This is a genomic window from Oceanicaulis sp. (assembly GCF_965249665.1).
Taxonomy (GTDB): domain Bacteria; phylum Pseudomonadota; class Alphaproteobacteria; order Caulobacterales; family Maricaulaceae; genus Oceanicaulis.
In genome coordinates this window covers 2,670,393-2,783,786 of record NZ_OZ252247.1, presented here as the reverse complement: position 1 = coordinate 2,783,786, position 113,394 = coordinate 2,670,393, and the positions used below count along the sequence as shown (strand labels likewise).

General features: G+C 62.2%; 107 protein-coding genes and 1 tRNA gene (1 of these 108 cut by a window edge). 64 read left to right on the top strand and 44 right to left on the bottom strand.

Going from position 1 to position 113,394, the window contains the following annotated elements; all coding sequences use genetic code 11:
* The 3 genes in view from ACP154_RS13410 to purM are tightly spaced (at most 38 nt apart) and all read right to left on the bottom strand, a layout consistent with a single transcriptional unit that may run on beyond the window.
* Nucleotides 1–334 carry the beginning of an MFS transporter gene (locus tag ACP154_RS13410; protein WP_421858314.1) on the bottom strand. It extends 983 nt beyond the left edge of the window, so the window shows 334 of its 1,317 coding nt (coding positions 1–334); the start codon lies at nt 332–334; its stop codon lies beyond the left edge, outside the window.
* Nucleotides 335–372: 38 nt separating this feature from the next.
* Complete coding sequence (gene purN, locus ACP154_RS13405) at nt 373–1,029, bottom strand: phosphoribosylglycinamide formyltransferase (protein WP_421858317.1); 657 nt, start codon at nt 1,027–1,029, stop codon at nt 373–375.
* A 3-nt stretch (nt 1,030–1,032) separates the two neighbouring features.
* Nucleotides 1,033–2,070, bottom strand: coding sequence for a phosphoribosylformylglycinamidine cyclo-ligase (gene purM, locus ACP154_RS13400; protein ID WP_421858319.1), 1,038 nt, complete (start codon nt 2,068–2,070; stop codon nt 1,033–1,035).
* 147 nt (nt 2,071–2,217) lie between these two features.
* Between purM and ACP154_RS13395 the strand changes: the two genes are divergently transcribed.
* The 10 genes from ACP154_RS13395 to ACP154_RS13350 all read left to right on the top strand — a co-directional run bounded on the left by ACP154_RS13395 (nt 2,218) and on the right by ACP154_RS13350 (nt 12,981).
* A complete protein-coding gene (locus ACP154_RS13395) occupies nt 2,218–3,270 on the top strand; it encodes a DUF2066 domain-containing protein (RefSeq protein WP_421858322.1) in 1,053 nt (350 codons plus the stop codon).
* Nucleotides 3,270–3,938 (top strand): AAA family ATPase, encoded by a 669-nt coding sequence (locus tag ACP154_RS13390; protein WP_421858325.1) that lies wholly within the window; start codon nt 3,270–3,272, stop codon nt 3,936–3,938. Before ACP154_RS13395 ends, ACP154_RS13390 begins: the two co-directional genes overlap by 1 nt.
* Nucleotides 3,939–3,972: 34 nt before the next feature.
* Nucleotides 3,973–6,165 carry an RNA degradosome polyphosphate kinase gene (locus tag ACP154_RS13385; protein WP_421858329.1) on the top strand — a complete coding sequence of 731 codons (2,193 nt, stop codon included), beginning with the start codon at nt 3,973–3,975 and terminating at the stop codon, nt 6,163–6,165.
* The gene (locus ACP154_RS13380) at nt 6,165–7,688 is read left to right on the top strand and encodes a Ppx/GppA family phosphatase (protein ID WP_421858332.1); all 1,524 of its coding nucleotides are present in this window, start codon (nt 6,165–6,167) and stop codon (nt 7,686–7,688) included. Before ACP154_RS13385 ends, ACP154_RS13380 begins: the two co-directional genes overlap by 1 nt.
* A 64-nt stretch (nt 7,689–7,752) precedes the next feature.
* Nucleotides 7,753–8,265 (top strand): potassium channel family protein, encoded by a 513-nt coding sequence (locus tag ACP154_RS13375; protein ID WP_421858335.1) that lies wholly within the window; start codon nt 7,753–7,755, stop codon nt 8,263–8,265.
* A 78-nt stretch (nt 8,266–8,343) separates the two neighbouring features.
* On the top strand, nt 8,344–10,374 hold the full coding sequence (locus tag ACP154_RS13370; RefSeq protein WP_421858337.1) for an acetyl-CoA carboxylase biotin carboxylase subunit: 2,031 nt from the start codon (nt 8,344–8,346) through the stop codon (nt 10,372–10,374).
* A 150-nt stretch (nt 10,375–10,524) separates the two neighbouring features.
* Nucleotides 10,525–11,085 carry a DUF805 domain-containing protein gene (locus ACP154_RS13365; RefSeq protein ID WP_107713415.1) on the top strand — a complete coding sequence of 187 codons (561 nt, stop codon included), beginning with the start codon at nt 10,525–10,527 and terminating at the stop codon, nt 11,083–11,085.
* 79 nt (nt 11,086–11,164) lie between these two features.
* Nucleotides 11,165–11,692, top strand: a complete 528-nt coding sequence (locus ACP154_RS13360) for a DUF805 domain-containing protein (RefSeq protein ID WP_421858340.1) — start codon at nt 11,165–11,167, stop codon at nt 11,690–11,692.
* 59 nt (nt 11,693–11,751) lie between these two features.
* Nucleotides 11,752–12,363, top strand: a complete 612-nt coding sequence (locus ACP154_RS13355; RefSeq protein WP_421858343.1) for a DUF805 domain-containing protein — start codon at nt 11,752–11,754, stop codon at nt 12,361–12,363.
* A 90-nt stretch (nt 12,364–12,453) separates the two neighbouring features.
* Complete coding sequence (locus ACP154_RS13350; protein WP_107713412.1) at nt 12,454–12,981, top strand: hypothetical protein; 528 nt, start codon at nt 12,454–12,456, stop codon at nt 12,979–12,981.
* On the opposite strand, the gene lipB is transcribed toward ACP154_RS13350, so the two are convergent.
* A complete protein-coding gene (gene lipB / locus ACP154_RS13345) occupies nt 12,978–13,658 on the bottom strand; it encodes a lipoyl(octanoyl) transferase LipB (RefSeq protein WP_421858347.1) in 681 nt (226 codons plus the stop codon). The two genes, ACP154_RS13350 and lipB, sit on opposite strands and share 4 nt — an antisense overlap.
* 104 nt (nt 13,659–13,762) lie before the next feature.
* Between lipB and ACP154_RS13340 the strand changes: the two genes are divergently transcribed.
* The 8 genes from ACP154_RS13340 to ACP154_RS13305 all read left to right on the top strand — a co-directional run bounded on the left by ACP154_RS13340 (nt 13,763) and on the right by ACP154_RS13305 (nt 21,392).
* Complete coding sequence (locus ACP154_RS13340) at nt 13,763–14,008, top strand: FliM/FliN family flagellar motor switch protein (protein WP_028284815.1); 246 nt, start codon at nt 13,763–13,765, stop codon at nt 14,006–14,008.
* Between the two features lie 61 nt (nt 14,009–14,069).
* Nucleotides 14,070–14,156: transfer RNA gene (locus ACP154_RS13335), tRNA-Leu, on the top strand.
* A gap of 160 nt (nt 14,157–14,316) precedes the next feature.
* Nucleotides 14,317–15,705 carry a magnesium transporter gene (gene mgtE, locus ACP154_RS13330; protein WP_421858352.1) on the top strand — a complete coding sequence of 463 codons (1,389 nt, stop codon included), beginning with the start codon at nt 14,317–14,319 and terminating at the stop codon, nt 15,703–15,705.
* 48 nt (nt 15,706–15,753) lie between these two features.
* The gene (locus ACP154_RS13325; RefSeq protein ID WP_421858355.1) at nt 15,754–16,743 is read left to right on the top strand and encodes a Kelch repeat-containing protein; all 990 of its coding nucleotides are present in this window, start codon (nt 15,754–15,756) and stop codon (nt 16,741–16,743) included.
* A 62-nt stretch (nt 16,744–16,805) separates the two neighbouring features.
* Entirely contained in the window at nt 16,806–18,746 is a 1,941-nt protein-coding gene (locus tag ACP154_RS13320) for a glycoside hydrolase family protein (RefSeq protein ID WP_421858358.1), read from the top strand.
* A gap of 70 nt (nt 18,747–18,816) precedes the next feature.
* On the top strand, nt 18,817–19,989 hold the full coding sequence (locus ACP154_RS13315) for an isovaleryl-CoA dehydrogenase (RefSeq protein ID WP_107713408.1): 1,173 nt from the start codon (nt 18,817–18,819) through the stop codon (nt 19,987–19,989).
* A gap of 100 nt (nt 19,990–20,089) precedes the next feature.
* Entirely contained in the window at nt 20,090–20,833 is a 744-nt protein-coding gene (locus ACP154_RS13310) for a flavodoxin family protein (protein WP_421858360.1), read from the top strand.
* A 79-nt stretch (nt 20,834–20,912) separates the two neighbouring features.
* A complete protein-coding gene (locus ACP154_RS13305; RefSeq protein ID WP_421858363.1) occupies nt 20,913–21,392 on the top strand; it encodes a lysozyme inhibitor LprI family protein in 480 nt (159 codons plus the stop codon).
* 46 nt (nt 21,393–21,438) lie between these two features.
* Here the strand turns inward: ACP154_RS13305 and ACP154_RS13300 are convergent, their stop codons facing one another.
* The 4 genes from ACP154_RS13300 to ACP154_RS13285 all read right to left on the bottom strand — a co-directional run bounded on the left by ACP154_RS13300 (nt 21,439) and on the right by ACP154_RS13285 (nt 25,840).
* Entirely contained in the window at nt 21,439–22,266 is an 828-nt protein-coding gene (locus ACP154_RS13300; RefSeq protein ID WP_421858365.1) for an aldo/keto reductase, read from the bottom strand.
* Between the two features lie 100 nt (nt 22,267–22,366).
* A complete protein-coding gene (locus tag ACP154_RS13295) occupies nt 22,367–24,091 on the bottom strand; it encodes a patatin-like phospholipase family protein (RefSeq protein ID WP_107713404.1) in 1,725 nt (574 codons plus the stop codon).
* A 32-nt stretch (nt 24,092–24,123) separates the two neighbouring features.
* Nucleotides 24,124–24,963: an enoyl-CoA hydratase-related protein gene (locus ACP154_RS13290; RefSeq protein WP_421858368.1), complete on the bottom strand. Its 840-nt coding sequence runs from the start codon at nt 24,961–24,963 to the stop codon at nt 24,124–24,126.
* A 73-nt stretch (nt 24,964–25,036) separates the two neighbouring features.
* Nucleotides 25,037–25,840 carry a DUF5694 domain-containing protein gene (locus ACP154_RS13285; protein WP_421858370.1) on the bottom strand — a complete coding sequence of 268 codons (804 nt, stop codon included), beginning with the start codon at nt 25,838–25,840 and terminating at the stop codon, nt 25,037–25,039.
* Between the two features lie 141 nt (nt 25,841–25,981).
* Here ACP154_RS13285 and ACP154_RS13280 point away from each other — a divergent pair, with 141 nt between their 5' ends.
* From ACP154_RS13280 to ACP154_RS13230, 11 genes are all read left to right on the top strand, one after another.
* Entirely contained in the window at nt 25,982–27,589 is a 1,608-nt protein-coding gene (locus tag ACP154_RS13280) for a carboxyl transferase domain-containing protein (protein WP_421858373.1), read from the top strand.
* Between the two features lie 61 nt (nt 27,590–27,650).
* Nucleotides 27,651–28,271 (top strand): SOUL family heme-binding protein, encoded by a 621-nt coding sequence (locus ACP154_RS13275; protein ID WP_421858376.1) that lies wholly within the window; start codon nt 27,651–27,653, stop codon nt 28,269–28,271.
* 78 nt (nt 28,272–28,349) lie between these two features.
* The gene (locus tag ACP154_RS13270; protein WP_421858378.1) at nt 28,350–28,934 is read left to right on the top strand and encodes an NAD(P)H-dependent oxidoreductase; all 585 of its coding nucleotides are present in this window, start codon (nt 28,350–28,352) and stop codon (nt 28,932–28,934) included.
* A 25-nt stretch (nt 28,935–28,959) separates the two neighbouring features.
* A complete protein-coding gene (locus tag ACP154_RS13265; protein ID WP_421858381.1) occupies nt 28,960–29,277 on the top strand; it encodes a hypothetical protein in 318 nt (105 codons plus the stop codon).
* A gap of 147 nt (nt 29,278–29,424) precedes the next feature.
* Complete coding sequence (locus tag ACP154_RS13260; RefSeq protein ID WP_421858383.1) at nt 29,425–29,799, top strand: hypothetical protein; 375 nt, start codon at nt 29,425–29,427, stop codon at nt 29,797–29,799.
* Between the two features lie 147 nt (nt 29,800–29,946).
* Nucleotides 29,947–30,744, top strand: coding sequence for an enoyl-CoA hydratase-related protein (locus ACP154_RS13255; protein WP_107713394.1), 798 nt, complete (start codon nt 29,947–29,949; stop codon nt 30,742–30,744).
* A 5-nt stretch (nt 30,745–30,749) separates the two neighbouring features.
* Entirely contained in the window at nt 30,750–31,610 is an 861-nt protein-coding gene (locus ACP154_RS13250) for a DUF817 domain-containing protein (protein WP_421858386.1), read from the top strand.
* A 67-nt stretch (nt 31,611–31,677) separates the two neighbouring features.
* Nucleotides 31,678–33,663, top strand: coding sequence for an acetyl/propionyl/methylcrotonyl-CoA carboxylase subunit alpha (locus ACP154_RS13245; RefSeq protein WP_421858389.1), 1,986 nt, complete (start codon nt 31,678–31,680; stop codon nt 33,661–33,663).
* 87 nt (nt 33,664–33,750) lie between these two features.
* Nucleotides 33,751–34,689: a cupin-like domain-containing protein gene (locus ACP154_RS13240; RefSeq protein ID WP_421858392.1), complete on the top strand. Its 939-nt coding sequence runs from the start codon at nt 33,751–33,753 to the stop codon at nt 34,687–34,689.
* A 97-nt stretch (nt 34,690–34,786) separates the two neighbouring features.
* Nucleotides 34,787–35,557 (top strand): hypothetical protein, encoded by a 771-nt coding sequence (locus tag ACP154_RS13235; protein WP_421858394.1) that lies wholly within the window; start codon nt 34,787–34,789, stop codon nt 35,555–35,557.
* A 9-nt stretch (nt 35,558–35,566) separates the two neighbouring features.
* Nucleotides 35,567–35,977 (top strand): DUF1489 family protein, encoded by a 411-nt coding sequence (locus ACP154_RS13230; protein ID WP_421858396.1) that lies wholly within the window; start codon nt 35,567–35,569, stop codon nt 35,975–35,977.
* Nucleotide 35,978: 1 nt separating this feature from the next.
* Here ACP154_RS13230 and panC read toward each other — a convergent pair whose 3' ends face one another.
* Nucleotides 35,979–36,851, bottom strand: coding sequence for a pantoate--beta-alanine ligase (panC, locus tag ACP154_RS13225; protein ID WP_421858399.1), 873 nt, complete (start codon nt 36,849–36,851; stop codon nt 35,979–35,981).
* 88 nt (nt 36,852–36,939) lie between these two features.
* Here panC and ACP154_RS13220 point away from each other — a divergent pair, with 88 nt between their 5' ends.
* The 3 genes from ACP154_RS13220 (at nt 36,940) to ACP154_RS13210 (ending at nt 38,901) form a co-directional block, all read left to right on the top strand.
* Nucleotides 36,940–37,485 carry an SPOR domain-containing protein gene (locus tag ACP154_RS13220; protein ID WP_421858402.1) on the top strand — a complete coding sequence of 182 codons (546 nt, stop codon included), beginning with the start codon at nt 36,940–36,942 and terminating at the stop codon, nt 37,483–37,485.
* Nucleotides 37,486–37,559: 74 nt separating this feature from the next.
* Nucleotides 37,560–38,423 (top strand): division plane positioning ATPase MipZ, encoded by an 864-nt coding sequence (locus ACP154_RS13215; RefSeq protein WP_421858404.1) that lies wholly within the window; start codon nt 37,560–37,562, stop codon nt 38,421–38,423.
* Nucleotides 38,424–38,442: 19 nt separating this feature from the next.
* Nucleotides 38,443–38,901, top strand: coding sequence for a DnaJ domain-containing protein (locus ACP154_RS13210; RefSeq protein ID WP_421858407.1), 459 nt, complete (start codon nt 38,443–38,445; stop codon nt 38,899–38,901).
* Here ACP154_RS13210 and ACP154_RS13205 read toward each other — a convergent pair whose 3' ends face one another.
* Nucleotides 38,902–40,149 carry a serine hydrolase gene (locus ACP154_RS13205; RefSeq protein ID WP_421858410.1) on the bottom strand — a complete coding sequence of 416 codons (1,248 nt, stop codon included), beginning with the start codon at nt 40,147–40,149 and terminating at the stop codon, nt 38,902–38,904.
* Nucleotides 40,150–40,565: 416 nt separating this feature from the next.
* Here ACP154_RS13205 and ACP154_RS13200 point away from each other — a divergent pair, with 416 nt between their 5' ends.
* The 4 genes from ACP154_RS13200 (at nt 40,566) to ACP154_RS13185 (ending at nt 45,163) form a co-directional block, all read left to right on the top strand.
* Complete coding sequence (locus ACP154_RS13200; protein WP_107713737.1) at nt 40,566–41,003, top strand: phasin family protein; 438 nt, start codon at nt 40,566–40,568, stop codon at nt 41,001–41,003.
* 249 nt (nt 41,004–41,252) lie between these two features.
* The gene (gene clpS / locus ACP154_RS13195) at nt 41,253–41,579 is read left to right on the top strand and encodes an ATP-dependent Clp protease adapter ClpS (RefSeq protein ID WP_107713385.1); all 327 of its coding nucleotides are present in this window, start codon (nt 41,253–41,255) and stop codon (nt 41,577–41,579) included.
* A 3-nt stretch (nt 41,580–41,582) separates the two neighbouring features.
* Complete coding sequence (gene clpA, locus ACP154_RS13190; protein WP_421858412.1) at nt 41,583–43,916, top strand: ATP-dependent Clp protease ATP-binding subunit ClpA; 2,334 nt, start codon at nt 41,583–41,585, stop codon at nt 43,914–43,916.
* A 5-nt stretch (nt 43,917–43,921) separates the two neighbouring features.
* Nucleotides 43,922–45,163: a S41 family peptidase gene (locus ACP154_RS13185; RefSeq protein WP_421858414.1), complete on the top strand. Its 1,242-nt coding sequence runs from the start codon at nt 43,922–43,924 to the stop codon at nt 45,161–45,163.
* Nucleotides 45,164–45,173: 10 nt separating this feature from the next.
* On the opposite strand, the gene ACP154_RS13180 is transcribed toward ACP154_RS13185, so the two are convergent.
* Nucleotides 45,174–46,214, bottom strand: a complete 1,041-nt coding sequence (locus ACP154_RS13180; protein ID WP_421858416.1) for a helix-turn-helix domain-containing protein — start codon at nt 46,212–46,214, stop codon at nt 45,174–45,176.
* A 158-nt stretch (nt 46,215–46,372) separates the two neighbouring features.
* Between ACP154_RS13180 and ACP154_RS13175 the strand changes: the two genes are divergently transcribed.
* Nucleotides 46,373–47,200, top strand: coding sequence for a DUF2306 domain-containing protein (locus ACP154_RS13175; RefSeq protein ID WP_421858419.1), 828 nt, complete (start codon nt 46,373–46,375; stop codon nt 47,198–47,200).
* Here the strand turns inward: ACP154_RS13175 and ACP154_RS13170 are convergent.
* Entirely contained in the window at nt 47,197–48,012 is an 816-nt protein-coding gene (locus ACP154_RS13170) for an alpha/beta fold hydrolase (protein WP_421858421.1), read from the bottom strand. The two genes, ACP154_RS13175 and ACP154_RS13170, sit on opposite strands and share 4 nt — an antisense overlap.
* A gap of 123 nt (nt 48,013–48,135) precedes the next feature.
* On the opposite strand from ACP154_RS13170, the gene ACP154_RS13165 reads away from it, so the two are divergent.
* On the top strand, nt 48,136–48,585 hold the full coding sequence (locus tag ACP154_RS13165) for a hypothetical protein (protein WP_421858423.1): 450 nt from the start codon (nt 48,136–48,138) through the stop codon (nt 48,583–48,585).
* A 3-nt stretch (nt 48,586–48,588) separates the two neighbouring features.
* Here ACP154_RS13165 and ACP154_RS13160 read toward each other — a convergent pair whose 3' ends face one another.
* From ACP154_RS13160 to ACP154_RS13150, 3 genes are all read right to left on the bottom strand, one after another.
* Complete coding sequence (locus ACP154_RS13160; protein ID WP_421858425.1) at nt 48,589–49,020, bottom strand: HIT family protein; 432 nt, start codon at nt 49,018–49,020, stop codon at nt 48,589–48,591.
* Between the two features lie 66 nt (nt 49,021–49,086).
* On the bottom strand, nt 49,087–50,232 hold the full coding sequence (locus ACP154_RS13155; protein WP_421858428.1) for a GNAT family N-acetyltransferase: 1,146 nt from the start codon (nt 50,230–50,232) through the stop codon (nt 49,087–49,089).
* 64 nt (nt 50,233–50,296) lie between these two features.
* Nucleotides 50,297–50,758: a RidA family protein gene (locus ACP154_RS13150; RefSeq protein WP_421858431.1), complete on the bottom strand. Its 462-nt coding sequence runs from the start codon at nt 50,756–50,758 to the stop codon at nt 50,297–50,299.
* A 128-nt stretch (nt 50,759–50,886) separates the two neighbouring features.
* Between ACP154_RS13150 and ACP154_RS13145 the strand changes: the two genes are divergently transcribed.
* Nucleotides 50,887–51,789 (top strand): alpha/beta fold hydrolase, encoded by a 903-nt coding sequence (locus tag ACP154_RS13145; protein ID WP_421858434.1) that lies wholly within the window; start codon nt 50,887–50,889, stop codon nt 51,787–51,789.
* On the opposite strand, the gene ACP154_RS13140 is transcribed toward ACP154_RS13145, so the two are convergent.
* Together ACP154_RS13140 and ACP154_RS13135 are read right to left on the bottom strand one after the other, a co-directional pair.
* Nucleotides 51,786–53,069 (bottom strand): DNA polymerase IV, encoded by a 1,284-nt coding sequence (locus ACP154_RS13140; protein WP_421861447.1) that lies wholly within the window; start codon nt 53,067–53,069, stop codon nt 51,786–51,788. The genes ACP154_RS13145 and ACP154_RS13140 overlap by 4 nt on opposite strands.
* Nucleotides 53,060–53,962: an ROK family protein gene (locus tag ACP154_RS13135; RefSeq protein ID WP_421858436.1), complete on the bottom strand. Its 903-nt coding sequence runs from the start codon at nt 53,960–53,962 to the stop codon at nt 53,060–53,062. Before ACP154_RS13135 ends, ACP154_RS13140 begins: the two co-directional genes overlap by 10 nt.
* 178 nt (nt 53,963–54,140) lie before the next feature.
* Between ACP154_RS13135 and ACP154_RS13130 the strand changes: the two genes are divergently transcribed.
* Nucleotides 54,141–54,506, top strand: a complete 366-nt coding sequence (locus ACP154_RS13130; RefSeq protein ID WP_028284823.1) for a response regulator — start codon at nt 54,141–54,143, stop codon at nt 54,504–54,506.
* 12 nt (nt 54,507–54,518) lie between these two features.
* A complete protein-coding gene (locus ACP154_RS13125) occupies nt 54,519–55,871 on the top strand; it encodes a PleD family two-component system response regulator (RefSeq protein ID WP_421858439.1) in 1,353 nt (450 codons plus the stop codon).
* A gap of 60 nt (nt 55,872–55,931) precedes the next feature.
* Here the strand turns inward: ACP154_RS13125 and rpmG are convergent, their stop codons facing one another.
* The 6 genes from rpmG to topA all read right to left on the bottom strand — a co-directional run bounded on the left by rpmG (nt 55,932) and on the right by topA (nt 63,538).
* Nucleotides 55,932–56,099 carry a 50S ribosomal protein L33 gene (rpmG, locus tag ACP154_RS13120; protein WP_421858441.1) on the bottom strand — a complete coding sequence of 56 codons (168 nt, stop codon included), beginning with the start codon at nt 56,097–56,099 and terminating at the stop codon, nt 55,932–55,934.
* An 88-nt stretch (nt 56,100–56,187) separates the two neighbouring features.
* On the bottom strand, nt 56,188–57,363 hold the full coding sequence (locus ACP154_RS13115) for an MFS transporter (RefSeq protein WP_421858444.1): 1,176 nt from the start codon (nt 57,361–57,363) through the stop codon (nt 56,188–56,190).
* An 8-nt stretch (nt 57,364–57,371) separates the two neighbouring features.
* Entirely contained in the window at nt 57,372–57,980 is a 609-nt protein-coding gene (locus tag ACP154_RS13110) for a hypothetical protein (protein WP_421858447.1), read from the bottom strand.
* Nucleotides 57,977–58,669, bottom strand: coding sequence for an NUDIX domain-containing protein (locus tag ACP154_RS13105; protein WP_421858449.1), 693 nt, complete (start codon nt 58,667–58,669; stop codon nt 57,977–57,979). Before ACP154_RS13105 ends, ACP154_RS13110 begins: the two co-directional genes overlap by 4 nt.
* Nucleotides 58,650–60,905 (bottom strand): ribonuclease R, encoded by a 2,256-nt coding sequence (gene rnr, locus ACP154_RS13100; RefSeq protein ID WP_421858452.1) that lies wholly within the window; start codon nt 60,903–60,905, stop codon nt 58,650–58,652. The genes ACP154_RS13105 and rnr overlap by 20 nt, the downstream gene beginning before the upstream one ends.
* Complete coding sequence (gene topA / locus ACP154_RS13095) at nt 60,902–63,538, bottom strand: type I DNA topoisomerase (RefSeq protein WP_421858455.1); 2,637 nt, start codon at nt 63,536–63,538, stop codon at nt 60,902–60,904. Before topA ends, rnr begins: the two co-directional genes overlap by 4 nt.
* A 172-nt stretch (nt 63,539–63,710) precedes the next feature.
* Here topA and ACP154_RS13090 point away from each other — a divergent pair, with 172 nt between their 5' ends.
* On the top strand, nt 63,711–63,992 hold the full coding sequence (locus ACP154_RS13090; RefSeq protein WP_107713367.1) for a hypothetical protein: 282 nt from the start codon (nt 63,711–63,713) through the stop codon (nt 63,990–63,992).
* 6 nt (nt 63,993–63,998) lie between these two features.
* Here ACP154_RS13090 and dprA read toward each other — a convergent pair whose 3' ends face one another.
* The 7 genes from dprA to ruvX all read right to left on the bottom strand — a co-directional run bounded on the left by dprA (nt 63,999) and on the right by ruvX (nt 70,346).
* Nucleotides 63,999–65,126, bottom strand: coding sequence for a DNA-processing protein DprA (gene dprA / locus ACP154_RS13085; RefSeq protein ID WP_133723415.1), 1,128 nt, complete (start codon nt 65,124–65,126; stop codon nt 63,999–64,001).
* Nucleotides 65,123–65,719, bottom strand: coding sequence for a glycerol-3-phosphate 1-O-acyltransferase PlsY (gene plsY, locus ACP154_RS13080; protein WP_421858458.1), 597 nt, complete (start codon nt 65,717–65,719; stop codon nt 65,123–65,125). The genes dprA and plsY overlap by 4 nt, the downstream gene beginning before the upstream one ends.
* 2 nt (nt 65,720–65,721) lie before the next feature.
* Nucleotides 65,722–66,987 carry a dihydroorotase gene (locus tag ACP154_RS13075; RefSeq protein WP_421858461.1) on the bottom strand — a complete coding sequence of 422 codons (1,266 nt, stop codon included), beginning with the start codon at nt 66,985–66,987 and terminating at the stop codon, nt 65,722–65,724.
* The gene (locus ACP154_RS13070; protein WP_133723412.1) at nt 66,984–67,988 is read right to left on the bottom strand and encodes an aspartate carbamoyltransferase catalytic subunit; all 1,005 of its coding nucleotides are present in this window, start codon (nt 67,986–67,988) and stop codon (nt 66,984–66,986) included. Before ACP154_RS13070 ends, ACP154_RS13075 begins: the two co-directional genes overlap by 4 nt.
* A gap of 86 nt (nt 67,989–68,074) precedes the next feature.
* Complete coding sequence (locus tag ACP154_RS13065) at nt 68,075–68,989, bottom strand: AEC family transporter (protein ID WP_421858464.1); 915 nt, start codon at nt 68,987–68,989, stop codon at nt 68,075–68,077.
* A complete protein-coding gene (locus tag ACP154_RS13060) occupies nt 68,986–69,903 on the bottom strand; it encodes an AEC family transporter (RefSeq protein WP_107713361.1) in 918 nt (305 codons plus the stop codon). The genes ACP154_RS13065 and ACP154_RS13060 overlap by 4 nt, the downstream gene beginning before the upstream one ends.
* On the bottom strand, nt 69,900–70,346 hold the full coding sequence (ruvX, locus tag ACP154_RS13055; RefSeq protein ID WP_421858467.1) for a Holliday junction resolvase RuvX: 447 nt from the start codon (nt 70,344–70,346) through the stop codon (nt 69,900–69,902). Before ruvX ends, ACP154_RS13060 begins: the two co-directional genes overlap by 4 nt.
* Nucleotides 70,347–70,511: 165 nt before the next feature.
* Here ruvX and gatC point away from each other — a divergent pair, with 165 nt between their 5' ends.
* From gatC to ACP154_RS13025, 6 genes are all read left to right on the top strand, one after another.
* The gene (gene gatC, locus ACP154_RS13050; RefSeq protein ID WP_107713359.1) at nt 70,512–70,799 is read left to right on the top strand and encodes an Asp-tRNA(Asn)/Glu-tRNA(Gln) amidotransferase subunit GatC; all 288 of its coding nucleotides are present in this window, start codon (nt 70,512–70,514) and stop codon (nt 70,797–70,799) included.
* 6 nt (nt 70,800–70,805) lie between these two features.
* On the top strand, nt 70,806–72,287 hold the full coding sequence (gene gatA / locus ACP154_RS13045; protein ID WP_421858470.1) for an Asp-tRNA(Asn)/Glu-tRNA(Gln) amidotransferase subunit GatA: 1,482 nt from the start codon (nt 70,806–70,808) through the stop codon (nt 72,285–72,287).
* Complete coding sequence (locus tag ACP154_RS13040) at nt 72,287–72,526, top strand: hypothetical protein (RefSeq protein ID WP_421858473.1); 240 nt, start codon at nt 72,287–72,289, stop codon at nt 72,524–72,526. The genes gatA and ACP154_RS13040 overlap by 1 nt, the downstream gene beginning before the upstream one ends.
* Entirely contained in the window at nt 72,526–73,512 is a 987-nt protein-coding gene (locus ACP154_RS13035) for an NADPH:quinone reductase (protein WP_421858476.1), read from the top strand. Before ACP154_RS13040 ends, ACP154_RS13035 begins: the two co-directional genes overlap by 1 nt.
* A 36-nt stretch (nt 73,513–73,548) precedes the next feature.
* Nucleotides 73,549–75,045: an Asp-tRNA(Asn)/Glu-tRNA(Gln) amidotransferase subunit GatB gene (gene gatB, locus ACP154_RS13030; RefSeq protein WP_421858478.1), complete on the top strand. Its 1,497-nt coding sequence runs from the start codon at nt 73,549–73,551 to the stop codon at nt 75,043–75,045.
* 700 nt (nt 75,046–75,745) lie between these two features.
* Nucleotides 75,746–77,101, top strand: coding sequence for a mechanosensitive ion channel family protein (locus tag ACP154_RS13025; RefSeq protein WP_421858480.1), 1,356 nt, complete (start codon nt 75,746–75,748; stop codon nt 77,099–77,101).
* Here ACP154_RS13025 and ACP154_RS13020 read toward each other — a convergent pair.
* The 4 genes from ACP154_RS13020 to ACP154_RS13005 form a co-directional block, all read right to left on the bottom strand.
* Complete coding sequence (locus tag ACP154_RS13020) at nt 77,098–78,042, bottom strand: radical SAM protein (protein WP_421858483.1); 945 nt, start codon at nt 78,040–78,042, stop codon at nt 77,098–77,100. The genes ACP154_RS13025 and ACP154_RS13020 overlap by 4 nt on opposite strands.
* 101 nt (nt 78,043–78,143) lie before the next feature.
* Nucleotides 78,144–78,368, bottom strand: a complete 225-nt coding sequence (locus ACP154_RS13015; RefSeq protein WP_107713352.1) for a helix-turn-helix transcriptional regulator — start codon at nt 78,366–78,368, stop codon at nt 78,144–78,146.
* Nucleotides 78,365–78,811: a hypothetical protein gene (locus tag ACP154_RS13010; protein ID WP_421858485.1), complete on the bottom strand. Its 447-nt coding sequence runs from the start codon at nt 78,809–78,811 to the stop codon at nt 78,365–78,367. The genes ACP154_RS13015 and ACP154_RS13010 overlap by 4 nt, the downstream gene beginning before the upstream one ends.
* Nucleotides 78,812–78,881: 70 nt before the next feature.
* Entirely contained in the window at nt 78,882–79,835 is a 954-nt protein-coding gene (locus ACP154_RS13005) for an isopenicillin N synthase family dioxygenase (protein ID WP_421858488.1), read from the bottom strand.
* A gap of 114 nt (nt 79,836–79,949) precedes the next feature.
* Here ACP154_RS13005 and ACP154_RS13000 point away from each other — a divergent pair, with 114 nt between their 5' ends.
* The 3 genes from ACP154_RS13000 (at nt 79,950) to ACP154_RS12990 (ending at nt 82,694) form a co-directional block, all read left to right on the top strand.
* Nucleotides 79,950–80,675: a glutathione S-transferase family protein gene (locus ACP154_RS13000; protein WP_421858491.1), complete on the top strand. Its 726-nt coding sequence runs from the start codon at nt 79,950–79,952 to the stop codon at nt 80,673–80,675.
* Between the two features lie 72 nt (nt 80,676–80,747).
* A complete protein-coding gene (locus ACP154_RS12995) occupies nt 80,748–82,247 on the top strand; it encodes a hypothetical protein (RefSeq protein ID WP_421858493.1) in 1,500 nt (499 codons plus the stop codon).
* A 174-nt stretch (nt 82,248–82,421) separates the two neighbouring features.
* Complete coding sequence (locus tag ACP154_RS12990) at nt 82,422–82,694, top strand: hypothetical protein (RefSeq protein ID WP_107713347.1); 273 nt, start codon at nt 82,422–82,424, stop codon at nt 82,692–82,694.
* A gap of 57 nt (nt 82,695–82,751) precedes the next feature.
* On the opposite strand, the gene ACP154_RS12985 is transcribed toward ACP154_RS12990, so the two are convergent.
* Nucleotides 82,752–83,483 (bottom strand): polysaccharide biosynthesis/export family protein, encoded by a 732-nt coding sequence (locus ACP154_RS12985; RefSeq protein WP_421858495.1) that lies wholly within the window; start codon nt 83,481–83,483, stop codon nt 82,752–82,754.
* An 82-nt stretch (nt 83,484–83,565) separates the two neighbouring features.
* Between ACP154_RS12985 and ACP154_RS12980 the strand changes: the two genes are divergently transcribed.
* From ACP154_RS12980 to ACP154_RS12970, 3 genes are all read left to right on the top strand, one after another.
* Nucleotides 83,566–85,050, top strand: a complete 1,485-nt coding sequence (locus ACP154_RS12980) for a GumC family protein (RefSeq protein WP_421858497.1) — start codon at nt 83,566–83,568, stop codon at nt 85,048–85,050.
* Nucleotides 85,051–85,119: 69 nt separating this feature from the next.
* On the top strand, nt 85,120–85,734 hold the full coding sequence (locus ACP154_RS12975; RefSeq protein ID WP_421858500.1) for a hypothetical protein: 615 nt from the start codon (nt 85,120–85,122) through the stop codon (nt 85,732–85,734).
* Complete coding sequence (locus ACP154_RS12970; protein WP_421858503.1) at nt 85,731–86,981, top strand: O-antigen ligase family protein; 1,251 nt, start codon at nt 85,731–85,733, stop codon at nt 86,979–86,981. Before ACP154_RS12975 ends, ACP154_RS12970 begins: the two co-directional genes overlap by 4 nt.
* On the opposite strand, the gene ACP154_RS12965 is transcribed toward ACP154_RS12970, so the two are convergent.
* The 4 genes from ACP154_RS12965 to ACP154_RS12950 are packed head-to-tail and all read right to left on the bottom strand — an operon-like array spanning nt 86,978 to nt 91,066.
* Nucleotides 86,978–87,889 carry a glycosyltransferase family 2 protein gene (locus ACP154_RS12965; RefSeq protein WP_421858506.1) on the bottom strand — a complete coding sequence of 304 codons (912 nt, stop codon included), beginning with the start codon at nt 87,887–87,889 and terminating at the stop codon, nt 86,978–86,980. The two genes, ACP154_RS12970 and ACP154_RS12965, sit on opposite strands and share 4 nt — an antisense overlap.
* Nucleotides 87,886–88,677: a polysaccharide deacetylase family protein gene (locus tag ACP154_RS12960; protein WP_424993788.1), complete on the bottom strand. Its 792-nt coding sequence runs from the start codon at nt 88,675–88,677 to the stop codon at nt 87,886–87,888. The genes ACP154_RS12965 and ACP154_RS12960 overlap by 4 nt, the downstream gene beginning before the upstream one ends.
* Nucleotides 88,674–89,612 carry a glycosyltransferase family 2 protein gene (locus tag ACP154_RS12955; protein ID WP_421858511.1) on the bottom strand — a complete coding sequence of 313 codons (939 nt, stop codon included), beginning with the start codon at nt 89,610–89,612 and terminating at the stop codon, nt 88,674–88,676. The genes ACP154_RS12960 and ACP154_RS12955 overlap by 4 nt, the downstream gene beginning before the upstream one ends.
* Nucleotides 89,609–91,066, bottom strand: a complete 1,458-nt coding sequence (locus ACP154_RS12950; protein WP_421858514.1) for a lipopolysaccharide biosynthesis protein — start codon at nt 91,064–91,066, stop codon at nt 89,609–89,611. The genes ACP154_RS12955 and ACP154_RS12950 overlap by 4 nt, the downstream gene beginning before the upstream one ends.
* A gap of 191 nt (nt 91,067–91,257) precedes the next feature.
* On the opposite strand from ACP154_RS12950, the gene ACP154_RS12945 reads away from it, so the two are divergent.
* The 4 genes from ACP154_RS12945 to ACP154_RS12930 all read left to right on the top strand — a co-directional run bounded on the left by ACP154_RS12945 (nt 91,258) and on the right by ACP154_RS12930 (nt 95,736).
* Nucleotides 91,258–92,343 carry a GNAT family N-acetyltransferase gene (locus ACP154_RS12945; RefSeq protein WP_421858517.1) on the top strand — a complete coding sequence of 362 codons (1,086 nt, stop codon included), beginning with the start codon at nt 91,258–91,260 and terminating at the stop codon, nt 92,341–92,343.
* 115 nt (nt 92,344–92,458) lie between these two features.
* Entirely contained in the window at nt 92,459–93,217 is a 759-nt protein-coding gene (locus ACP154_RS12940; RefSeq protein ID WP_421858519.1) for a glycosyltransferase family 2 protein, read from the top strand.
* A complete protein-coding gene (locus ACP154_RS12935; RefSeq protein WP_421858521.1) occupies nt 93,214–94,914 on the top strand; it encodes an ArnT family glycosyltransferase in 1,701 nt (566 codons plus the stop codon). The genes ACP154_RS12940 and ACP154_RS12935 overlap by 4 nt, the downstream gene beginning before the upstream one ends.
* Before the next feature lie 57 nt (nt 94,915–94,971).
* A complete protein-coding gene (locus ACP154_RS12930) occupies nt 94,972–95,736 on the top strand; it encodes a crotonase/enoyl-CoA hydratase family protein (RefSeq protein WP_421858523.1) in 765 nt (254 codons plus the stop codon).
* 62 nt (nt 95,737–95,798) lie between these two features.
* On the opposite strand, the gene ACP154_RS12925 is transcribed toward ACP154_RS12930, so the two are convergent.
* Nucleotides 95,799–98,393, bottom strand: a complete 2,595-nt coding sequence (locus ACP154_RS12925; protein ID WP_421858525.1) for a M14 family zinc carboxypeptidase — start codon at nt 98,391–98,393, stop codon at nt 95,799–95,801.
* Nucleotides 98,394–98,579: 186 nt separating this feature from the next.
* On the opposite strand from ACP154_RS12925, the gene typA reads away from it, so the two are divergent.
* Complete coding sequence (typA, locus tag ACP154_RS12920; RefSeq protein WP_107713334.1) at nt 98,580–100,409, top strand: translational GTPase TypA; 1,830 nt, start codon at nt 98,580–98,582, stop codon at nt 100,407–100,409.
* Nucleotides 100,410–100,461: 52 nt separating this feature from the next.
* Here the strand turns inward: typA and ACP154_RS12915 are convergent, their stop codons facing one another.
* The gene (locus ACP154_RS12915) at nt 100,462–101,325 is read right to left on the bottom strand and encodes an alpha/beta fold hydrolase (RefSeq protein ID WP_421858528.1); all 864 of its coding nucleotides are present in this window, start codon (nt 101,323–101,325) and stop codon (nt 100,462–100,464) included.
* A 118-nt stretch (nt 101,326–101,443) separates the two neighbouring features.
* Between ACP154_RS12915 and ACP154_RS12910 the strand changes: the two genes are divergently transcribed.
* The 3 genes from ACP154_RS12910 (at nt 101,444) to ACP154_RS12900 (ending at nt 106,089) form a co-directional block, all read left to right on the top strand.
* Nucleotides 101,444–102,220: a DUF547 domain-containing protein gene (locus ACP154_RS12910; RefSeq protein WP_421858531.1), complete on the top strand. Its 777-nt coding sequence runs from the start codon at nt 101,444–101,446 to the stop codon at nt 102,218–102,220.
* A gap of 48 nt (nt 102,221–102,268) precedes the next feature.
* Complete coding sequence (mltF, locus tag ACP154_RS12905; RefSeq protein WP_421858533.1) at nt 102,269–103,639, top strand: membrane-bound lytic murein transglycosylase MltF; 1,371 nt, start codon at nt 102,269–102,271, stop codon at nt 103,637–103,639.
* Between the two features lie 296 nt (nt 103,640–103,935).
* Complete coding sequence (locus tag ACP154_RS12900; protein WP_421861449.1) at nt 103,936–106,089, top strand: TonB-dependent receptor; 2,154 nt, start codon at nt 103,936–103,938, stop codon at nt 106,087–106,089.
* 81 nt (nt 106,090–106,170) lie between these two features.
* On the opposite strand, the gene ACP154_RS12895 is transcribed toward ACP154_RS12900, so the two are convergent.
* The 3 genes from ACP154_RS12895 to selD all read right to left on the bottom strand — a co-directional run bounded on the left by ACP154_RS12895 (nt 106,171) and on the right by selD (nt 109,546).
* Nucleotides 106,171–107,040 carry a hypothetical protein gene (locus ACP154_RS12895; RefSeq protein WP_421858536.1) on the bottom strand — a complete coding sequence of 290 codons (870 nt, stop codon included), beginning with the start codon at nt 107,038–107,040 and terminating at the stop codon, nt 106,171–106,173.
* A gap of 71 nt (nt 107,041–107,111) precedes the next feature.
* A complete protein-coding gene (locus tag ACP154_RS12890; protein ID WP_421858538.1) occupies nt 107,112–108,428 on the bottom strand; it encodes an ABC1 kinase family protein in 1,317 nt (438 codons plus the stop codon).
* A 53-nt stretch (nt 108,429–108,481) separates the two neighbouring features.
* Nucleotides 108,482–109,546, bottom strand: coding sequence for a selenide, water dikinase SelD (gene selD / locus ACP154_RS12885; RefSeq protein WP_421858541.1), 1,065 nt, complete (start codon nt 109,544–109,546; stop codon nt 108,482–108,484).
* A gap of 53 nt (nt 109,547–109,599) precedes the next feature.
* On the opposite strand from selD, the gene mnmH reads away from it, so the two are divergent.
* A complete protein-coding gene (gene mnmH / locus ACP154_RS12880; RefSeq protein ID WP_421858543.1) occupies nt 109,600–110,661 on the top strand; it encodes a tRNA 2-selenouridine(34) synthase MnmH in 1,062 nt (353 codons plus the stop codon).
* Nucleotides 110,662–110,829: 168 nt separating this feature from the next.
* Nucleotides 110,830–113,265 carry a DUF305 domain-containing protein gene (locus ACP154_RS12875; RefSeq protein ID WP_421858545.1) on the top strand — a complete coding sequence of 812 codons (2,436 nt, stop codon included), beginning with the start codon at nt 110,830–110,832 and terminating at the stop codon, nt 113,263–113,265.
* Nucleotides 113,266–113,394 lie beyond the last annotated feature (129 nt).

The window sequence follows — 113,394 nt, the reverse complement described above, 5'->3', positions numbered from 1 at the left end:
CAGCCCAGACATATTTGCGCTTTTCTCGCTCACGAATGGCGGTCGCAATGAAGAGCTGTGGCAGGAGCGCGCCGGCTTCGCGCACGGGGGCCAGCAAACCCACCAGAAAGGCCGGGGCGCCCAGGGCGCCGAGCAACCAGGTGAGGGTGAGTTTGGGGTCGACCAGCGCGTCGCCAGTCTTGGTCAGGCTCAGAGAGAGGGTGGAGAAGACCCAATTGCGCGGCTGATGCTGACAGGCGCTTTCGGGCACGTCCTTGCAGACCCGGGCCTCGTCATCGTCATAGAGCGCCGAGTATACGGTTTGCGAAAGTGCATCTTGGGGCGCCTCGCTCATCGGGTCCGTCTCCTGTCACAGCCATGCGAGAGCGTGAGCTAGACCGCCGGATTGATCAAAAAAGTTTCGCTATCCGGTTCGCTGCCCTCGGCGATGCGCACGGCTTCCGCAGAAACGCGCGCCTTTCCTTCCACCACCAATTTCAAGCAAGCAGGGTAGAGCTTGTGTTCCGCTTCCAAAACCCGCGCAGACAAGGCCTCTGGCGTGTCGCCCGCCATGACCGGCACCACGGCCTGACCAATGATCGGGCCGTCATCCATCTCCGCGCGCACGAAATGCACGGTGCACCCATGGACTCGCACGCCTTGTTCCAGAGCGCGTTCATGGGTGTGTACGCCCTTGAAGGCAGGCAAAAGCGAGGGGTGGATGTTCAGCATCCGGTCGCGCCATTTCTCGACGAACCAGTGCGTGAGAATGCGCATGAAGCCGGCCAGGCACACAATCTGGACGCCCGCTTCGCGCAGTTTGGCGTCGAGGTCTTTTTCAAAATCCTCGCGGTCTTCATACAGAGTGTGATCGATGAAGCCTGTGGGCACATCCACCTTGCGGGCGCGTTCCAGGCCTTGTGCGCCCGCCTTGTTGGACAGGACGAGGACGATCTGTGCAGGAAAGTCCGGATGTTGGGCGGCATCCAGCAAGGCCTGAAGGTTTGACCCCCGCCCGGAGACCAAAACGCCGACTTTCGTTTTCGCCATTGTCTAGCTCGCCTTCAACGCGCCGATGAGGCTGGCGGTCTCGCCTGCTGCGTTTAACGCTTCGCAAATCGAGTGCGCCTCGCTGGCCTCGACCGCCAGGATCATGCCGACGCCGCAATTGAACGTCCGGCGCATTTCGCTCTCGGCCACATCGCCCGCTTCCGCCAGCCATTTGAACACGGCGGGGCGCTCAAAGCTGTCATAATCCACCTCGAATGTCAGATGGTCGGGCAGCATGCGCGGGGTGTTTTCAGTGATTCCGCCGCCAGTGATGTGCGCCAGCCCCTTGATGCGGCCTTCGCGGATCAGCGGCATCAGCGCTTTGACATAGATGCGGGTCGGCTCCAGCAGGGCTTCGGCCAGTTTGCGGCCCGGTGCGAAAGGCGCATCGCTGTCAAAATCGAGCCCGGCATGGTCGATGATGCGGCGAATCAGCGAATAACCGTTTGAATGCGGACCGGAGGAGGCGAGGCCGATCAGCGCGTCGCCCGCCTTCATCAGGTCGTGACGGGGCAGCAGCGCGCCGCGCTCGGCGGCGCCGACCACAAAGCCCGCCAGATCAAAATCCTCGCCCGTATACATGCCCGGCATTTCCGCCGTTTCACCACCGATCAGCGCACAGCCCGATTGGCGACAGCCTTCGGCGATGCCTTCAACCACAGCCGCGCCGCGTTTGGGGTCGAGTTTGCCGGTGGCGAAATAATCGAGGAAGTACAAAGGCTCGGCGCCCTGGGCCAGGATGTCGTTGACGCACATGGCCACCAGATCAATCCCCACCGTGTTCACAATGCCCGAGCTGATGGCGAGCTTGAGCTTGGTGCCCACGCCGTCCGTGCCGGAGACCAGAACGGGATCGTGAAAGCCAGCGGCCTTGAGATCGAACGCGCCGCCAAAGCCGCCAAGACCGGTGTCCGCGCCAGGGCGCGCGGTGGATTTGGCGAGCGGCTTGATGGCCTGAACCAGGGCGTCGCCTGCATCAATGCTGACGCCGGCGTCAGCGTAGGTCAGTCCGGATTTCGAGCTCGGGTCGGAGTGTGACACGTGCGGCTCCCTTGGCCATATCGTCAGTTCAGGCGTGCATAGCGTGCAATTGTCAAAAGTGCGAGAGGGCGGGGCGCCGCAACAGGCTTCACCGCAGCGCGCATCCGCGTATAGTCGCGGACAGAGATGACGTATCAGGGGATCACCATGCAAGCGATCAGGCAAGCAATGCAATGGGCTTTCGCGGGGCTGGCGGCTGGCGTGATGAGCGCTTCGGCTTTGGCGGACAGCCCATTTACCATTGACGGCGTGGCCATTGATGCGCGGGCGGATACGGCCTTTGACGCCCAACGCACAGCACTGGAAGAGGGCCAGACCCAAGGCGCCCTGAGGCTGATCGAGCGTCTGACCTTGCCTGAAGACAGAATGGAGTCCGGCCTGCCTGTCATCACCGCAGATGAGGCGGCCAGTTTGATTGCGGGACTGCAAATCTCTGACGAGCAGCGCTCGGCCACGCGCTATCGCGGTGTGCTGAGCCTCGATTTCGATCCACGCGCCGTGCGCCGGTATCTGTCGGGATTGGGCGTGCCGTTTGTTGAATCCCAGTCTGCGCCCATGGCGGTCATTCCGGTGACCGAGCTGAGCTCAGGGGCGCGGGTGCTGGGCGGAGACTGGCTGGAGGTTTGGCGTAACAATGGTTTCGAGCATGCGCTCACGCCGGTTCTCGCTGTTGAGGACGATGCGATTTCAGCAGAGGCCGTGGTGTCTTTGAATGCGAGCGCCTTGCGTTCTTTGCTTGATGAGATGGGGCTTGAGCGGGCCATGGTGCTGGTCGCGCGTCAGGAGCCGGGGTCCGTGCGCGCCGGCGGTGTGATCGTCAGCTTTGACGGCGAGGGCGGATTGCAACGTGAAACCGTATCCCCGATCAGCCTGGCGGGCGGATTTGAGGACGCCGCGCGCGCCATTGTGGAGCGCCGTGAACAGGCCTGGAAACGCGCTAGCGTGGTGCGTGATACGACCGTGGCCGAACTCGATCTGAGCATTCTTTTTGACAATCTGGCCGAATGGCGAGAGCTGCAACAGGCGGTGACCGGCGCGTCCCTGATCCAGAATGCGCGCCTGGACGCCATTTCGCGCACCGGCGCTGCGATGACGATCACCCATCGGGGCGCACGCGAACAGGTCATGGCCGAACTCAGCGCCCGCGGCGCGGTTCTGGCTGAGGATGAAGCTCTGGGTTGGACAGTACGCAGCCGCTAATGAAGCCAGGACAACTCGCGCTCGATCTCGTGCTTGAGCCCGACTATCGGGCCGAAGCCTTTGCGGTCAGCGAAGCCAACGCCGCCGCCCTGGCGCTCGTCAATCGCTGGCCGCGCTGGCGGCAAGGTCATCTCTTGCTGGTCGGTCCGGCGGGCAGCGGCAAGACGCATTTGTCTCACATGTGGACCGCGCGCACGCGCGCTATAAGGCTGGACGCCTCGGATCTGACGAAAGGTCTGAAGAGCGTCGGGCGCGGCGCTGCCGTTCTGGTCGAGGATTGCGACAAGGGTGTGGATGAGAACGCCCTGTTTCATCTTCTGAACCGGGCTGCGGGCGATGCGGGCGTGACGGTATTGATGACAGCGGGCAAAGCCCCGGCGGACTGGCCGGTGTCGCTGCCCGATCTGGCCTCACGCATGATTGCGACGGAAACCGCGGTTTTGCATGAGCCTGACGACGCCTTGCTGCGTCAGGTGATGGAAAAACTTTTCCGTGACAAACGCACGCCGCTTTCTCCGGGGGTCCTGGAATATCTCCTTGATCGCATGGAGCGATCTGTGGATTACGCCCGGCGTTTGACGGCCTGGCTCGACCGTGAGGCGCTGGCGCGCAAAGGCCCTGTCACGCGCACACTTGCGCGCGAGGGGCTGTCAGTCCTATCCAGTTGACCCAACGCGCCCTTCGCCTGTTTGGAGCCCTGAGATGACCGACACCGCGCCTTCATCCTCCAGATCCGGAACTGATGTGGAGGGGATGATGGCCTCTCCGGATCGATTCCTTAATCGTGAGCTCTCCTGGCTTCAGTTTAACTGGCGGGTCATCGAGGAGGCGCGCAATCCGCGCCATCCGGTGCTTGAGCGCCTGCGCTTTCTGTCGATCTCGGCCAGCAATCTCGATGAGTTCTATATGGTGCGCGTGGCGGGCCTGCGCGCCCAGTTGCGCAATGGCATGGACCGTCCCGGCATGGATGGGTGCACGCCGGCGCAGCAGCTCGACCAGATCAATGACGCCGCTACGGCTCTGATGTCGGCCCAGCAAGATACCTGGCGTGAACTGCAGGACCTGTTGGCCGAGCAGGGCGTGGAGCTTGTGGATGAGCAAACGCTGACAGCGAAAGAGCGCGAATGGCTTCGCGATGACTTTCTGGCGCACACCCTGCCGGTGATCACGCCGCTGGCGATTGATCCTGCGCACCCGTTCCCGTTCATTCCCAATCTCGGCTTTGCGCTGATGCTCAAGCTCAAACGGCAACGCGACGGCCGGATCATGAACGCGCTCTTGCCGATGCCCGCCGGGGTGAAGCGGTTTATCGAGATCCCGACCGAGCGAGTGGACGAGCACGGACGTCCGGTCAAACGCTTCATCGCGCTTGAAACCATTCTGATCTTGTTCATGGACGCGCTGTTCCCCGGCTTTGACCTGGTCGGCAAAGGCGCGTTCCGCATCATCCGTGACAGCGATATCGAGATCGAAGAAGAAGCTGAAGACCTGGTGCGCGAGTTTGAAGCGCTTCTCAAACAACGCCGCCGCGGCGTGCTGGTGCGCTTGAAGATTGAAGCCGGCATGCCTGAAGAGCTGCGCCGCTTCATCACCCAGCAATTGCACGCGGAAAAACAGGATGTGCAACTGGTGGACGGTCTTCTGGGCATGGCGCAGCTGAGCCAGATGATCCCTGATGAGCGGCCCGAGCTGAAGTTTGATCCCTATGAGCCGCGCTTTCCCGAGCGCATCAAGGATCATGGCGGGGATGTGTTCGCGGCGATCCGGGCGAAAGACCTGATCGTCCATCACCCTTATGAAAGCTTCGATGTAGTGGTGGAGTTCCTGCGTCAGGCGGCGCGCGATCCCGACGTCATCACGATCAAGCAAACGCTCTACCGCACCTCCAAGGATTCACCGATCATCGCGGCGCTGATCGAAGCGGCGGAGGCGGGCAAGAACGTCACCGCCCTGGTTGAGCTGAAAGCGCGCTTTGATGAGGAAGCGAATCTGCGCTGGGCGCGCGATCTGGAACGCGCCGGCGTGCAGGTCGTTTATGGCTTTATCGAGTACAAGACCCACGCCAAAATCTCGCTGGTGGTGCGCCGCGAAGGTGCGGACCTGCGCAGCTACGCCCATTTCGGCACCGGCAATTACCACCCGATCACGGCGCGCATTTACACGGATCTGTCTTTGTTCACCGCCGATCCCGCCTTTGGCCGGGATGCGGGCCGGATCTTCAACTATGTCACCGGCTACGCCCGGCCCCAACAGCTGGAAAAGCTGGTGATCAGCCCGATCAACATGCTCGAATTCATCTGCGAGAAAATCGACCGCGAGATCGAGAACGCCAAGGCGGGCAAGCCGGCCGGGGTGTGGGCGAAGATGAACTCGCTGGTCCATCCGCGTGTTATCGACAAGCTCTATGAAGCCAGCCAGGCCGGGGTCAGGTGCGAGCTGATCATGCGCGGTATTTGCTGTCTGAAGCCGGGCGTGCCGGGCCTGTCTGAAAATATTCGCGTCAAATCCATCGTCGGCCGTTTTCTCGAGCATTCACGGATCGCTTGCTTCGCCAATGGAGCGCCCATGCCCAGCCCGCAGGCGGAGATCTATATCTCCTCCGCGGACTGGATGCCGCGCAATCTGGACCGGCGGATCGAAACCTTGTGTCCGATCGAAAACCCCACCGTGCACAGACAAGTGCTTGACCAGATCATGGTCGCCAATCTCAATGACGAGACCCAGAGCTGGTATATGAACGCTGACGGCTCGTATACGCGCTTTGATACGGACGGCGTGGAAGAGCCGTTCTCGGCGCACGCCTATTTCATGACCAATCCCTCCCTGTCGGGCCGGGGCGAAGCGCTCAAACGCGATCAGCCGCCCGCCTTTCCCCATGTGGGTCCACGCGACTGATGGGCGTCCGTGACATTTTTGGCTTCGGCGGCGCCGAGCCTCAGCTCAAGGGTCGCGACGTTGCGGTGATTGATGTGGGCTCGAACTCGGTGCGCATGGTGCAGTACCGGGTTGAAGGGCGGATGCTCTGGCCGGTGTTCAATGAAAAGACCATGGCCGGACTTGGCGGCGGCGTCGCGGAGACTGGGCGGCTGAACCCTGAGGGCGTCGAGGCCGCTTTACGTACGCTCAAGCGCTTTACCCAGCTTTTGGACGCCAAGGGCGTCAGCACGCGCGGCGCGGTGGCGACAGCCGCTGTACGCGAAAGTTCAGACGGGCCGGACTTTGTCCAGAGGGTGCGCGACGAGACAGGCCTGATCATTGACGTGCTCAGTGGCGAAGAAGAGGGGCGCTACTCCGCGCTAGGCGTTTTGGCCGGGGTGGGTGATGCGTGGGGCGTCACAGGCGATCTTGGCGGCTCGAGCCTGGAGCTGACAGGACTTGAAGGGCGCAAAACGCTGTCTGCGGTTTCGCTGCCTTTGGGGCCGCTCGCCGTGAATGCGGCCCGTCACATGGCGGCGGATCTGCGCAATCATGTGGACGAGCAGTTGGCTCAGGCCCGCTCACTTTTGAAGGATGAAGGCGACACGTTTTACGCCGTTGGCGGCGCATGGCGCTCCTTCGCTAACCTCTCCATGACCTTGCGCAATTATCCGTTGCGCCTGCTGCATGAATACGAAATGACGCCCGAGCAGGTGCGCAAAGCCGTCGATTTCGCTATGAGTCAGAGCGAAAGCTCGCTGGCTTCAGTGCCGGGCGTGGCCGCCAAACGGGCGGCGAGTTTACCCTACGCCGCCATGCTGCTCGACCGGGTGATGAAAGCGGGCGAGTTTTCCCGTGTGGTCTTTTCCGCCAACGGCCTGCGCGAAGGCGTGGTGTGCGTCAGCGATCTGAGTCTGGTGGAAGAGGGCGATCCGCTGTTGAGCGGTACGGAGGCGATGGCCCATTCCGCCTCTCCCGAGCCTGGATTCGGGCTGGCGCTTGCTGACTGGCTGGAGCCCGCTTTTGAGGGCGAGGCTGTCATATTCAGCACTGTTCGGGACATACGTTTGCGCGCGGCGGCGGCGCGACTGTGCGATATTGGCGCGCGCCTGCACCCGGACCACCGCGGCGATCTGGCCTTCACGCAGGTCCTCTATGCGCCCATTGGCGGGCTGAGCCATGATGAGCGTGCGTTTCTCGCGCTCTGTCTGCACCATCGCTATGAGGGAAAATCCGCCCGCTCTGAAGACTGTGTCTCAAGCCAGCTTCTGACCGAAGAGCAGCGAGCCGCGGCGATGCGGATTGGGCTCGGTCTGCGCTTTGGCGCCGCCTTGTCGGGGCGGACTGCGAAACTGCTGAAGTCTTTCAACCTGTCGCGCTGTGCTGAGGGGTTGCTGATTACGGCGCGCCCGGAAACCGAGGACCTGATCGTCGAGCGGGCCTGGAAACGCTTCGAACAGTTTTGCAGCGCGATGGATCAAAAGCCTATCATGATCAGATAGGGGCGCCAGCCGATGATGCGCTGACCGCCTTGGCATGTGATATTGGTCAGTGAGAGGACGTATCTTGGAATTGCTTTCTTTTATCGTCCTGGCGACCGGGATGGTGGTGCTGACCACGTCCATTCACCTGGGAGGCCTGGCGGCGTTGATCGCATTGATGCGCTGGCGGGAAGGGCATTCCAACCATGTCACCTCCGCCTGGTGGCAGATGGCGCTGATCCTGGGCGTGGTGCAGGGCTTGTTCCTTCTGCACGCGGTCCAGATCTGGGTGTACGCGGCGCTGTACCGACTGGGCGGCGTGGTCGAAACCTTTGAGGAAGCTTTGTATTTCTCAACCTCCACCTTCACCACGGTGGGGTATGGCGACATCGTGCTGGAGCCGGGCTGGCGGGTGCTGGCGGGGATTGAAAGCGCGAACGGGTTTCTGCTTCTGGGCTGGTCGACGGCCTTCTTGCTGCAAGTGGTCAGCCGTCTGCGCTCGGTGGAGTTTCGCTGGCTGGAGCGGCGGGAGGACGAGGCGGAATTGTTTGAAACCCGCAAGGCGAGCCAGTCTGACGACGCGGATCGCAACCGCTAGCATCTCCTCCGACTTGCCCCCGTGCTCCGCAGCGCGCTAAACCGTGTGCACATTTCAGAAAGTTCGACAGGACCGGGCATGTTCAACAAGATCCTCATCGCCAACCGCGGCGAAATTGCTGTGCGCGTCATCAAGACCTGCAAGCGGTTGGGCATTCCCACCGTGGCGGTCTATTCCGAGGCAGATGCAGATACTTTGGCCGTGGAAATGGCGGATGAGGCGGTCTTCATCGGGCCGCCGGCGCCGGGCGAGTCCTATCTTGTCATGGACAAGATCATTCAGGCTTGCCTCGACACTGGTGCGGACGCCGTCCATCCCGGCTTCGGCTTTCTGTCCGAAAATGCGGCGTTCCCCAAGGCGCTGGCGGAAAAGAATATCGCCTGGATCGGGCCGAACCCGCACGCCATCTCGGCTATGGGCGACAAGCTGGAATCCAAGAAACTCGCGGCTGAAGCGGGCGTCAGCACCGTTCCCGGCTTCAAAGGCGAGATCGAGGACGACCAGCAGGCCGTCGAGGTGGCGGGCGATATTGGCTATCCGGTGATGATCAAGGCGTCAGCCGGCGGCGGCGGCAAGGGCATGCGCATCGCGCGCTCTGAGGCCGAAGTTCGCGAAGGCTTCAAGGCGGCCCGGAATGAAGCGAAATCCTCGTTCGGCGATGACCGCATCCTGATTGAGAAATTCGTCGAGAAGCCGCGCCATATCGAAATCCAGGTTCTGGGCGACAAGCATGGCAATGTGGTGCATCTCAATGAGCGTGAATGCTCGGTGCAACGTCGCAATCAAAAAGTGCTGGAAGAGGCGCCGTCGCCCTTCCTTGACCCCGAAACCCGCAAGAAGATGGGCGATCAGGCTGTCGCTCTCTCAAAAGCGGTGGACTATGACAGCGCCGGCACGGTGGAGTTCATCGTCGACCCGGATCGCAATTTCTACTTCCTGGAAATGAACACCCGCCTGCAGGTGGAGCATCCGGTCACCGAGCTGACTCACGAGATCGACCTTGTGGAACAGATGATCCGTGTGGCCGCTGGCGAAAAGCTGGGCTTCAAGCAATCCGACATGCAGATCAAGGGCTGGGCGGTGGAAGCGCGCCTGTACGCTGAAGATCCTTACCGCGGCTTCCTGCCGTCGATCGGCCGTCTCAAGCATTATGTCGAACCGTTGGAAGGCCCGATCGGCAACGGCGCGTTGCGCATTGATTCCGGCGTGCGCGAGGGCGATGAAATCTCGATGTTCTATGATCCGATGATCGCCAAGGTGATCGGATATGGCGACAATCGCGACGCGGCTATCGACGCTTTGTCAGAAACCCTCGACCGTTTGTATGTGGACGGGCTGCAGTCCAATGCGCCTTTCCTGTCAGCCGTGTTGGACGAGGCGGATTTCAAGGCCGGTCGCATCCATACTGGCTATATCGACGAGCATTTCCCTGAAGGCTTCAACGGCACCGCGCCGACCGAGTTCCAGCTCAAGAGCCTGTGCGCCACCGCAGCCTTTATCCACACGGTGTTCATAGAGCGCGCGGCGCGCGTCTCTGGCCGGATCACCCCGCTGCCTGAAGAAGGGCTCGCCCATGAATGGGTGGTGATCTTGAATGACCAGCGTTTCCCGGTGGAGCTGCGCATCCCTGAAGGGGCGATGGATCTGGATGAGGCGGGGGCCGAGCTTTGGGCGCCGGGCCTGATCGCGGAGCCGGTGGTTCTGACCACCAGCTGGAAGCCCGGCGATCACATGTTTGAAGGCACGCTGGACGGCAAGGATTTCGCTGTCTTCGTCGCTGACCGCACCGAAGGCTACAAGCTGCGCCATCGCGGCTATCAGGCTGATGCGCTGGTGTGCACGCCGCGCATCGCCGAACTGCATGCCCGCCTGCCGGAAAAAGAGCCGGTGGACACCGCCAAGCTGATCACCAGCCCGATGCCGGGCCTGGTCGTCTCCATCGCGGTCGAGGTTGGCCAGGAGGTCAAGGCGGGTGAAGCCTTGATGGTGGTCGAGGCCATGAAAATGGAAAATGTGCTCCGCGCGGAACTCGACGGCGTCATCAAGTCGGTCAATTGCGCCGCGGGCGCTTCAGTCGCCGCCGACGAACTTTTGATCGAGTTCGACTAAAGTTTTTATACAGGCCGTTTCAGAACGCTGCAGTCTTGAGGGCTGCAGCGTTTTTTTGTCAGTTTGCTTACCCGATAACTTACCCAGACTTCATTTGACGTCAGCCGTGCTGCGCAGGCAGACTGAGCCTGTAAAGTAACGGAGACTTGGATGAATCTCGGTCATACCCTGTTCAGCCCTAACGGTCGCAGCACCCAGAATGAGTACTGGCTGGGCATGCTGATCGTCGTTCTTGGCAACCTGTTTCTCGCGCCCTTGCCGGTGATCGGCGCCATCTTCTGGATCGGTCTGATCTATGTCGGCGCTGTGGTGTCCGCCAAGCGGCTGCATGATGCGGGCAAGACGGGATGGATTCATCTTATTCCTTGGGTCATTTCACTGTCTTTGATGGGATTTGGCGTTGTGGCCGCAGGGGGCGCCGCGCTCGTGCCTGTCCTGGACATGGTCGGCACGCCGGGGGGCTGGGAAATGCTGGAATCGGGAGATTTGTCTCCGAAAGCGACGGCCCAGCTGGTCAGTGGCGGATTGCTGGCGGCGGGCGGCCTGCTGCTCTTCTGGTCGCTCTCTGCGCTGACCTGGGTGGTGTACACGATCTGGGTGGGCGTTCTGAGCTCGGATCAGGACGATAATATTTACGGACCTGCGCCGCGTCAGGCCGTCTACGCCCAAGCCGCAACCCGTTCAGCCGGCGCGCCCCCGGCTGAGGGCTGATCCGGTTTCTCTTGACGCAAGTCGCCGAACAGCGAACGCTGCCTATACGCGTATCTCTACATCAAAGCCTGGGGACATCATGGATATTGGAAATCTGCTGTTCAATCCGAATGGCCGAATTGGCCAGAAAGACTTCTGGATTGGCGTTGCGATCATATTTGGCGGCAATTTGCTGCTGACATGGATCCCGTTTCTCGGAACCTTGATCTGGCTGGGTCTGCTCTGGGTGGGCGTCGCGGTTTATGGCAAGCGTCTGCACGATGCGGGCAATAGCGCCTGGTTGCATGCTGTGCCTTGGGGCGTCTCAATTCTGCTGGGGGTGATCGGCTCGATCATGCTGGGTGGTGTGTTCATCGCCGCAATGGCGGGCGAGGGCGATGTCAATATGGGCGCGTTGATCGCTGGCGGCGGCATGGCCAGCGTCTTTTTCCTGCTCAGCACGCTTGTCTGGGTTGCCTACACGATCTGGGTGGGGGTTCTCAAAAGCGACGCAGGCGCAAACGCCTACGGTCCAGCTCCGGTGATTGATGCGGCGGCAGCGCCGATTGAACCGGCCGCGTCGGCGGATGCGCCGACGGGTGCAGAGACGGGCGAATCCAAAGAGTGATGTGAAAGGTCGGCCAGCCATCAGGGCTGATCGACAGGGGAAATGACGGAGGGCGTCCCATGAGTTTGATGAGTGTTCTTTTTGCGCCGAACGGGCGCATCAGTCCAAGCCAGTTCCAGACCGGCGCCTTGGTGCTTCTGGGGATCGGTTTCGTGATGGCCTTGCTGTCACTGACCGGTAACACCGCCATGATGGGGGTGCAGACTCTGGTGGGATTGGTTTTGATTTATCCCTGGGTCGTACTGTGGCGCAAACGCTTGCATGACAGCGGAAAATCAGGCTGGTTTCTGTTGCTGATCATCCTGGTCTGGTTCATTCTCAGCATGATTGTCGGCCAGGTCGTCACCATGATGTTCGCGGGCGACATGATGCAGGCCATGGAAGACGTCACCGGCTTCTCCCAGATGATGCAGGCTCAGGCTCAGCTCGCCCAGGAGCTGGCCCTGCCCAATGCGATCTCGTCGCTGGTCGTCGGTCTGATTGTGGTGTTTGGCGCCAACGCCATTCTGAAGTCCGATCCGCAGGAAAACCGCTATGGTCCGCCTCCGGGGGGCGAGGGCGCTGCGGCTCCGATGGGCGCCCCGACCGAAGCGCCTGCTCAAGCTCCGATCGACTCACCGACGGATGCGACGGTCGACGCGCCGTCCGACGACACCGATCAGAAGACCTGAACTTGATCGCCCTGCGACGCAGGGCGGGCTTGCAATACACGCGCGCTCCGTATCATACCGGGGCGCGCGTTTATTTTGTGAGGAGCCGGCGTGACCCAACCCAGTTTTGATCTGAAGACGGCGTTCATGCCGGTCTTTCGCTCCACCGAGGACGAGTTCTGGATCGGGCTGGGCGTGATCGCGGCGCTCGACGCCTTGCGCATCAGCTTTTCACCGGCTGCAGGCGTCCTGTCCTGGCTGGTCATCGCCTTTTTCGTCAGCACGGTGTTCATCAACCGTTATCGCGCGCTAGGCAAACCCACAGCGCTGGCTTTGGCGGCGCTCGCTGGCGCCACCGTGATCAAGATCATTACCGGCCTCTTCGGTATGGCGATGCGCGCTTACCCTGAATTTGTCAGCTTTCTTGAGAGTCAGGGCGTGAATATGGAAGACCCTGCCGCGGTGCAGGCGGCGGCCTATGATCCCGCGATCCAGCAAGCCTATCAGGAGCGGCTGACGTCGGACCCCGAGTTCGCCATAACGATCCTCCACGCCGGCGCCTGGCCGTCCATGTGGGGGTTCTGGCTGGTGCTGGCGGCGGTGGGATACTGGACGGCGCGCAACACGGTGAAAGGCTAGACGGGCGGCTGCTCTGAATGGGTGGCGCCGAACACCTCTTCAAAGGCGCGCTTGAGCGCAAGATCGGCGTCGTCCATCGTCACCGGCAATCCCAGGTCCACAAGGCTCGTCACCCCGTAACGCGCATCAGAAATGCCGCAAGGAGTGATGCCGCCAAAGTGCGACAGGTCCGGCTCAACATTCAGCGCAATGCCGTGAAACGACACCCAGCGGCGCAGACGGATGCCAATGGCGGCGATCTTGTCCTCGCGCTCAGGTCCGCCGGGCTGGGTGCGGTCCACCCACACGCCGACACGTCCGCAGCGCCGCTCGCCGGTGACGTTGAAGCTGTCCAGCGTTGCGATGATCCATTGCTCCAGATCGCGCACGAATTGTCGCGCGTCACGGCCGCGTGTTCGCAGATCCAGCATGACATAGGCCACGCGCTGTCCGGGGCCGTGATAGGTGTATTCGCCACCGCGCCCGGTCTTGTGGACCGGGAAGCGCTCAGGGTCTTGCAGGTCTTCAGGTTTCGCGCTTGTGCCAGCGGTATAGAGCGGGTCGTGTTCGAGAAGCCAGATCAGCTCGCCCGCTTCCCCTTTCGCGATGGCTTCGGCGCGCGCCTCCATGGCGGCCACGGCGTCAGAATAGGGGATAGAGGTCTCAGAGACCGCCCAGCCGATGGTGGCGTCTGTCATGATCTTGCAGGCCTTTAACTGTCGAGAAACCGTAGCGGAACATCGTGAGGCTGAACGCGCATGACAAGGGTTATGCGCCCCAGAGCAACAGTGATGCACGTTTCATGAGCCAATTAGGCGCCGTTCAGGTCGAAATCTCCGTGCTGTTGGGCCGGTCCAAGCTGCCGATTCACCAATTCCTGCGCATGGGCCGGGGTGCGGTGATTCCCCTGGACGCCGCCGAGCATGACGAAGTGTGGATACTGGCCAATAATCATCCGATCGCGCGCGGAGAAATCATCATCCAGGGCGACCGGGTGGCGGTCTCAATCACGGATGCGGCGGACGTTCATGACTATTTCGCTGCATAAGCACCTCACATAAGGGCTTCACAAGCGGGTCGGGGGTTGGTACATGCCCGCTTCCCAATTCGCGGCCGTGGCGGAATTGGTAGACGCGCAGCGTTGAGGTCGCTGTGGGGTAAAACCCGTGGAAGTTCGAGTCTTCTCGGCCGCACCATATTCGCGCTTTCTTCAAGCGCTGACAGACAAGCCTGACGCTGACGCGTCAGGCTTTTTTGTTTTTTCGCGACAACAGCACGCGCCATCTCGATTTCGTCGGCGCCCGCGACTATCGTGTCTTACGCATTGCACCCCATTCCAGAAAAACGCGAGACGCCATGACGCAACCGGTTGAAGAGCTGCACCGTGACGATGTGACGACCGGTATGGATTTGCCTGAAGGGGTGCTTGTCGAACTGATCGGCGCGATCGCGGATCGCGACCCCACCTTGATCCGACAATTGCTCGCGCCGCTGCACCCGGCGGATATTGCGGACCTGATCGAGCAGCTTAGCTGGGACCAGCAGCGTCTGCTCGCTGAACTCGACGCGTCTTTGCTCACCGGCGAAGTGTTGGCCGAGATCGGCTATGATACTCGCGCGGGGCTGTTTGACCTTTTAGAGACCCAGCAGATCGTCGACGCGCTTGACGGTCTCGATTCCGATGACAAGACCATGGTCGTCGAGGAGCTCGAGCCGGAAGTGCGTGACGCGGTTTTGGCCGCCGTCTCCGCCGAAGATCGCGAGCATCTGGAAGCCTCACTCGCTTTTGAGGAAGAAACCGCCGGTCGCCTGATGCAGCGCGAGTTCGTCGCTGCGCCGTCCTTCTGGACGGTAGGTCACACGATCGACCATATGCGGCTTGCGGGCGAAGAGCTGCCCGACCTCTTTTTCGAGGTCTTTATCGTGGATGAAGGCTTCCGGCCCATTGGCGCGGTGCCCGTAAGCCGCCTCATGCGCTCGCAACGCCAGACTCCTCTGTCCGAACTGATGGCCCCGGCGAAGATTACGATCCGGCCTGAGGACGATCAGGAGGATGCGGCCTATCTTTTTGAGAAATATCACCTGATCTCGGCGCCCGTCGTGGATGATTCGGGGCGCTTGAAAGGCATGCTGACAGTCGACGACATGGTCGACGTTATTCAGGAAGAGAACAAGGAAGACCTGCTGGCGCTGGCCGGGGTGAATGAAGCTGGCCTGGCCGACACGGTCTGGGAGTCGGTGAAGTCACGTGCGCCCTGGTTGCTCGTCAATCTGGGCACGGCGGTGCTGGCTTCGCTTGTGATCGCCCTGTTTGATCAGGCCATCGCCCAGCTGGTGGCGCTGGCGGTGCTGATGCCGATTGTCGCCTCCATGGGCGGAAACGCTGGCACGCAATCGCTCGCGGTCGCCGTGCGCGCGCTCGCCACACGCGATCTCACCGGCGCGAACTCGCTCCGGTTCGTCTGGCGTGAAGCGGCGGCGGGTCTGGTGAACGGCCTGATCTTCGCTGTTGTGATGGGGATCATTGCCGCCGTCTGGTTCCAGGAACCCGATCTGGGCTGGGTGATCGCAGTGGCCATGGTGATCAATCTCGGTGTCGCGGGTCTGTCAGGGGTTCTGGTGCCTTTGGGGCTTAAGCATTTCGGCGCCGACCCGGCGGTCGCCTCATCCGTTTTCGTCACAACGGTGACAGACGTGGTGGGATTTGTCGTGTTTTTGGGCCTGGGCGCCCTTGTTCTGCTTTAATCTCGCGCGACCTGTAGGCAGACTGTGATCCTGAGGGAGGCCTTCGCCATGAACCATGCCGCTCTGGCTGTATTGATCGCACTTGCGGGCGCCTCACCTTTGGCCGCCCAGGAAACGGGCGGGCAAACGCCGGTTTTTGACAGCGGGTTGCGCCTGTCAGGTCCATGGGCGATCGGGCCGCGTCTGGATCAGGCGCGCGCCGGACTGTCTGCGACGGTGCTGGACGGCCGGATCTATGCTGCCGGGGGCGCCGGTCTGGCCAATCCGCGCGACGCTTTGGAGGTCTATGATCCAGAAAGCGGCGCCTGGCGCGTACTCAAACCCATGCCGGTCGGGCTGGAGCGCTTTGGCATGGCTGTGCTGGACGGCAAAATCTATGTGGCGGGCGGGTATTCGTCCGAAGCTGGCGCAGAGCCGATCGACCAGGTCTGGTCCTATGATCCCGAGACCGATGCGTGGAGCGCGGAGACCGCGTTACCCGGCGCCAAGGCGAGCCTGTCTCTGGTTTCTGTGAATGACCAGCTTTACGCCCTGGGTGGCGAAGACGGCGCGCCGGGCCTGTTTGTCTACGACCCTGAAACCCAGAGCTGGAACGCGGCGGAAGCGCCCGACGAGATCAATCGCCGGGGCGCGGCGGCTGTTGTGGTTGAGGATGAAATTTGGCTGATCGGCGGCGCCCGCAACGGTCAGGCGACATCGCGCGTGGATGTTTACCATACACTGTCTCAAACTTGGCGCCGCGCCCCGGATCTGCCTGAACCCCGGGCCGGTCATGCCGCCGCGATGCTGGGGGGCGCTGTTCATGTGTTTGGCGGTCGTAGCGCAGACATGCGGCAAACCCTCGCCAGCCATGTCGCACTGAACGCAGGGTCTGAGACCTGGGAGCGCCTCTCTGACATGCCCGCCGCCCGCACGGAAGCAGGGGTGGTCAGCGTTAACGGCGCAATCTGGTTAATTGGCGGCGGATCGGGCGCAGGCTTTTTTGCACCCTTTACGGCTTTGGATGCGGTGGACATTTTCTCGACCTCAGAGCGCTGACGGTCCTGAGTTTGCATCGCGCTTCATGACTGAAGATCCAACCGTTTCGAAACGGGACAGCGATGACACCGCGTTTGAAATCGACCCGCGCCGCGCGCGACCTGATCAAGGCTCACGAGCCCTTCCTTGCAGAGGCTGAACGGCGTGGAAAACGCTGGACAGTCGGCTATGGCCATACCGCGTCCGCCAAAGAGGGCGTGACGCTCAAGCCCGAAGACGCTGAACTGCTGCTGATCTATGACGTCATGCGCGCCGAGCAGACCATTGATGCGAGCGTTGGCGCAGAGATGGCGGCGCCCATGCGCGATGCGCTTGTGTCCTTCGCTCTCTCGGTGGGATTACGCGCGTTCAAGGTGTCTGATGTCGCGCGTCTGGCGCGGGCCGGACGCCATCGCGACGCCGCCGCCGCAATTGAAACCTGGGTGCGCGCCGATCAGGATGGCCGACTTGTCGTCTCTGAGCGTCTGGTCACTCGGCGTGCGGCGGAGAAGGCGCTTTATCTGTCGGGGCTGGAAGACAGCGCTGCCAGGGTTGATGGGCCGTCTCTGGGGGCTGAATCCGAGAAGACCCCGGAGGTGGCGTCAGACATCGCAGCTGAAGCGCCAGCTGACGAGCCCGCCGCTGAAGCCGCGCCGCCTGAGCCCGCGATTGATGCGCCTGTTCAGGACGAGGCTGAGCCTGAATCCGCGCCGCTCGATGACGAACAGGCAGACGCTGAGCCTGAAGACGCCCACGATGTGTCCACTGGATTGGTTGAACTCGATATCGTTTTTGAAACGCCGGATGACGAGACGGTGGGGGACAACCGTGCAGAGCCGCAAGTCGCTTCGCCGGGTCTCGACGTCGCTGCCGAACGGGGCGAAGACGAGGGCGAGGATGCGCCGCACGACGAGCCCGAGACTGTCTCAGAGACGGTTGAGCTTGAGACAATAGAGCCTGAGGAGGGTGAGGCGGAGGCGTCAGACGCCGACCCTGACGAGGTTGAAGCGCTGAGCGAACCGGCGGAAGCGCCGACGCAGGCTGACGCTGCACCTGAGACGATGGAAACGCCTGAGGCGCCCGCAGCGGATGACCCTCAGTCTGATCAGGATTCGGTGAAACAGGCGCAGGACGCCTCCATCGCCGCTGTGATGGCGCGCATGGCCCAGCAGGTCTCCGCCAGCATTGCGACGGCTCCAGCGTCAACGCAGGCGGATGATCCCGTCAAGCTTGGCTACAGCTTCCTGTCCACGGCTCATGTGGATATGGCCAAACCCTCGCTTCCTGCCGATGCGAAAGAGATCGCTCAGCCTGAGGCGCCGCAGGAAGATGTGCGCGCCAAACCGAATAGCCTGTTCAGCAGCCCGGCCGTGCCCATGGGGCCGTATCACGGCGCATTGCAGGTCTCATCGATCAAAGTGACCGCCATTGCGCCCGAAGCCCTGCCGCAAGGCTCAGACGCGCAAGACATGGACGCCGGCGAGGACGCTGGCAGTGTTCAGGTGGCAGCGCCATTGTCTGATTCAGATGATGCGATTGCAGTGGAAATTCCGACGGATGAGGACGCTGCGCCTGAACCTCTGACGGCGTCTCATGACGCACCCAACGGTGCTGAGGTGTTCTCTGCGCCGCCGCATCCTGCGCTTGCGCCGGCGTCCGCGCCGGGCCTGTCGGGTGATGTGGAAGGCCCTGATCATCCGGACAAGGATGTCGAAGACCCGCATCATGACCTTCATGAGGACGGCGAAGAGCTCGATCCCACGGTGGTGGCCGGGACCGAAGCGCCTGTGGCGTCAGAAGCTGAGGCGATCCAGTCAAAAGGCGGGGATGTGATGTTTATCTCTTCGCTGGCGGTTGGCGGCGCGATGGTGGGCCTGGGCGGCTGGGACATTGCCGCGAATATGGACGCTTATATGGAGTTGGGGCTGTCCTATTCGCCGCTTGGGCCGATTGTGTTCGGCGCTGGCGTCTTGCTCAGCGCGGCGTCGGCCTGGTTCATTATCGGTCGACGCAACGAGAAATAGCGCCGCGCGCCTGAATTGGCGAGATTTGTGCGAACTTGACGCGCGGCCCGCGCGTGGTATCTCGCGGTCTATGATTTCGAACCAGTATCCTTCGCTCGAGTTCCCTCTGGGCGACACCGCGGACATGCTGCGCGATACCGTGCAGTCGTTCGCGTCCGACCATATCGCTCCGCGCGCCGCTGAAATCGACGCCAAGGACGAGTTTCCCGCCGACCTCTGGACCAAGATGGGTGAACTGGGCCTTCTGGGCCTCACCGTCGAGGAAGAATATGGCGGGTCCGGGCTGGGCTACACTGAACATTGCATCGTCATGGAAGAGATCTCCCGGGCCAGCGCCTCGGTGGGGCTCAGCTATGGCGCGCACTCCAATCTGTGCGTGAACCAGATCCGCCTGAACGGCTCTGAAGCGCAAAAGCAGAAATATTTGCCCAAGCTGATCTCCGGCGAACATGTCGGCGCTCTGGCCATGTCTGAGCCGGGCGCGGGGTCTGATGTCGTCTCTATGCGTCTGAAAGCTATCAAGAAGGGCGATCATTACGTCCTCAATGGCAACAAGATGTGGATCACGAACGGCCCCAGCGCGGACACGCTGGTGGTTTACGCCAAGACCGATCCGGAAGGGGGCTCCAAGGGGATCACAGCCTTCCTGATCGAGAAGGGCATGAAGGGCTTCTCCATCGCCCAGAAGCTCGACAAGCTGGGAATGCGCGGCTCTGAAACCGGCGAGCTGGTGTTTGAAGACTGCGAAGTGCCCGAAGAGAATATTCTGGGTCAGATCGGCGGCGGCGTGCGCGTGCTGATGAGCGGTCTCGATTATGAGCGTTCGGTGCTGGCGGCAGGCCCGGTGGGCATCATGCAGGCCTGCCTCGACGTGGTCATGCCGTACGTCCACGAGCGCAAACAGTTCGGCCAGCCCATTGGCGAGTTCCAGCTCATTCAGGGCAAGATCGCGGACATGTACACCCGCATGAACGCCAGCCGCGCTTATGTCTATGCAGTGGCTCAGGCGTGCGACGCCAAGAAGACCACCCGTCAGGACGCCGCCGGCGCCATTCTGTTCGCGGCTGAAGCGGCGACCCAGTGCGCGCTTGACGCCATCCAGATCCTGGGCGGCAACGGCTATATCAATGAATACCCGACGGGCCGCCTGCTGCGCGACGCCAAGCTCTATGAAATTGGCGCGGGCACCAGCGAGGTGCGCCGCATGCTGATCGGCCGCGAGCTCTTTAATGCAACCAAATAGGGTATGGGGCGTTGTTCTCCTGTCGAAGGATACGACGCTCCCCTGACCTTAGAGCCCGCGCTTTGGCGCGGGCTTTTTTTATGCATTGAAGGTGATGTGAATGGCTGACACCAAACTGGCGCCGCCCGCCCGTTATGACGATCTCAAGGCGCTTTTTATCAACTGTACGCTGAAACGCTCGCCCGAGCCCTCGCATACCGACACTTTAATGGATGTGAACCGCGCCATCATGAAATCCCAAGGCGTCAGCGTTGAGAGCGTGCGTTTGGTGGATCACCAGATTGCCTTTGGCGTCCAGCCCGACATGACTGAACAGGGCTGGGACCGTGATGACTGGCCGAAAATCTGGAAGAAGGTCGAGGCCGCCGACATTCTGGTGATCGGCACCCCGCTCTGGCTGGGCGAGGAAAGCTCGGTTGCGCGGGTACTGATCGAACGGCTGTATGCGCATTCAGGACAGCGTCAGGACAATGGCCAGTTCGTGTTTTACGGCAAGACCGGCGGGTGCGTGATCACGGGCAATGAGGACGGGGTCAAGCACGCCGCCATGACCACCCATTTCGCGCTCTCACATATTGGCTACACCATTCCGCCTCAGGCGGATGTGGGGTGGATCGGCGAAGTGGGGCCAGGCCTGAGCTATGGCGATGAGGATGACAGCGGCGCGCCTGCAGGCTTTGACAACGCCTTCACACAGCGCAACGCCACGATCATGAGCTGGAACTTGTTGCACACCGCGCGAATGCTGAAAGATCAGGGCGGTTTCCCTGCCTTTGGCAATCAGAACGATGAGCGTTTGTCCAAGCAGCAACTCGGCCATCCTTTCTGGTCGCCAGACAGCTGAATCCGGCATAATCTCTCATACGCTCAGGTTGAGGGCGACCACCCGCCCAAGCGTTCATGAGAGGTAAGGGGGATCCATCATGCTGCCTGAAATTCTCGCTGTGGCGCTGGCCCTGAACGCACAGGAAGCCTCGACCGCCGTGACCGAGGCCGCGCAGACAGATGCCGCGCGACTAAACGCCTGTTTGGCCCAAGCGGAGTTTTCCGAGGCCTGCATCGGGGCCGTTTCCAGCGCCTGTCAGGACGATCCGGGCGGCTATACGACCTATGGCATGATGGAATGCGAGCGTCGTGAAAACGCGCTGTGGGATCAGCGCTTGAACGCCGCCTATTCGCAAATGCGCGAGAGGATGCTGGAGCGTGAGGCGACGACGCGGCGCGACGCCTTGCTGGCTGCGCAACGGCTCTGGTTGCAATACCGCGACGCCGAGTGCGAGCAGCGCGGGCTTGCCTATGAGGGCGGCACGATGAGGGGTGTGGTCCATAGTTCGTGCTTCAGTGATTTTACGGCGCGTCGGGCTCTGGAGCTGGAGCGCCAACTCGATGAGCTCTCTCGCTAGACACAAAAAACCCCGCGCCATCGGCGCGGGGTTTGTCGTTCGGGACTTACTTGTCCCAGTCCGGCGCCCAGTCAGGATCAATCAGGCGGCCTTCGGGGCTTCGCAAAGCATTGATGCGTCCTGTGTCTTCTTCGCTCAGTTCAATCTCGCTGATCTCGAAATTGGATTCGATGTGCGCGTTGCTGGAGCTGCGGGGGATGGCGATCACGCTGTCCTGATCCACCAGCCAGCGTAGAGTGATCTGTGCGGGGGAGGCCCCATGCTTGCTGGCGATCTCCTTGATCACCTCATCTTCAAACACCTTGCCCTGGCCAATGGGCGAATAGGCGGTCGGCGCCATTCCCGCGCTGCGACAGGCGTTCAGGACCGCGCTCTGGTCCAGGAAAGGATGATATTCCACCTGATTGACCACGAGGGGCGCTTTGGAGTGCGCCCGCGCTTCGTCCATCAGATCCACGGTGAAGTTGGACACGCCGATATGTTTGACGAAGCCTGACTCCACTACGTCGTTCATCGCTTTCATGGTTTCATCGAGCGGCACTTCGGGTACGGGCCAGTGCAGCAGCAAAAGGTCCACGTAATCGGTCTTGAGCTTGTCGAGGCTCTCTTTGACCGATGCTTGCAGGTCGCCATCCTTGAATTTGTCGCGCCAAACCTTGGTGGTCAGGAAAATGTCTTCACGCGCCACGCCGCTTTGATGCAGGCCTGCGCCCACTTCTTTTTCATTGCCGTAAATCTGGGCGGTGTCGATATGGCGGTAGCCGGTCTTGAGCGCATGGGCGACGCCTCGTGTGGCGTCCTCGTCTTCCAACTGCCAGGTGCCGAAGCCCAGCTTGGGAATGTCTGCGCCATTGGCTTGGGTCCGCTCGATCATCGTGCGCTCCTTGTTTGCGTGTCCGGTTGGACGTAAGCATCAAGAACGCGAAAGGAAGGGCGGAAGTTTCATTGCACCGCACCTTGAATGGCGGCTGACCCTATCGAAACCGGCTCGCCAGGGCGTGCGGCATCTGTTCCAGCATCTGCCTGGCGCTTGCATAACCCGCCTCGACCGCTTCGTCGAACCGCTTCCAGTCACGCATGTCGAGATCAAGCTCGGGCAGGACCAGAATATCGGCGGCGCGGCGGGTGAGAGCGTGTTGTTCCAGCGTGCCGGCGGTCGCTGCACGCATCAGCAGCGAGGCGATGGGGGGTGGATCGGACAGGCCATGGCGGGCCACCCAGCCGGCGAAATTGGGCGGATCGCGGAAATCATCAGCGTTGATGGCGTTATTGCGCGTGACGTCCGACCCCACATTGACGCCCCTGTGATAGGCCTTGAGCTCCTGGATCGGGAAATTGTTGAACACCGCGCCGTCCACCAGCACATCGTCGCCGTCCACAATGGGCGGCAACAGGCCCGGAATTGCGATGGAAGCCCGCAGGGCGCGCGACAGCGTGCCGGAGCGGTGAATGCGGGTCGCGCCGGTTGAGAGGTTCGAGGACACACAAAAGAACGGACGTGGCAATTCAGCGATATCCACCTCGCCGAAATGCTCCTTCAGACGCCGGTCCACGCGTTTGCCGCGAGTGAGGCTCACCACGGGCATCACCCAATCGCTTAACGGGTTGGAGGCGACGAAGGCGCGCCGCATCCGGTCTTCAAGCTCTGCATTATCCCATCCCATCGCCGCGCCCGCCGCGATGATGCCGCCCATGGAGGCGCCGCCGTAGAAATCGAACTCAACGCCCGCTTCCTTGAAGGCCCGGATCGCCCCCACATGGGCGTAGGCGCGCGAGCCGCCGCCCGACAGCACCAGACCGACCGATTTGCCCGCCATGGTGCGCGCCATATGGCGGACATCGCTGGCGTTGTGCTGACGCCAGTGAAAACAGCGAGCGGCGTCCGCGGCGTTGATCCAGTCAGACGGCGCAGCCGCTTTGCGCACGCCCTCGTTATGCACCATCACTACGTCGATCAGTTTCAGTTTGGCGGCGGGCGACGGGTCGTCGGGCATAAGCGGGATGGAGGGGCGCGCATCGGCGCGCGCCAGCATCCAGATGCGGTCCGCCCGCGCCATGGCGCGCCGCGCCCAGTTGGTGTCGCCCAGCCGAGCTTGAAGGATGACGATATCGTGCTCGGCTTCCAGAATGTCGAGCTTGGGGCCAGGCCAGTCGGCGCATTCCAGTCCGCAAGAAATGGACGTGACGCCCATCTCCGTGAGCGCGGTCTTCAGAAGATCGCTGCGATACTCAAGATCAATCGTCGGCGAGGTGGAAATCAGCGCAAAGACGCGCGGCTCGGAGCGGCGATAGGACTCCCCCGTTCGGATGCGCGACAACATCATCTTGCTCAGCTCGCGCATCAGCGAGGCGTGTTTGTTGGTCAGCTTGTCGAAGGCGGCCTTGGGCAGGCGCACCAGCTCAGAATCACGCAAGGCATAGACGCTGGCGGAATGGGGCCGGTCCTCGACCAGCGCCATTTCGCCAATGGGCTCGCCCGCCCGGATATGCCCCACCAGTTCAGGCCTTGCATCCGCGCCCGTCCGAAAAGCGGCGAGGGCGCCCGAGCGGACCAGATAGAAGGAATCGGCGACCTCGCCCTCTTCAAACAGCGTCTGGCCAGCGGGCAGGCAGAACCACTCCACCTCCGCTTCCACAGCAGAGAGCGCAGCCTTTTCAACACGATTGAAGAACGGAAGAAACCGCAGTCCCAACGCCATGGTCCGTGATCCTTCTGCCTTGCTCGCCTTGGTTAAGACTGCCCCATGCGTTTGACCGGCGTCAAAGCCTGGAACGCGCCTTCACGTTTCTCGCCACGGGCTGTGATCGCCTCCATGATGTCTTCAGGACACCACAGCGAGGCCTGAAGCGTCATGGCGTGCTCAAGGCTGTCCGCCACCGTATGATCACGCGCATAGAGGAACGAGCGCTTGACGCCGGAGATCGTCAGCGGCGCCTTGCTGGCGATTGTTTCCGCCACGGTGTCCACACGTGCTTTCAGCGCTTCGGGACTTTCAAGGACTTCATTGTAAAGCCCCAGCTTCTCCGCGCGATCAGCGCTGAGGGTTTCGCCGGTATAGGCTAGCTCCCGCGCGACGCCTTCGGGGATCAGGCCGGGCAGTCGCTGCAATGTGCCGACATCGGCGAACATGCCGATATTGGTCTCTTCAATGCGCATCCAGGCGTCTTGGGTTCCATAACGGATGTCCGCCGCGCAGATCATGTCGACGCCGCCGCCCACGCAGGGGCCCTGAATGGCGGCGATCACCGGAAAGCGGGCTTTTTCGAACGCGGTGAAGCTGTCTTGCAGCGCTGTGGCAGCCGTCATGAAGGCTTCGCGCATGGAGGCTGAGTCCGTTTTCAGCGCATTGGGATCAGTGAAGACCGAAATATCCATGCCGGCGGTGAAGACCGGACCTTCGGCGTCCAGAATCAGCACGCGGGTTTCGCCCGCATCAGACAAGGCGCCCACGGCATGGGGCAGCTCCGCCCAGAAGGCAGGCGTCATGGTGTTGCGCTTGTCCGCCCGGTTCAGGGTGATGCGCGCGATCGGCCCGTCCTGGGTCACTTTAAAACTGGTGTACTCGGTCATGGTGTCTCCTCCGTGGGAGACACCATGCCGAGCCCTTAAGGCGTGAACAAGCAGTCTGGCTGCGTGTTTGTGATTATTCCTCGAGCGTGTCGAGCGGATCGACGATGCGAAAACCGGGTGCATCTTCAAAGAATTGCTCCAGAAGATGCTTGTGACCAGCGCCGTAGATCAGCAGCAGGCGGTCGCCCGGTTCGGCGTGACGGGCGGCGTTGGCGAAGATCGCCAGATTGCGCGTCCACCATTCGCCCATTTCCTGAACCCCGATCGGGTCTTCAATCGTGCCCGTTTGCGCCAGCGTCAGATATAATCCATGGGCGTCATGGGCGAACTGGGAATTGGAGGCGCGCAAACGCGCCATCACACTCCCGCTTTCCATGTCTTGCATGAGAACCGGAACCGCAGCGTTGAAGTTTCCGAACTCCCCCAGCAAACGGTCCTGACCCGCGTCCTGCGCCGCCCCCATCATGCCTTCAAAATCCATGTCGGACGCCTGATCAATGGCGTAGAGGCGCTCATGTCCCAGGCGCGCCGCGAGCCGCATGCCCAGTTGCTGCCGCTCATTAACGGTCAGGGAGTGCTCGCCCGCCAGATAGGCCTGATAGGCGGCGTTGAACGCGTCTTCATGCTCAGGGGTCAACTCAACCATGACTTTCGTGGGCTCAAAGTCGGCGAGGGCGTCGAGCACTTCCGCGATTTCGGCTTGTCGCTCTGGGGCCAGATGATCATCGACCTGAGCATTGTGCAGATCCTGACCGCCGCCAGTGAAGTGGTAGCTGCCCAGGACCATCACTTCGATGGGGGCGGCGTCAGTTTCAATCCATTCGGTTTGCACCGGGGAGGCGAGGAGGGATATGGCGAGAGTGAGTGTAGCCAGCATGAGAACCTTCCAGAGTTTGCAGTCTTCTAATGTCTCAGTGATGCCGCCTGGCTTCTGATCGGATGCAAAGCGTTGCGCGAGAGGGGCGCGGCGCGCTAAGCAGCGCGTCAGTCTTGTTCCACCAGACGGAAAAAACGCGCCATGACCGAACTTCACACCCAGCTCGACGTGTCTTCAGACAGCTTCAAGGCCAATTCAGAGGCCATGGAGGAACTGGTCGCCGAGTTGCGGGAGAAGACCGCCGAAGCCGCCAAGGGCGGCAATGAGCGGGCGCGTGAAAAGCATCTCAAGCGCGGCAAGCTGTTGTCCCGGGATCGCGTTCAGCGGCTGCTCGATCCCGGTTCGCCCTTTCTGGAGCTGAGCGCACTGGCTGCGCACGGCATGTATGAGGGGGATGTCCATGGCGCGGGCATGATCACGGGCATTGGCCGGGTGTCGGGCCGCGAGTGTGTGATTGTCTGCAATGACGCGACGGTGAAGGGCGGCACCTATTACCCGATGACGGTGAAGAAGCACCTGCGCGCCCAAGAGATCGCACGCGAGAATCGCCTGCCGTGCATCTATCTGGTGGACTCAGGCGGCGCGAACCTGCCCCACCAGGCGGAGGTGTTCCCCGACAAGGAGCATTTTGGCCGCATCTTCTTCAACCAGGCCAATCTCTCCTCTGAGGGCATTCCCCAGATCGCGGTGGTTATGGGCAGCTGCACCGCAGGCGGCGCCTATGTGCCCGCCATGTCAGATGAGAGCGTCATCGTCAGAAAGCAGGGCACGATCTTCCTGGGCGGTCCGCCGCTGGTGAAAGCTGCGACCGGCGAAGTGATCTCGGCGGAAGATCTCGGCGGCGCGGACGTGCATGCACGTGAAAGCGGCGTGGTGGACCATTACGCCGCCGATGATGACCACGCCCTGCAGATCGCGCGCCGTATCGTGGCCGGGCTCAACACCGTCAAACCCAAGCAGCTCTTCCTCGAAGAGCCCCGCGATCCGCGCCTGGACCCGAAAGAACTGGGCGGCGTGATCCCTGCGGACACGCGTCAGCCCTTTGACGTGCGCGAAGTGATTGCCCGTCTTGTGGACGGCTCTGAGTTCGACGAGTTCAAGAAGCTCTATGGCGAGACGCTGGTGACCGGGTTCGCCCGTCTGCACGGCATGCCGGTGGGCATTATCGCCAATAATGGCGTGCTGTTCTCTGAAAGCGCGCTGAAGGGCGCGCATTTCATCGAGCTCTGCTGCCAGCGCAAAATCCCGCTTTTATTCTTGCAAAACATCACCGGCTTCATGGTGGGGTCCAAATACGAGGCGGGCGGCATCGCCAAGGACGGCGCCAAGCTCGTCACCGCTGTGTCCACCGCGAAAGTGCCCAAGATCACCGTGGTTATCGGCGGGTCTTACGGCGCCGGCAATTACGGCATGTGCGGCCGCGCCTTTGGTCCGCGCTTTTTGTTCATGTGGCCGAACGCGCGGATTTCAGTGATGGGCGGCGAACAGGCCGCGAGCGTTCTCGCGACGGTCAAGCGCGACGGCATGGAGCTGCGCGGCGAGGAGTGGAGCGCTGAAGCCGAGGAAAGCTTCAAGCAGCCCATTCGCGAGAAATACGAGGAAGAGGGCTCGCCCTATTACTCCACCGCCCGGATCTGGGATGACGGCGTGATCGAGCCTCAGGACACCCGCCGGGTGGTCAGCCTCGCCCTGTCCGCCGCCCTCAACGCCCCGGTGGAAGATACCAAGTTCGGCGTCTTCCGGATGTAGGCTCTGATCCGTCGAAGGCGCAGCAGCGTATAGAGCTTCATGACATTCAAGGAGCTCAATCATGCGTCTTTTCGCCTGCCTGACCGGGCTGGTCTCAGCGCTCGTCGCGAGCCCCGCTATGGCCGCTGAGGAACCCGCCTATAGGCTTGTGGAGCGCGACGGGCCCATAGAAATCCGCGATTACGCGCCACAGATCCTCGCGGAAGTGGTGGTCGAAGGCGATCGCCGCCAGGCGAGCGGTCGCGGCTTTCGCCCTTTGGCGGGGTATATTTTTGGCGATAACCAGCCGCGCGAAGAGATCGCGATGACCGCACCTGTGACCTCGACCCGTTCAGGGCAGGAGATCGCCATGACGGCGCCGGTGACCACGGAAGCCGATGCGGAGGGGCGCTGGACGGTGGCCTTCATCATGCCGTCTGAATGGACGATGGAGACGCTCCCCGAGCCCATGAATGATGACGTTACCCTGCGCGAACAACCGGCGCGGCGCATCGCCGTCTATCAGTTTTCCGGCATGATGAATGACGCCCGCGCCCAAAGAGGCCGGGAGGCGCTCGAGGCGTATCTGCAGGAACAAGGTCTCGAGCCGCTGAGCACGCCGACTTACGCGTCCTATGATCCGCCCTGGGTCCCGGGGCCGTTTCGGCGTAATGAAGTCTGGGTGGAAATCGCCGCCCGTTAAAGGCTTCGGTGCGGGCTCTGTGTCGCATGCCCGTGCGGAATGAATAGCGGTATTCTCCTCTCAACAGAGGAGAGAGCCATGATCCGCAAAATCTGCCTTCTCAACGCCCATCCCGACCCATCGCCCGAGCGTTTCTGTTCGGCGCTGACCGATGCTTATGAGGAGGCGGCTCTGGAGACCGGATGCCGTGTGATGCGCTTTAACCTGGGCGAGATGGAACTGCCGCCGCTCGACCGCGCCGAGGATTTCCTGACCCCGCCGGATCCGATGCTCGATCCCGTTCGGGATGCGATGCGCGACGCTGACCATGTGGTGATGATCTTCCCCCTGTGGCTGGGCGGGCTGCCAGCCAAGTCACGCACCGTGCTGGAGCATCTCGCCCGCGACGGCTTTTTTCTGGACCAGAACACGGAAGGTGCAGGCTGGTCCGCCCAGAAGATGAGAGGCAAATCTGCGCGCCTGATCGTGACCATGGGCATGCCTGGGGCGGCCTATAAGCTTTTATTTGGCGCTCACTCGCTAAAGGGGCTGGAATCCGGCATCTTCAAAATCTCGGGATTCGGGCCCGTCCGTCACAGCGTCTTCGGTCTGGTGGAGTCCAGCCCGCAAAGGCGAGAGCGCATGCTCAAAGCGGTGCGCAAACTGGGCAGACTGGCGTCGTGATCCTTCATCGGTCTGGGGGACGATCATGGATTTTCTAAACGACGTGCTGGCGTTCATGCGCGCCGGGTTCAACGAGATTAACGCGGTGCAGGGATTGTTGATTGCACTGATCGCGGCGGTTGTGTTGCCTGATCTCAAGCGCTTGCCGGTCATCGTTCTGGCGGCGACTGTCATTCATTTGGCGGTGGATGTTCTGATCCCGGTGATCGCCAACGGCGCCGCGCTGCGGCTGCCGCCGATCCTGGAAGGCGCGTATTGGCGTTACGCCGCCGTGGTGCTGGTGGGTTATCTGGTCGTCATTTCGATTTTTGCGATGATCAAGCGTCTGCTCTTCAAACGTTAACGCTGATTGAAGGAAAAAGCCGCTGATTCCTGTCTGCAGCGTCGCTTTTTGGGCGCTGCAACAAGAGTTTTGCTTGATTTTTGTTAACTTCTTGGCACGCTCCACACAGTGGCGGCCTGTATCAGGCTGGCTGGCGAGGGGATGACTATGGAATTTATTGATCAAATCTGGGCTTATATCGAGCCTGTCTGGGCCTGGCTGATGGCCGGGCTGCAATACTCCATTCATGGCGATGGCGGATCCATCAACTGGATCTTCCTGGGCGTTCAAATGGGCGTGATCGGGCTGGTGATGGCCCTCTTGATGCAGGAATACGCGGCGATCCTGATCTTCACCGTGATGGCGGCGATCGTGCATGTGATCGTCGACGTGGTTTTGCCGATGGTGCGTGACGGGGCCGCGTTCTCGATCCCGCCCGTGACCGATATGCTGTACTGGCAATACATCGCGTTTCTGGGCGCCGCCTATCTGGTCGGTTTGACGGTGCTTTACATCATCAAGGCCATTGTGCTGCCCCGCTAGACAGGCCTGACCATAAGGCTTGAAACAGCCCGTCGCCGGAACTGGCGGCGGGCTGTCGTCATTTGGCGCAGAGCTGACGGCTTGGCCCAGGCCGCGCAGCGCGGTAATCAGGACGCTCCACCAGCGATAACAAGAAGGCGATGTCTGATGGCTGCTGAAAATGAAGTTTTGCTCGATGTGACCCGAGGCGGCGCGGCCATCGTGACGCTGAACCGGCCTGACAAGCACAATGCGTTCAACGCCGACATCATCGCCCGTCTGTCAGATATTTTCGAGACCCTGCGCGCCAACACCGACGAAGTGCGCGTGGTGTTCCTGCGGGGCGCTGGCAAGAGCTTTTCCGCCGGCGCTGATCTTGAATGGATGAAGGCCGCAGCCGATTGGACCCATGACGACAACCAGGCCGACGCGCTGAACCTCGCGCGCATGCTCAAGCGGCTTTACGATCTGCCTCAAACCACCATCGCCCTGGTGCAGGGCGCGGCCATGGGCGGAGGCGCGGGTCTGATGGCGGCGTGCGATGTGGCTGTGGCGGTCAAGGACGCCAAAATTCGGTTCTCTGAAGTGCGTCTGGGGCTGACCCCGGCCACGATCTCGCCGTTTGTGGTGCGCGCCATCGGCCCGCGCTATGCGCGCGCCCTGTTTGCCACCGGTGAGGGCTTTGATGGCGAGTTCGCGCACAAGATGGGCCTCGCCCAGTATGTGGTCGAGAGCGCGGACGAGCTTGATGACATGATGGAATACCTCGGAAAGCTGGCCTTTCAGACGGCGCCCGGCGCCGTGCGTGACGCCAAGGATCTGGTGGACATGGTCGCCGGTCGTGAGATCAATGACGACCTTCTGCGCAAGACGGCTCATCAGATCGCCGACCGCCGGGTCAGCGAGGAGGGCCGCGAAGGCCTCGCCGCCTTCCTGGAAAAGCGAAAACCCTTCTGGACGGACTGACGCGCTTGGGGTTGCGTGAACTCGAAGCCTGGTTTCACCGTGAGCGAGAGGCCCTGCGCGCCCGCTGGGTGAGGGGGGCCTGGTCGCTGGCCAGTTTTGAGTTTCTCAGCTTCGGGATCAAACAGGGCTGGGCCTGCCTGTTTGGCGGGCTCATGCTGGCGCTGATCCTGGGCGTGTATCTGTTTTATCCTGACACTGCGCTGCTCCATCGGTTCGACGTCATCACGCTGGGCGCCGTTCTGATCCAGCTGGGCATGATCGCCTTTCGTCTCGAAAGCTGGGCGGAAGTGCGAGTGATCGCCGTCTTTCATGTCGTCGGGACGGCGATGGAGATTTTCAAGGTCCATGCGGGCTCTTGGCTCTATCCCGGCGCGAACGAGGCTTTGCTGGCCCTTTGGGGCGTGCCGCTCTTCTCGGGCTTCATGTACGCCAGCGTCGGCAGCTATATGACCCGGGTCTGGCGGATTTTTGAGTTTCGCTTTGACCGCTTTCCACCGGTCTGGGCGCAAGCCCTGCTGGCTCTGGCGATCTATATCAACTTCTTCAGCCATCATTATGTGATCGACGTCCGCTGGGTGTTGTTCGCCGCCAGCGCGCTGATCTATGGCCCTTGCGTGATCTGGTTTCGGCCGGATCGCAAGCATCGCTTCATGCCGTTGCTTCTGGGGCTTGTATTGGTGGCGCTGTTCATCTGGTTCGCCGAGAATATCGGCACCTATGCACGCGCCTGGTCCTATCCGGGGCAGGAAGACCAATGGGAAATGGTGTCGCTGGCCAAGCTTGGCAGCTGGTTCTTGTTGATGCAGATCAGCTTTGTGCTGGTGGTGCTGACCCGGGGCGCCGAACGTCCTGATACACAGAGCTAAGCTTGCACACAGGCACGGCTTGCCCCAAAACCGCGCCAACAGCTTTCACCGCAATGGATGTCCACCCATGATGAAAAAGCTTCTGATCGCCAACCGGGGCGAAATCGCCTGCCGCGTCATGCGCACCGCGCACAAGCTCGGCGTCGCCACTGTGGCGGTCTATTCCGAAGCCGATGCGGATGCGCCCCATGTGCGTCTGGCCGATGAAGCGGTCCTTCTGGGGCCTGCGCCGGCGCGCGACAGCTATCTGAAAGCAGACCTGATTCTCGACGCCGCGAAGAGAACAGGCGCCGATGCGATCCATCCCGGCTATGGCTTCCTGTCTGAAAACGCCGATTTCGCCCGGGCCTGCGCCAAGGCCGGTGTGATCTTTGTGGGGCCGTCTCCACACGCCATCGAAGCGATGGGGCTCAAGGACCGCGCCAAGGCGCTGATGGAGAAAGCTGGCGTGCCTGTGACGCCCGGTTATCACGGCGCGGAACAGGATCCCGATCATCTCAAGACCCAGGCCGACCAGATCGGCTATCCGGTGCTGATCAAGGCGGTCGCGGGCGGCGGCGGCAAGGGCATGCGCAAGGTGGAGGCGTCTGACGCCTTTCTGGAAGCGCTGGAAAGCTGCAAGCGCGAAGCTGCGTCGAGCTTCGGCGATGACCGGGTGCTGATCGAGAAGTTCATCTCCAGCCCGCGCCATATCGAGGTGCAGGTGTTTGGCGATAGCCGGGGGCGTGTGGTGCATTTCTTCGAGCGCGATTGCTCGCTGCAGCGCCGCCACCAGAAGGTCATCGAGGAAGCGCCCGCGCCGGGCATGACGCCCAATGTGCGCGCCGCCATGTGTTCGGCGGCGGTGCGGGCGGCTCAAGCCGTGGATTATGTGGGCGCCGGCACGGTGGAGTTCATCGTCGACGGATCCGGTCCGCTGCGTGAAGACGGCTTTTACTTCATGGAAATGAACACCCGTCTTCAGGTCGAGCACCCGGTGACGGAAGCTGTGACGGGGACCGATCTGGTGGAGCTGCAATTGCGCGTCGCGTCAGGCGGCTCCGTGCCGGAACAAGACCAGATCAGCCTGTCAGGCTGGGCCATGGAAGCGCGCCTCTATGCAGAAGACCCCGCCACCGGTTTCCTGCCTTCTATTGGACCGCTGGAGTATCTCGATCTGCCCGAAACCGATCTCGCCAAGGGCGTTCGCACGGATTCTGGCGTCCGCGAGGGCGGCGAGGTTTCGCTGCATTATGATCCGATGATCGCCAAGCTGATCACCTTCGCTGATACGCGCGAGGACGCGATCGACCGTCTGGTGGATGTGCTGGACACGCAGGTGCGCGTCTATCCGGTCAAGACCAATGCAGGCTTCCTGCGCCGGGCGCTGACCCATGCCGATTTCCGGGCCGGTGAGGTGGATACCCGCTTCATCGATGCGAGACTGGACCAGCTGGCTCCCAAATCCCCACCGGCTTTCAGCTATGTCGCCGCCGCTTTGAGTTTGACGGACGGGGCCGGCGCCTTCGCGGCGGACACGGACCCTTGGGCTGTCGCAGACGGGTTTCGCGCCAACTCAGACCCCGTTATCGAGCTGGGCTTTCAGGCAGAGGAGACACGCTTGTCCGTCTCGCTGAAACGCGACGATCATCGGTTTGACTCTCAGATTGGCGATCAGAGCTATGCGCTAACCGATCTGTGCCTGACGGGCGCGGAGATCCACGCCCGCTTGGACGGCCGACCTGTCTCGGCGCGCGTTAAGCCGCGCGGGCGGGGCGTGCTGGTGGCCTGTCAGGGCGAGACTCATCTGATCGAGCGTTATAATCCGGCCGCGCTGGCCGATGCTCTGGAAGCGGGCGGCGCAATCAAGGCGCCCATGCCCGGCAAGGTCTTGTCGGTGCCTGTGAAAGCTGGAGACGCCGTCAAAAAGGGCCAGACCCTGGCCGTGCTGGAAGCCATGAAAATGGAGCATGCGCTCGCCGCTCCGCGTGACGGTGTGGTGGAAAGCGTCGGCGCGTCTGAAGGCTCACAGGTGGGAGACGGCACCGTTCTGGTCACGCTCGCAGACGAATAAACGCTGCAAGGCCTGAGTTTGGCCCAACCGATGCACAGCACGTGATCAGGGACGTCATGGCGTCCCAGATTGCGACGGAGCTGTGTGATGACCGACCCTGTGCTGATCGATTGGAATGAAGACAAGCGGAAAGATTTCCGCGCCGGGGTCGTCACTGCGCGCCATCGGCTTCATATGGATCCGGCCTTCAGCGAGCTGGCGCTCGCAGCGCTCTTGAACCGTCATCCAAAAGCTCTGACTGACATTTGCACCATGGGCGACGACCCGACCGACCGCGAAAGCTGGCGGGCGGGCGAGGGGGGCGCCCTGAAAGGCCGTGAGCTGATCGAGGCCGTCCGCGCTGGCAAGCTGTGGATCAATCTGCGCCAGGCCATGGATACGGATGCGATCTACAAGCCGATCTTTGAGGCTTTGATCGCTCAGCTCAAACGTCTCAATCCGGGATTCAGCCCGCTGCGAGCCTATGGCGGTATTCTGATCTCCAGCCCGCGCGCGCAGGTGTTTTATCATTCCGACGTCTCCGAGACCTTGCTGTTGCACGTCAAGGGCAAGAAGCGCTTCCGGATTTATCCGCCGCGCGCGCCTTTCGTGGATGAGCAGTCCATGGAGGCGATTCTTCATAAGAGACAGACTGAAGACGTGCCGTTTAACCCGGACTGGGACGCCCAGGCCGCCCAGATAGATCTTGATCCGGGCGCGTTTGTGTCCTGGCCGCTGCATTCCCCGCACCGCGTGGAGAATCTGGAAGGGCTTAACGTGTCGATCACAGTCGAGATGGTGACACCGCAATCCACCCTTCAAAACGGCGTCTATCACGCCAATGGAGTGCTGCGTCAGATGGGCTTGACCCCGCGCACGGCTTCAAGCCGTGGGGTGCAGGCTTACGCCAAGCTGGGTCTTTCGAAAGCCTACAAGGCTATTCAGGGCGCCTTCGGTGTTCAGTCGCGCCCTGCGCCCAAAAGCGACACCACGTTTGATGTGGATCTGGCGCGCAAGGATGGATTGTCCGATCGCGCTCCCGCTTGACCCCGGCCCGAGGCGTTTTGTCCGGTACACGCCCTAGTCTTGCCGCATTAGGAAGGCGAGACTGTCGCTTTCTGGATGAGAAGAGGGTCTTCCCCCCATGGTTCGCAGTCTGATGCTGGGCGCTTGCGCCGCACTGTTTTCCGCGACTTCCGCTTTTGCTCTACTGCCAGAGCCGCTGGAACAGGCGCTCTCCGCGCCACTCAATGACCGAGAGGCGGCGCGCATTGATATGCGCATTGGCGTCAATAATGATCGTATCATGGTGCGGATGGTCGAAACCGACACGGGCGATAGCGATTACACGCTGCTGGCGCCGCCGGAAGACACCCTGAATGAAGCCCAGCGGGAGCTGTGGGACGATCTTCGTCAAGACGATGAAGACGAAGCCGCCGATGAAGAGGGCGGCTTCAGCGCCGAGGATTTTGATCCCGAAGAGCTACGCCGGATCATGGGCGAGGATGTCAGCCTGCTGCGCGAGGAGGACGGCCGCCTGATCTACGGCTTCGTACCGCTCGTCATGCCGGACTCAGAGGGTGAGCCTGACCGGACGGAGCAAAGGATGCTCGAGGCGATGCAGGGCGAGGTTCATGTGAACGCCGCCAATGGCCATGTGCAGGCGTTTCATCTCAGGCTCCAGGAAAGCGTGAAACCCAATTTCGCCGCTCGCATCGACGGCTTTCAGTTCTTGCAAGATTACGTCTTTGACGAAGCGGTGAACGGCCCGCGGCTGGCGAGCTTGCACTTCAACATCGCCGGGTCTGCAGCGTTCCAGTCCTTTGACGAGAACATGACCATTGAAATTCTCGACATTGAGTGGGCTGCGCCGGGTGCAGGCGCGGCGGTTGTTGAGGCGACGGAGTCGCCCTAATTCGGCGGTATGGCGCTGAATCTTGTCAAACTGTGTGTGGGCGTGGACTCCGTTGAACAGCTGCAAGGCTGGCTCGACCGTCATGATGGCCAGCCCACCATGCACACCACCCGTATGACGCCCAAACGCAAGGATGAGATCCTGGCGGGCGGATCGCTATACTGGGTTATCAAGCGCGTCATTCAGGTGCGTCAGACCGTGCTTGATCTGGAAGAGTTCACCGATACCGACGGGATCAAGCGCTGCAATATCTGGCTTGAGAACAAGCTGGTGCGCACAGCGCCGTTGCCTCGGCGCGCGTTTCAGGGCTGGCGCTATCTGAAAGCCGAAGACGCGCCAGCCGACCTTACTGAGCATGCGGGCGGCGAGGACCTGCCCGATGAGCTGCGTCGCAAACTGATCGAGCTGGGCGCCTGGTGACTTAAGCCTTGGGCGCTGCGCGGTTGTCGATAAGGCGCGTCTTGCCCACACGCACCGCCGCCAGGACGCGCGCATCCCGTTCGATGGGGCCAGAGGGCAGGGCCTCAAGCGTTTGCGCGTCCCGAGCCACCACGTAATCCACACCGTCAAACGCCGATTGCGCCTTGAGCAGGGATTGATGCTGGGCGTCCGCCACATTTGCGCCGCTCGACAAAGCGTCAGCGAATTCGCTCAAGATTACATTCAGCCGCGCCGCGCGGTCGCGCTCGGTGTCGTTGAGATAGACATTGCGCGAGGACAGGGCGAGGCCGTCCGCTTCGCGCACGGTCTCCCCGCCCAGGATATCGACGGGCAGGTTGAGATCTGTGACCATGCGCCGGATCACCATAAGCTGCTGATAGTCTTTCTCGCCGAACACGGCTGTATCGGGCTGGACCTGATTGAAGAGCTTGCAGACCACAGTTGCGACGCCATTGAAGAAATGCGGGCGCGACACGCTTTCCAAACCATGCGAGGGGCCGGTCAGCGAGACGCTGGTGACAAACCCTTCGGGATACATTTCACGCGCGTCCGGTGCGTACACCAGATGCGCGCCCGTTTCTGACAACTTGTCAGCGTCCTGCTCCAGTGTGCGCGGATAGGCGTCAAAATCTTCGCCCGGCGCAAACTGGGTCGGATTGACGAAAATGCTGACGACAACCCGGTCAGAGGAGGCGAGCGCTTGTTTGACAAGCGCCAGATGCCCGTCATGCAAAGCGCCCATGGTGGGCACGAAACCGACGCGCAGACCGTCTTTGCGCCATTGACGGACCTGGTCTCTGACAGCGGCGATGGAATAGGCGGCGGGCAAGGCGAGTTCAGGACCGTGTGTCACGGCGGCCTCCTGGGCGAAAATAGCGGCTGCACGCTAGCCTTAGCCGTGGCAGTCTCGCAAGCGTGCGACTCGGTTTAGGGAATACGGCATGCGCTTGGTCTTCATCATGATTGCGGCACTGGGGCTGACGGGCTGCGTCAGTATGGGATCGCCCTCTGTCGAAACGCGTGCTCAGCCTGCGCTTGAACTGGCGCAGCTTCTGGAAGACACCGCCGCCAACCATCCTGACCGTGTCGAGGCCGCCAGCGCTGAAATGGGCGCCCTGAGGGCCGCGCTACTGACCGCGCCCCATGCGCCGTCTGCGCCCTTACCGGCCCCACCAGAGGCGAGGTCGTTCGATCCGGCGCCCGAACTTGATGGGGCTCAGAGCCTTCTTTACGGAGCGCATCTGGCGTCCTACCGATTGCTCAGCAACGCCCAGATCGGCTGGCGCCAGCTCGGCGTACAGCTGCCGGCCCTGTCAGCGGCGGAGCCGCGGATCGAACGCGTGCAGCTGGAACAGGGCGAGTTTTTGCGCCTGAAAGCGGGACCGTTTGACAGCCGGGCCGAGGCGCGGGCCCTGTGTGCGCAAGCGCAAGCGGCGGGCCTGTGGTGTCAGGCAACGCATTTTACCGGTGAAGCGCTGCCCGGTTAGCGCCATAACAGACCTTTCGAATATTGGCGGAGCGTGCTAGCGCCGCAGTCAATAAGGTTTGGGGAGTCGTCACTGTGTCTGCTGGCGCCGTTGAGTCACCAGGTCGCGTCGCTGAGGGCGCGCATGTGATCGTGGTCGGGAATGAAAAGGGCGGGGCGGGCAAGTCCACCGTCGCCATTCATCTGGCCGTGGCTCTGATGCGCATGGGGCAAACCGTTGGGGTGATCGACCTTGATCTGCGTCAGGCGAGCCTGACGCGGCATCTCGACAATCGGCGTAAATGGGCGGATGCGCGCGGCGTCTCCTTGCCCATGCCTGTTCAGGGGCGCCTGCCGATCTCTCAATCGCGCTCGCTGGATGATGTGGAATCCGAAGAGCGCGCCGCCTGGGAGGAAACCCTGGGCCAGTTGAGCCGCGGATGTGATTTCATCATTGTGGATTCACCCGGCGGCGACACCCATTACGCCCGGCTCGCCCATGCCAGCGCCGACACCCTGATCACGCCCATCAATGACAGCTTTGTGGACTTCGCCCTGCTGGCGGAAATCGATGGCGATACGTTCGAAGTGGGGCGACCCAGCGTGTATTCCGAGATGGTCTGGGAATGCCGAAAGCGCAAAGCCATGCGCGAGCGCAAATCCATCGACTGGCTGGTGATGCGCAATCGCATCTCCAATCTGGATTCGCGCAATAAACGCCGTGTAGGCAAAGGGCTGAAAGCCTTGTCAGAACGCGTGGGTTTCCGTCTGGCGCCGGGCTTTTCCGAGCGTGTGATCTATCGCGAGTTGTTTCCGGCCGGGCTGACCTTGCTGGATCTGACTGAAGCGGGCTCGTCGATGACCTTCACCATGAGCCATGTGGCCGCGCGTCAGGAATTGCGTGAATTGCTGATCGTGCTCAAACTGCCGGGATTGAGCGGAAAGCCGTTTCCGTTCTGATGGTATCTGAGGATGGTTCATGATCCTGTACGCACTTCTGGCGCTCGCCGCTTTGGTGATCGTGTTCGCCGTTGTGATGGCGCGCTTGCCGTCAAAGGATGCGGCGCGGCTGTTGCGTTGGGTGCTGGGGATTGGCGGCGTCCTGTTTGGGGCTTTGTTGACCGTTCGCGGTCTGGCGGTGGCGGGCGTGCCGCTGATCGGGGCGGCTCTGGGCTTTCTGGGCGTGGCCATGCGCGGCGCAAAGCCGGGCTCGAGCCGCACGGATCAACAGTCCGACGGACGTAGCTCTGCACCGTCGCGAACCGGCATGAGTGTTGACGAAGCCCGTGCGATTCTGGGCGTCGGCCCGGATGCGGACGAAGCCGAAATCCGCAAGGCGCATCGTGCGATGATGAAGCGGGTGCATCCCGATCAGGGCGGCAGTGACGCGCTGGCCGCGAAGGTCCAGCAAGCGCGAGACGTGCTGCTGGGTGACTAATCAGGCGGCAGGCGGGACGGCGAAACAGGATTCTCCGCTCGCTTCCAGGCGCTGACAGATGGACTGGGCGCGAGAGCCGTCCAGTCCGGCATAGCGCGCTCGCCAGAGCTGGCGGCCATTGCGCTGCATCGGCTCGACACGCGCCTGCGCGTCGCCCAGCAAACTATGCAGGCCCATCATCGCAACGCTTTCAAGCCGAGCGGACGCGGCGGCCTGTGACGTATAGGCGCCCACCTGAATGGCCCAGCCCGCCGGTGTTTCGGGCGCGTTGAAGGCGCGGGGGGCGCCGACAGGTTCGAGCTCGACCCGCGCCGCCGGAACGCCCGGCGCCGAGCCTTGCGCGGTCTGGGCGGGCAAGGTGCTGAGCTCTGCGGTCAGGATTTCTTGTTCGCGGACGGGATTGAGCCGCGGCATGTTGAGCGCGGCCAACATCCGGCTTTCAGAGCGGGCGTTGATGGAGAAGTACGCAGCTTCTATGAGTTCGCGCGCATGGGCGTCCCGAACGGAGGCGGACGCCCCGCCCATCACCACGGCGATGATGCGATGTCCATCGCGCTCGGCGCTGGCAGCGAGATTAAAGCCGGAGGCGCGGATATAACCGGTTTTCAGACCGTCAACGCCGGCCTGGACGCCGACCAGCGTATTGTGGGAGCGATGGGTGACGCCGTTCCAGCGAAACCGGGTCTCGCTGAAATACGCATAATGTTGCGGAAAATCACGGTGAAGCGCATAGGCGAGGCGGGCGATGTCGCGCGCTGTGGTCTGCTGGCGTGCGTCCGGCAGTCCTGATGCGTTGCGAAAGACGGTGTTCGCCATACCGAGCGACCGAGCGCGGTCTGTCATCACTTCAGCGAAACGGGCTTCATCGCCCTCCAGGTGTTCAGCCACCGCGACAGCCACATCATTGGCGCTTTGAATGATCAGGGCGCGGATGGCGTCTTCCACGCTGAGCGTTTGTCCGGCCCGCAAGCCCAGCCGCGACGCCGGGCGGCTGGCGGCTTCCGCCGAGGCGGTGATCGGATCGTCCAAAGCGATCTCGCCGCGCTCCAAGGCGTCAAACACCATGTAAAGGGTCATCATCTTGGTGAGCGAGGCGGGATAGCGCAGCGCATCCGCCCGGCGAGCATGCAGCACCTCGCCAGTTTCCATATCCGCCACGAAAGCCGCGTAGCGCTCGCTCGCCTCGGCGCGGGGGACGAGGGCGAAAACGCTGAAGGCGCACACCAGGAGCAAGATAATTCGAGCCATGTTTGCATTCTCGCGCCTAAGCCCTTGCTCGAGCGTTAACTGTGCGAGATGAGCTGTGTGAGCAGGGGTGCGACGTTTTGTGCAGCGCACAATAATCCCTTGACGAAGGGCGTTTCTGAAGGCATATATGCTGCACCTGCTAACAAGGCAGAGAACGCATGGAGCCCAAAATGGCGAACGCGACTCCGAATTCAACTGCGTCAGAGACGCCTCAGTCTGACGCTGAAGCAGCGAAGGCAACCGAGGCGCCTCAATCGGAAGCGAAGTCAAAGGCTGCTGCTGAGCCGGCGAAGCAATCGGCTCAACCCGCCACACCAGCCGCCAAGGCGGCGGTGAAGCGGACCGCCAAAAAGACAACGGGTCAAAGCAAAGCCCGAAAACCCTCGCCCCCGCGCAAATATTCTGGAGATACGTCGATGACCACCGCAAAAAACACCGCCAAAGACACGATCGAAACCATGACCACCGCGTCTAACGAAGCCCTGAAAGATGGCTTTGAAAAGTCCATGAACGCGGTCAATGAGTTCAGCGCGTTCCAAAAGGACAGCGTGGACGCCGTGATCGCGTCGAGCACTTCCGCCGCCAAATCCATTGAAGAGTTGAACGCCGCCAATCTGGCCTTCGCCAAGAAAACCATGGAAGACGGCATGACCGCCGCGAAATCCATGGCCGGCGCGAAATCGGTTCAGGAACTGATCGAGATCCAGTCTGACTACACCAAATCGTCCATGGACGCCCTGATGGCTGAAATGAACAAGAGTTCCGACCTGATGTCGAACCTGTTCAAGGACTCCTTCAAGCCGATCAATGAGCGTTTCTCCGCCGCCCTGGAGCTGATGCAGTCCCAGCGCTAAGGCGCACCGTATTGCCGGGTGTCGCCTAGACGCGTCGCCCGGCTCTGAATCCTCCCTGACTGGTCCGGCGTCCGCGCCGGACCATTTTTTTGTCCGATTTCCACGATCAATTGGAAGGTAAACTGCGTTGTGATCAGTTGAGGGGGTTCTCTGTAACCCGGCCGCGCTTATTTAATATCATGATTGATTGCCGCGGCTGAAAAACCGGATCAAGCTGGGGCGTAACGCTAGCGAGACGCCAGACTGCCCATGAGTGAGCCGAACAAGCCAGACCTGCCCGATCAGGAGACCGGCGTAACAGTCAAACCGCGCGCACGGACCAAACGTCCGTCGATGTACAAGGTTTTGCTGCTCAATGACGACTACACGCCCATGGAGTTCGTCATCGAGGTTTTGGTGCGTATTTTTCACAAGGGGCAAGAAGACGCGACTCGCATCATGCTCCATGTGCACCAACATGGAGTCGGCGTGTGTGGCGTATTCACATACGAGGTCGCCGAAACCAAGGTGGCCCAGGTCATGGACGCTGCGCGCCGTGCTCAGCATCCGTTACAGTGCACGATGGAAAAGGATTAGGCCTTGCCCTCTTTCTCACCCACTCTCGAACGTTCCCTGCATCGCGCCCTGACGGCCGCGACCGAACGCAAGCACGAATATGCAACGCTGGAGCATCTCTTGCTCTCGCTGTGCGAAGACGTGGACGCGTCCGCGGTGATGCGCGCCTGCGACGTGGATGTGGACGAACTTCGCGACACGCTCAACGAGTACGTGGATGAAGAACTGGCGAGCCTGATCGTGGATGACGGTGAGGACGCCAAGCCCACGGCAGGTTTCCAGCGCGTCATCCAGCGTGCGGTCATCCACGTTCAGAATTCGGGACGTGACGAGGTGACGGGCGCGAATGTTTTGGTGGCGCTCTTCGCAGAGCGCGAAAGCCATGCGGCCTACTTCCTCGCTGAACGCGACATGACCCGCTATGACGCGGTCAATTACATCTCGCACGGCATTTCCAAGAAGCCCGGCGAATCCGAAGCGCGACCCGCCAGGGGCGCGGACGAGGACGCCGCCGAGCTGGGCGAGGGCGCTGAAGAGAAAGACGACGCGCTGTCGGCCTATTGTGTTGATCTGAACGAAAAGGCGCGCGAAGGCGGCGTGGATCCGCTGATCGGGCGTGAACACGAAGTGGAGCGTTGCATCCAGGTGCTCTGCCGTCGCCGCAAGAACAACCCGCTTCTGGTGGGCGATCCGGGCGTGGGTAAAACCGCCATCGCCGAAGGTCTGGCGCGCAAGATCGTTGAGAACGAAGTGCCAGAAGTTTTGGCCGAGGCCACGATCTATTCGCTCGACATGGGCGCATTGCTGGCGGGCACCCGCTATCGCGGCGACTTTGAAGAGCGCGTCAAGCAGGTGGTCAAGGCGCTCGAAGCGCGCCCGAACGCGGTTCTGTTCATTGACGAGATCCACACCGTCATCGGCGCTGGCGCGACGTCTGGCGGCGCGATGGATGCGTCCAACCTGCTCAAGCCTGCTCTGCAACAGGGCGGTCTTCGGTGCATGGGGTCGACCACCTACAAGGAATACCGGCAGCACTTCGAGAAGGATCGCGCCCTGGCGCGGCGCTTCCAGAAGATCGATGTGCGCGAGCCCTCCGTGCCCGACGCCATCAAGATCCTCAATGGCCTGAAGCCGTATTTCGAGGACTTCCACGATATCCGCTTTACAGCGGACGCGCTGAAATCGGCGGTGGAACTGTCCGATCGCTATATCGGTGACCGCAAACTGCCCGACAAAGCCATCGACGTGATTGACGAGGCGGGCGCCTCCATGCGTCTGGTGCCGCAGTCCAAGCGCAAGAAGACCATCGGCGTCAAAGAGATCGAAGCCGTGGTCGCCAAGATCGCCCGTATTCCTCCGAAATCTGTCTCCAAGACCGACGAATCCGTGCTGCGCGATCTGGACACCTCGCTGAAGCGCGTGGTGTTTGGTCAGGACGACGCCATTGAAAAGCTGTCGAGCGCCATCAAGCTGGCCCGCGCCGGCCTGAGGGAGCCCAACAAGCCCATCGGCTCTTACCTGTTCTCCGGCCCGACCGGGGTGGGCAAGACCGAAGTCGCCCGCCAGCTGGCGGATACGCTGGGTGTTGAGCTGTTGCGCTTTGACATGTCTGAGTACATGGAACGCCATACGGTGAGCCGCCTTCTGGGCGCGCCTCCGGGCTATGTGGGCTATGATCAGGGCGGTCAGCTGACCGACGCAGTGGACCAGCATCCGCACTCGGTCTTGCTGCTCGACGAGATCGAGAAGGCGCACCCCGACATCTTCAACATCCTGCTTCAGGTGATGGACAATGGTCAGCTGACCGACGCCAACGGCAAATCGGTCGACTGTCGCAATGTCATCCTGATCATGACCTCCAACGCCGGCGCCGCTGACGCCGCCAAGGAAGCCATCGGCTTTGGCCGCGGCAAGCGTGACGGTGAGGACCAAGCGGCGATCGAGCGACTGTTCACACCGGAATTCCGCAACCGTCTGGACGCCATCATCCCGTTCTCCGGTCTCAAGCTCGATGTGATCGGTCGTGTGGTCGAGAAATTCGTCCTGCAGCTTGAGGCGCAACTGGCCGATCGCGGCGTCACCTTCGAGCTGACCGAGCCGGCGACCCGCTGGCTGGGCGAACGCGGCTATGATGAGAAGTTCGGCGCTCGCCCGCTGAGCCGGGTTATTCAGGATCATATCAAGAAGCCTTTGGCTGAAGAGATCCTGTTTGGTCAGCTCAAGAAAGGCGGCGTGGTGAAGGTTGATGTGGATGCGGCGGACCCTGAACGTCTCGATTTCGAGATCATTCCGGGCGACCGTCTCAACGACGCCAAACCCAAGCGCAAAAAGAAAAAGACCGAAGAGCCGGTCAAGTGAAACGAATGACCTTTCAAAACGCGTCGCTGATCCTCAGCGGCGCGTTTTTATTGAGCGCCAGCGCGATAGCGCAAACGCCTGATTATCGCGCAGACGCCCTCTATCTGCTTGACCTGATTGACGCTGAGTACGCCTATGCGCACCGCTTTGACGGGCGCAACCCGGCGCGTGGCGCGCAGGGCGTCGACCCGGACAGCGTCACAGATCCATCAAGCCTATTACGCTTTGCGGAATGCGCGGTGAACGCCCTGCAGGACCATCACGCCGTTCTCGGCGTCTCCTCGCCACGCTCTTATGGTCTGACGCCCAGCTTTAATGATCTCTGGGTCGAGTTTCGCGACGACGTCTATGTGGTGACGGATGTGCGCGCCGGCTCGCCCGCCCAGGCTGTGGGCGTGACGCCGGGGTGGCGGATCGCCTCTGTCGCGGGATTACCCATTGAGGAAGCTGTCGAGGGGCTGTGCGGCGGTCCTTATGACACCGGCGCTGGTAAAGGCTTCGCCGCCCGGGTCCTGGCGGCGGGACCGCGCGACCAGGCGCGTGACTTCGTCTTTCTTGATGCGGACGGACAGGCGCAGGCTCTGAGCCTGCCCAATCTCTATCAGGTGGAGACAGAAGACCGCCCGCTGATCAGCGTGACCGAGCATGAGGGCGTGCGGGTGCTGCGGTTTAACGATTCTCTGGGGAACGGCGATCTGATCGCCGCCATTGATGAGGCTCTCTCAGGGGCGCGTCCTGACGGCTTGATCATAGATCTGCGTGACACGCCGAGCGGCGGCGACACGCTTTATGCCCGCGCTTTGATGGGGCGTTTGATTGATGACGCCAAAGCCTATCAACGTCACGCCCTCCCGCAGATCGAGCGTGATACAGGCGTGGCCCGCCAATGGGTTGAAGAAGTTCTGCCGCGCGGCGACAGCCTGGCGGGCGTTCCGGTGGTGGTGCTGGCGGGGCGCTGGACCGGGTCCATGGGCGAAGGGCTGACCCTGGGCCTCGACGCTGTCGCAGACGCCGTGACCATCGCCGCGCCGATGGCGGGGCTTTTGGGCGCGATTTATGATTATGACCTGCCGCATAGCGGCTGGACGGTGAAGCTGCCGACCGAGACGCTCTATCATGTGGACGGAACGCCACGCGAAGCCTATCGCGCCGATATCGGGCTCGAAAGCGCGGATGTGCGCGGCCCGAATGGGGAAGACTTGGCGCTGGAGCGCGCGTTTGAAGCCCTGGGTATGGAAAGCCGCTAGCCCGGGTCTGTCACTCAGCCGCCACTCCTTGCGTCGCTAGATCCCGACCGCGCCGGTAGTCACGCGGGGTTTGATCGGTCAGCGCCTTGAAGGCCCGGTTGAACGGGCCGATCGAATTGAAACCGCTTTCAAGCGCCACCTGTAAAATCGTCAGCGAATCCTTGTCGGGATCCGTCAGCAGCGATTGGGCGTGTGCGATCCGTCGCGCATTGATCAGCTGGTTCACATTGGCGGCTTTCAGACCGGCGGTGATGGCGCGGCTGACCTTGTTGGGCGGCTCGCCCAAAGCTTGCGCGAGACGTCGCAAACTCAGATCCGGCTCAAGATACAATTGCTCCCGATCCATCAGGCGGACCAAGCGCTGCCCGAGCTGCATATCCGTCTCGGTCGCCTCTGGCGCGGGCCGCCACTCGGGCACGGGATGGGCGCCTCTGTAGACAATCGCGATGCTGCCGACGGCGAGGACTGCGGCCGCGCACAAGGCCTCGATCAAGGTGACCAGTTGAGGTGAGATCGGCGCAGCTGTGTTGAACACTATGGCGCACAGAAACACCCCGGAGATGAACACCGCCAGATATCCAATGCGCAAGCGCCGTTCATTCACGTGCTCGGTGCTTGGCCAGTTCCGCGCGGCCTCCCAGACCGATAGCATCAAGGCCGTCGAGCTGAGCATGGTTTGGGCGCTCACCAGAATTTCAATCGGTGCGTCAAAGCCAGAGATGATCAAAACCGGTTTGATCACAGACGGGGCGATGATCCCGCCGACAAGCATCAGTTCGAACGGGCCAATGGCGGCGGTCTTGCGAAACAGGGCGCGGGTGAATAACCAGAAGACCGAACAGGTGCCGCCGCTGAGCATCAGCAGCCAGAGTCGCGCTGAACCGAGCGTGCTCCCCAGTCCCTCCGCCACCAGCAATGCGCCCATGCACAGGGTGAAGACGCCCCAGGTCAGATGCAGCGGGGTGCGCTGACCGCGCACCAGCACCCAGCCTGCCCAAGCCAGGGCCCAGATCGCGCAAAGAAGTTTCAGGCCCAGGCCGAAAGCGAGCATGACGGTGGTCCATATGACGTCGGGTGCGACGATTTCTGTCTTCAATGTGCAGCTTTTTCTGGCCGGAATGCAAATCGGCAAGATCAAAAGGCGCTCAATCAAGCAAATCGCTCCTGTCGGCCCGGCGATAAGACCGGGCGAAGTTAGGAGTTGGTTCGATGACGCAAGCCTTGTCGTCTTCACACTATGCTGTCGGGTCTGAAAGCTGGGCTGCGCGCGCTCACAGCTTGTCAGGAAAGCTTTGGTTTCTGGCCGCCGCGGCCGGGCAGTTGATGTTCGTCTATTACATCCTCGTCGCCTATGTCCCTAAAACCCTACTGGGAGAGTTTGAACGCTGGGACGAAGTGGGTCTGATCAAGGGGTATGAGGCGGGAGACGGCTTCGGCAATCTGATGTTCATCACCCATGTCTTGCTCGCTGCGATCATGACGCTGGCTGGGTTGATGCAGCTCACAGCGCCCTTGCGCAATTGGGCGCCCAGGCTTCACCGGATGAGCGGCCGGGTGTTCCTGGTGCTGGCGGTTTATCTGGCGCTTGGCGGTCTGTGGATGGTGTGGGGGCGCGGAACGCATCTGAATGACATCAGCGCGATCGCATCCACGCTGAACACCGTGCTCATCCTGGCGTTCGCAGCACTTACGGTTCATTTCGCCGTGAAGCGAGATATCGCCCGGCACCGTCCCTGGGCCATGCGTCTGTTCATGGTCGCCAACGGGGTGTGGTTCATGCGCCTGTTTTATGGCGCCTGGTTGATGAGCGTCGGCCCGGTGGGCATCACAAGTCAGATGAACGGCTGGTTTGATATCTTCCTGGCGTTCGGCGTGATGGCGATTCCGCTGGCGGGGCTGCAGCTCTATCTAAGCGCCCAGAAAAGCCGGTCTGTCGCGCTGAAGTGGAGCAGCACCCTGGTCACGCTCACCTCCGCCGGGCTCACCGGTCTCGGCGGGGTTGGCGCGACCTTGATCATGTGGGGGCCGCACCTCTAGCGCAGAAACGCCAGCACCATTTCCACGACCCGGTCATCGCGCAACACGCCGCGATGACCGATGCCGTCAAAGACTTCCCATTGGGCGCCCGGCCAGGCGGCGGCGATGCGTTCGGCGCATGCGGGCGGGGCGATCTGATCGTTTTCGCCGTGCAAGATCAGGGCAGGGGTGTCGAAGTTTGGCGCATCCAGACTGATGTCGAGATTGGTCGCGGGCTCGCCGAATTGCTCGCTGATCGACTCCAGCATCAACCGGACGGCGCGCTTGGACAGCCCCATCGCCTGGCTTTGGAACTCCACATTGCGGGGCAGGGCGTCTGGCGCGCCCAGGCCGATGACGCGACCAGGATCAAATCCATGGCGCGCTTTGGCGAGCACGGTCGCGGGCAAGCCCATGGAATGAGCCACCATGGCATAGGGGTGACCGAGCTGCGCCGCCGCAGCGCCCAGCCCTTCGGCGAACAACAACAGATGGGCTTTACGGCCTTCGCTCTGGCCATGCGCCGGTCCGTCAATCATGGCGACAGAAAATCCGGCCGCCATCACCGCCTGTCCCAAGGTCGACAGATCCGTGCTGTCCGCCTCCCAGCCATGCTGGAAGAACACCAGCGGCCCGTCGCCGCCGCGATAGACCCGTTGTTCGCCTTGGGGGCCGGTGAAAGTCTGCGTATCGAGGCTGTCGAGCCAATCGCGACCTCGGTCGGTTTGCTGCTTCACGCGCGGCCGGGTGAACTGACGGGCCACGGACGCCTTGAAGGTGCGCGGAAACAGGGCGGCGGTGGAATTGGCGGCGAGCGAAAAGGCGGAGGTCATGCATCAAATCTCAATTAGACACTTTCCTCCACGCTAGGGCGATTGGTCTTGAGCGTGAAGCCAAGCTTATGCATGGCTGGCATCTGAGAATGATTGGCCACGGATCCGACTGGGAGAAATCAGATGAGCCTGTTGATGACCACAAGCGTGCTGGCGTCTTTGCTGGCTCATCCTGCGTCTGAGAGTGCGGTCACCGGCCGCGTGGTGGCGGTTGATTTCACCCAAGAGCCCGCGCTTGTGGAAGCGTTTGGCGGACGCCGGTTTTATGTTGAAGACGATAGCGGCGCGCCGCACTCGCGCCTTGAGTGGATCGCCTATGATTGCCAGGGCGGCGTGATGGCGCGCACCTATCCCTATGATCCGCGCTGGAGCAGCGGGGGCCATGAAGCAGCGGATGAGACAGGCGCTTTAGGGCCGCGGATCGGCGCCGGGCTGGGCGCTGAGCCGCTTGAAGACGCCGACGCGACCTTGCCGGTGGATACGGCCCAGTTTGAAATCCTGGAGCGTGATGAGCAAGGCGAGACCACTGCCCGGCACGGTCCCTATGACATGCCGGGTGCCTGGTGCGAGTAAGGCCTAGAGCGCCGCTTTGATCTGTTCCGCCAGCGCGTTCAGCTCATCCATATCCGCCTGTCCGGCGCTGCCATGGCCCGCGATGTCCTGGCCCTCCCAGCGGGGGATGATATGGAAATGGATGTGATAGACGGTTTGGCCTGCCGGAGCGCCGTTGAACTGGGCGATGGTGACGCCGTCAGGTTTGAGCGTTGTTTCGACGGCTTGCGCGACTTTCTTGACGCGCTTGATCGCCTCGGCGGCGCCAGCGTCTGATATCTCCAGCAAATTGCGTGCGGCTTCCTTGGGGATGACCAGCGTATGGCCTTTGCTCTGAGGGAAAATGTCCATGAAGGAGAGCACATGCTCATCCTCATAAAGCTTCACGCACGGCGCTTCCCCGCGCAGGATCTTGGCGAAGATGTTCTGGTCGTCATAGGTCCCGTGAAGGCTCATGGATCGCACTCCGATTAAGCTTTAAGTCCCAGAAGTCCTAGCCCAGACCTTTTGCAGGTCCAAGGGCTAACCGTCCTTGCGATAAGGAGACTCCTTATCCAGCGCCAGACGCTCGGTCTCCACCGCTTGGCGTTCCGAGCGCAGGAAGCGCTCTACGGCGCCAGACAGGCCTTCATGCAGGATCTCATGGGCGGAATAGACGAGCTGCGGGCGGTAGCCGCGCGCCAGCTTGTGTCCGCCCTGGGCGCCGGCTTCGACGCGTTTCAGTCCATGGCTCAGCGCGTAATCAATCGCCTGATGATAACAGAGCTCGAAATGGAGCTGGTCTGAGAAGGCGAGCGCGCCCCAATAGCGGCCATACAGCGTGTCAGACCCGATAAAGTTCAGGGCGGCGGCGATGTGCTGGTCGTCCTGTTTGGCCATCACCAGCAACACCTTGTCCGCCATGCGTTCATGGATCAGGGCGAAGAAGTCTCGATTGAGATAGGGCGTCCCCCATTTGCGCGCGCCCGTATCCTGATAACAGGCGAAGAAGACGTCCCAATGATGCTCGGTGATCGCCTCGCCGGTGAGCTGTTCGATCGTGACGCCCGACTGCGCCGCCGCGCGTTCTTTGCGCAGCGCTTTGCGCTTGCGAGAGGAGAGGGCGGCGAGAAAGCCCTCATATTCACCATACCCCTGATCCTCCCAGATGAACTGGATGTCCTGTCGGGCAAGAAGGCCTGAGTCTGTCAACTCGGCCTGCGTGTGCGGATCGGGAAACAGGACATGCCAGCTGGAGACGCCCAGTTCGCGCGCGGCGTGACGGGCGGCGTTGATCAGCGCCTGACGCACTCCAGAGTCTGAGGCCAGAACCCGGCGTCCGGTGGCTGGAGTGAACGGCACGCCGGTCAAGAGCTTGGGATAATACTGTCCGCCCGCGCGCTCCAGCGCATCCGCCCAGGAATGATCAAAGACGTATTCGCCGTAGGAATGGCCTTTGAGATACAGCGGCAGGACGCCCATCACCTGACCGGCTTGATTTTCGGCGATCAGATGGCGCGGTCCCCAGCCGGTCTCTTCCACGGCGCTGCCGGAGGTTTCCAGCGCATCGAGAAAGTCCCAGCTTAAAAACGGGTCATAAGGCTGACCCGCCGGATTGGCGCAGGCATCCCATTGGGCGGGATCAATCTGCGCCATCCGGCTGATCATGCGCACGGTAATGTCGGTCATGCCCCGTCCAGACGTCTCGGCTGAGCCGGGATATAGGGTGGCGTTTGACGGTCTTCGAGCCCGATCACGTGATCTCGACAATAGCGTCCACTTCGACCGCTGCGTTCAGGGGCAAGACGGAAACGCCCACGGCGGACCGTGCGTGCCGTCCGGCGTCGCCGAACACCTCAACCATCAGGTCGGACGCGCCATTGATGACTTTGGGAATGTCGTAAAAGTCAGGATGTGCGTTCACGAAACCGCCCAGCTTCACAATGCGTTTGACCTGTCCCAGATCACCGCCGCAGGCCGCCTTGATCTGTGCGATCAGGTTCAGCGCACATAGCCGCGCCGCCGCCTGTCCGTCTTCCAGAGAGACGCCGTCGCCGAGGCGACCTGTCACCAGGCCGTCAGGCCCCAGAGAGATCTGACCGGAAATATGCACGATCTGTCCGCTCTGGGCGTAGGGAACATAATTGGCCACGGGGGCGGCGGCTTCAGGCAGGGTCAGGCCCAGTTGCTTGAGCCGGGATTCGATGTCAGCCATTTGCGGGGCTCCGTTGGAGAAAACCAGATAGTCAGTTAGGCGCTTGAGGCCCGGTCTGGCAATGAGGCGGGCGGGTTGAATTCAGTGGGCCCGGCCTGCATGGTGCGCAGGAATGACAAGGTGAACACATGGCGCGCGATGCAGCCAGCCTGACCACGCTCAGACCAGTCCGCTTGCGGACGGCGGACGGCAAATTGCTGTCAGCCTGTTTCACCGTGCCCGATGATCCGACAGCCGTGATGGTGGTGAATCCGGCCACAGGCTACCGCAAGGACTTTTACGCACCGTTCGCGCAGGCCGCCGCCGAAAACGGCTGGGCGGTGCTGACCTTTGACTATCGCGGGCAGGGGGAGTCCGCGCGCTGTCATCCCCGGCGCGAAACCGCCCGGATGCTGGACTGGGCCGTGTATGACATTCCCGCCGCTGCGGACGCGGCCTGTCAGGCCTTTCCCGGCTTGCCACTGGATATAGTCGGCCATTCCATAGGCGGTCAGTTCGCTGCGCTGATCGACCCGGCGCTGCCGGTACGCCGACTGGCCATGCTCTCGGCGTCTTCAGGGTATTGGGGCGATCAATCCGCGCCCTTGAAATACTTCGCCTGGGCGTTCTGGCGCCTGATTGGCCCGGCCTACCTCCTGCTGCGCGGGCATATTCCCAAGGGCGTGCTCTGGCGCGGTGAACCTTTGCCGCCCCGTGTCTTTAAGGACTGGCGCGAGTTTGGGGTGAACCCTGAATGCTTTCGCGATGCGATCGCCGAGCTCGGCCTTACCTCGCGTTATGAGGGCTTCACAGCGCCGGTGCGCGCCTGGACGCCTGATGACGACCCGATCGCCAATCCTCAGACCGTACGCTGGCTGCTGGAGCGCTATGAAAACGCGCCGACCGAGATGAAGCTGGTGCGTCATGAGGATACGGGCCTGGGCGCCTTGGGCCATGACGGGTTGTTCCGCTCGAAAATGGCGGATGTGTTCTGGCCGCAGGTGTTTCGCTGGCTGTCATTGGATGCAGACCCGACGCATCTCCGGGACTAATCCCGATCCTTTTTCAACATACGGCCCTTGATGATCGCGGCGTCGCCGAATTTCGCCCGCGCCGCGTCCATGGCGCGTTCCGCCGCGGCGCGCTTGAGCGCGTTGGGATCGAGCAGATCGCCTGCATCCGCGATTGCGGTTTCCAGCACCGAATAGCCGGCCCCGATCAGGCGATAGCGCACGCCTTCGGGCTCCTTGTCCAGCATGTCCGCGCTGATGCGATAGAGCGTGTCCGCGAGCTGGGCCGGGTCGGTTAACGTGCGCCGCCGGGTGATCGTTCTGAACCTGTCGGTCTTGATTTTCAGCGTCACCACGCGCCCCGCGACGCCCTGGGCTTTCATCCGGTCGGCGACCTTCACGCACAACGGCCAGAGCCGGTCTTTCAGCACCGCCTTGTCAGACACATCGTCGTTAAACGTGGTCTCTGCCGACACCGACTTGCGCTCTCGGGCCGGGCTGACCTTGCGGGCATCCTCTCCACGCGCCAGACGGGCGAGACGCAATCCGGATTCGCCATATTTGCGCGCCAGATCGCCTTCAGAGCGTTTGAGCACGTCTGACAGGGTGTAGAGCCCATCCGCATTGAGCTTCTTGCCCATGACAGGCCCGACGCCATAGACGTCGCCCACTTTCATCTGCGCCAGAAAAGCAGGCGCGTCCTGGCGTCCCAGCACCGAAAACCCGTTGGGTTTGTCGAGATCAGACGCGGTCTTGGCGAGAAACTTGTTAAAGCTCAGCCCCACTGACACCGTGACGCCCACCTCATTCAGAATGCGGCGCTGCAGCCTCAGCAAGGTTTGCGCAGGCGAGGCGCCGTGGAGCTTTTGAGTGCCTGACAGGTCCAGAAAAGCCTCGTCAATGGACAGCGGCTCCACAAGCGGGGTGACATCCTCCATCATGGCGCGGATGCGCTTGCCGTCTGCGGCGTAGACCGCCATGCGCGGGCGCACCACGACCGCGTCCGGGCAGGCTTTCAGCGCCTTGAACATGGGCATGGCCGAGCGCACGCCATAAAGCCGGGCGATATAGCAGGCGGTGGACACCACGCCGCGTTGGCCGCCGCCGATAATAACCGGTTGGTCCTCGAGCTCGGGATTGTCGCGCTTTTCCACCGAGGCGAAGAACGCGTCGCAATCGATATGCGCGATGGAGAGCGTATCGAGTTCGGGATGGGAGAGCACGGGTCCGCCACCGCAGGCCGGGCATTGCACGCCGACGGGCGCCGGGGCGAGACAGCTTCGGCAATAGCCTTGAGACGGCGCTGGACGGGTCATGGCCATAACCATGCAGCGCCGCGCACGCCCGAGCTGTCGCCATGACGAGCGGGGCGTATGCGCGTCACCAGCTCATCGGTGAAGGCCCAGTCCTGAAGATGGGCCTCAAGTGTCCGGGCGAAATCAGTGAGGTTCGACAAACCGCCCCCCAGAACGATGATCTCAGGGTCAAGGATATTGACCACGCTCGCCAGCGCGCGGGCGAAGCGCTGGGCGTGGCGTTCCAGGCTCGCCTGACACGTCGCATCCCCCTGAGCGGAGGCGTTTGCGATCTCTTGAGCGCTCAAAGCTTGCCGGGTGTGGCGCTGATGATCGGCAGACAGGGCCGGGCCGGAACACCAGGCCTCAACGCAATTGGACTTACCGCAGTAACAGGCCGGGCTAACCGCAAGCTCTTCAGCCGTGATCCAGGGCAGGGCGGTATGGCCCCATTCGCCGGCATTCCCGTCCGCGCCCGTCACCAGAGCGCCGTTGATCACACACCCCCCGCCCACGCCTGTCCCGGCGATGACGCCAAAGACGCTGGCGCATCCGGCGCCCGCACCATCGCGCGCTTCAGACAATGCAAAGCAATTGGCGTCATTGGCGCACCGTATCGGGCGCTGCAGCCGGGCGGCGAGATCTTGATCCAGCGCACGACCATTCAGTGCGGTGGAGTTGGCGTTGCGTATCAATCCGGTGCGCGGATTCAAAGATCCCGGATGGCCGATCCCGGCCGGCAGGGGGGATGAAACACCCGCCTCGTGCTCGATTTGCGCCACCAGCGCTGCAATGGCGTCCAGCTTCTCGTCATAGGCGGCAGGCGTGGGCGTTCGACGTTGAATGAGGCGTGCGCCCGTCTCATCCACCAGGGCGGCTTCGATTTTCGTGCCGCCAAGATCCACGCCTAACCGCAACACGGACCACCTCTTTTTCTCCGCTTTCAACGTTCATATCTTGTTCTAATCGCGATGCGAAGGCGGGGACTCACTGTTGATTAAGGAAAGTGGGGTTAAATGCATTGTGGATGGTCAAGATGCTCACGCTGCAAAGACGGCGGAGCGCATTGGGGAAAGCGCGGTTATAATGCTGCAGGTCATGTCCAAAAAAGTTCTGATCGTTGAAGACAACGAGCTGAACATGAAGTTATTTCGTGATCTGCTCGAAGCGCACGGCTATGAGACCGTGCAGACCAGTGAGGGCCTCAAGGCGCTAGACATGGCGCGTGAGCACAAGCCTGATCTGATCTTGATGGATATTCAGCTGCCTGAAGTGTCCGGTCTTGATGTCACCAAGTGGATCAAGAACGACACCGAGCTGTCCGCCATTCCTGTGGTCGCAGTGACGGCCTTCGCCATGAAAGGCGATGAGGAACGGATTCGTGAAGGCGGGTGCGAGGGCTATCTATCCAAACCCATCACGGTGGCGTCCTTCATCAAAACCGTTCGGGATTTTCTCGAATAGAAGGAGCCTTCGGTGAGCGCACGCATTCTGGTTGTCGACGATATCGAAACGAACAGACGTCTGCTGGAAGCCCGGCTTATGGCGGAGTATTTCGATGTCTTGATGGCGGATGACGGACCCAGCTGTCTCGATCTCGCCCGCAGCCAGAAGCCTGACGTGATCTTGCTGGACGTGATGATGCCGCGCATGGACGGGTTTGAGACCTGTCGCCGGCTGAAAGCAGACCCTGTGACCCGGCATATCCCTGTGGTGATGGTGACAGCGCTGGACCAGCGCTCTGACCGTATTCGCGGTCTGGAAGCCGGGGCTGACGAATTTCTGACCAAACCTGTGGACGATGTCGCTCTGTTTGCGCGCGTGCGCTCACTGTTGCGCCTGACCAGCGTCATGGACGAGCTGCGCCAGCGTGAAAGCAGCGGCGTTGAAATGTCTTCCTTCGAGCCGGCCAATGGCGGCGGGCGGGTGATTGTCGCCGCCGCGGACCAGAACTCAGCCCAACGCATCGTCAAGGCTCTGCCTGACACCCTGGATGCTCAAGGCTATGGGGATCCGCGCCTGGCGATCTCCCAGGCCGAACATGCCGATCTGATCATCGTCGATCTCAGCGCGCCGCGGTTTGACGGCTTGCGCCTGTGCGCACGCATTCGGTCCGATGTGGATACGCGCCAGGTGCCGCTTCTGGGCGTCGTGGACGAGATGGACAAGCGCACGATGGTGCGCGCACTTGATCTGGGCGTGAATGATGTGATTTCCCGTCCACTTGACCCAGGCGAGCTGTCTGCGCGCAGCTCGACCCAGCTCAAACGCAAACGCTATGCGGACGCCTTGCGCGAGCGTCTGGACGAAAGCCTTGAAATGTCGGTGCGGGATGCGCTGACCGGTTTGTTTAATCGCCGCTACACGGTGTCTCGCCTGCGCCAGGCCTTGGATGGCCTGAACGCCTCCCATGAGCCCTTGACGGTGGGATTGATCGACATCGACCATTTCAAGCGCATCAACGACACCTGGGGGCATAACGCTGGCGATCAGGTGCTGCAGGAGATCTGCGCGCGTCTGGGCGGCGAGTTGCGCGCCATTGATGTTGCGGGCCGCTATGGCGGTGAGGAATTTCTGGTGGTGTTCTCAAACACGACCGCAAAAGAGGCGTCAGACGCCATGGAGCGGGCCCGTCTGGCGGTCTGCGCCACACCGATCACTTTGCGTGAAACCGGTGATGTGATCGACGTCACCATGAGCGCCGGCATCGCCGAAGCGTTCATGGATGATAGCGTTGAGACGTTGATCGAGCGCGCAGACACCGCGCTCTATGAAGCCAAGCGCTCGGGCCGGAACCGAGTGATCGAGGCCAAACGAAAAGCCGCCTGAACTAACAGGCGGCTTTCCTCATTCCAGTCAAAGCGGATCAAGTCGCGCGAAAGCGCAGGATTACTTGATCTTGCCTTCTTTGAATTCGACGTGCTTGCGCGCGACCGGGTCGTACTTCTTCAGCACGAGTTTCTCGGTCATCGTGCGGGCGTTTTTCTTGGTCACGTAGGAATAGCCCGTGCCCGCCGTCGAATTCAGGCGGATTTTGATGGTAGTCGGCTTGGCCATAGTCGCGCACCCGTACACATAAACTTGGCGCGCCAGACAAGGGGTCCGGCGCTGCGAGCCGCGGAACATACCCGCGCACGCGACGCTGTCAATGCCTCGAACGGCCTTTGCTCACAAGTGACAGCGTAAAGTACAGTCCGGCCATGGCGGCGAAGGCGGCCATCAGACCCCAGGGGTCTGCAATGTCCATGGAGACGCCGCCCAGAGCGGGTCCCAGAAGCGAGCCCAGGCCGTAGGCGAAGATGAAGGCGGCGTTCGCCGAAGCGAGGGCGCCGGGCTGCACCCGCTCGCCGATCATCGCCAGACCGATCGTGTAGAACGCGCTGCTGGCGCCCACGAAAAAGAACACCATCGGGATCAGCAGCCACAGATTCGCACCCGCCAGCCCCATGGCGACCGAGAGAATCACCGCGCTAAGGGCGACGCCCGACAAGGTCCGGTCACGCCCTGTGCGGTCTGCGAGCTTACCCAAGGGAATCTGCAAGGCGATCGCGCCCAGGGCGCCGATCGCGACCAGCAGGCCGACGCCGCGCTCTGCAATGCCAATGCGTTCGGCGTAAACCGGCATCAATGCGAAGACATTGGTCTCAAGCCCCCCGAACACCAGCCCCGCCAGCATGGCGAGCGGCGCAAGCCGGGCGGCCGAGAACAGCGATTTGAGCCCGGACTCCTCTCGGCTGGGCGGTTGTATCGAAGGGCCGCGCAAAATCATGATGGGCAAAGCGCCGAGTGCGTAGATCACCCCGCCGGCGATCCAGGGCGTCCAGCCTTGCGAGCCGAGCACCGAGAGCAGCAATCCGCCAGACCCGAACCCGCCCGCCAGCACGGTGGCGTAGACGGCGAGCAGGCTGGCGCGGCTTTCAGGTTTGGCGAGCTGATTGATCCAGGTTTCGCTGGCGACGAAAATGATCGTCACGGACAACCCCATGACAAAGCGCAGCCCGAACCAGATCACAGGGTCTGGCATGGCGGGAAACAGCACAAAGCCCGCCGCCGTGATCATCGCGCAGACAATCACGGTCTGGCGCGGCGCTGTGCGGGCCATCAGGGCCGGGATGAGCGGTGTCGCCAGAAGCGTGGAGAGGGCGGCGGCGGCGGCGTTTGCGCCCACGACGGCGGCAGAGCCGGTCATGGCTTCAAGATTGAGTGCGACGAGCGGCATCAAGAGGCCGAAGCCGCAGCCCGCGAGCGCCGCGCAACAGATCGCGGCGATCAGGGATCGGGTTCGCGCTTTGTCGGGAGAGGAGAGAAAACTGGCGATCATTGACCGGGCTATAGCCGGACTTCACGCCTGTGTCCCGCCCGGAATGACACCATCAGCGGTCGGGGGCGTCCGCCGAGCGAGGCCAGAGCGGTCTCGCCAAAGGCATTCAATGCCGGATCCTGCAACAGATCGGGCAGTTTTTCCGGGCTGACCCAGGCCACCCGTTCGCCGCTGCGGCGTTTGACAGAATTGGAGATCCGCGCGACCGGCGCCGTAAACACGCGCACATGACGGCGCAGGGTTGCGTCTGCGGGGTCCAGCGCGCGACCCAGATAGGTCAGCGAGTCGCGATCGGGCTGAAGATGGTGTCGCGCCAGCCGCGCCCAGGGGTTTGTGTGGGGCGTGCGCACGTCCGGATGTAGCGGCCGGGCGAGCAATTGCCCCAGTTCTTCTGAAAGCGCCCGTATGGCGGCGTCCATGAAGGCGCCGGACTGGGCTTCAGGCGCCCCGAGACGTTTGCGTGAAATGACCGGGCCGCCGAAATCAGGCAAGCCGTCCCCACGCACAGGACGGGCCTGAGGGGCGCGATAGCCGGTTTCGGTGCGCACCAGCGCAATCTGACGCGAATGCGGATCCGCCAGGAACAGCGCTGACATATTGATCGGCCGGGCGCTCATAAGGTTTCCACCTGAGGACCAGTGCGCGTGCTTTTGAGAAAGCGCAGAGGGCGCGCTGGATCCTTGAGCCAGGTTTCCAGCTCGCCGATCACATACTGTGTGGCGATTGGCAGATCGAGCGCGTCGCGATCTGAAAGGCTGACCCATTTCAGGTCTTCCAGCTCGCCATTGCTGGTCAGGTCCGTAGAGCCATGTACATGCTCCACATCACAGGTGAAGAACCAGGCGTCAAAGCGGCGCGGACGTTTGGGCGGAGTGACAGCACGTGTGATCACGTCCAGCGGCGCGGCGTTGGGCGCGGCGCCCGCTGCTTCAAACGGCGCCCAGGGGGGCTTGAAGTTACACGCGTCCTGGGCCGGCTTGCCCAGGATGAGGCCAGTTTCTTCTGCGGTTTCGCGCAAGGCCGCCGCCGCCGCGGCGCGTGCGCGGCGTTCGGTCAAAACACGCGTCATCACGGCGCGGGCTTGATCATTGAGCTCTTCAGCCAGCGGCGCATAGCCGTCTGTGGCGTCCACGCGCCCGCCAGGAAAGACGTATTTCTTGGGCATGAAGACATGACGGGTCGAGCGCCGGCCAAACAACAGCTCAATCTCTCCATTGGCGCGTTTGCGGCGCAGGAGAAGAGATGAGGCGAGCTTGGGGCGGGGACTGGTTTTCGGCGTCGTATTCTTATCGTTTGCGTCGGGCATTGTGTTTCTTCGCACGGGGAGAGCCGCGGCGCTCATACTTGTCGCGCGACCGACCGTGACCCTTGAGCGGTTTTCCTGGTTCGGGCGGTGTTAGAATGTCGAATAACAGCCCGCCCGTCACGGGGGTTGCTTCATCCAGGCGCACCGTCACCGCCATGCCCAGCCGGTAGCGACCGCCTGAACTTTGCCCGACCAGGGCGTGCGCCGCTTCGTCATGGACAAAGTATTCCTGACCCAGGCGCGAGACCGGGCAGAGCCCGTCTGCACCGGTTTCATGAAGCCTTACGAACAGGCCGAAGCGGGTGACGCCCGTGATCCGGCCGGCGAATTCGGTCCCGACCCGGTCCGCCAGCCAGGCGGCGATGAAGCGGTCTGTCGCATCGCGCTCGGCGGCCATGGCGCGGCGTTCATTCTGGGTGGTGTCTTCGGCGATGCGCTGCAGCTGGCTGCGTTCTGAGTCGCTCTGCCCGTCTGACCCGAGATTATAGGCGCGGATCAGCGCCCGGTGTACCGTCAGGTCCGCATAACGCCGGATCGGCGAGGTGAAGTGCGCGTATTTCGCGAGGTTCAGGCCAAAGTGCCCGATATTATCAGTGTCATAAACCGCCTGGGACTGGCTCCTGAGCACCACTTCATTGACCGTCTCATAATGGTCGGTGGGCTGGGACGCTTTTAGAAGCGTGTTGAAGCGCGCGGCGGTCGGGCGCTCGCCGCGGGTCCATTTCAGGCCCACATGGGGCAGGAAGTCGGCGAGATTATCGAGCTTCTCAGAGCCGGGCTCATCGTGGATGCGATAGATCAGCGGTGTGGTCTTGGCCTCCAGCGCCGTCGCGGCCGCCACATTGGCCTGGATCATCATTTCTTCGATCAGCTTGTGCGCATCAAAGCGTTCGCGCAGGCGCACGCCCTGAACGCGGCTATCCTCACCCACGATCACCTTGCGCTCGGGCGCGTCGATCTCCAGCGGTTCGCGGCGCTTTCGCGCCTGCCTCAGCGCCTCATAAGCGCCCCAGAGCGGCTTGAGCACGTCTTCCAGAAGCGTTTCCGCCTTGCCGGTCCCCGCGCCGTCTATGGCGGCCTGAGCGTCTTCATAGGCGAGCTTTGCGGCGGATTTCATCCAGCCACGGATAAAGCGATGGCCGATCTGATTGCCGTTGCGATCAAAGACCATGCGTACGGCAAGACACGGACGCTCTTCGCCTTCGCGCAGCGAGCACAAATCATTGGACAGACGTTCGGGCAGCATTGGCACGACCCGGTCGGGCAGATAGACGGACACCCCGCGGGCGCGGGCGCCCTTGTCGAGCGGGCTGTCAGCGGTGACATAGGCGGCCACATCGGCGATGGCGACCATCACGATCCAGCCATCCTTGTTTTTTGGATCGTCATCGGGCGCGGCCCAGACCGCGTCGTCATGGTCGCGCGCGTCAGCCGGGTCGATCGTGACCAGAGGAATGTCGCGCAGATCCTCGCGATCGCCCATGGTGACGGGTTTGATGGCGTCGACCTGTTTGAGTTCGCTGTCGAGAAAGCCGTCAGGCACGCCATGTTCGGCCATGGCGATGATCGAGCCTGCGCGGGCGCTGTCAGCGCGGCCGATGACCTCGTCGATCAAGGCGGTTTTCAGCCCGTGCCGCCGCTCGGACGCAATACGCACCACGACAAGGTCACCGTCCTCGGCCTTGCCGGTTTCACCGCGCGCGGGCACGAGTTCATGGCGCGACCGACGGTCTACAGGAACAAGACGGGCGGGCCCGCGGGTATTGTCGCGCAGCACGCAGAGAATCTTGTGTGCGGACTGGCCGAGTTTCTTGATGACGCTGGCTTCATAGCCGTCTTCATCGTCCATAAGCGTCAGGCGCGCCAACACCTTGTCGCCAATGCCGGCGGCCGGGCCGCGCGTGCGCTCGCCGGGCTTGAGGATGATCTTGGGGCCTTGCAGCTCGGGTTTGACGGGCTGGCAGATAAACTCGCCATCCACATCGCGGTCGATCACCTCGACCACGGTCACGGACGGCAACTGGTCGGCCAGCTCATAAGCTTTTTGCTCGTTCTTGCGGATCTCGCCGCCGTCTTCGAGCTCGCGTAAGGCGAGCTTCAGCCCTGAACGTTGATCCCCTTTCAGTCTCAACGCCTTGGCAAGCTCGCGCTTGGTGAAGCGTCCTTCGCCCAGACGGATCGCCTCTATCAGGGCGTCCTTGGTGAAACCGTATTGGGCGTAGGGGTCTTGGTTCAAGATTGAGCCTTTTTACTGTTGGTCGCGGTTTTCTTGGCGGCAGGTTTCTTCGCCAGCGCCTTCTTGGCGGCGGGCTTTTTCGCCGCCGGTTTCTTGGCGGGCGCTTTTTTCTTCGCCGGTGCTTTCTTTTTGGCCGGTGATTTGGCCGCTTTTGCGGCGATCAGCTCCAAGGCCTGTTCCAGGGTGACGCTTTCAGGCGCCATGTCCTTGGGCAGGGTGGCGTTGATCTTGCCGAACTTCACATACGGACCATAGCGGCCGCTCATGACATTAATGGCGCCGCCTTCATCCGGGTGTTCGCCCAGCTCTTTTAGCGGCGCCGCCGCTGCGCCGCCCCGACCGCGCGGATTGGCGATTTTCTGAGCGATCAGATCCACGGCGCGATTTAGGCCCACCTCGAACACCTCGTCTGCGCTCGACAGGTTTGCATAGGTCTTGCCGTGCTTGACGAAGGGGCCATAGCGGCCAATCCCGGCCTCGATGATCTCGCCGTCTTCGGGGTGAACGCCCACCTTGCGCGGCAGGTCGATCAGCGCGACCGCCTTCTCCAGCGTCACGTCTGCCGGGTTCCAGCCTTTGGGGATTGAGCCGCGGCGGGGCTTATCCTCATCCTCGACCTGCATCTCGAGATACGGACCGAAGCGGCCGTCTTTCAGCACGATCATCGCGCCGGTTTCGGGATGCTCACCCAGCTCGCCATCCCCCTCGACAGCGTCGAGCTCACCACCGCCCAGCGGGCGCGTATACCGGCAGTCCGGATAGTTTGAGCAGCCCACGAAGGCGCCATGCTTGCCCAAGCGCAAAGAGAGCGCGCCAACATTGCATTTGGGGCAGATCTTGGGGTCCGAGCCGTCTTCGCGCGGCGGGAAGATCAGCGGCGCCAGCGCCACATTCATGGCGTCGATCACATCGCCAATGCGCAGATCGGCGATGTCCTCGATGGAGGCGTGGAAATCCTTCCAGAAATCGCGCAGCAATTGTTTGTATTCGAGATCGCCCGCCGACACCTTGTCGAGCTGGTCTTCCAGCGACGCGGTGAAGTCGTACTGGACATAGCGCTGGAAGAAGTTTTCCAGGAAAGCGATGACCACGCGGCCCTTGTCTTCGGGGATGAAGCGCTTGTCTTCCATGCGCACATAGTCGCGATCACGCAGCACCGACAAGGTCGAAGCGTAGGTCGACGGGCGGCCAATGCCCAGCTCTTCCATCTTCTTGACAAGCGACGCCTCGGTGAAGCGGGGCGGGGGCTGGGTGAAGTGCTGTTCGGCCAGCGTCTTCTCAGCCTTCGCCTTGGCGCCTTGAGTGACTTGCGGCAGGCGGTTTTCGCCTTCGTCTTCCTCGTCGTCGCGGCCTTCTTGATAAAGCGCGAAGAAGCCGGGGAAGGTGACGACCGAGCCGGTAGCGCGCAGGGCCAGAGACTGATCCGCGCTTTCAAAGTCGATGGTGGTGCGCTCAAGGCGCGCGGCTTCCATTTGGCTGGCGACGGCCCGTTTCCAGATCAGCGCGTAGAGCCGGGACTGATCCGCGTCGAGGCGCAGATCATCGGGATGACGCGTGAAACTGGTGGGGCGGATCGCTTCGTGCGCTTCCTGGGCGTTTTTGGCCTTGGAGGAATAAAAGCGCGGTTTTTCCGGCACGAAGTCTGCGCCATGGCGTTCGCCGATGACGTCGCGCGCCTGCATCATGGCGCCCATATCCATCGAGACGCCGTCGGTCCGCATATAGGTGATCAGACCCACTGTCTCACCGCCCAGCTCCACACCTTCATAGAGGCGCTGCGCGGTGCGCATGGTGCGCTGGGCGTCAAAGCCCAGCTTGCGGGCGGCCTCTTGCTGAAGCGTCGAGGTGGTGAAGGGCGGGGGCGGATTGCGCTTGGTCGGCTTGGCTTCGACCGAGGCGACGGTGAGGTCGGCACTTTTGATCGCAGCTTCTGCGGCGCGGGCGCGCTGTTCCTCGCCAATGGTCAGGCGGGTGATTTTCTCGCCTTCAAACCGGGTCAGCTTGGACGCGATCAGCGTGTCGGCGCCGTCCGTGCGCACATCGGCGTCCACAGACCAGTATTCCTGGGTGACGAAGCGTTCGATCTCGGTCTCACGCTCGGTGATCAGGCGCAAGGCGACCGATTGCACCCGGCCTGCCGAGCGAGCGCCGGGCAATTTGCGCCACAGCACCGGAGACAGGGTGAACCCCACCAGATAGTCGAGCGCCCGGCGCGCCAGATACGCTTCCACCAGCTCCATATCGAGCTCACGTGGATTGGCGATGGCGTCGGTGACCGCTTTTTTCGTGATGGCGTTGAACGCCACGCGCTGAACCTGTTTATCCTTCAGCACCCGCCGCTTTTGCAGAGCTTCGAGCAAGTGCCAGGAAATCGCTTCTCCTTCGCGATCCGGGTCAGTGGCCAGGATCAGGGTGTCAGCGTTTTTGAGCGCATCGGCGATAGCCTTGATGCGCTCTTTGGATTTGCCCTCAACGGTCCAGTCCATCGCAAAGTCTTCGTCCGGGCGCACCGACCCGTCCTTGGGCGGCAGGTCGCGCACATGGCCGAAACTGGCGAGCACGGTGTAATCGCTCCCCAGATATTTGTTGATGGTTTTGGCCTTGGCCGGGGATTCGACGACAACGACGTTCATAGGAGCACTGATATCAGGACAGGGGCGACCGGCGTCAAGCAAGCCCGGACAATGGCGGCGGAAGGTGGGGTTAGTTCCCCAACCTGTCAACATGGCGCTTCCGCTTGCCTTGGCGAGGACACAGGTATACGGCTCGCCATTAAGTTGTTACACGGGCAATCAAAGCGCGCGCATGATTCACTCTCCTTCGCAAAATCCATCCGATAATGACGAGACGCAGTCTGCCTCCGCCAAGACTGAGGAAGCAGCTGGCTATCTCATCGAAATGCTCTCCGCCCTGTCTCAAGTGGCGCACCGGGCGGATCTGAACAATTCTTCGGTCATGCTGGCGACCGCCGCGCACGTGATCGAGCAAGAATGCAAACACCTCACGCACAACGCGCCCAAGGCGACCCCGGGCGTCGATGCGGACACGCTGTTTCCCTTTCATCCTGACGGCAGCCCGCGTGAATAGGCCGCATCAAGACGGATAGGTGCTGCAGACCATGCCGTTGGGCCAGATTTCGCACCGTCCCGCCAGTTCCAGCTCCACAAGGGCGGCGAGCACGACGCGGGCGGGCGATTGGGTCAGGCGCGCCAGTTCGTCGCGCGAGACCGGCGTGGGCGAGAGCAGGGCGGCGATGCGCTCGCGAATATCCTCGACGGCGTCATTGAGCGCGTCTGGATCGTCAAACTCGTCCTCAAACTCCGATCCTTCCGGTTCCTCAAGGCTGGACCGGCGGGCGCCGGACAAAACCGCCAGCACATCCTCGACCCCCTGGACCAGAGCCGCGCCGTCCTGCAGCAGGCGATTGGACCCACGAGCACGCGGATCCATGGGAGAGCCGGGCACGGCCATGACTTCGCGATTTTGCTCCAGCCCGTAGCGCGCGGTGATCAAAGAGCCGGAGCGCTCGGCGGCCTCAACCACCAGAACTCCTAGCGACAGCCCGGAAATCAGGCGGTTACGGCGGGGGAAATCGCGCGCTTGCGGGGAATAGCGCAGCGGTGTTTCGCTCACCAGTAGGCCCTGTTCGGCGATGGCGTGATAGAGCGCCTCGTGTTCGGGCGGATAGATCGAGGTCAGCCCCCCCGCCAGCACCGCGAGGGTGCCAGTCTCAAGGCTAGCAGCGTGGGCGGCGCCATCAATGCCGCGCGCCAGTCCGGACGCGACGATCACGCCGCGTTCGCCCAGGCCTCGCGCCAGATCCCCTGCAAAGCGCAGGCTCGCAGCTGATGCGTTACGCGCGCCGACCATGGCGCAGATCATCCGGTCCTTGAGAACCAGCTCTCCCTTGACGCTGATGACCGGCGGCGGCGGGTCAATCGCGGCGAGATCCGCGGGGAAGTTCGGCTCGCACGCGCAGAGTAAACGCGCACCGAGCTGGTCATGATCCTCAAGCTCGGCTTCGGCCTGCTCACGACTGATGGCTTTCAGCGGCTTGGCGCGTCCGCCGCGCCTGGACAGGTCGGCGAGATTGTCGATGGCGTTTGACGCGGTCTCAAACCGCTCGATCAGCTTGGCGAAGGTGACAGGTCCAACCCCCGATGTGCGCGACAGGCGAAGCCAGTCCACACGCTCTTTCGGGGAGAGGAGCTGTCGCCTCACGCTTTCTTCGCCCCGATTTTGGGTTCATCCCCTGAGAGGATGCGGCTGATATTGTCCTTGTGTCGCCAGTACAGCAGCACCGCCAGAAACAGCGCAAGCATGGCGACGGGCTCCTGACCGAAGGCGTAGGCCAGAAGCGGTGCGGCCAGGGCTGAGGTGAGGGCTGCAAGTGAGGACATGCGCATGAGGAGCGCCATGCCGAGCCAGACCAGACAGGTCAGCACGCCGACGGGCCAGAACGCCGCCAGCAGCACGCCCAGAAAGGTCGCAACGCCCTTGCCGCCCTGAAATTTGAGCCAAACCGGGAAGCAATGGCCGAAAAACGCAGCGCCGCCGGCGATCAAACCGGCTGTGGGCGAGGCGAGCGCTGTGAACAAAAGACAGGCAAAGCCCGCCTTGCCGGAATCGAGAATGAGCGTGGCGAGCGCCAGATCCTTGCGTCCGGTGCGCAGCACATTGGTTGCGCCGATATTGCCAGACCCCACGGCGCGGATATCACCCAGCCCCGCCAGCCGGGTCAGCAGCAGGCCGAACGGGATCGAGCCGAACACATAGCCGACGACCAGCGCCGCCGCGAACCAGGGATCAAACATGACTACTCGTCTTCCAGTTGATAGATAATCGCGCCTTCCGCGATGGTGATCAAGGCCTTGCCGAACAATCGGCGGCCAGAAAAGGCGCTGGGCGCGCGGCACTGCATCGGGCCGCGGCCATAAACACAAGGCGCGTTGGGATCAAACACCACCAGATCGGCAGGGGCGCCATCGTCCAGCCGTCCCTGTTCGAGGCCCAAGATATCCGCAGGCCCCGAAGTGACCGGGCGCAGCGCATCTGCGAGGCTCATGCGTCCATCCTGCGCCAAAGTGCACAAAACGGGCAGCATCGCTTCCAGAGTGGCGGCGCCGGGCGCGGCTTCGGGGAAGGGATGCGCTTTGGATTCGTTGGTGCAGGCCACATGGTCGGAGACGACGGCGTCGATCCGGCCTTCGGCGAGGGCGGTGATCAACGCCTCCCGGTCAGTCTCGCTGCGCAAGGGCGGCTCGAGCCGATAGCGTGGATCGAGCCCGCCGGTATCCAGGTCATTAAATCTCAGATGCGTGAGCGGCGCAGTGACGGCGACCTCCAGACCGCTCGCGCGGGCGTCCGCCGCAGCGATCAGGGCGTCTTGCGTGGTGACCCGGTCAAAGATCAGCCTCGCCCCTGTGAGCGCGGCCAGCGCAGCGTCCCGCTTGAGCGCCATGGCTTCAGAGATGGCCGGGCGCGAGGGCAGACCCAGGCGCATGGACAGATCGCTTTCTGTGGCCATCGTGCCGCGGCTGAGGCCCGTATCTTCGGGACGCAGACTGACCCAGGCGTCAAAGCCCGCTGTGTAGGCGAGCACCCGGCGCGCCAGACGCGTATCGAGGATTGGTTGGCCGCCATCGCCCAGATAGAGCGCGCCAGCGCGCAGCATCAGGCCGATTTCCGCCATGTCTTCATCAGAGCTGACGCAGAGCCCCGCTGCATAAAGGCGCACGGCGCTCGTCAGGGCGGCGGCGTCCACCGCTGCAATGTCTTCGGGGCGTTTGAAGCCGCCACCGCTTTCTGGTGACAACACCAGCGTCGCCACACCGCCCGCCGCCGCCGCGCGCGCCGCAGCGTCAATACCGCGGGCGCCCGTGGAAGCCGGATCCGCCGTGCAGCGCATGTCGATCAAAGCCGGGGCGAGGGCGGCGCCATTGACGTCGATTGCGCGCTCGTCGTCCATCAGCGCAAGGTCCGGCCCGCTCTCCACGATCAGGCCGTCGCGAATGCGCAGAGACCCCAATTCGTCCCGCCCGGTAGCGGGGTCGAGCAGTCGGGCGTTTTGTAAGAGCATCATCCGCCGTCTCCCAACCCATCCATGTCATGGGCGCGCATGTCGGCGATGGCGCCGTTTGGCGCGCGACCCGTGATCAGTTCGAGAATGGCGGAGCGCACGGCCACGCCGCTTTCCACCTGATCGAGAATGACTGCGCGGTCGGGATCGTCCGCCAGCGCGCCGTCAATCTCCACGCCGCGATTCATCGGGCCGGGATGCATCACCAGGCAGTCAGGGCTGGCGCGTTCAAGCCGGGCTTCATTGAGCCCCCAGAGCGCGGCATATTCGCGGTCAGACGGGATCAGCCCGCCCGTCATGCGTTCTTTCTGGATGCGCAGCGCCATCACCGCGTCGCACCCTTCCAGGGCTTCCTCAAGATCATGAAACACGGTGACGCCCCAGCGGTCTGCGTCGGCAGGCAGCAAGGTGGCCGGACCGCACAGGCGCACTTCGGCGTTCAGAAGGTTCAGCAAGGACACATTCGAACGCGCCACGCGAGAATGCAGGATGTCGCCGACGATCAGGATGCGGCGACCGCCCACCTCGCCCCAGCGCCGGGTCAGGGTGAAGGCGTCCAGCAGGGCCTGGGTGGGATGTTCATGGGCGCCGTCGCCGGCATTGACCGTGGGCACGCCGGTGACGCGGGCGAAATGCGCCGCGGCGCCCGCTGATTTGTGGCGCACGACCAGAACGTCCGGGCGCATGGCAGCGAGGGTGAGGGCGGTGTCGTCAAGACTTTCGCCCTTGGAGATCGAGGCGCTGCCGGCGGCGAAGTTCACCACATCCGCCCCGAGGCGCTTGGCGGCGATTTCGAAACTCGCCAGCGTCCGGGTGGAGTTCTCAAAGAAAAGATTGATCTGGGTGAGACCCTTGAGCGTCTCGCCCTGTGTGTCGCCGCGACGCGCGGCGTCGAAATGATGCCGGGCGCGCTCGAAAATCATCTGCACGTCGAGCGGGTTGAGATCCCCGACGCTCAACAGGCTGTCATGGGGAAAATCATAAGCGAAGCCTGTGCGCTCCATAAAGGCGCCTCCCGATAAGCGTTCGCGGGGGTATAGGCGCGCGCACGAGTTCGGGCAAGCTGGCCCGTGTCAGAAATCAGGGCCTGTCAGAGCGACAGCGCGATCGCAGCCGCCACAGGCAAGGTGATGAGGCTGGTCAGCACAGTCAGCGTGATCATGCCCGCCGTCAGTCCGGCCTCGCCGTCAAAATCGGCGGCGACGGCGTAGATGAAGGCGGCGGCGGGGGCGGCCCCCGCAATCGCCATCAGCACCGCCAAATCCCCGCTGAGTCCAAAAACGAGCGCCAGTCCCAGATAAACGACCGGTCCGATCACTGTTCGCAGCATGGCGGCGGACACCAGCACCGTCAGCCGACCCTTGAGCGCTTTGAAATCCAGCCCGGCGCCCATGGAGAGCAGGATCACCGCCATGGAGCCTGCGCCGATCATCTCGATCGGCGCTGTGAGAAATGCAATCCGCCCCAGTCCGGACAGATTGGCGAGAAGGCCCAGTACGCAGGCGAGCACCACAGGGTCGCGAGCGGTCTTGGACAGTGCGGCTTTCAGACCCCGGTCCGAGGTCAGAGCGAAGCCGGCCACCGTCGCCGCAGCGCCTATAATGACGCCCGTCGCCGACACCGCTGCGCCTGCGCTGGCGATGCCATCGCCCAGCAGCCGGTCGGCCAAAGCCAGTGTGAGAACGATGTTCCACATGACGGCGGTGGCGATCATGGGCGCGGTGATCCGGCCAGACACACTGACCAGACGGCCCAATCCCAGGGCGAGGACGATCATGATGGCGGAGCCCAGGGCGGACACGCCGCCGATCATCAGCGAACTCCCGCCGTCAAACTGCGCACTTGCCAGAAGCGTGAAGAGAAAGCTTGGCAAGAGCAGACGATGGTTCAGCGCGTTGACGCCCCGCCACAGCTCGCGCGGGACATAGCCGCTGGCGCGCACGCCATAGCCCAGGGCGATCACGACGAAGACGGGCAGGAAAGCGGAGAGGATGATCTGCGTCATAAACCCGCGATCCAGATCCAGAAGGGAATCGCGAAGAAGGCCAGAATGGTCGTGGCGGTCACATGGCCGGCCATCAGGCGGGTGTCCCCGCCCATTTCAGCCGCCAGCACATAGGCGCCGGCCGCGCCGGGCGTCGCGCCGACCATGACCAGCAGCGCCAGGGCCGTGCCCTCCACCTGCATGATCAGCCCGAGTGCCAGGAAGACGGCGGGCGCGACGACAAGTTTCAGCCCGATGCCCAGGCTCAGCAGACCCGGGCGGGTTTTGAGCGCCGAGAAATCGAGACCGGCGCCGATCGCCAACAGGATCAGAGGCAGCGCCGCGCGTCCGGCCAGCTCCGCCGTTGTTGCGACCGGCCCTGTTTGAAACAAACCCAGCGCGTTCGCCAGCGCGCCCGCAAGGCACGCGATAATCAGCGGATTGGTGACGAGCCGCAGTGCGACACGGCGGATATTGGGACTGACCTGGCTGGCGCCCCAAATCGTCAGCACCGCCACAGACATGATGTTCACCAGCGGTACGGTCGGCGCGAACACCAGGGCCGCCAGCGCTTCGCCCTCCTGGCCGAAGGCCGGTCCCGCCACCGCCAGAAAGACAAATCCGTTCCAGCGCACAGAGCCCTGAAACAGGCTGGTATAGGCCGGACCGTCCACGGGCAGCAGTTTGAAGCCCAGGGTCACAACGCCCATCACCAGAAAGCCCAGGGTCACCGCGATCAGGAAAGGCCCGGCGGGCAGGCCGGCGTAATCGGCGCGGGAAATGGTGGAGAACAGCAAGGCGGGCAGCAAAGCCTGATAGCTGAGCCGGTTGACGCCCAGCCAAAGCTCGGTGCGCACCAGACCTGACCGACGCATGATCCAGCCTAGGGCGATGACCCCGAAAATGGGGATGAGGGCGTCGGCGACAGCGGTCATGACAGGGGATCGTCCGGCGAGGACAGGGGCTGGCTGACGCCTTCATTGATCCGGGCGATGGCGCTTTCCAGAATCACGGCAGCGGCCTGGGCGTCCACGAAATCCTTGTGCTGGGCGTGTTTCACGCCCGCCTCGAGCAAGGATTCGGTCGCAGCGAACGTGCTCAGCCGCTCATCCTGAAAACAAACGGGCAGATCGCGCAGGCGCAACAGGTTCGTCACGAAGGAGCGCGCCGACTGCGCCCGTCGTCCATCGCCGCCATCCATGTGCAGCGGCAGGCCGACGATGAGGCCCTTGCAATTGCGTTCGTCGTAAAGCGCCAGCAGCGCCTGGGCGTCCGGGGTGAATTTGACGCGCTGGATGGTGGTCAGCGGCGTGACCAGCGTGCGGTCGGTGTTGGAGACGGCGACGCCCAGCGTTTTCGTGCCGGGATCGACCGCCATCAGCGGCCCTTTGGGAAGGAGCGCGGGTTCTAGAAACAACATGCGCCCGGTTTAGGCCTGTCGGCCTGTCTTTGGAAGAGGCGGACTCCGTCACAATCTTGCGCCGCAGCACCGGCGTTGGTACGCAGAGCGCTTAGCCTTGCCCTCCCATTCGGAGACCTGCCCATGTCTGTGACCCAAGACGATGTCCGGCGCATTGCGCGTCTGGCCCGCATCGCCGAGCCGGCTGACCGTCTCGATTCGCTCACCAATGAACTCAACGGCATTCTCGACTGGGTCGAAATGCTCAATGAGGTCGATGTCACGGGCGTCGAGCCGATGACCACCCCGGTCCAGACCCCGCTGCCCCTGCGCGCGGACGAGATCACCGATGGCGGCAAGCGCGACGATATTCTGGCCAACGCCCCGAAAGCCGAAGAAGGCTTCTTCGTTGTGCCCAAGAGCGTGGAGTAAGCGCAGATGACCGAGTTTACCCAGCTCTCCCTGTTTGATGTGCTCGACGGCCTTGAGAAGAAGGACTTCTCGGCGGTCGAGGTGGCCGAAGCGACCGTGAAGGCGGCGGAAGCGGTGCAAGGCGCGCTCAACTGCTTTACCTCGATTGATGGCGACAAGGCGAAAGAGATGGCGCAAGCTTCTGATGCGCGCCGGGCCGCCGGCAAGGCGGGCGCGCTGGAGGGCGTGCCCATCGCGATCAAGGATCTGTTTGGGGTGTATGGCGTTGAGACCACCGCCAGCTCCAACATCCTCAAGGGCTTCAAGCCGCGGTATGAATCGACCGTCTCTCAAAATCTGTGGGACGCGGGCGCGGTGTTCTTCGGCAAGACGTCGATGGACGAATTCGCCATGGGCTCATCCAACGAAACCGCCGCGACGGGTCCGGTGGTGAACCCCTGGCGCGCCCAAGGCTCGGACGAGAAGCTGGTTCCGGGCGGCAGCTCGGGCGGCTCGGCGGCGGCGCTGGCCGCGGGCATTTCCTATGGCGCGACCGGCACCGATACGGGCGGCTCCATCCGCCAGCCGGCGGCGTTCACCGGGCTTGTGGGCGTCAAACCCACCTATGGCCGCTGCTCGCGCTGGGGCGTTGTGGCCTTCGCCAGCTCGCTTGACCATCCGGGGCCCTTCGGCAAGACGGTGAAGGATACGGCGCTTCTCACGCAAGTGATGAGCGGCCATGACCCCAAGGATTCCACCTCCTATCCGGGCGCGGTTCCGGACATGGTGTCTGCGGTCAGCCGCGGCGTGAAGGGGCTGAAGATCGGCATCCCCAAGGAGTATCGCGTCGACGGCATGCCGTCTGACATTGATGCGCTGTGGCAGAAGGGCGCCCAATGGCTCAAAGAGCAGGGCGCTGAGATCGTCGAGATTTCCCTGCCGATGACGAAATACGCCTTGCCGGCGTACTACATCATCGCCCCGGCGGAAGCCTCCTCCAACCTCGCGCGCTATGACGGCATGCGCTATGGCCAGCGGGTCGAGGGCGAGGACCTGACCGACACCTATGAGAAGACGCGCGCCCAGGGCTTTGGCGATGAAGTCCAGCGCCGCATTCTGATTGGCACCTATGTGCTGAGTGCGGGCTATTACGATGCGTATTACCTCAAGGCGCTGAAAGTCCGTCGGAAAATCCTCGAAGATTTCAACGCCGCCTTTGAAGGTGTTGACGCCATCCTGACGCCCACCACGCCGAGCGCGGCCTTTGGCATCGGGTCGAAAGCCGATGCGGATCCGATCGAGATGTATCTCAACGACATCTTCACCGTGACCGCCAACATCGCCGGCATCCCGGCGATGAGCGTTCCGGCCGGGCTCGACGCCGACGGCCTGCCGCTGGGCCTTCAGGTCATCACCAAGGCGCTCGACGAGGAAACCATGTTCGCCGTCGGCGGCGCGCTGGAACAGGCTGCAGGCTTCACCGCGAAGCCGGAGAAGTGGTGGGGGTGATGCCTCTTCCCCGCCTCCTCATGATCGGCTTCGGCCTTGTCGCCATCTTCGGCGCGTTGCTCGCGTCCGGGCGACTGGGCGAGGGCGGCGTGCAGATGGCGGTGGGGATCACGCTGTTGGTCACCGGCGCGCTAGGGGTGATGAACACCATCTTCTTCACCCGGCTCAAGCGCTCGCTCGATGAGATGGCGAAAAACCCGCCCAAAGACGCGCCCGCGCCTGACGGGGAGCCGGACTGATGCGCGCCATCTGGTATGAGGATCAGGGCGCAGCCGAGGATGTGCTGACGCTGGGCGAACGCCCTGAACCCAAGCCCGGCCCCGGCGAGGTGGCGGTGTTCATCAAGGCGTCCGGCGTCAATCCGTCTGATGTGAAATCGCGCGCCGGGCTTCGCGGCCCGATGAGCGTCGCGCGGCAGATCCCGCATTCCGATGGCGCGGGCGTGATCAAGTCAGTGGGCGAAGGCGTCGACCCGGCCCGCATTGGCGAGCGGGTGTTTGTCTTTAATGCGGCCTTCAAGCGCGCAGGCGGAACCTGCGCCGAAATCTGCGTCGTGCCGGTCGAGTTTACGGGCGCTTTGCCGGACGCCGTGAGTTTCGAAGAGGGCGCGAGCTTGGGCATTCCGGCCCTGACCGCCCATCGCGCGCTGACAGCGAATGGCTCCGTCCAGGGCAAAACAGTGCTGATCACCGGCGGCGCGGGCGCTGTGGGGCTCCAGGCGATCCAGCTGGCGAAATGGATGGGCGCAAGTCTTGTCATCGCCACCGTGTCCGGTCCTGAAAAAGCCGAAGCGGCGCTCGAAGCCGGTGCGGATGATGTGATCAATTACCGCCAGCAGGACGTGGTCGAAGCGGTTGAGGCCGCCACAGACGGCGAAGGCGTCGATCACATCGTCGAGGTCGAGTTTGGCGGCAATCTGGCGGCGTCCGTGGCGCTGATCCGTCCCCACGGCCTGATCGCCAGCTATGGCAGCGAGGGCGAGAAGACGCCTGAACTGCCGTTTTATGATCTGATGTTCAAAAACGCCGGATTTCAGAGCGTGTTCGTCTATACGCTCACCCCGGCCCAGCGGGCGGGCGCGGTGGCGGATGTCAGCCGCGCGCTGGCTGACGCCGCCCTGAAACCGCGCATCGACAGCGTTTACGCCTTGGAAGAGTGCGCCGACGCCCATAAACGGGTGGAAGCCGGACAGAAAATCGGAAGCGTCATCGTCACCCCTGTGTGAGGATGACCCTTGTTAGTTGAGATAGAGAAGACCGCCATGAGCAGCGAGCACACCTACGTCATCAACGGCGCCACGGGCGATTGGGAAATCGTCATGGGGCTTGAGGTGCACGCCCAGGTCAAATCCAACGCCAAACTGTTTTCCGGCGCGGCGACAGCCTTTGGCGCGGAACCCAACACCCAGGTGAGCCTGGTCGACGCCGCCATGCCCGGCATGCTGCCGGTGATCAACGAGGCGTGCGTGGCTCAGGCGGTGCGCACGGGGCTGGGCCTGAACGCCCAGATCAACAATTACTCGCGCTTTGACCGGAAGAATTATTTCTATCCCGACCTACCCCAAGGCTACCAGATCAGCCAGTTCGCGCATCCGATCGTCGGCGAAGGCGAGATCGAGTGCGAACGCGATGACGGCTCGCTGTTCACCGTGGGGATTGAGCGCCTGCACCTGGAACAGGATGCGGGTAAATCCATCCATGATCTTGATCCCAACGCGACCTATGTGGACCTGAACCGCTCCGGCGTGGCGCTGATGGAGATCGTCTCACGGCCACATCTGCGCACGCCCGCGGACGCGGCGGCCTATGTGCGCACCTTGCGCACCATCCTGCGCTATCTCGACACCTGCGGCGGCGATATGGAAAAGGGCCAGATGCGCGCCGATGTGAACGTGTCGGTCTGCCGTCCGGGCCAGTACGAGAAATTCATCGAAACCGGCTCGTTCGAGCATCTCGGGACGCGCTGCGAGATCAAGAACGTCAACTCGCTGCGCTTCATCATGCAGGCCATCGAGTACGAGGCCCAGCGTCAAGTGGATATCCTGGAAGAGGGCGGCGTAATCGATCAGGAAACCCGCCTGTTTGACGCCAATGCCGGGGTGACCCGGTCCATGCGCTCGAAAGAAGAAGCGCATGACTACCGTTATTTCCCCGATCCAGACTTGCTGCCGCTGGTGCTTGAGCAAAGCTTCATCGACGATCTCAAGGCGAACCTGCCCGAACTGCCCGCCGAGAAGCGCAAGCGCTTTGTCGAAGAGCTGGGGCTGTCGGAATATGACGCCTCGGTTCTGGCGGCCGACAAGGATCGCGCGGACTATTTCGAGAAAGTGCTCGAAGGCCGCGATCCGAAACTGGCCGCCAACTGGGTGAATAACGAGCTCTTTGGTCGGTTGAACAAGGAAGGCCTCGGCATCACCGAGAGCCCGATCAGCCCGGACCAGCTCGGCGGCATCGTCTCGCTGATCAGCGACAAGACGATTTCCGGCAAGATCGCCAAGGACGTCTTTGAGATCGTCTGGGCGGAAGGGGGCGACCCGGCGCAGATCGTTGAAGATCGCGGCATGAAACAGGTCACCGACACCGGCGCCATCGAGAAGGTTATTGACGATCTGATCGCGGCGAACCCCGAACAGGCTGAAAAGGTCAAGGACAAGCCCAAGACCATGGGCTGGTTCGTGGGGCAGGTGATGAAGGCCATGGGCGGCAAGGCGAACCCGCAAGCGGTCAACGAGATCCTCGCCAGGAAACTGCTGGATTAGGCTTTCGTCTTCCAGACCAAAACCCCGGAGCCAAGCTCCGGGGTTTTTGTTTGCGGTCACTGAATCTCCAGCGCAGCGCAGAGTCGGGGTCTCGTACTGGAAAAGGCGCTATTCGCGGAGGGAGCTCCCGGGTCTTCGCTTTGCTCGCCCGGGATTTCACAGCTCAATTGCCCTCTTCCCCCGCGCAGGCGGGGGCCCAGAGCCGGATAAACGACTATCCGGGATGACCGGGACACACAGCGACGCTTGTGAGCGTCCCTCTCCCATCTCTGAGGGGAGAGGGGAAGCACCCATAGCCCCACGTGCAAACGCAGGGGGGAAGCCAAAGACGGGTCGCGCGAGAGCGGGCCGTTAAAGTGAATAGTGGTAAGTCCTAGAAGCCACCCGGCTCCCGCGCTGGAGATGTTTTGTCGGGATCGCCGCACGGAGACTTCTGCGCTGTCGCGCCGCCGGTGCAGTCAGTGTCTCATCAGACGCCGCTGCCCTGGACCGTACGGTGATGATCCGCCTTTTCGGGCAGAGCGTGCGTTAAACGCTCTGTCCTCGGGACATCCCGCCCCTCCCAGCCTGAACGCGCCGGCCGCCCGCCCTGGAAGGAACGAGACGCAGTATGCCTCATGCGGGAGAGGGGGCGGATAAGTTCGCAGCTGTCCGCACACGCTCTGGTGACAGTCCGGGCGAACGCGCTAACCTTGGCGGCATGACTCAACAGCCTCAATCCGCCCTGTCTGACATTGTCCCGGTTGATGAAATTCGCACGCGCGCCGAGGCGGTGCTCGATTGGGTGCAGGTCTCTGTGCTCAATTTCGACAACGCCTTGCAGCTGGGCCTGATCCTGGCGGCGTTCATTCCGGCGCTCATGTTCGGGCCGCGCCTGCGCAATCTGATCCATGAGGGCACGAAAACCCGAATTCAGACGGGCATGTGGCGCCGGTTGCTGACGGCGGCGCTCGCCTTGATGACGCCGCTGGCGCTGTATCTTGTGCTGACCATGATCCGAGTGGGCCTCGGGGCGCTGGATCGGCCGGTCGCGATTGTCAGTGCAGCGATCAGCCTGATGAGCGCCTGGCTGTTGATCCGCGCCGTAACCCTGATCATCCGTTCGCAATTCTGGTCCCGGCTGGCGTTTTACATCATCTGGCCGATTGCAGCGCTGGATGTGTTCGGTCTGCTCGACGATGTGATCTCTCAGCTGCAGGCGCTGTCCATTCCGCTGGGCGAAACCAGCGAGGGCGAGCCGGTTTCGCTGAGCCTGTTCGACGTGCTGCGGACGATGATCTATTTCGGACTCTTGTTCTCGATCGCAAGCTTTGCGGGACGAGCCCTCGACAAGCAATTGCAGAAATCTGAGGAGATTTCCCCGGCGCTGAGCGCGCTGATCTCGAAAGTGCTGGGCGTTTTGCTGCCGGTGCTGGCGCTACTGATCGCGTTGCAGATGACGGGGTTCAATCTCGCCACGCTGGCGATTTTCTCGGGCGCGGTCGGCATTGGCGTGGGTCTGGGGCTGCAAAAGACCGTTTCGAACTTCGCGGCCGGTTTCACCCTGCTGGCGGATAAGTCCATCAAGCCTGGCGATGCGATCGAGGTGGATGGTCAGTTTGGCTGGGTGACCGGCATGCAGGCGCGCTATGTGTCGATCCGTACGCGCGACGGCACGGAAATGCTGCTGCCGAACGATCATTTCATCAATAACGGCGTCACCAACTGGTCCAAATCCGACCATATCGTGCGGATGCACGCGCCCTTTGGCGTGTCTTACCGGACGCGTGATCTCAAGGCGGTGCAAACCCTCGCCATCGAAGCCGCCAAGACCGTGAACCGGGTGGTCTCGGAGCGGGAGCCGGTCTGCAATGTCATGGAGTTTGGCGACTCGTCGGTGAATTTCGATCTGCGCTTCTGGATCAGCGACCCTCAGAATGGGCAGGCGAATGTACGCTCGGACGTCTATCTCGCCATTTGGGAGCGTCTGCATGAAGAAGGGATCGAGATTCCGTTCCCGCAGATGGATTTGCACGTCAAAGCCCTGCCGGACCGTAACGATCCTTCAGAGGCTTAAGCCGAGCAGCTGGCCCCGCCCAGAACGCAGAACTGAGCGCAGTATTTATGGTTCAGCCGCACCGGTTTGAGGCTGTCTTCCAGGGTTTGCGCCAGTTCGAACTCGTCTTCATAGGGCAAGAGGGTGCAGGCGACGACGCTCGGACGCTCAGCGCCGCGCCGCTTGATCACCATGCGCTGGCTGGCGCACATGATGTCGTCAGGATTTTTGTTGAGGATTCCCCAGCAATCGACTGTAATTTCTGGCGGATCGCCGCTCTCGTCCATTTCTGGAAAAAGCACCAGCCGGGATGGATCCTCGCTCGGGATGTCCGCACCGACTGTCTCAAACAGTGCTCTAAAGCCGTCGCGCGCCTCGGCGTCGGTCTCATTCCACAAAGATCGCCCGGCCGCGCTGAGGGTGAAGCCGTGATCTGACAGCCAAGTCAGACCCTCCAGCGTCGCGTCAAACCCGCCCGCACCGCGTTCCTCGTCATGATAGGCGCGGGTGTAGTGATCAAGGCTCAGCCGCATCTCGATCTGACCGCCGAACCGCACTTGAAGGTCCAACAGCCCGTCCTGGACCCGAGGCCGCATCATGGGCTTCATGGCGTTGGTCAGAACCAGAACGGTGTGGCCGCGCTCCAGGCACACTTCCATCAGCCGGACCATGTCCGGGTTCATGAAGGGCTCCCCGCCGGTGAAACCGATCTCGATCTTGCCGAAGCCGAGCGCGTCGATTTCATCGAGGTAAGAGACCACATCCGCCTCGGTCAGATACACCAGCGCGTCATTGGTGGGCGAGCTGAGGATGTAGCAGTTCTTGCACTCGATATTGCATAGCGTGCCCGTGTTGAACCATAGCGTCTTGAGCGTATCAAAGCCCACACTGGCGCGGGTTTCGCCTTTGGCGGTGACACGTGGGTCAGCAAATTTGATCAACGGCGCTGAGGCGTCAGGCATGAAACGGGTCCAGGTCGAATGAGCGGTCTGGTTGTGAAACTAGGGCAGGGCCGGACCCGCAGCAATCGCGCTCAAGCGGTTGTGTTCACACGAGAGGGTGTTCAGTCTTGCGCGGGCTCGTCTTGAATCCAGAACACGGTTTCGACCGGGCGCTCCAAGGCGCGGGCGATCTTCAGCGCCAGCAGGGCAGAGGGCGTGAACACGCCGTTCTCCACCGTGTTGATCGTCTTGCGAGTTACGCCCACCTGCAACGCCAGTTCGGCTTGGGTCAGGCCCGCTTCAGCGCGCAGGGCTTTCATGGCGTTGCCGAGCGCTGCGTCTGTCATGCCTCGGCCCCGCTTTCGCCCTTACGGTCATAATGCACCGCAGCGAGGAAAAAGCTCGAGACCGAAAGCCCGGTTAGGATTTTCAGTAACATGCCCCCATCGACCCCGAACTGATTCAGGGTCATCGCCAGCACGGTCGCGACGGTGATCACCCAGAAGGCGGCTTCCGCTGCGCGACGGCGGACATCGCGCGCCCAGTCATCATTGATGATGTCATAGCCCACGGTCTTGTAGGCGCGAAACGCGTCGCCAAAATACAGAATGATCGTCACCAGCCAGAGCCCGAACCCGATTCCGCTGATCACCAGCCCGGGGCCCATCCAGCTGTCGGGCGTCTGGTGCGACGTCCCAATACCGTCCGCGGCTTGCCAGGCGAAGAATCCTGCGGCCTGGCACAGCAGGAAGGCGCGCAGACGCAGATTGATTGTTTCGAGCTCATCCATGGAAGCCTCCCAGTCACCGTGTCACCTGAAGGTAACATGGCGACTGGGAGGTGTAACGTCAAGGTGACTTTTAAATCAGTCCGATTTCACCCAGCCGTTCCAGCAGATAGGCGTGGGCCGTCATCGGTTCGGGATAGCGGTTTGGAGTGTCCTCGCTGATGCAGCCGGGCAGGGTCTCAATCAGGAAATCAGGATTGAAGTGCAGGAAGAAAGGCGTGGAATAGCGTGAAAACGCCATGCGTTCTTTCGACGGGTTCACCACACGGTGCGTGGTGGACGGATACATATGGTTGGTCAGGCGTTGCAGCATGTCGCCGATATTGACCACCAGCGCGCCTTCGGGCGGCTGCACCGGCAACCAGGCGCCGGTCTTCGTCTTCACTTGCAGGCCCGCTTCTTCCGCGCCTAGCAACAAGGTGATGACATTGATGTCCTCATGGGCGCCCGCGCGCACGCCTGACGGATCGCCATCGATGGGCGGATAGTGCAGAAGGCGCAGGATGGAATTGCCGTCATTGACGGTTTTGGAGAACCAGTGCTCCTCAAGCCCGAGATCCTTCGCCAGCGCCTGAAGCAGCACGGCCCCCATCTCGTCGAGAGCCGCGAACAGCGCCTGCACGCTGTCATCGAAGCGCGGGAGATCTGACACAGGCACATTGGGCGGCATCACATCTGAATAGGGATGGCCCTCGGGCAGAGCCCTGCCGTGGTGCCAGAATTCCTTGAGGTCCTTCTGGTCCATGCCTTTGGCGTTTTCGGTGCCGAACGGCGTGTAGCCGCGCTGGCCGCCGCCGTTTTCCACGGCATAGCTTCGCTTGGCGGCTTCGGGCAAAGCGAAGAAGGCTTTCGCGTCCGCAAGCGCACGGTCAATGACGCCCTGATCAACGGGATGATCGCTGATCACGGCGAATCCGGTTTCACGAAAACTCGCGCCCAGTGCGCGGGCGAAAGCTGCGGGATCCTCACCGGCGAGTTTGAACGACACCGGTTCGAGGGTCTGGTCAGTCAAGATGATATCGGTCATGGCGCGCTCTTTAGCGGTCCCTCGCGGGCTCGTGAAGTCGCAATGTCTTGCACGAATGGTCGCAGACCCCGACATTTGTCGCCAACAGCTGTTTCACAGGGCATGGAGATTAGAATGACCCAGCCGATCGAGCTCTATTACTGGCCGACCCCGAACGGATGGAAAGTCACCATCGCGCTTGAGGAAATGGGTCTTCCCTATGTGGTCAAGCCGGTCAATATCGGTCTGGGCGAGCAGTTCGAACCCGAGTTCCTGAAAATCAGCCCCAATAACCGCATGCCGGCCATTGTGGATCCGGACGGTCCGGACGGACAGCCGATCTCGATCTTTGAGAGCGGCGCCATCTTGCAATATCTCGCGCGCAAGACGGGTCAGTTTTATGGCTCCAATCCGCGTGAGCAGGCGGCGGTCGAGGAATGGCTGTTCTGGCAGATGGGCGGACTGGGGCCGATGTGCGGTCAGGCGCACCATTTTCGCACCTACGCCAAGAAGATCGAGCCTGACGAAACCAAGCTCGAATACGGCAAGGCCCGCTACACCAATGAAGTGCATCGACTGTACGGCGTGATCGAGCGGGACCTTGAAACTCGTGACTATCTGGCGGGTGATTTTTATTCCATCGCCGACATGGCCGCCTGGCCCTGGATCCTGCCTGAAGGTCAGGGCCAGGATCTGGACGAGTTTCCGCGCCTGAAAGCCTGGGTCGAGCGCGTGGGCGCGCGAGAGGCGGTGAAGACCGGCCGAAGAGTGGGCAAGGATTTGTTCCAATCACTCGATGAAGACAGCGAGGACATGAAAAAGGCGCGCGCCGTCCTGTTTGGTCAGCGCGCCAAACCTTAACGAATTGTAAATTTGGCTTCCCCTTGACCCTCAACCCGCATAATTTGGGTGGGAGGGACAGGGGGACATCCAATGTGGGCGCAGACAGACCGGTCTCGCACCTATAGCGAGCGCTATGGCGCGCGTTCGCCATGGCTGTCAGGGCCTGTACGGGCTGGAGCCTATCTGGTCTGGCGCGGCGTCTTCGCCAGCCTTCGGCCCTTACTGTTTCTCGGGCTGCTCATCGCGGCGGCCTGGATTGCGTATCGCGGCCTGGAGACGGCGCCCGACGGCGCTCTGCAGTTTTCGAAAAGCTTGAGCGACCAGTTTGACGCCGCGCTTTACGAAGCGGCCAGGTCTGCGTCAGCGGGTCCTGTGCTAACGCGATGGAATGCAGAGCTGACTCACTCCTTGCGCCCGGGCCCGACGGGCGGCCCGGACCTACTGCGCGCGCAATCATTCGCCGCGAGCCTTCCAGCCATGATGGGAGAGGAGGCGCTGGCGCTTCACCTGATGCGTCATGAGCGGCGCCCGGACATGATGCAGGTGGATCTGGTCGCCATGCCCGTCTGGCGGCGCAGCCAGATCGTCACGGGCGTTCTGCGTGCGCGGAGCGATGACGCGCACCGACTTGGGATTGATCCGGTCTGGCTGATTGAGAGCAGCCCTGATGTGCAGCATCGCTACGCCCGTGCGCAGCGCCTTTACGGCGCCAGCCTGCAGGCGGCGGAGCACTGGTTCGTTCGCCCCGGGTCTCAGGCCCTGAACCTTGAGGCGTTCGCGGACCTGACGACAGCGCAGGCGACCGACCCGGTCATTCTGCCTGATGCGCGTGAGGTGATCGCGCTCGGATGCGCACTGGCTCGCATCCATGGTCAAACTGTGCCGGCCTGCACCCGAGCGCGACCTGCGCCTGTATCCGCAGACCCTGTGCGCACGGCTTTGGCTCTGTCAGTATATGATCCTGAGCTTGAAGCATCGGCTGTCCGTCTGGCGCTTGCGGCGCGGGCTGCAGGGCGGCTGGAGGGTGACTGGCTTGAAGCCTTGCTGTTGGGACAGGCTGTGCCTGAACGCGACTTGCGGCTTCTGACTGCGCTGATGCCTGTGCTGGCCGAGGCTGACCGTTATTACGCCCAGCCTGAGGCCTGTGCGGAGGCCTGCAGACGGGCGATGGCGGAGTTTGCGACACGCGCCGGCTATGACGGTGACGCAAGGCGAGACTGGTTTGCGGCTTATGACCAGGTGCGCCGCCAGGACGGCGCGTTGGTCACTATTCGGGTGTCGGACATATTGACGGAGGCTGACTCGCTTAAGGCGCTGGTGCGGATCAGCGCGATCAGCGAGGGGCGTTTGCTCGCCGCTAGGGTGCTTCTTGGCCGTGAGCTGACGGAGCTGGACGGCGCTGACACTTATTTTTGGCGCGCTGCAGAACGATTGAACATCATCCTGGCGGGCGCGCTCGCAAGCCTGGCCTTGCTGCTTTTGGGAATCGTTTTGATTTCAGGGCGCTTTCGGCGTTCAGGCGGCGCTCCGGGCGCGTTTGAACGCTTCGACGGACAGGTCAGCCGGTTAATATTGGGTAGGAATATCTAACGGAATTAAAGGGTTAATCGGCGTTATTCTTGAGAGTCTTTAACCCTGTGGTCACCCATCATACGCATTCTGATCTTGCATAACGGGCCACCGAAAAGGCTTCGGGTGCATGGTGGGATGCGGAGGCGACACGGATGAAAAGTCCGGCCCTCCGCCAACGATGGGAAGACTAAAATGGCTTTCACTGACGTGGAAACGGCGCAAGTGCATGATGCGGTCAAAATGGACCCGACCGGCGATGATCTGTGCAAGCTGGGCCTGTTGTATTCGACCGGCCAGTGCGGCGTGATCGATTACATTGAAGCGCACAAATGGTTCAACCTGGCCTCTCTGATGGGCTCGGACACCGCAAAATACTATCGCAGCGAAGTTGCGGCTGAAATGGATGGCGATCAGCTCGCAGCGGCTCTGACCGCAGCGCGCGAATGGCTTTCCACCCGGCACTAGGACTGATCGAGCCATGATCGCCGCCAGAAGCGACAGGCTCGATCCGTCTGCATTCCCTTAGTTCGAATTGAACACCTGATCGGCCAGGGCATATGCGAAAGCATTGTCGAGCGGCAGGATGTTCCGAATGTAAAGCTCTGTGAAATCGTTGATTTCAGCGATTGCAGTGCGGGGTGCGAAGACAATGTCGTGCCGAGCCAGCGGGATGACATCCGCAGGCGCGCCTTGTTGGGCGTCACGCACATTGACCGTCCGCATCATGACGCCGCCGTTTTCGGCGCGGCGTAGCACCACAACCTGACGCAAGCGCGCGCGATTATTGGCGCCGCCGGCGAGGGTCAGGGCTTCCAGCACGCCCATCCGCGGGCTGACCATCTCATAGACGCCCGGATTGCGCACTTCGCCGCCCACGAGGATTTGCTGTGCGCCAAAGCTGGCGGGCCGCACTTCCACGATCGGATCGCGCAGGACGCGGACATAGCGGTCCGCAATGGCGCGCGCGGCTTGCGGCCCCGTCATTTGCGCCACCATCACCGACCCCGCCAGCGGCAAGCTGACACGGCCATCGGGTCCAACGGGCAAGGTGCGGTTGAGCTCTTGAGCGGTGTGAACCACCACTTCCACCTCGTCGCCTGGAAATAGGCGATAGGCGGGCGCGGTCTCATCCCAGCTTTGAAACCGGTTGGGCTCAAACCCCTGTTGCGGAGTTTGCCGCGGCGTTCCCGCGCATGCGCCCAGCATCAAGACGCCCAGGCCGGACAAGACAGACCGTCGTGTTGGCGATTTCATGCTGGCGACTCCCCTAATCATATCTTCACCATGAAAGGCGGCGGCTAAGGAAAAATTAAGCGCAATCGCGCCAGATGCACCTATGACGTCAATGTCTTCAGACACCAGAGCCGGAGAACTGGCGCGGCGCGAGCTGGATCTTGTGGATCTGGTGGCGATCGCGTGGACGCAGCGCCTGTTCATCATCCTGATTACGCTCCTGGTTTTCATCCCGCTTGCGGTTTTGGCGTATGTGAGTCTGACGCCGAGCTATACGGCGGGCAGCCGGTTGCTGGTGATCATGGATGACGAGGACCTGACGCCCGGAGCCGCCGGCACAGGCGGCGAGTTCATGTTTGACCAGATCATGCAGTCCGAAGCGGACCTTCTGGCGTCAGAAGAAGTGCGCCGGCGCATGCTGATCGAACTGACGGGCGCCGCCGACCCTCAGCAGCTCAAAACGCTGGGTGAGGGGTTTGGTGTTTCCAGAGCGCCGAACGCCAGTTTTTTGATCGCGACATTCAAGAATGAAGACGCCGACGTGGCCGCCAATACGGTGAACGCCATTGTCGACGCTTATTTGCGGTATCGGGTCGAGCTTTTGACGGGCGGATTCGAAGGGGGCGTGCAGGCGCGTCTGGACGCCGCCGAGCGGGACGCCCAGGCGGCTCAACAGGCGCTTCGGACATTCCTGGCGGACAACGCCATCACCGATTTTGAGACCGAGCTGAACTCGGCCCTGGGCCGCCTGGCCGATCTTCAGGGGCGCAAGCTGGCGGCGGACGCCGATGCAGCCCAGGCGCGCGCTCTGGCGCAAGCTCTGGAGCAGCGCCTTCAGGACATCCCTCAAACCATTGAACTCTATGTCGAGAATTCAGTGACGGGTCAGCTTCTGGATCTTCAGGTGCGGCAAGCTGAATTGATGGCGCGCTATCAGCCGGACGCTCCGCCTGTGCTCGCTGTCGAGCGCGAGATCGAGGCGCTCGAGCGCTTTGTCCAAGAAGGGCGCGCCAATGGCCAGGGACAACGCCGCACCGGTGTGAACCCGATCTGGCAGGAGCTGGAATCCTCGCGCCTGCAACAAGAATCCAACGCTGCTGGCCAAGAGCGCCTGGCCTCTTCGCTGAATGCGCAATTGCGCGCCGCCCGTACGGCAGTGGAGCGCTTTCGCGCCTTGCAATCTGAGTATGATCGTCTGACCCGTGCGGTTTCGGCGCGATCTGCAGCCGCGGATCAGTTGTCGGTTCAGGCCGCGGACGCCATGGCGCGACGCGATATGCCGCCCGGCGGCGCGGACGCCATTCGGATCGTTTCACGCGCCACGCCGCCGGTTCAGGCGCAATCCAATCGAAAGCTCGCCGTCATGGCGGTGGGCGTGCTGGCGGGCGGAATCGCGCTTCTGCTCGGGTTGATCCGGGGTTATGTCGCTGCGGTGCGCCAGGCTGCGCCCCCACAACGGCCCAACCCGCCAGAGCCGCGCGCGCCTTCCAATGAGCGTCCAGAAGCAGAGCCAGCGCCAGAGCCTCACTATCAAGCGCCCCGGCGCACACCCGTGCCCGTGCTTGCGCGGGTTAGTGATGCGCGCTGACGCGGAAGCGCTCCGTTAACCATTCGCGCATACATCTGTCTGTTGAGTAAACAGGCGTGGTCGTCGCGTATGAGCATTGAGCGTGAACTTGAGGGGCTGGCCCGGCGGTTGACACCGCAGGGCATGGCTGCGCGCGCCGTCATGATCGCGCCGGTCAGCGCCTCCGCCGGCGCCTCGACTATCGCCGCCGGTCTTGTGCGCGCGGCTGTGGCGCAAGGCGTGAAACCGGTCTGGCTTTACGATCTCGATTTCAAGAACAACCCTCAATCTGATGAGTTTCGTCTCAATGGTCAGGCGTATTCCGGGGCGCTGTCTGGACGGCGCTTCTGGCGGACCGTGCCGGACAACGCCGGACGCGTAGCGCTGCGGCGGGTCGAGGATCAGCCGATTTATGTCAGCCGTTTCGAACGCGCGCCCGGACAAGTGCGCAGCCTGACATTTCTGGACAATGCGGAATACTGGAACCGGGCGCGTCACAGCGCCGGGCTGACGGTGGTGGACGCTTCGTATCAAAGCGCGGCGATCCCGATCATCGCGCCGAATATGGACGGGGTGATTCTGGTCGCGGATGCGCGCAGCGATGGTCGCGCCGCCACGGAAGCCGCCGCCGATCGATTGCGGGCGCAGGGAGCGCAGGTCTGGGGCGTTGTCGTCAACCGCACCCGGACAGCGGCGACGGCGTGAGCGCGTTCGCGCTCGCGGATCGCTGGCGGGCCTCCTTGCCGCGCTTTCGCTTTGCGCTCGCGCTTGAAGCCGGGCTCGCTGTCTTTCTGATTTTCATGTTCTCAAGCGCCTTGTTCTCGCTGATTTTTGGCGGCGATGAGGAAGGCAGCCCGATCCTGCGACTGATCTGGCCTCCGGTCTATCTTCTGACCCTGATCCTGGTGGTGATGCGCCCGGTTCCGGTTCTGGGCCTGATGGCGCGCGCCTGGCCGTTGGTGATCCTTGCAGCCTTGCCCATGGTCTCGGCCTTCTGGTCGCTGGACGCGGGGTTGAGCCTGCGCAGGGGCTTGGGCGTTTTGATGCCGGCGGTGTTCGGGCTGTGGCTGGCGAGCCGCTATGTCTGGACCGATCTGATCCGCTTGCTGGCGCTGTCGCTGGGTGTGCTCGCCGTCGGTTCGTTGATCATGGCGGTGCTGTTTCCCGCTTATGGCGTGATGAGCGAGATCCATCCCGGCGCCTGGGCGGGGCTCTGGGAGCAGAAGAACCGGCTGGGCGCGGTGATGGCGATCACCACTATGGGCGCCATGGCCGCAGCCCTGACGACGCCCTATCGCCGCGAGGTGCGCTGTTGGGGCGCTCTGGTGATCCTGGCGATCTTTCTGGTGCTGATGTCCACATCCAGAACCGCACTGATGGCCTGTATGATCGGGTTTGCCGGTCCCTTGATGATCTACTGTGCGCGCCAGGGTTTCATTTGGGCGGCGCTCGCGGTGTTCAGCGGTCTGATGGGCGTGTTTGCGCTGATCCTTGTGATCACGATCGGCCCAGGCGTCATTCTGGAAGCGCTCGGGCGAGACCCGACCCTGACCGGCCGCACAGACATCTGGGCGGGGCTGATCCGCGCCGTGGCCGAGAAACCGTGGACAGGGTTTGGCTGGGGCGTGTTCTGGCTGGAAGAGGAAGGCCCGGTCTATTGGGTGCGTCAGGCGACCCAGTGGGAGGTGCCGTCTGCGCACAATTCCTGGCTGGAGATCGCGCTCGGGCTGGGCGTGCCGGGGGCGGCTTTGGCGTTCGGGGTCTATCTTCTGGGACTGGGGCTTGCGCTGAAACGCCTGTTTTACGGTGTTGAGACCTATTGGGCGCTACCTGGCATGGCGATCTGGGGGCTGACCAGCCTGTCGGAAAGCATCTTCATGACGACGAACGGCTTCACCTGGTTGCTGTTCTGCATCACCTTCAGCAAGCTCTGCGCCCGCCGCGAATCCTAGGCGCTCGCGCCGTAAAGGCGCGGGGATAGCGCTTCAAACCATATCAATTTGCCCGCCCCCTGAGCGGCTTTATCCAGACAATTGGCTGCAGCCTTGGCGGAGATCAGACGCGCAACCGGGGCGCAGGCGCCGAAAACCAGCATCTGAACTGCGCCAACGCCCATCCAGAACGCGACGCCCGCCCAGGTGCGGGGGTTTTGCGCACATATTTGCGTGGGTCCCTGACCATAGGCGAAGCTGCGTTCCAGAAGCTTGCCCCAGCTCAGTCTGGGGGCCTGCACATGCTCAAACACATCCGCATCCGCCGCCCAACCAAAGCAGACGCCCTGCGCCTGCAGTTTCTGAAACAGCATGTCATCTTCGCCGCCGATTTCATTGGCCGCGTGATCAAAGACGGGTGAGGGCAGCTCCAACGCCTCGCGGTCAAACAGGGCGTTGCCACAGCCATGCGGCTTGTCGATTACTTGGGTCTCTGTCGGTCCCAGCCTGGAGTACAGTCGCTGCGTGTAGGCGGCGCGGACGCCGCGTTTCAGCGGGTCGGGCAGTTGGGCGATGACCGGCCCGAACACGATCGGCGCATCCAGAGCCTCACGAGCGTCCAGCAAGGCTGCGAGCCAGTGCGGGCTGGCGGTCTCGTCATCATCAAGCTGGGCGATATAGCGTGCCTGTGTGTGCGCAAACCCGCTATTGCGGGCATTTGAGACGCCTGGATTGGGTTCATGCACATATGACAAATGTACGGGAGCGCCGTCTGACAACTGATCCACAGCCGTCTTCGCGCCGCCCTGCGGATCATTGTCCACAATCACGATTTCATCGGGCAGGCGGGATTGCGTAAACACGCTGCGCACCGCGTCTGACAGCGCGTCATTGCGCCGATAAGTGGGGATCAGGACAGCGACGCTCATGCGCGCGCCTCGATGGCGTCGAGGGCGGCTGACTGCGTCATCACCTGGGCGCCCGAGTGTTCGACAGCGTGCAGGACCACGTCCAGGAACTCCGGTGTGCAGCCCCATTCAGAGGGCTGGTGTTGAATGTCATGCCCGTAAAAGATCAACCAACCCGGATTGCGGGCCGCGTCCTTGACCGCGGCGACGGCGCGTTTGAGCCCGGCGTCACCGCCGTCCAGAGGCACGGATTTGAGCAAGCCGCGATCCGCCACGCCGCGATTGATCCCGGGCTGCACGCCGCGCAGGCTGGAATAGGTCTCAAGCAAACGTTTCTTGGCCTGCGGGGTCGCTTCTCCATAAGCGAAAGCATAGCTGGTCGGCGCCTCATCCAGTCCGGCCGCTTTGAGATAGGCGCGATTGCGTGCGGCGTCGGCCATAACGGTTTCAGCGGGCAGGCGAGACGCGTCGAGATGGCTGTAACCGTGACACGCGATCTCATGACCTTCTGTTTTCAGGGTCAAAAGGTCCTGCGGGTCAAACAGTTCGCCATGATGATTGGTGACGCCCGCCAGACCGCCGCTGACATAATAGGTCCCGCACCAGCCGCGCGCTTTCAGACGCACAGCGCCCAGTTCCAGCGCCGAGCGCGGAAAATCGTCAAACGTGAAGGTGACAATGGGGCGCTCGAGATTGATCTTCAGCGGGGTGACGCCGAGCCGACGCGTGAGTTGTTGCTGCACACGCCCCGCCAGTCCGCCGCGCGGGCGATAGACGATGTCGTCAGGATTGCATTTCGTCTGGGTCATGCGCGCCCCTTGGGCAGATCGCGGGCGGCTGCGCCCGCACGAAAGAGTTTCAGGGCCAGAACGCGGAGTGCCAGCGGCGCCCAGGCGGCTTTCGCCAGCGTCTCGCCCATCATACGAGCGGGTCTGGCCAATCGCGTCGCTTGCACTTTACGCGCCAGTCGCGCTCCGGGGCGGTTTTCATACTCGGGATGACGGATGAGAAGGCGGGCGAAATTGCTGCCTGCGCGGTCAAACTTGTCGATTAATGTCGGCACGTCCTGCAAACCGCCATGAGCGGCGGGCGCGTCCACATGGCCCAGCTCGCCCTGTCGGGAGGCGCTGAGCGCCCAGTCCACATCTTCCCAGCCCCATCCGGTGTAGCCTTCGTCAAAGCGGCATAGCGCGAACAGGCTGGCGCGCACCGCGAGGTTGGACGAGCAGACCGCCGCCGCCCCCAAGGCCGATCGCGTGGCCGCATCCGGCGCGTCAGAGGCGTGGGCGAGGGCGGCGTGCACAGTTTCTGCTGCAGACCGCGGCGAACTCGGCGCATACCCCCCAAACAGGGCGTCACAGGTGGTCTCAGCCAGATGATGTCGCCAGCGCGCCAGAAATCCGGGCTCGATTTCCATATCGGCGTCCAGAAACAACAGCCAAGCACCTTGGGCCGCGGCGCCAAGATGATTGCGCGCGGCTGAACGGCCCAGATTGTTCGGGCTGGTGATCAGTTTGATCGCGGCGCCGGAGCCCAGCACGACCTCTTTCACCCTGTCAGAGAGCGCAGGGTCAGGAACGCCGTCGTCAAACAGAATGATCTCTGTGTGTGGATCGGTCTGGCGGCTCAGCGCGTCAAGCAAGGGGCGGGGATCATCGCCATAGAAGGGGATCAGCACGGACAGGGCGACCGCATGCGTGCCAGCAGAAGACGAGCGCGTCATCTGGAGGGTCTGGACGGTCATGCTGCGGCCCTCCGCCCCAGTCGATTGGCGATTGTCGTTGCCAGCCAGCGTCGCGCGCCCAGTCCGTCCAGCGCCAGCAAGATGACAGCATAGCTGACGGCTCCAAGTGCCACGTGCACGACGAGATCTGTAATGACCAGGCCGGTCGACGGGGCATAGATCAGAGCGACCGCCATGCCCGTGGTGGCGAGCGCAGCCTTGCTCCATTCGCGCACGGGGATTGGCATGGGAAAGATGCTCCGCCCGTGAAGGGCGCAGGCGACAAGCGCAATGGCATAGGCGGCCACGGTCGCCCAGGCGGCGCCGTAAAGCCCCAGAAGCGGGATCAGAAGCGCGTTCAGCGCCAGATTGAGCACGGCGGAGCCCGTCATGATGAACGCCATCGAGCCAGTGCGACGGCCCAGCGTGTACGCGGTGTGGAAATAATGGGTCATGATGCCATTCATGAGCCCTGACAGGGCGATTAGCGGCACGATGGAGGCCGCGCTATCGGCCAGCTCTTCCCCGATCATCAGCCGCGCCAGATCGGGGGAGACCAAAGCCAGCCCGGCGGCGGCGGGAAAGCCGATGGCGCCCATCAGCGCGCCGGTGCGGCGGGCGACGTCTTGCGCCGCCTTTCGGCCGTCATGTTCAAGCGCGGCGATCAGCAAAGGGCCAGTGGTCATGCCCAGCCATAAAAAGACGATGCTGAGCGAGCGATCCGCCAGCGCATAGCCTGCCGCATAGGCGCCGGTGGCGGCTTCACCCAGATAGGCGGCGATCAGGAACCGGTCTCCGCTGGTCAGAAGCTGCTCGAAGATCAGGGAGAAGGCGATCGGGCCGCCATAGGCGAAAAAGGCGAAGATGCGGGCGCTTTGGGCGCGGTCGCGTTTGGCCTTGCGCGCCAGGGCCGGCAGGTCAAAGACCAGTGCGAGGCCGGACGCCAGAGCGAGACCGGCCAGCGGACCCGCCGATCCCAGATCTGTGAACAGCGTCAAAGCCGCGCCAAAGGCGAACCCGCCCGCCAGAGAGAAGGTTTCAAGCGCGGAATACCGCCAGGCTTCCCCCGCTGCGCGGCGGGTCTCCAGCGCGATCATGACGCCCGCGCGCAGCAGCAGATAGGCGAGCGCATAGGCGCTGGCGGTCTTGAGCGCGGGCGATAGGTCGAGCACCAGCAACAGCACGCCGCCCACAATGGCGACGGGCGCGGCAATCATCGCAAACAGGCTGAGAGCGGTGAACAAATGTCCGCCCAATCGCCCGCGGGCGCTGGCGCGAGCGTGATAGCGCGCCACGGCGGCGTCGAGCCAGGTGAAAATCAAGGTGCTGATCAACGCCGAGCCTGTCAGCACCAGCATATATTGGCCGTAAGCGTCTGGCGTCAGCAACCGGGTGAACACAACCACGCTGCCAAAGCCCACAAGGGCCTGGGCCAGATAGACCGGCAGATAAGCCAGAAGGTGACGGTTCAGCATGGGCGGTCCAGGGTCCGGATCAACATGAAGCGCGCCATGCAAGAGCGCGACCGGTCCCAAGCTTGCCTCACAACACTGAAAAACGGCTAAACGCGCGTGATTTTGTGCCGAACCGGGCCAGATCGGGCGTTCGCCAAGCCTTTGTTCAGTCTTGTCTGTCAGGACTGTTGCAGAATGAAACGGGGACCGGGATGCAGATGCTGAGCGTGGACGTTCTATCACCGCAAGATCTGAGCGATTGTGAGCGTGACGCCTGGCGCGCCATGACCGCGGCCAATCCCATCCTCAAAAGCCCGTATCAAACGCTGGGATATCTCAACGCCATCTCGTCGGCGCGCCCCGATATCAAGGTCGCGGTGATCCGCAAGGGGGCGCGCCTTGCGGGCTTTTTCGCCTTCCAGAAAGGGCCGATGGGGCATGCGCGCGCGCCCGGCGGCGTGGTTAATGATTGCCACGGGATCATCTGCGCGCCTGATGAAGACATCGCGCTGTCGCATGTGCTGAAGCAGGCGGGGATTACGGTCTTTGATTTCCGCGACAGTCTGGCGGCTCAGGCCCCGTTCCGCCGCCATGCCCAAAGCATTGAAGGCGGCTGGGTAATTGATGTGTCAGAGGGCTTTGACGCCTATGTGGCGAGCCGAAAAAAGCTGGGCGGCAATACGTTTCGCAGCGCCATCGGCGCGCCGAAAAAGCTTGCCAAGGAAGGCGCTCTGACCTTCCGCTTTGATGATCGCCGACCAGAAACGCTTGAGGCGCTTTATGCCTGGAAGTCTGCGCAATACCGCGAATCCGGCTTTCCGGATCTGTTCGCGCTGAAATGGGTGCGCGATCTTTTGGAGCAGCTCTGGCGGCAAGATCGTTCAGAGGGCGCAGGTTTGATGTCCACGCTGGAGCTTGATGGGCGTTTGGCGGCGGTGCATTTCGGCCTGATCGGGCCTGAGGTTCTGCATTCGTGGTTTCCAGCCTATGACCCGGATTTCGTCAAGCTGACGCCGGGCAATGCGCTGTTGATTGAAATGCTGAAAGCGGGCGCAGAGGCGGGCGTTCAGGAAGTGCATATGGGGCCCGGCGAGGGACGTCAGAAACAGGCCATGGGCTCATTTCAGGAAGGTCTCTCCACCGGCTGCATCACTCAGCCCGGGCTTGTGGGCTGGACACGCCAGTTGGCGGAACGGATCGAACAGACTGCCGAGCCCTTGCCGCTGGGGCCGTTGGCGCGGGCGCCGGGCAAGGCGTTTCGCAAGATTGACCGGATCGCCGCGCTTTACGGCGTCTGATTGGGCCTGATCGCAGCCTGCGCTTCGGGTTGTGATTGCCGCGCTTGGGCGGTTCGCGCTAAACCGCTGGCAACAGATCGCGCCTCTTGCGATCGGCCCTGCCAGATGAGCCCTCATGAGCATGCCAGCCCTGTCCGTCGTCATTCCCGCTTTCAACGAAGCCGCCAGCATCGAAGACGTGGTTAAGGAGGCAATCTCGGTCTTCTCTGAAGGTCTTGATAGCTTTGAGATTATCGTGGTCGATGACGGCAGCGATGACGACACCGCCGGTGCGCTGGGGCCGCTGTCGAAAGCCGATCCACGGCTGCGAGTGATCCGGCATCCCAACCGCTCTGGCAAGAGCGCCGGACTGCGCACCGGATTTCTGGCGGCGCGTGCGATCTGGGTCGCGACGATGGATGGCGACGGCCAGGATGATCCGCGCTCTGTGCTGGAAATGAGCAAGGCGATTGATCTGACCAAAGTGGAGCAGGTCGGCGTTGTGGCCGGGTGCCGTCAGAACCGCACCGACGGAGCCAACCGCAAATTCGCCTCGCGTTTCGCCAATGGCTTGCGCCGCTCACTGCTGAATGATGATTGCCCGGACACCGCTTGCGGCCTGAAAATTCTGCCGCGCGACCTGTTTCTGGTGATGCCCTTCTTTGACGCCATTCACCGCTATCTGCCGGCGCTGGCCGGTCATCTGGGCTTTGAAACGCTCAATGTCACTGTGGTGAACCGGCCGCGGGCGGCGGGCGAGAGCAAATACACCAATCTTGGCCGCGCGGCCGCGGGCCTGTTTGACCTTCTGGGCGTGATCTGGCTGATGCGCCGCACACATTATCCCGATCCGCACATGCTTTTGGGCGCACGGGGTGGAGATCGCTCATCATGACCGGTTTCATTTCATCACTGACCGAGCCCGGACAGAGCGGCGGGCTGTCACGCCGCACCTGGATCGTCGTCATGCTGCTGGCGGTGATCGCGCATTTTCCCGGACTGTTCTCGATCCCGACGATGGATCGCGATGAAGCGCGTTACGCGCAGGCCAGCCGTCAGATGATGGAGACCGGCGATTTCGTCGACATTCGTTTCCAAGAGGATCCGCGCCACGTCAAACCCAGCGGGATTTACTGGCTTCAGGTGATCACCACCCAGCCCTTTGGCGGCGTTGACGCGCCCATTGGCGCGCATCGACTGCCGAGCTTTTTCGGATCCCTGATCGCTGTGGCGCTGACCGCCTGGCTGGGCGCCCGATTATTCTCACCGTCAGTGGGGCTCGTGGCCGGGATTGTGATGGGGCTTGGGCTCGCCATGCAGATCGAGGCGCGGACGGCCAAGACCGACGCCGCCTTGCTGGCGGCGGGCATGTTCGCGCAGGTCGCGCTCGCCATGCTGATGCTGAAAGTGCAGGAGGCGAAGCCGAAATTCTGGGGTTGGCCAGCCGTGCTCTGGGCTGGAACCGGCGCGGCGATCGCCATCAAGGGGCCAATCATATTCATGGTCACGGCGCTAACCCTTCTCGGGTTTGTCGCGCTGAAGCGTGATTTGAAACTGCTCCTTAAAATCAGGCCCTTGCCGGGCCTTCTTCTGGCATTGGCAATCTTTCTGCCCTGGCTCATCGCAATCAATCTGCGTACCGATTGGGGCTTCTTCCAGGAAGCTGTGGGCCATGCCCTGTTCGGCAAGGTGGGCGTAGCGGACGACAGCCATGGCGGGCCGTTTGGCTATCACACCATGTTATTGCCGGTAACGCTTTGGCCGGCGTCTGCGCTTCTGGGGCTTGCCGGTCTGGCGGCCTGGGCGCGGCGCGGCGAAGCGACAGTGCAGTTTTTGCTGGTATGGATTCTGCCGTCCTGGCTGGTGTTTGAGCTGATCCAGACCAAGCTGCCGCATTATGTCTCGCCGATGTTTCCGGCCATCGCCATCCTGATCGGTCTGGGGCTTGTGAACGCGAAAGCGCTTTTGAGCGGCTGGAAGCAATGGACGCTGTTCGGCGTCATCGCTGCGCTCGCCATTGTGGTGGGCGCGCTTGTGGGGCTGGTGCCCTGGATCGGCCAGATTGAATTTGGCGAACCTGTCAGCCTCGCCAGCAAACTCACGGCCGTGATGGGCGGTCTCGCGGTGATCAGCCTGGTCTGGCTGGCGTTCAAACCCGACCTGACGCGGCTCTTGGCGGTCAGTGTGGCCAGTGTAGCGGTCTATGTGGTGGCCTTCGGCGTCGCCATTCCGGGCGTTCAGAAGCTCTGGCCGTCCTATCACGCCGCCCGCATCGCCGAGAGTTTCACCGGGTGCGAGTCGCTGGACGTCGCCACAGCGGGCTATCGTGAGCCTTCCAATGTTTTCAACTTCAGCACCGATATCCTGCTGGGCCGGGACGGCGCGGAAACGGCGGCGTTCTTGTTGGCGCACCCCCAATGTGGTCTGGCGATCGTCGACCAGTCCGAGCAAACCGGATTCCAAACAGGGCTTGATGGCGCAGCTGTACGCGAGCTCGCCGTGCTTGAAGGCTTCAACGCGGTGAAGGGGCGGGATCTGACCTTGCGCTTTTATACGCTTGAGAACTCGGACCTCCGCGCGCCTGTCCAATAGGTCTTGTCTCGCCGTGAGTGCTGACCGACCCTGTCGACCTGACAGGGGAGAAGAGTCATGAGCGTTCAATACGAAACGCGTGGTGTCGTCGCCATCATCACCCTCAACCGGCCCGAACGTCGCAACGCTGTGGATGGCCCTACGGCGGAGCGGCTGGCTGAAGCGTTTCGTCGGTTCGAAGCGGATGAAGGTCTCAGCGTCGCCATTTTGACGGGGGCCGCCGGGACATTTTGCGCGGGCGCAGATTTGAAAGCTGTCAGCTCCGGCGAGGGGCGGAACCGGGTTGAGGAGACCGGAGACGGGCCCATGGGACCGACACGCCTGCGACTTTCAAAACCCGTGATCGCCGCGGTCGAAGGCCATGCGGTCGCGGGCGGTCTGGAACTGGCGCTCTGGTGTGATCTGCGGGTGATGGCCGAAGACGCGGTGTTTGGCGTCTATTGTCGCCGGTTTGGCGTGCCGTTGATTGATGGCGGCACAATCCGTCTGCCCCGCCTGATCGGTCAATCCCGCGCCCTGGACATGATCCTGACGGGCCGCACGGTGGAGGCTGAGGAAGCGCTCTCAATCGGTTTGGCCAATCGTACTTGCGCCAAGGGGCGGGCGCTTGAAACAGCTATGGAGCTTGCCGAACAGATTGCGAGCTTCCCGCAGCTCTGCTTGCGCCATGATCGCCAATCGGTGCTCGAGCAATGGGGCCTGGATGAAGCGGACGCCTTGGTGAAGGAAACGCGTCTGGGACTGAAGACCCTGGCGAGCGGAGAAACGGTGGAGGGCGCCACCCGATTTGCCCGGGGGCAGGGGCGACACGGCCAGTTCTGATTTCACGAAAAACGCCCCGCCAGCGACTGGCGGGGCGTTCTCTTTGCGAAAAGGTCTAAGCCCTATTCTTCTTCGTAGACGCCGCGAGCGCCGTCGATCATGCCGGAAAAGAAGATCGCGTTCATCAGAAGACGTTCCGAGCCGGGGAAGGTGGCGCGGAAGACCGGGTTGTCCGCCATCATGATGACGGAGCCGCGTCCCAGACGCTCTGCGACCACAGCAGGGGTGCCCGCGATCTCGCCTTGACGACGCTCGGACGCGTAACCGCTGAGAAGCGGATCCTCAATGTATTGAGCCACGACGGCATAGGGATCGTCCTCGGGACGGATCAGCACGCTGGTCATGTTGCGCTGGACCGGCAAAGTGCGGTCATTGTAGCCGAAACCAAGCGGGTGAGAGATGTCGAGATCGGTCTCAAACAAAGCTCCGCCAATGATGTGTTCGGCTTCTCGCACAGCCATGTCCGCGACATTGAGGCGTTGGATCGCTTCGCTCTCTTCCTCAGAGTTCTCTTCGTCTTCCTCTTTGCGGTCAAAGAATGCCTCTTGCGCCCAGACCGCGGCCTGACGTGTGGCGATCAGGGCGCCGCCATCACGACGGATCCAGTCATCGACCCGGTCCTGGGTCTGATCTGAAAGACTGGCATTGCCCCCAACCAGAATGAGGTGGGAATAATCGCTCAGCGTCAGACGGCCCAGATCATCCTTGCGCACCAAAGTGACTTCCATGTCGTGCTGATGATCGAGCGTCCACCACATCTCACCGGAGTCATACCGGCTGAGCCCGTCGTCAAATGCGAGCAGTACGCGCGGCGCCTCCAAAGAGCGGAACACGCGGGCCGCGCCAAAATCGGCGCCGTCATTGGGCGTCAGGCCGGAGGTGAGGGCGTGCACTGTGACGCCGTCCTCAGAGGCGATGGTTTCCATCAGGGCGTGAATGTCTTCACGGCTCATTTCCTGACGGGCATAGGGAACGAAGATCGCGCCGCGACCCAGCTCGACCCGGCCGCGCGTGGTTTCCGCCGTCACCGGTTCCGTGCCGGCGCGCGCCAGAAGCTCGGCGGACAAAATGCGGTTCAGTGCGCGCGGCGCATAGGTGTGCGACCATTCCAGCACATAGCCATAGGGCGCGACATCAGGCGTCCGGGCTGGCGTGAAATCGCCCGTGGCCAGATCGTCGGACCAGGAAACCGAACGCAGGCCTGTCAGCGCGGAATACTCAAGGTCATAGGCGAGCGGCAGCGTCCAGCCCGAGACATCATAGAAGATGTTTTCAGGAAATTCGGTGACGCGATCGAAAATGCCCCGGATCATACGATGCTGGGTCTGGTTCATCGGTACGATGAAGGACTGCCCCGCGCGATAGGTGCGCCCGTCGGCGCGCACATCGCCTTCAAGCGTATAGACCTCGATATCGTGCATGCGCAGAAGGCGCACAAAGCGGTTCGCCCGTTCAGGATCGCCTGCAGCGGTAAAGACGTAAGCGCGGCGATTGTCCTGGCTCGCCATGCGTGCGGACTCTTCGAAATAGCTGCGCTGATAATCGATGAGCTCGTTGCGAATATTGCGTGCGCCCTCGATCGTGGTCAGCACGGTGCGAAACTGGCTGCGCACATTGTCGCCATGGGTCACAAGGCCCCGATCGGTTTCGATCGCGCCGCCCCGCGCCGCGCCGATCTCGAACAGAATGCCCAGCGAGCCATTGATCTGGGGATAGGTCGAGCCTTTGCCGATATAGAAGTTATCGAAGCCTTCCTGGGTGGTGTACAGACGGCCTTCAGGATCCAGGAAATCGGAGGTGTGTTGCTGGCCAATGCGATAGGTCAGCTCCCGCGCCCGTTCGGGGATCAGCGGGTTGCGACGCAGCGCCTCGCCGGGGTGGAAGTAGAACGGGCTCGAGGAGCCCATCTCGTGATAGTCCGCCGAGACCATGGGTTTCCACTCATGCCATTTGCCGATCCAGGCCTGGGCTTCAGGCTGGGTCAGCAGCAACCATTGGCGGTTCAGGTCAAACCAGTAGTGATTGGTCCGCGCTTCGACCCAGAGATTGTGGATGATGTCGGCCGGGTCGGTGTTTTGCGCCTGGGAGAAGAAGGTCTCCACATGGTTCACCCGGCGCGCATGGCCGTCGGGATTGAACACGGCGGTAAACAGCACCACCGTATCGTCCAGAGTCTCGCCAATATCGGCGTCGCTGGCGGCGGCGAAATGATACAGCGAGGGAATGGCGGCATCCATGCCTGAGGATTCGGCGCCGTGAACACCGAAATTGATCCACAGCACCAATGGCGTGTCCTCGGCGACGGATTCGCCGCGCATGCGGGCGAAATGCGCCTCGCGTATCTCATCGATTCGCGCATGGTTTTCAGGGGAGGTGACCGTGAAGAAGAGTATCGGGCGCTGTTCGTGTGAATAGCCGATGGTCTCGACCGTCACGCGATCTGAGGCGTCGGCCACGTCGCGCAAATAGCTGACCATGTCGCCGACGCGGACAGGGCGGTCTCCGATCTCATAGCCGAAACTCTCTTCTGGCGCCGGAATGGCGTCGTCATAGCTGACGCCCTCGGGCATGAAGAAGGAAATGGGTTCGGCCAGTGCCGGAGCGCTTGCAAAAACAGCGCCCAGCGCCGCAACACCCGCGCGGATAATGCTCTTCATAGTCTCTCCCCATGAGCCGTTATTCGGCTCGATTTTGTCATGGCGATGATTTGGAGGGCAACCTAGACCGAGCGGCCTGCGGCGACCAGTGCTAGCCGAATTCAATTTCCCCCTGTATGAGAGCGCCAAAGACTGCAGGTTTTGCACCTGCGAACACTTCGAGATCTGCGAGACAAGGACCTCCCCATGACCGCTCCCGTTGAGCGCATTCGCAATATCGCCATCGTGGCGCACGTCGACCATGGCAAGACCACCCTGGTGGACAAGCTTCTCCGGCAATCTGGCACGTTCGATGAACGGGCGGCTGATGTCGAACGCGTCATGGACTCCAACGATCTGGAGAAAGAGCGCGGCATTACTATTCTCGCCAAGAATACGGCGGTGACCTGGAATGATTACGCCATCAATATCGTGGACACCCCCGGCCACGCCGACTTCGGCGGCGAAGTCGAGCGCGTGCTGTCCATGGTGGATTCAGTGCTGCTGCTGGTGGACGCGGTGGATGGCCCGATGCCGCAAACCACCTTCGTGACCAAGAAGGCGCTCGCTCTGGGCCTCAAGCCCATCGTGGTGATCAACAAGGTGGACCGTCCGGGCGCGCGTCCCGACTGGGTTGTGGATCAGACGTTTGATCTGTTCGACCGGCTGGGCGCGACCGACGAGCAGATGGACTTTCCGGTGGTCTACGCCTCTGCGCTTGAAGGCTGGGCGACTTTGGACGTTGACCAGCGCGGCGGCGATCTGAACCCGCTGTTCCAGGCCATTGTGGACCGTGTGGCGCATCCGGACGTGGATCAGGACGCTCCGCTTCAGCTGCAGGTCTCGGCGCTTGATTATTCAAGCTATACCGGCGTGATCGGCCTCGGCCGCATTCGTCGCGGCAAACTGAACAAGAACCAGCAGGTCGTCGTGGTCGGTGCAGACGGCGCCGAGCGCCGCGCCAAGGTTTTGCAGGTGTTCGGCTTCCACGGGCTTGAAAAGGTCGAGCGCGACACCGCCGCCGCCGGCGACATTGTCACCTTCAATGGCATCGACCCGCTCAACATCTCTGACACGCTGTGCGATCCCGAGCATGTCGAGGCGATGCCGCCGCTGACGGTGGACGAGCCGACCATCTCGATGATCTTCCAGGTGAACGATTCGCCGTTCGCGGGCCGCGAAGGCAAGTTCGTCACTTCGCGCCAGATCAAGGAACGCCTCGACCGAGAGCTGATCCACAATGTGGCGCTGCGGGTCGAGCAGCAGGATGACGCGGATAAATTCCTCGTCTCCGGTCGGGGTGAACTGCACCTGTCCGTGCTGATCGAGACCATGCGCCGCGAAGGCTTCGAGCTGGCTGTGGGCCGTCCGCAGGTGATCAATCGCGAAGTCGATGGTCAGATGTGCGAGCCCTATGAAGCGCTGACCATTGATGTGGAGGAAGAGCACCAGGGCGGCGTCATGGAACGCCTGGGCTCACGCAAGGCCGAGCTCAAGAATATGGAGCCGGACGGCAATGGCCGGGTGCGCCTGGAATACGTCGCGCCGACGCGTGGCCTGATCGGTTTCCGCTCGGAGTTTCTGACCCTGACTCAGGGCTCAGGCCTGATGTTCCACACCTTTGATCACTATGCGCCGCGTTCAGCCGGTGAAGTCGGTCAGCGTCCCAAGGGCGCGATCATCTCGATGGAGACCGGTAAGGCGCTGGCCTTCGCCCTGTGGAATATTCAGGAACGCGGCAAGCTGTTCATCGGTCATGGCGTGGAAGTCTATGAGGGCATGGTCATTGGCCTCAACGCCCGCGATGAAGACATGATCGTGAACCCGCTTAAAGGCAAAAAGCTGACCAATATGCGCGCCTCGGGCACGGATGAAGCGGTGGTTCTGACCCCGCCGGTCCGGGTGACGCTGGAATACGCGCTCGAGTTCATCAATGACGATGAGCTGGTGGAAGTGACGCCGGAAAGCATCCGTATTCGCAAGCGCTTCTTGCTTGAGCACGAACGCAAGAAAGCCAGCCGCGCCAAGGCCGGCTAGGCAATACGTCTTTTGCAGTGAAAGGCCGGGCTCATCGCCCGGCCTTTTTTGCTTACAGGCCTACAGTATCGGCCGCTTTGCCGATCCAGTCCTCAACACTCGCCGGCGCTTCCATCGGAATGAGATGGCCGCCCTCTACCGTCTCAATGCGGGCCCCACACGCAGCGAAACCGCTGGCGTTGATCAAGGTGCTGCCTTTGGTGGCTTTGAGCACCTGGACGCTGTCTCCAAGCTTTCGGACGGCCTTCATCAGGTTATGCGCCTGGCCTTCGAAATTGGCAGCTTCCCAATCGGGAGCACAGGCCAGTCTGACGCCGTCCGGGCTGTCCTGAAGTCCATCCTCGAGATAATCCTCAACCACGCCTTCGGCCCAGCGGGCGAAGGTGGGGCGCGATTGATAGCGGTCAATCACCGTTTGGCGATCGGGCCAGCCATTTGAACGTTTGCGCGCCAATGCGCCTTGCTTGATTGACCCTTTCACGAAGCGCCAGATCGGCAAGCGCGCCATCAGGTAGAAAGAGGCGGGCAAGACCACGGGCTCCACCAAGGCCAATGGCGGCGGGGCCGACATCTGAGCCGCGGCGAGCAAGGTGCTCGAGGCGCCCATGGAGTGTCCCGCCAGCAAGGCCGGGCGACGATCCAGCTGGTCATAAAGCGCCAGAAGATCGTTGGCGTAAATGTCCCAGCTTTTATGGGTGGTCGGATCAGCGGGCAGACTGGTCCGGCCGTGACCGCGCAGATCGGGCGCAATGATCTCGAACCGTTCAGAGAGAGGCTGCAAAAGCTGGCGATAGACGCCGCCGTTAAAGCCGTTGGCGTGTGCGAACACCAAAACCGGTGCGCCGGGATTGGGCCAGCGCCAAGCCGCCATCATGCCCTCATCAAGTTCAAATAGGATGCGTTCGGGCTCGATCATGGCGGGCTTTCATTCACAGGCGGTCACAAACGGTTGAACTGGCCCGATTCTCACCGGGGCGTGACTGGTTTTCGTCCAGCACAGGCCTAGTCTACTGACCTGTCGCAAGGAGGGTGGAATGAAACCATTCATGATCGCATTCGCCTGTCTCGCCAGCCTGATCGGTTTGCCGGTCGCTCAGGCGCAGACAGATTTGCATTCACCCTGGGATCACGTGCTCGAGGCTTATCTCATCGAAAGCGATGATGGCGTGAACCGTTTTGATTACGCACGCTTGCGGGCCACCCCCGCTGATCGGGCGGCTTTGACCGCGTACATCGAAAGTCTGGAGGCCTATCCCGTCAGCACGCTGCCAGAGGCGGAACGCTTCGCCTTTTGGGCCAATCTCTATAACGCGGTCACCGTGCGGCTGATCGTGGATGAAGCCCCTGAAAATTCCATTCGTCAGATCCGGCCGCGTCCCTGGTCCATCGGACCCTGGGGGGTGAACCGGGTGGAGGTGGAGGGCCGCGCCCTGTCGCTGGACGATATCGAGCACGGCGTCATGCGCGTCGAATTTGACGCGCCTCTGGTCCATTACGCTGTCAATTGCGCCTCTATCGGGTGCCCCAATCTGATGGCGCGCGCCTGGCGAGGCGAGACCTTGGACGCCGACCTCGAAGCGGGCGCACGCGCTTATATCAATCATCCGCGCGGGGTAAGCGTCACTGAGGACGGGCTAGTCGTTTCGCGTATTTATGACTGGTTCAACGAGGATTTCGGCGGCTCGGATGAGGGCGTCATCGCACATGTGCTGAGATATGCCGAGCCGGACCTGGCGCGTCAAATAGATGGTGAAACACGCATCGATTCATATGTCTACGACTGGTCCTTGAACCAGATTGAGAGCCGGTAAGCGTTCCCAAATTTGGTTTGAAGCCTCCCAGCGCCTATCTTGAACGCCATGGGGCTTTGGACACGATCCATACGCATAGCATGCCTGGCGGCGTTGGCGCTGGCCGGCGCTGTATCCTGTGGACGTGCTGATCCGCCCGGGCTGGAGACGCTGGACGAAATCCGCGAGCGTGGAGAGTTGATCGTTCTGACGCTCGAAAGCCCGACCACCTATCATCTGGACGAAGACGGCGAGCCCGAGGGCTATGAGGTCGCTCTGGTCCAGAATTTTGCGCAGGATCTGGGCGTTAGCGTGCGCTTCGAGCCCCAACGTGATTTGGGCCAGCTGCTCGCCAATATCGCGGCGGGCCAGGGCCATCTGGCGGCTGGCGGTGTGACGATCACCGAGGCGCGTCGGGAGGCCTACACCTTCGGCCCCGCCTATAAGACCGTCACCGAGCAACTCGTGTGTCGTCGCGGCGGCCCCCAGATCCGCTCGATCGAGGATATGGCGGATGTCGAGATCGCAGTGCTTGAAGGGTCAAGTTATATCGAGACCCTGCAGGCGTTGAAGGTGGACCATCCCGGCATCGACTGGCGAACAGTGAACGCTCCCTCCGCCCTGCCTCTGCTGGAGCTTGTGCAAGCTGAACAGGTGGACTGCACGGTTTCTGATTCCACAATCGTGGCTCATGCCCGACTGAGGTTTCCGGAATTGCTGACGCCGCTCGTACTGAGCGAAGAACGCTCGCTGGCATTCGTCCTGCCGCTGGAATCGGCTCTGTCGCAGCCTCTGAACCGCTGGTCCGAAGCGCGCCATGAAGGAGACTTGCTGGAACGGCTGGACCAGCGCTGGTTCGGGGTGACCCGTCAGTTTGACTATGTGGACACCGCCCGCTTCATCCGCCGTATTGAAGAGCGCTTGCCCGCGTTTCGTCCGCATTTCGAAGCGGCGGCCGAGGCGAGCGGCATCGACTGGCGTTGGCTCGCCGCGCAGGCGTATCAGGAATCTCATTGGGATCCGGACGCCGTCAGCGCCACCGGGGTGCGCGGCATCATGATGCTGACCTTGCCCACCGCCAATGAGCTGGGCGTGGAAGACCGGACCGATCCCGCTCAGTCGATCGAGGGCGGCGCACGTTATCTGGCGAACCTCATGGAGCGCTTGCCCGAAGAGGTGCAGGGGCGGGACCGGCTGTTTCTGGCCCTGTCCGCCTATAATGTCGGTATGGGCCATCTCTACGACGCTCGACGCCTCGCCGAGCGCCAGTCGCTGGAGAAAAACCGCTGGGGCGACATCCGCAAAGTTCTGCCGCTGTTATCAGATCCCGATTATTACACCACTGTGCCGCGCGGGTACGCCAGAGGGCGGGAGCCTGTGCAATACGTCGCCAATATCAGGCGCTACCGTGTGCTGCTGGATCTGCATCTTGACGAATAATCTCTCGCTAGGCCGCTTTTGAGAGAAAAAGCAGTATACGGATGAATTGAAAACTGTTGCCGCAGGCGCACACTCTTGGCGGCGATACGCCTTCCAGCGTCATAAATTTCTTTCCATACTGACAAAATTCCTTAACACGCTCGGAACGAGCCCGCCCTTCATATCCATTGAGAGGGCGATGGACCTCCACCCTATGCGTCGGCAGCTTGCGGCGCGCTTTCGGAGTCGAACTCGTGCCCCAGTTCAAGACCCGCCTGTCCCGTCTCACAGCCTGTTCCGTGAGCGTTTTCGCTCTTATGGCCAGCGCTCAGCCTGCCGCTCTGGCCAATGAAGCGGACGCCACGCCTGATCGTCTTGATATGATCATCGTCACCGCAACGCGTCGTGAAGAGAATGCGCAAGATGTCGCGGCGTCAGTGACCACAGCGCCCAAGCCGACCCTGGACGCCATCGCAGAAGCGGGCGGGGATATCCTTCAGCTCGCTGCACGCGCGCCGAGTCTTTACGCAGAAAGCTCAAACGGGCGTGTGGCGCCGCGGTTTTACATTCGCGGTCTGGGCAATACCGATTTCGATCTCGCGGCCTCCCAACCCGTGTCGATCCTCATGGACGGCGTGGTTCAGGAAAACGTCATTCTGAAAAGCTTCCCGCTGTTTGATATCGCCCAGGTGGAGGTCGCTCGCGGTCCGCAAGGCACGCTGTTTGGCCGTAACACCACGGCGGGCCTTGTGCGGATTGACTCAGTGCGTCCAAGCCAGGAGCTCGACGGCTATGTCAGCGTCAGCGTCGGCTCGCTCGGTACGACCAATGCGGAAGGCGCTATTGGCGGCGCGCTGATCGAGGATGTGCTGTCCGCGCGGGTCTCCGTGCTGCGTCAGCATCGTGATGACTGGATCGACAACGGCTTCTCCGGCGTGCGCGATGCGCTTGGCGGTTTTGATGAGCAAGCAGCGCGGGTGCAGCTTCTGTATACGCCTAATGATCGGTTTGATGCGCTGCTGAACGTGCATGCGCGGGATTACGAGGGCACGTCTGCAGTCTTCCGCGCCAATATCCTCACCACTGGCTCGAATGAGCTGAACGGCAATTTTGATCGTGACACGGTGTTTTTCGATTCACCCGCGAACAACCCCCAAGCCTATGAAGGGCTGGGCGCGAGCCTGACCCTGAATGGCTATTTCGACGGTGTCACGCTGACCTCGATCACCGGCTATGAATATGCAGACGGGTTCAGCCTCGGTGATATTGACGGCGGCAATCTGGCTGGACCGGGCTTTATTCCGTTCCCGTCTGAAACCCAGGATGCGCTGGACGATCTCAAGCAGATCACCCAGGAAGTCCGACTGGCGTCGGATACCGACGGCGCCACCAGCTGGCAGGTCGGCGCGTATTATTTCGACTCTGAATTTGAAGTGACCACGTCCTCGCCCTTGGGCTTTCCTCCCACCACCACCGTGCATCACGAGAACCAGCTCTGGGCGGTGTTCGGTCAGCTCAGCCATCAGTTGACCGATGATCTGCGGCTGTCGGCGGGCCTGCGCTATACGAGCGACGAGAAAGATCTCAGCGTTCCGCGCGCGGCGTTCCCGGTTGATCCGGTCAGCGTGTCTGACGAGGAAGTGAGCTGGGACCTGTCGGCGTTTTATGACGTCAACGATGATGTCGCCCTGTTCGGCCGTGTGGCGCGCGGTTTCCGCGGCCCGACCATCCAGGCGCGCGACGTCGCCTTTTTCTCACAGCCCTCTACGGCCCAGAGCGAAACCTCGACCTCGTATGAAGCGGGTTTCAAATCCGAGTTCTCTGACGGTCGGGCGCGGGTGAATGCGACGGCGTTCTATTATGAAGTCTCCGATCTGCAATTGTCCGCTGTCGGCGGCGGCGGCAATCTGGTCCAGCTGGTGAACGCCGATCAAGGCGTCGGCTATGGCTTTGAAGTGGATTCAGAGTTTCTGGTGGGTGAGAATCTATTGCTCACTGCCGGCTTCAGCTGGAATGAAACCGAGCTTCAGGATTCAAGCCTTGAAGTCGCGCCTTGCGGCTCCGGCCAATGCACGCCGACCGATCCGGACGCAGATGGTGACGGCTTTGTGGAGGTGGACGGCAATCCGTTCCCGCAGGCGCCGGATTACATTCTCAGCCTGACCGCGCGCTATGACATTCCCTCCCAATGGGGCGGGGACTGGTTCATCTACACCGACTGGTTCTGGCAGGGCCGCACCAATCTCTTCATCTATGAATCTGAAGAATTCTACTCGGACGGCAATTTCGAAGGTGGTCTGCGCCTGGGGTATGCCGGAAACGCCAATGGCCGGGACTGGGAAGCGGCGCTGTTCGTGCGCAACATCACGGACGAGGAAAACCTCGCAGGCGGCATCGACTTCAACAACAACACCGGCTTCGTTAATGAACCGCGTATCTGGGGCGTCAGCTTGCGCACCAGTCTGAACTAGACACGGATCGTCATATCCGACGGCCAACCCCTCACTGGCCGGAACGGCGTCAGGCTCAGCCTGACGCCGTTTGTTTAGGACTCAGCGGCGAGCCACGAACCCTTCGGTCAAAAGCTCCAGATCGCTCTCAGGCATTGAGGCGGGATACTCCAAAGTCAGCGTAAGCGTCTGGTCATTGACGCTGAGAACCCGCGCGCGGCGCGGCTCGCTGACAGGCGTCGGAGCCCCGAGATCAAACAGACGCGCCCGATCCTCTGCTCTGTGAAGCGCGTCTGACGCATCAAGCTCTGAAAACGTCTCATGCGCCGCCTCCAGTCGGGACAATTCGACGTCAAAGCCATCGCCGTCCAGCACACGCACGCCCACATCATCCAGGTTCCAGTACACACAACCGGGCAGGGCGTTCTCTGCGCCCAAAAGGTCAAAGCGCAGCATACCGTGCGACATCAGCGGACAGGACAGGCCGTCTTCATGGAGAGCGCCCATGGGCGCGACGGCACGCCATCCATCGCCCGCCTGGGGATGATGCCGGACCATGCGGGCATTCGCGTCAGCGACGCGTTCCGCGTCATTGAGCTGAAAAGCGGCGCGCGCTTCCTCCGCCGCCATATGCGCGGCGTTCAGCATCAACGCGCCTTGCAAGGCGGGGTCATCCATAATGATGGCGTAGGCCTCGCTCGAATAGGTCGCGGTCGCCTGCCAATCGCCCAGGCGGGCGCTGATATCGGTCAGGATATGGCGGGCGCGATACTGTTCCGCCGGGGAGGCGGCCAGGGTCAAAGCGTCTTCTGCGAGCGGGCGAGCTTGCTCGTACTCATGGGTGAGCATATGGCCGATGGCCCCGCGAAAGGCTTCGGCGAAATCTGGCGCGGTCTGAGCCTGCGCCGGATTGGAGAAGCCCGATGCGCCAAGCACAAATGCGGACGCAGCGATCAGGAAAACTCGCATCATAACGCCTTTAATCAATGACCATCTGAAGCAGACTAGGTCAGGGCCAAGGGCGACCCTCACTTACAATTGTGTTAGATATGATCTGACAGCAAACGTCGGATATCCAGGCGCGCGTCGAGCTTGGCGCCGAGCAGATACAAACCCGCGACCTTGCGCTGGATGAAGACCGCCATGGGCGCCGGCGTTTGGGCGTATCCCATTGCACGTAGAGTGAATCCGCCCTCTCTCAGCGGTTCAACGAGCGCAGACGCGTCAAAATCATACGGCTTGTCGCTGAAGAGCGGCGACAGGGCCATCTCGGTCAATTCCAGCACCAGAGCGCGTTGATCCGCCGGCGTCTCATCTGACAGATAGCCGAGCTCCGTCAGCGCGTGCTCTCGGCCCTCTTGGTCGCCTGACAGGCCCGCTCGCAGCAAACGCCTTCCGGCGTTCTGGATCGTGTCGGGAATGTCCTGCACGGCGCCGAAATCCAGAAGACCCACTCTGCCTGTGTCAGGTTGGTAGCGGTAATTGGCGAAGTTGGGATCACTCTGGATCGCGCCAAACTCAAAGACCTCACGCAAGGTCAGGTTCGCGAGCTGAGCCATCACTCGGTTGCGCTCGCTGGGAAGGGCGTCAGTCAGCGCTTCAATCGGGTCGCCGGGCAAATAGCTCATCGCCAGGACACTGGCCGTGGTCAGATCAGCCGCCAGCTCGGGTGTTGCAAAGCTGTCTGATCCGGCGAGCCAGTCTCGAAAAAGCGCCAACTTCTCACCCTCACGGGCGTAATCGGCTTCATCCCTGAGCTGGCGTTTGACTTCCTCTAGGATTGGCTTGAGATCGAGCCCTTTGGGGGCGAGCCCGGACAGGGCGATCAGGCTTGCGAGATTGTCCACATCGCTGTCGATGCTGTCTCTGACGCCAGGATACTGCACCTTGATCGCCAGATCGCGTCCGTCCTTGGTTTGCGCGCGATGGACCTGACCGATGGACGCGGCGGCCATGGGACGGGGCTCAAACCGTTTAAACCGGCTGAGCCAGTTCGGCCCCCAATTCTGGGTCAACACGCGCTTGAGCTGGTGGGGCGGCATGGGCCGCGCGCTTTCGCGCAGCCGCGCCAGCACCTCGGTCAGTTCCGGCGGCAACAAATCCCCGGAATCCATGGACAGCATCTGTCCCATTTTCATGGCCGCTCCGCGCAGATGCGCCAACTCATCAGCCATGCGTTTCGCGTTCGATGGGGTCAGGATCAGCCGCGAAGCGTCCAGCTGCTCGCCTCTCGCCAGCGCCTGTACGGTGTTGCCAAGCGCTTCCCCCGCCGTGCCAGCGGCGAGACGCCCGAAGCGTCCCAGCCGGCTCAGGCGTCCTTTGGGGACGGCGGAACCGCGCTCTTCGCGTCTGTCGGTCATGCGATTATCCTCTCAGGTGAGAGAAGCTAGGTCGCATCCCGAAGAAAACCCGATCAGGCGGAAAAACTGATCATCGGATCGCCGACGTCCAGCTGTCCGATCTGAACGGCGGCGTCATGTCCATGCCTGTGGAAGACAGCCAGCACGTCGGCAGCGGCGTCTGGCGCGCACGCTACCAACAGGCCGCCGCTGGTTTGTGGATCGCACAGCATGTCGCGATCTGCGTCTGACCAATCCGAAGTCTTTGCAACATAGCGTTCAACCGCCGCCCAGTTGCGTCCTGATGCGCCTGTGCGCACGCCCTGGTCCAAGAGACGCCGTGCGCCGTCAAACACGGGCAGCGCGGTGCGATCAATGCGGGCGGAGAGGTTCGATCCGCGGCACATTTCCGACAAATGGCCAAGAAGACCAAAGCCGGTGACGTCCGTGACCGCATGCACGCCGGACAGGGCCGCCAGATCGGGGCCGGGCGTGTTCAACCGGGTGGTCTTGGCGATCATGGCCTCATAATCCTCCGCCGTCAGAAGCCCGCGCTTTTGAGCGGCGCTGAACACGCCGACGCCTAAGGGCTTGCCCAGGATCAGCACATCGCCCGGTTTCGCCCCGGCATTGGTCAGAATCTGGTCCGGATGCGCCAGGCCGAGCGCCACAAGTCCGTAGAACGGTTCGGCGGCGTCAATGGAATGACCGCCGGCCACGGGCGCGCCAACGCTTTCCGTCACCGAGCGGCCGCCGTCCAGGATCTGCCGGATGGTTTCAGGCGGCAGCGCATTGATCGGCATGCCCAGCACCGCCAGGCAGAAGATCGGCTTGGCGCCCATGGCGTAAACGTCTGACAAGGCGTTCGTCGCCGCGATGCGTCCAAACTCATAAGGATCATCGACCACAGGCGCGAAAAAGTCCGTGGTCGCCACCAGCGCGATCTCGTCATTGATCTTGTAGACGGCTGCGTCGTCGCGCGTGGCGGCGTCCAATAGCAGTGCGGGATTGAGCGGCAAGGGCGGGCTGTCCGCCAGTATGCGGTCGAGAAAGGCGGGATCGAGCTTGCAGCCGCATCCGCCCCCGCGCGCCAGGCTTGTCAGAGACGGCGGAGTGGAAGAGGAGGAGGTCTCGGTCATGGTCGCATCCGGCTGAGTTCGATTCTTGATCAGAACGGAACTATAAGGCGCGCATGTTGCGATACGAGACCCTCAAGGACGTCAGCGCCGCCGCATTGCAGCGCTTTGACCGGATCATCGATGTGCGCTCGCCCACCGAATACGCCGAGGATCATTTGCCGGGCGCGGTGAACATGCCCGTGCTTGATGATGCTGAGCGCGCTGAAATCGGCACGACCTATGTCCAGGTGTCCGCGTTTGAGGCGCGGCGCGCGGGCGCGGCGCTGGTGGCGCGCAATGCGGCGAACCATCTCGAGACCGCACTGGCGGACAAGCCCAAACGCTTTCGACCGCTTGTCTATTGCTGGCGCGGCGGCATGCGTTCCAACTCCATGGCGACAATCCTGTCTGCGGTCGGCTGGCCCGTCGCAGTGCTGGAGGGCGGCTATCAGACCTGGCGGCGCGCCGTGATGGCCGGGATCGAAGCGGCGTCGCCTGCGCTCGACCTGATCCTGGTCGATGGTCAGACCGGCACGGCGAAAACGGCTCTGCTGGAGGTGCTTCGCCACAAAGGCGAGCAGGTGGTGGATCTTGAGGGGCTCGCCCGGCATCGGGGCTCGGCGTTTGGCGGGTTTTCAGGTGCGCCCCAGCCCAGCCAGAAAGCGTTTGAGACAGCGCTTTGGCGCGCGCTTGAAAGCGTTGACCCCAGCCGTCCTGTCTTTGTGGAAGCGGAATCCGCGCGCATCGGGTCCGTCCGTCTGCCGTCACCGTTGTGGACGCGGATGAAGGCCGCGTCGCGTATAGAGATTACGGCGCCTGTGGCTGAGCGGGCGCGGTTTCTGGCGACTGCCTATGCCGACATTGTTCAGGATCCGGAGCAGGCGTGCGCGGCGCTTGAACTCATCAGTGATTTCCACCCGCGCGATCAGATTGCGCATTGGCGAGACCTGGCGCTGCAAGGTCAGCCTGAGCGCCTCGCGGCGGAGCTTGTGACGGCGCATTATGACCCGGCCTATAACCGGGCGCGCCGCAAACGCCTGACCTCGAGCGCGCCGACCTTTCAGACAGATCGGCTGGACGCTGCGGCGCTTGAGATTCTGGCTGACCGGATCATCGCATCGAAATCGGCGCTATAAGAGGCGAACGCCTTCATGGCGATAGTGACGGTTCGCGAGGCCAGAGCCTTGCCAGAGGTTGGCACAGGTTGCGCCTGCCACTCAGCTATACGTTTGAACATACCGGAATTACTTGCCGAACCGGAGCGGGCATTTACTCTAGGGGCAGAAAAACCGGGGAGAACCGCCATGACTTTCAGTACACGACTACGCCTTCAGTCCGCTACGCTCGCGCTCGCTGCCGGGCTTGCGTCGAATGCGGGCGCCCTCGCGCAAGATGCGCCTATCGTCCAGCCGGGCGCGCCAGGCGAGGATGTCCGTCAGATCAGCGCGGAAGAAGCCGTTCAGATCGCCGCCAACCGCTTCTCTGAAGCGGACGTCCAATTCATGCGCGACATGATTGTGCACCATTTTCAGGCCGTCCAGATGGCGGACCTGGTCGCAGATCGCACCAGCACAGCGGACATTGTCGCCGTGGCTGGACGCATTAACGCCAGCCAGGCCGATGAAATCGCCTTCATGCAAGGCTGGCTGAACGAACGCGGACAGGATGCGCCCGATCCCGCCAATGATCCGCACGCCATGCATCACCATATGAACCATGGCGATGGCCATGACGGTCATTCCATGATGGCGGGCATGGCGACACCGGCTCAAATGGAAGCCCTGGCCCAGGCGAACGGGACAGAATTTGACGCTCTGTTTTTGGAGTTGATGATCGCCCATCATGACGGCGCTGTGGTCATGGTCGATGCGCTTCTGGACGAGAGCGGATCCGCTTACGATCCTGTTTTGTTTGACTTCGTCAACGATGTGCGCAGCGAGCAAAACGCAGAAATCCGGCGCATGAACGCTGTGCTGGCGACTTTATCAGAAGATCCGCGCAATGGCCTGTCCGCGGGTTTCCGTGACGCGGGCGAAGCGATTTCAAACATGCAGCTTGTGGCCAGCTTGCCCAAGCCGACCGGTTTTTTCGATGCGGAGAATCCCGCGGGCCTTCCGCCTGAAATCGCACCTGAGGACACCGATGAGGAGGTGGAGCGCCGATTTGGTCAGCGCGCGCCGTTCCTGAGCTTCTCCAATACGGACATGGCTTTCTCCGGGGATTTGATGGCGGTCGGCAATTATCACGGCTTCAATCTCTATCGCCTCGGTGAAGCGGCGCCGGTACTCATCAGCTCGGTTGTGTGTCCGGGCGGGCAGGGCGATGTCTCGATCGTCGGCGATTTGCTGCTGGTCTCTGTTCAGGATACGCGCGCACGGGTGGATTGCGGCCGTCAGGGCGTCACCGAAGACATCAGCGAAGAGCGCTTCCGAGGCTTGCGGATCTTTGACATCAGCAATCCCGTCGCACCGCGCCAGGTGGGTCAGGTGCAGACTTGCCGCGGCTCTCACACGCATTCGGTCGTCTCAAGCGATGAGGACATGATTGTCGTCTATAACTCAGGCACCAGCTCTATCCGCGATGAGGAAGAGATGGCGGGCTGCGTCGCAGGTTTTCCGGGGGATGAGCAAACGGCGCTGTTCAGCATCGATGTGATCGAGATCCCGGTCGCCAACCCGGCCGCGTCTCGCATCGTGGATAGCCCGCGCGTCTTCGCCGATGATGAGACGGGCCGCATCGCTGGTCTCTGGAGCGGCGGCGATCATGGCGAAGGCACGCAGTCCACGCGCCGGACCGACCAGTGTCATGACATTACGGTCTTCCCGTCGCTGAACCTGGCCGCCGGCGCCTGCTCGGGCAATGGCATTGTGCTTGATATCAGCGATCCGCGTGCGCCGCAGCGCATCGACGCCGTGGTCGATCAGGGCTTCGCCTACTGGCATTCCGCGACCTTCAGCAATGCAGGCGACAAAGTTCTGTTCACCGATGAGTGGGGCGGTGGCGGTCGGCCGCGCTGCCGCGCGCAAGACCCCATGGATTGGGGCGCAAACGCGATTTACGCCATCAATGACGGTCAGCTTGAGTTTGAAGGCTATTACAAGATTCCTTCAGCCCAGACCGAGGAAGAGAACTGCGTCGCGCACAATGGCTCGATCATGCCGGTTCCGGGCCGCGACGTCTTCGTTCAGTCCTGGTATCAAGGTGGGATCTCCGTGCTCGACTTCACCGATCCCGCCAATGCCTATGAGATTGCCTATTTTGACCGCGGACCGATCGACCCGGATGTGATGGTGCTCGGCGGATACTGGTCAAGCTATTGGTATGACGGCCGGATCTACGGCACCGAGATTGTGCGCGGTCTGGATGTTTTCGAGATGACGCCCAGCGAGCATCTGAGTGAAAACGAGATTGCCGCTGCGGCCCTGGCGGATCAGGGTCAGACCTTCAATCCGCAACAGCAATTCCCTGTCAGCTGGCCCGATCACCCGGTTGTCGGCCTCGCCTATCTGGATCAGCTGATGCGTGATGAGGCGTTGCCGCAAGACCAGGCGGATGCGCTGTATGACGCTCTGGGTCGTGCCGCACAGGCTGTCGAGGCGGATGAGCGTAATCGCCAACTGGCGCGCGAATTGCGCGATCTCGGGCGTGACTTGCCCGAGACGTCGGATGGCGGCGCAGTGGCGCATCGTCTTTCATCGCTCTCAGACGTGATTGACGGTGTGGCGCGCAGCCTGCGTTAAAGACCTTCAGACTTTACGGTCTGAGCCATGAAGAAGGAGCCGCGTCAGAGATGGCGCGGCTTTTTTTGTGACTAGAGCCTGTGGCATACGCGCAAGAGCTCGCGCCTCTCTGAGGCGCGCCCAAATGGG

Coding starts and splice junctions, on each gene's coding strand:
- gatC (WP_107713359.1), top strand. CDS start 70,512: ATGTCTGTGACCCAAGACGATGTCCGGCGCATTGCGCGTCTGGCCCGC.
- ACP154_RS12995 (WP_421858493.1), top strand. CDS start 80,748: ATGTGGGCGCAGACAGACCGGTCTCGCACCTATAGCGAGCGCTATGGC.
- mltF (WP_421858533.1), top strand. CDS start 102,269: ATGGGGCTTTGGACACGATCCATACGCATAGCATGCCTGGCGGCGTTG.
- ACP154_RS13170 (WP_421858421.1), bottom strand. CDS start 48,012: ATGACCTCCGCCTTTTCGCTCGCCGCCAATTCCACCGCCGCCCTGTTT.
- ACP154_RS13310 (WP_421858360.1), top strand. CDS start 20,090: ATGGCTGACACCAAACTGGCGCCGCCCGCCCGTTATGACGATCTCAAG.
- ACP154_RS13155 (WP_421858428.1), bottom strand. CDS start 50,232: ATGACCGACATTACCGTGCGCATGATCAGCCGGATGGCGCAGATTGAT.
- ACP154_RS12945 (WP_421858517.1), top strand. CDS start 91,258: ATGCAGATGCTGAGCGTGGACGTTCTATCACCGCAAGATCTGAGCGAT.
- ACP154_RS13230 (WP_421858396.1), top strand. CDS start 35,567: ATGGCGCTGAATCTTGTCAAACTGTGTGTGGGCGTGGACTCCGTTGAA.
- plsY (WP_421858458.1), bottom strand. CDS start 65,719: ATGTTTGATCCCTGGTTCGCGGCGGCGCTGGTCGTCGGCTATGTGTTC.
- gatA (WP_421858470.1), top strand. CDS start 70,806: ATGACCGAGTTTACCCAGCTCTCCCTGTTTGATGTGCTCGACGGCCTT.
- ACP154_RS13325 (WP_421858355.1), top strand. CDS start 15,754: ATGAACCATGCCGCTCTGGCTGTATTGATCGCACTTGCGGGCGCCTCA.
- ACP154_RS12955 (WP_421858511.1), bottom strand. CDS start 89,612: ATGACCGTCCAGACCCTCCAGATGACGCGCTCGTCTTCTGCTGGCACG.
- ACP154_RS13320 (WP_421858358.1), top strand. CDS start 16,806: ATGACACCGCGTTTGAAATCGACCCGCGCCGCGCGCGACCTGATCAAG.
- ACP154_RS13395 (WP_421858322.1), top strand. CDS start 2,218: ATGCAAGCGATCAGGCAAGCAATGCAATGGGCTTTCGCGGGGCTGGCG.
- ACP154_RS13130 (WP_028284823.1), top strand. CDS start 54,141: ATGTCCAAAAAAGTTCTGATCGTTGAAGACAACGAGCTGAACATGAAG.
- ACP154_RS12890 (WP_421858538.1), bottom strand. CDS start 108,428: ATGACCGACAGACGCGAAGAGCGCGGTTCCGCCGTCCCCAAAGGACGC.
- ACP154_RS12950 (WP_421858514.1), bottom strand. CDS start 91,066: ATGCTGAACCGTCACCTTCTGGCTTATCTGCCGGTCTATCTGGCCCAG.
- ACP154_RS12965 (WP_421858506.1), bottom strand. CDS start 87,889: ATGAGCGTCGCTGTCCTGATCCCCACTTATCGGCGCAATGACGCGCTG.
- ACP154_RS13075 (WP_421858461.1), bottom strand. CDS start 66,987: ATGATGCTCTTACAAAACGCCCGACTGCTCGACCCCGCTACCGGGCGG.
- ACP154_RS12910 (WP_421858531.1), top strand. CDS start 101,444: ATGAAACCATTCATGATCGCATTCGCCTGTCTCGCCAGCCTGATCGGT.
- ACP154_RS13255 (WP_107713394.1), top strand. CDS start 29,947: ATGGCTGCTGAAAATGAAGTTTTGCTCGATGTGACCCGAGGCGGCGCG.
- ACP154_RS13065 (WP_421858464.1), bottom strand. CDS start 68,989: ATGACGCAGATCATCCTCTCCGCTTTCCTGCCCGTCTTCGTCGTGATC.
- topA (WP_421858455.1), bottom strand. CDS start 63,538: ATGAACGTCGTTGTCGTCGAATCCCCGGCCAAGGCCAAAACCATCAAC.
- ruvX (WP_421858467.1), bottom strand. CDS start 70,346: ATGGCGGTCGATCCCGGCACGAAAACGCTGGGCGTCGCCGTCTCCAAC.
- ACP154_RS13300 (WP_421858365.1), bottom strand. CDS start 22,266: ATGATCGAGCGGACCCAAGCCAATGGCGCAGACATTCCCAAGCTGGGC.
- ACP154_RS13390 (WP_421858325.1), top strand. CDS start 3,270: ATGAAGCCAGGACAACTCGCGCTCGATCTCGTGCTTGAGCCCGACTAT.
- ACP154_RS13245 (WP_421858389.1), top strand. CDS start 31,678: ATGATGAAAAAGCTTCTGATCGCCAACCGGGGCGAAATCGCCTGCCGC.
- purN (WP_421858317.1), bottom strand. CDS start 1,029: ATGGCGAAAACGAAAGTCGGCGTTTTGGTCTCCGGGCGGGGGTCAAAC.
- ACP154_RS12925 (WP_421858525.1), bottom strand. CDS start 98,393: ATGAAGAGCATTATCCGCGCGGGTGTTGCGGCGCTGGGCGCTGTTTTT.
- ACP154_RS13285 (WP_421858370.1), bottom strand. CDS start 25,840: ATGCTGGCTACACTCACTCTCGCCATATCCCTCCTCGCCTCCCCGGTG.
- ACP154_RS13270 (WP_421858378.1), top strand. CDS start 28,350: ATGATCCGCAAAATCTGCCTTCTCAACGCCCATCCCGACCCATCGCCC.
- ACP154_RS13185 (WP_421858414.1), top strand. CDS start 43,922: ATGACCTTTCAAAACGCGTCGCTGATCCTCAGCGGCGCGTTTTTATTG.
- ACP154_RS12980 (WP_421858497.1), top strand. CDS start 83,566: ATGACGTCAATGTCTTCAGACACCAGAGCCGGAGAACTGGCGCGGCGC.
- ACP154_RS13205 (WP_421858410.1), bottom strand. CDS start 40,149: ATGGCTCGAATTATCTTGCTCCTGGTGTGCGCCTTCAGCGTTTTCGCC.
- ACP154_RS12975 (WP_421858500.1), top strand. CDS start 85,120: ATGAGCATTGAGCGTGAACTTGAGGGGCTGGCCCGGCGGTTGACACCG.
- ACP154_RS12915 (WP_421858528.1), bottom strand. CDS start 101,325: ATGATCGAGCCCGAACGCATCCTATTTGAACTTGATGAGGGCATGATG.
- ACP154_RS13025 (WP_421858480.1), top strand. CDS start 75,746: ATGACTCAACAGCCTCAATCCGCCCTGTCTGACATTGTCCCGGTTGAT.
- selD (WP_421858541.1), bottom strand. CDS start 109,546: ATGACCGAGACCTCCTCCTCTTCCACTCCGCCGTCTCTGACAAGCCTG.
- ACP154_RS13000 (WP_421858491.1), top strand. CDS start 79,950: ATGACCCAGCCGATCGAGCTCTATTACTGGCCGACCCCGAACGGATGG.
- ACP154_RS13090 (WP_107713367.1), top strand. CDS start 63,711: ATGATTCACTCTCCTTCGCAAAATCCATCCGATAATGACGAGACGCAG.
- ACP154_RS13015 (WP_107713352.1), bottom strand. CDS start 78,368: ATGACAGACGCAGCGCTCGGCAACGCCATGAAAGCCCTGCGCGCTGAA.
- ACP154_RS12895 (WP_421858536.1), bottom strand. CDS start 107,040: ATGATGCGAGTTTTCCTGATCGCTGCGTCCGCATTTGTGCTTGGCGCA.
- ACP154_RS13165 (WP_421858423.1), top strand. CDS start 48,136: ATGAGCCTGTTGATGACCACAAGCGTGCTGGCGTCTTTGCTGGCTCAT.
- rpmG (WP_421858441.1), bottom strand. CDS start 56,099: ATGGCCAAGCCGACTACCATCAAAATCCGCCTGAATTCGACGGCGGGC.
- ACP154_RS13060 (WP_107713361.1), bottom strand. CDS start 69,903: ATGACCGCTGTCGCCGACGCCCTCATCCCCATTTTCGGGGTCATCGCC.
- ACP154_RS13175 (WP_421858419.1), top strand. CDS start 46,373: ATGACGCAAGCCTTGTCGTCTTCACACTATGCTGTCGGGTCTGAAAGC.
- ACP154_RS13160 (WP_421858425.1), bottom strand. CDS start 49,020: ATGAGCCTTCACGGGACCTATGACGACCAGAACATCTTCGCCAAGATC.
- ACP154_RS12875 (WP_421858545.1), top strand. CDS start 110,830: ATGACTTTCAGTACACGACTACGCCTTCAGTCCGCTACGCTCGCGCTC.
- ACP154_RS13380 (WP_421858332.1), top strand. CDS start 6,165: ATGGGCGTCCGTGACATTTTTGGCTTCGGCGGCGCCGAGCCTCAGCTC.
- ACP154_RS12985 (WP_421858495.1), bottom strand. CDS start 83,483: ATGAAATCGCCAACACGACGGTCTGTCTTGTCCGGCCTGGGCGTCTTG.
- ACP154_RS13070 (WP_133723412.1), bottom strand. CDS start 67,988: ATGGAGCGCACAGGCTTCGCTTATGATTTTCCCCATGACAGCCTGTTG.
- ACP154_RS12960 (WP_424993788.1), bottom strand. CDS start 88,677: ATGACCCAGACGAAATGCAATCCTGACGACATCGTCTATCGCCCGCGC.
- ACP154_RS13260 (WP_421858383.1), top strand. CDS start 29,425: ATGGAATTTATTGATCAAATCTGGGCTTATATCGAGCCTGTCTGGGCC.
- ACP154_RS13115 (WP_421858444.1), bottom strand. CDS start 57,363: ATGATCGCCAGTTTTCTCTCCTCTCCCGACAAAGCGCGAACCCGATCC.
- ACP154_RS13235 (WP_421858394.1), top strand. CDS start 34,787: ATGGTTCGCAGTCTGATGCTGGGCGCTTGCGCCGCACTGTTTTCCGCG.
- ACP154_RS13210 (WP_421858407.1), top strand. CDS start 38,443: ATGATCCTGTACGCACTTCTGGCGCTCGCCGCTTTGGTGATCGTGTTC.
- ACP154_RS13110 (WP_421858447.1), bottom strand. CDS start 57,980: ATGAGCGCCCGGCCGATCAATATGTCAGCGCTGTTCCTGGCGGATCCG.
- ACP154_RS13020 (WP_421858483.1), bottom strand. CDS start 78,042: ATGCCTGACGCCTCAGCGCCGTTGATCAAATTTGCTGACCCACGTGTC.
- ACP154_RS13385 (WP_421858329.1), top strand. CDS start 3,973: ATGACCGACACCGCGCCTTCATCCTCCAGATCCGGAACTGATGTGGAG.
- ACP154_RS13265 (WP_421858381.1), top strand. CDS start 28,960: ATGGATTTTCTAAACGACGTGCTGGCGTTCATGCGCGCCGGGTTCAAC.
- ACP154_RS13295 (WP_107713404.1), bottom strand. CDS start 24,091: ATGGCGTTGGGACTGCGGTTTCTTCCGTTCTTCAATCGTGTTGAAAAG.
- ACP154_RS13370 (WP_421858337.1), top strand. CDS start 8,344: ATGTTCAACAAGATCCTCATCGCCAACCGCGGCGAAATTGCTGTGCGC.
- ACP154_RS13150 (WP_421858431.1), bottom strand. CDS start 50,758: ATGGCTGACATCGAATCCCGGCTCAAGCAACTGGGCCTGACCCTGCCT.
- ACP154_RS13010 (WP_421858485.1), bottom strand. CDS start 78,811: ATGGATGAGCTCGAAACAATCAATCTGCGTCTGCGCGCCTTCCTGCTG.
- ACP154_RS13220 (WP_421858402.1), top strand. CDS start 36,940: ATGCGCTTGGTCTTCATCATGATTGCGGCACTGGGGCTGACGGGCTGC.
- ACP154_RS13200 (WP_107713737.1), top strand. CDS start 40,566: ATGACCACCGCAAAAAACACCGCCAAAGACACGATCGAAACCATGACC.
- ACP154_RS13105 (WP_421858449.1), bottom strand. CDS start 58,669: ATGCCCGACGCAAACGATAAGAATACGACGCCGAAAACCAGTCCCCGC.
- ACP154_RS13180 (WP_421858416.1), bottom strand. CDS start 46,214: ATGCTCGCTTTCGGCCTGGGCCTGAAACTTCTTTGCGCGATCTGGGCC.
- ACP154_RS13275 (WP_421858376.1), top strand. CDS start 27,651: ATGCGTCTTTTCGCCTGCCTGACCGGGCTGGTCTCAGCGCTCGTCGCG.
- ACP154_RS13365 (WP_107713415.1), top strand. CDS start 10,525: ATGAATCTCGGTCATACCCTGTTCAGCCCTAACGGTCGCAGCACCCAG.
- ACP154_RS13290 (WP_421858368.1), bottom strand. CDS start 24,963: ATGACCGAGTACACCAGTTTTAAAGTGACCCAGGACGGGCCGATCGCG.
- ACP154_RS13005 (WP_421858488.1), bottom strand. CDS start 79,835: ATGACCGATATCATCTTGACTGACCAGACCCTCGAACCGGTGTCGTTC.
- ACP154_RS13240 (WP_421858392.1), top strand. CDS start 33,751: ATGACCGACCCTGTGCTGATCGATTGGAATGAAGACAAGCGGAAAGAT.
- ACP154_RS13280 (WP_421858373.1), top strand. CDS start 25,982: ATGACCGAACTTCACACCCAGCTCGACGTGTCTTCAGACAGCTTCAAG.
- ACP154_RS12900 (WP_421861449.1), top strand. CDS start 103,936: ATGGCCAGCGCTCAGCCTGCCGCTCTGGCCAATGAAGCGGACGCCACG.
- ACP154_RS13305 (WP_421858363.1), top strand. CDS start 20,913: ATGCTGCCTGAAATTCTCGCTGTGGCGCTGGCCCTGAACGCACAGGAA.
- ACP154_RS13140 (WP_421861447.1), bottom strand. CDS start 53,069: ATGGCCATGACCCGTCCAGCGCCGTCTCAAGGCTATTGCCGAAGCTGT.
- typA (WP_107713334.1), top strand. CDS start 98,580: ATGACCGCTCCCGTTGAGCGCATTCGCAATATCGCCATCGTGGCGCAC.
- clpS (WP_107713385.1), top strand. CDS start 41,253: ATGAGTGAGCCGAACAAGCCAGACCTGCCCGATCAGGAGACCGGCGTA.
- ACP154_RS12935 (WP_421858521.1), top strand. CDS start 93,214: ATGACCGGTTTCATTTCATCACTGACCGAGCCCGGACAGAGCGGCGGG.
- mgtE (WP_421858352.1), top strand. CDS start 14,317: ATGACGCAACCGGTTGAAGAGCTGCACCGTGACGATGTGACGACCGGT.
- ACP154_RS12930 (WP_421858523.1), top strand. CDS start 94,972: ATGAGCGTTCAATACGAAACGCGTGGTGTCGTCGCCATCATCACCCTC.
- lipB (WP_421858347.1), bottom strand. CDS start 13,658: ATGACAGACGCCACCATCGGCTGGGCGGTCTCTGAGACCTCTATCCCC.
- ACP154_RS12990 (WP_107713347.1), top strand. CDS start 82,422: ATGGCTTTCACTGACGTGGAAACGGCGCAAGTGCATGATGCGGTCAAA.
- ACP154_RS12940 (WP_421858519.1), top strand. CDS start 92,459: ATGAGCATGCCAGCCCTGTCCGTCGTCATTCCCGCTTTCAACGAAGCC.
- ACP154_RS13145 (WP_421858434.1), top strand. CDS start 50,887: ATGGCGCGCGATGCAGCCAGCCTGACCACGCTCAGACCAGTCCGCTTG.
- gatB (WP_421858478.1), top strand. CDS start 73,549: ATGAGCAGCGAGCACACCTACGTCATCAACGGCGCCACGGGCGATTGG.
- ACP154_RS13360 (WP_421858340.1), top strand. CDS start 11,165: ATGGATATTGGAAATCTGCTGTTCAATCCGAATGGCCGAATTGGCCAG.
- mnmH (WP_421858543.1), top strand. CDS start 109,600: ATGTTGCGATACGAGACCCTCAAGGACGTCAGCGCCGCCGCATTGCAG.
- ACP154_RS13315 (WP_107713408.1), top strand. CDS start 18,817: ATGATTTCGAACCAGTATCCTTCGCTCGAGTTCCCTCTGGGCGACACC.
- ACP154_RS13355 (WP_421858343.1), top strand. CDS start 11,752: ATGAGTTTGATGAGTGTTCTTTTTGCGCCGAACGGGCGCATCAGTCCA.
- ACP154_RS13035 (WP_421858476.1), top strand. CDS start 72,526: ATGCGCGCCATCTGGTATGAGGATCAGGGCGCAGCCGAGGATGTGCTG.
- ACP154_RS13040 (WP_421858473.1), top strand. CDS start 72,287: ATGCCTCTTCCCCGCCTCCTCATGATCGGCTTCGGCCTTGTCGCCATC.
- ACP154_RS13340 (WP_028284815.1), top strand. CDS start 13,763: ATGAGCCAATTAGGCGCCGTTCAGGTCGAAATCTCCGTGCTGTTGGGC.